We start from the raw sequence: 115,343 nt of genomic DNA on the forward strand, positions 1-115,343 counted from the left end.
GGCAATCTCGGCGGTTTCCCGGTCGTCAAAATCACGCACCAGAACCGGCACTTCGTGCAATTGTGCCCGCTGTGCCGCGCGCCAGCGCCGCTCGCCAGCGATGATTTCATATGTGGTTTCACCCGTAGAGGACGCTCGCACCAGAATCGGCTGAATAATACCCTTCTGGCGAATCGAAGCGGCCAGATCGTCAATCGCTTCATCATCAAAATTGCTACGCGGCTGAAATGGCGAAGGCTTCAGATCAGTAATGGCAATCAGCTGTGTAGTACCGCCCGGCCCCGGATGAGCAATGGCCTCGTTACCGCCGGCAACCGCTGCGCCGACATCCTCGTCTTCCTCGCCCAGCAGGGCCGAAAGTCCACGTCCCAAACCGCGCTTCTTTGCCTCGCTCATGCCTTCACCCCTTCGCGTTTCAGAACTTCGCTTGCCAGATTAAGATATGCCCGTGACCCCGGACATTTCATGTCATAAACCAGCACCGGCGTTCCATGACTCGGCGCCTCGGACACACGAACATTCCGCGGGATCACCGTGCGGTAAACGACATCACCGAAATAATCGCGCACGTCATTGGCAACCTGTGCAGACAGATTATTGCGTTTGTCATACATCGTCAAAACGATGCCCTGGATTTCGAGCGCCGGATTAAACGCCTTTTTTACCCGCTTGATAGTCCGCACCAGGTGGCTGATCCCTTCAAGGGCAAAGAATTCGCACTGCAACGGCACCAATACCGCATCACTCGCCACCAGCGCATTCAGCGTCAGCAACCCAAGCGACGGCGGACAATCAATCAGTACATAATCAACATCATGAGGCAAGCGACCCAGCGATTCTTTAAGCTGCATTTCGCGGCGGTCAAAATCGACCAGTTCAATCTCCGCCCCCGACAAATCCATACCTGACGGCACGATGCTCAACCGCGGTATGGCGGTCGGCTTACGCGCTTCTTCCAGCGTATTGCCATTGATCAACACGTCATAGGAACTGATCTGCCGTTCCGACGGACGCAGGCCTAATCCTGTACTGGCATTGCCCTGCGGATCAAGATCGACGATCAGAACCCGCTGGTTTACAGCCGCCAGCGCGGTCGCCAGATTGATTGTGGTCGTGGTCTTGCCGACCCCGCCCTTCTGATTGGCAACGGCAATGATCCGCGGCCGGTGACCGGCCTCGGAAGAGATTGAAAGCGGCAGATCAATAACGTCGGTCACCGGTCAACTCCTTGCAAAATCATCACCACGCCTTCGGGATCGACCAGACTGGCATGGGTGGTTACAGTGAATGTCCAACCGGCCGCACGTGCTTCGGCCAGCTCGTCCTCAAAGGCACGTCCCTTTAGCAATACATAATGCCCGCCCGGTTTCAGATGACGCTGACCAAGTTCCAGAAGCTTTGGCAGTGGCGCAAACGCACGGGCCGTAATAACGTCCGCTTCACGCGGTGCAGCGGTTTCGATCCGTTCGCGGGCAATCTTCGTCTGACCCAGCACACCACAAACCCGCGCCGCTTCCAGCAAAAACACGGTTTTCTTGGTGTTTGATTCCATCAAGGTCACGTCATTGGCACCCAAAATCGCCAAAACGATTCCCGGGAACCCTGCCCCGGAGCCAAAATCAACGATCTTCCCGCTGCCCGCCACATCATTCAGTGATGGCCAAAGCTGCGCTGAATCCTGCAAATGGCGCGTCCAGACGTCATCTGCCGTGCTGGCACCAACGATATTGATCCTTGGTTGCCATTTGACAACAAGATCAGCATAAAGGCTGAGCCGATCCAATGTTTCACGTGAAACATTCAAATCGGTCTCAAACCATGTTTTTACGGGTTCTGAAATGGATTGCATGTTCGAGTTATAATCCGCGTTAACGAATCGCACCAGACTTGATTTTTCTAACAAACACTTTTCCCCGCGTCGAAAACGGAAAACTTTGGCAAAAGAACGGAAATGTTTCACGTGAAACATTTCACCGGCTTCAACAGACAATAAAAAAGCAGCACACATATATGTGTGCTGCCCTAACCTTATGACCAACCCAATTGTCTGATAGAGTCTCAGGCGCTACGAACAATCTTGTGCTTGTGGCTTTTGATATGACCAAGTAAAGCGGTCACTGCCGCCGGAGTCACGCCCGGAATACGTGATGCCGCACCGATGGTTTCAGGCTGAATTTCTTTGAGCTTCAACCGGATTTCCGCCGACAGGCTACCAACGCTGTCGAAGTCAAGATCGCGCGGCAGGCGCAATTCCTCGTCCCGACGGAAGGCCGCAACATCGGCCGACTGTCGTTCGAGGTAACCTTTATACTGAGCATCAATTGACACCTGTTCGCGGATTTCCGGAGTAATTTCCGAAAGCTGCGGCCAGACACGAGTGAGCGTATCGAAATCAATATCCGGATACGCCAACAGATCATAGGCAGATCGCCGCACCCCATCCTGATTGATCTTGATATCGTGCTTGGCAAGGCCGTTCGGCGTTTCGGTCAGGTCGGAAACCGTCCGCTTGGCTACTTCTAGGGCAAGTTTCTTATCACCCCAAACATGCGCACGATGCGAGGCAACACAACCAATTTCAAGACCTCGATCCGTCAAACGTTGATCGGCGTTATCGGCCCGCAGCATCAGGCGATACTCGGCGCGCGACGTAAACATACGATAGGGTTCGCGCGTACCCAGCGTCACAAGATCATCAATCATCACTCCGATATAGGCATCCGCACGATCCAGAACAAACTCGTGATCAATCGCCCCTGCGGTACTGCTCGCAACCAATGCCGCATTGATACCGGCAACAAGTCCCTGCCCAGCAGCTTCTTCATAACCGGTCGTACCATTGATCTGCCCGGCAAAGAACAGCGCACCGACTTTCTTGGTTTCCAGCGTATGGCGCAGCTCGCGCGGATCAACGAAATCATATTCGACGGCATAGCCAGGGCGGAAAATCTCGACCTTCTCAAGCCCCGGGATAGTGGCGAGCATCGCAAGCTGAACTTCCTCAGGCAATGAGGTCGAAATACCGTTCGGATAAACCGTCGGATCATCAAGCCCTTCCGGCTCCAGGAAAATCTGGTGCTGATTTTTTTCGGCGAAACGCACGACCTTGTCTTCGATGGACGGACAATAACGCGGGCCGCTGCTTTTGATCTGGCCGCTATACATCGGTGCGCGATGCAAGTTGGCACGGATAATTTCGTGCGTCGCCTCGGTCGTCCAAGTCATATGACACGGGATTTGCGAGACGGTAATTTCGCTGTTCAGGAATGAAAACGGATCTGGCGGATTATCCCCCGGCTGTTCCTGCAGGCTCGCCCAATCAATAGTGCGACCATCAAGCCGTGCCGGGGTACCGGTTTTCAGGCGCCCCAAACGGAAGCCGAATTTTTCCAGTGTTTCCGAAAGACCAAGTGCCGGAGCATCGCCGATGCGGCCCGCCGGTGTGGTTTTTTCGCCAATATGAATAAGACCGCGCAGGAACGTGCCCGTTGTCAGAACCACCGCGCCGGCGTCATATTCGCGCCCGTCTTCGGTGATGATACCAGTCACGCGGTTGTCACCGCCTTCGGCAATTTTAAGGTCGTGAACTGCACCTTCGATGATCGTTAAGTTTTCCTGATGAGCCAAAATGTCCTGCACGGCTTCGCGATAAAGCTTGCGATCTGCCTGGGCCCGCGGGCCACGCACAGCCGGCCCCTTGGACCGGTTAAGCATCCGGAACTGAATACCGGCACGGTCAATCGCACGCCCCATCACACCGTCAAGCGCGTCGACCTCCCGGACCATATGTCCCTTGCCAAGCCCGCCAATTGCCGGATTGCACGACATTTCGCCAATGCGATCAGCTCGATGTGTGACCAGAGCCGTTTTCGCCCCCATACGCGCAGCCGCAGCCGCGGCCTCGCAGCCAGCATGACCACCACCAACAACAATCACATCAAAACGGTTATCCGACATCGAATTCCTCGTTGACTTCCTTGATCGCGCAAAAGCCACAACATCCGGCCAAAGCCACACAGCTTGCGCGTCTTGTTCAGGTCTTAATTCACAATCACGCGCCATCGACAGGGCCAATGTTTCACGTGAAACAATTTCAGATAATCTTATTTGCCAATACAGAAGTCGCCGAAGATAATATCAAGCAGGTCTTCCACATCGACGCGTCCGGTGATCTTGCCGATTTCACGCACGGCGAGGCGAATATCCTCGGCCGCCAGTTCGGCAATATCAGTCTGCAATCCGCGATCCAGATGATCACTGGCACGTTCAAGTGCCTGGCGGTGCCGCAGCCGTGTCAGGGGTACCGGTCCCGCAAAATCGAGCCCCTCTTTTACGCGAGTCTCCAGCAGTTGCAAGAGGCTTTCCATCCCCTGCCCGGTCATGGCCGATATGGGCAAAACGGGAAGCTCAAGCTGATCAGCACCTGCCGATTGCCCGGACCAGACCGCCGGAACATTGCCGGCATCCGTCCCGTCAACCTTGTTGATCAACAGGATCGTATTACGGTCTATCAGTCGCGCGGTCTCTGCATCAATGCGCGGCCAATCGCCCCGATCCACCACAACAAGGCGCAGATCGGCATCCTCTGCCCGCGCCGTTGCGCGTCGGACCCCTTCGGTTTCGATCACATCGCCGCTTTCGCGAAGGCCAGCGGTATCCACCATGGTGACCGGAAAACCACCAAGATCAAGATGAACCTCGATCATATCGCGGGTGGTACCGGCAATCTCGGACACAATCGCCGCATCGCGCCGTGCCAGCCGGTTCAGAAGGCTCGATTTCCCGGCATTGGGCGCGCCCAGGATCACAATCTGGAATCCTTCGCGCAACCGTTCACCACGACGATTATCGGCCAGATGCCTCGTCATTTCGCCGTGAACATATGCCAAATCACCACGCACTACTGGTACAATGCCGCCGGGCAAATCTTCGTCGGGGAAATCAATATCGGCCTCGATATAGGCCAATGCCTTCATCAAACGCGCGCGCCAGTCTTCGTAAAGCGCACCCAACTCACCCGCCATCTGTCGCACGGCCTGCCTGCGCTGGGCGGCGGTTTCGGCGTCAATCAGATCGGCAATGCCTTCGGCGGCTGTCAGATCCATCTTGCCGTTTTCAAAGGCACGTCTGGTATATTCCCCCGGTTCCGCAATGCGCAGACCGGGCTGTGCGGCCAGACATTCCAGAACGCCATCAATTACTGCCCGCCCGCCATGAGTATGAAGCTCGACAACATCCTCGCCGGTAAAGCTGGCTGGTCCGGCAAAATAGATCGCCACTGCATCGTCAAGCCGCTCGTCCGTTTTCGGATCGCGGATCGGGGCATAGATCGCATGGCGCGCCTTTGGTAGGTTATCGCGGCCCAGAAGCGCGCGCAATGTCGCCCCGGCCATTGGCCCGGATAACCGGATTACCGCAACCCCGGCCCGCCCGGCGCCGCTGGAAAGGGCAAAGATGGTGTCTGTCTGACTCCCTTGGATCTGGGGTCCATCGTTGGTCACGTTAATTGTCATCCGTCCTGCTATCTCACGCCATCTGAAGGAAAATGTTTCTGGCTGTCCATATCGGTCAGCATACCGAACAGGTCAACATATAGCTGCAATTGCAAACAGCGCTTTAAGGCCAAAAGCAGCATGTCACTACCTTTCTGACCACCAAGTTATGTTCGCGGAGATCGGTATAGTTTGTTTAACTGAACTTAGACGGGCATAGACAGGTATACTCAGCCCTTATTGCCTGAAAACACAAAAACGGCCCGTGTAGGAGCCGTTTGGAGTGATCGTCCTATTGATGGTGGTGCGCATCACGCCTGCACGCTTACTGATCCAAGCTGAGGCGCAACCGTTCAACAACTTTTCCGCCCACCAGATGGTCATTTAGGATGGCATCAACATCTTCCATCGTCTCGTAACGATACCAAGTACCTTCGGGATAAATCACCATCACTGGCCCCAGCTCGCAACGATCAAGACATCCGGCAGTATTGATTCGGGTCATCGGCAGACCAAGTTCCTTGGCACGAACCTTCATGTAATTGCGAAGCTTCGTCGCCCCTTTGGTATTGCAGCATCCGCGTTCGTGTCCCACGGGACGCTCGTTCTGGCATACGAAAACATGCGCCTGATAAAAATGTGCCTCAGTGGTCAAGCTGTCAGTCCTTGGTGTTCTTGCCAGCGGTGTTTCCGGCAGCGTTAAACTGGCTCCAGAAGGCTTTCTGAAGCTGTTCCCAGTTCTGCATGCCCTGCGGCAGCCAGGTATTGAGCATGGTTTCGGGATCCATCGCCGCAAGATTGGCTTTCATCCGGTCCTCGATATCTTTCATCAAGGCCTGCTGCATGGGCTGCACATCGGGCAGACCAAAAAAGGTGCGCAGTTCTTCTGGCGTGCAATCAATATCCACGGAAACTTTCATCGCCCTGATCTCCTCTGTTTGATCTTCTGCTTTTTATTGGGTCCATTATGGACGCCCGTGCGAAGTTCTCAATCACTATCGACCTCAGAGCACTTCCAATCAGTTAAAAGCCGATAAAATCGCGATATATTGCTAATCCAATCCCTTTACCCCCCTTGCCTTTCGCTTCAGGGGCTTTACCCTTACATCCATAGAGTAAATACCCGCAATGGGATGGGAATGATGCCCTCCCCGCAAATCATAAAAAAACCCGCCACCTTCACAGGAAATCCGGACGGGTACAGGACACGATGCCATGAAACTTGCCCAGAACAATCTTGGTTCGGAAACCAGCCCCTATCTTTTGCAGCACCGAGACAATCCGGTGCATTGGCAACCCTGGAGTGCCGAAGTTCTGGCCGCGGCCAAGGCGGCAAACAAGCCTGTTCTGCTATCGATTGGCTATGCGGCGTGTCACTGGTGCCATGTTATGGCACATGAAAGTTTCGAGGATGATGGCATCGCCGCCCTGATGAACGAGCTGTTTGTGAATATTAAGCTCGACCGCGAGGAACGCCCGGATCTTGATAGTGTCTATCAGAATGCGCTAGCATTGCTGGGTCAGCAGGGCGGATGGCCGTTGACCATGTTCCTGACGCCGGATGGCGAACCGTTCTGGGGTGGGACCTATTTCCCCAAGGAGGCCCGTTATGGCCGCCCGGGGTTTGGCGATGTTTTGAAATCGGTTGCGGAAATCTATACCGAACAACCCGAGAATATTCGCCATAACGTCACGCAAATCGGTCAGGCTCTGCTTAAAATGAATAGCGGTGCTAACGGCTCGGTGCCCTCGCTTGCGTTGATCGATCAGTGCGGGCATGGCTGTTTGCAGATCATGGACGGCGAAAATGGCGGCACCAATGGTGCGCCAAAATTCCCGCAACCAAGCCTTCTGGCCCTTATATGGCGTGTCGGAGTTCGCACCAACGATACCGATCTTAAACGCATCGTCCGCCACAGCCTTGATCGCATGTGCCAGGGCGGGATTTATGACCATGTCGGTGGCGGTTTTGCCCGTTATGCCGTCGATGACCAATGGCTGGTGCCGCATTTTGAAAAGATGCTGTATGATAATGCGCAGCTGATTGATCTTCTGTGTGATGTCTGGCGTGAAACCGGCAACCCGCTTTATGAAGCCCGCATTTCCGAAACCATCGACTGGATCCTGCGCGATATGCGAGTCCCCGGCGGAGCCTTTGCCGCCAGCCTTGATGCCGACAGCGAGGGTGTAGAAGGCAAGTTCTATGTCTGGGACGAAGCCGAAATTAACGCCATTCTTGGCAATGATGCCGCCCTGTTCAAGGATATCTATGACGTCAGTCCCTCGGGCAACTGGGAACATAAAAATATCCTGAACCGCACGCAATCGGGCCTTGGCCTTGCGGACCGAACAACGGAAAAGAAACTTTCGGAAATACGGACAAAGCTTTTGGCAGTGCGCAACAAGCGCATCTGGCCGGGATGGGATGACAAGGCTCTGACCGACTGGAACGCAATGACCATCGCAGCTTTGGCTGAAGCCGCAATGGTGTTCAAGCGCGCAGACTGGCTTGATTATGCAAAGCTTGCCTATAATTTTGTGATCAACAGCCTGATGACTGGCGAAAGCAATGACCGGCGCTTCCTGCATAGTTATCGCAATGGAAAGGCACAGCATGCCGGGATGCTCGAAGATTACGCGCACATGATCCGCGCGGCTTTGCGGCTTTATGAATGCTTTGGCGAGGATGCATACCTTCGCGAAGCCACCGAATGGTGCGAAGCAGTCGAAAACCTGTTTGCCGACACCAAAGGTGGTTATTTCCAATCGGCATCTGATGCCGATGATCTGGTTGTGCGCCAGAAACCGCATATGGATAATGCGGTTCCGGCTGGGAATTCGGTCATGGCACAAAATCTGGCGCGGCTTTATGCCCTGACCGGCGATACTAAATATCGCGACCGGGCGGAAATCACCATTGCCGCCTTTGCCGGGCGATTAAACGAACAATTTCCCAACATGCCTGGCCTTCTTCTGGCAGCCGAAATGATGCAAAATCCGCTTCAGATCGTGCTGATCGCCAAGGAACGCAGCCAGATGTACATGGAAATGCGGCGTGCCATCTTTGCCGCCTATCTGCCAAACCGTGCGATCACCATTCTGGCCGACACCGATGCCCTGCCCGATCTTCACCCGGCCAAGGGCAAAACGGCGATCGATGGCCATGAAACCGCCTATGTCTGTCAAGGACCTGTCTGTTCTACGCCGGTAACCAATCCCGCCGACCTTGCCAAACTGCTTGCTGGTTTGCCGAATAGAGCGGCATAAGAAGAATCAGTAACGTAATCTCAAATCGTATGTTTCACGTGAAACATACGATGGTTGGCGCTCTTCGCCGGCACCCCAAAATTTATTCTGCCTTTTACCCTCCAGGAGTCACAGGATTCAGGCCATGCCCCAGATTTCGATGAACAGCCCCGTCGGGGCAATTACAATCTTCGAATTCGGCGAACAGATCGTCGCCGTCGATTGGGGTTTTGTCGAGGATATGGAACCCAGCCCCGTCCTGAACGAAGCAAAGGCACAGCTGAACGCCTATTTCGACGGCAAACTTGATATCTTTGACCTGCCGCTGGCCCCCGACGGCACCGACTTCCACAAAGCGGTTTGGGATGCCATGTGCAAAATACCGCGTGGCAAAACCGCGACTTATAAAGATTTGGCAATTGCCGCCGGGGCACCAACAGCCTATCAGGCTGTCGGCACAGCCTGCGGGCTTAATCCGATCCCGATCATCATTCCGTGTCACAGGGTTCTGGCAAGCGGCGGCAAACCGGGTGGTTATTCGGGCGACGGTGGACTTGAAACCAAACGCGCGCTTTTGAAGATCGAAGGCGTCGATCTGATCATCCCGAGCGATCAGGGTAACCTTTTCTGATTAGTCCGTGCCCCTACGGATTTGATCTTGCGTTCCATCTGGCATTCCATCAGGTGAAATACCGTCTTTTAACCTCTGTCCGAACGGACAAAACCAAACCTGCTGAATAGTAAAATGGCGTTTTCTGACATAGACTTGGACCATTGATCAGACAAGCGCCAAACGGCGCCTTAACGGGAGGTCTCCATGACCAAAGCTTTCCGATTTTATGAAACCGGCAACAGCGATGTGCTGCGTTTTGAAGATGTCAAGATCGGTGCACCGGGTGCCGGTGAAGTTCGCCTGCGCCACGAAGCCATCGGATTGAACTATATCGATATCTATTTCCGTTCCGGTGTTTATCCGGCCCCGTCCCTGCCATCAGGCCTTGGGCTTGAAGGCTCAGGCGTGATCGAGGTCGTAGGTGACGGTGTAACCGACCTTGCGGTTGGCGATCGGGTTGCCTATGCCGCGCAACCGCTTGGCGCCTATGCCGAGACACGTGTAATGCCTGCCAAGAGCCTGGTTAAAATCCCTGACGGGCTCAGCTTTGATCTGGCAGCAGCGGCAATGTTGCAGGGCATGACTGCCCAATATCTGTTGCGCCGAACCTACCACGTCAAAAAAGGCGACACGATCCTGATTCACGCGGCCGCAGGCGGAGTTGGCCAGATTGTCTGTCAGTGGGCAAAACATCTGGGTGCCACTGTAATCGGCACCGTCGGGTCAAAGGAAAAGGCCGAAATCGCTAAATCCAAGGGATGCGATTATCCGATCCTTTATCGCGAAGAAAAGGTATCCGAGCGTGTCAAAGAAATTACTAACGGCCAAGGCGTTGAAGTTGTTTATGATTCTGTCGGCAAGGATACCTTTGACGACTCGCTCGATTGCCTGAAACGGCTTGGCATGATGGTTAGTTTCGGCCAGTCATCAGGCGCTGTCCCCCCCGTCCCGCTTAAAGCACTCGCACCCGGGGCCTATTTCCTGACCCGGCCAAGCGTCTTCCAATATACGGCTACCCGTGAAGAACTTCTGATGACCGCGAACGAGCTGTTTGATGTGCTGAAATCGGGTGTTGTGAAGATCGATATCGGCGCGACCTATGCCCTTGCCGATGCCAAACAGGCACATGACGATCTTGAAGGTCGCAAAACTACGGGCTCCGTCATCCTGAAGCCGTAAAATCGTATCGCATTGAAAAACATGTATTCCCGCCACCTTTGCGAGAATGACAGACAAAGCATGAGGCAGGTTTAAACACCTGCCTCTTCTTTTTCCGTGTGCCAGACACGAACATCGCGCGCGATGGCATCGAAACGATCCGACAGGCCGGGGCTAACCTCGCGGCACGGTGCAATCACGGCTTCCGCCCAATCGACATAGCGCAGAATCTGCTCTCGGTCCCAGCCAACCGGGGTATCGGTCAACATCGCACCGACATTGGCGACCTTGTCGGCCAGACGGACCAGTTTAGCCCCGTTACTAAGATGCGGGGCGGTTTCGATCTGGCGGGCTTTACGCTCATCGCGCGGCAACGCCTTGTCATCGCTGACTTCAAGGACGATATCGGCGATCATTTCATTGAAACAGGCGGCAATTTCACCGCGTGTCGCCCCGCAATCCTCGATCACATCATGCAGAACTGCAGCACAAAGAATATGTTCATCCGTGTGCGGTTCACATTCGATGATCAGGCGCGATACCTCGATCGGGTGATTGATATAGGGTTCATTGCCCGGACCCTTGCGGCGCTGGTCACGATGCGCGCGGGCAGCAAAATCGACAGATTTCAGTAATAGCTGCATCAGCCTTAAAAACGTAGTGGAAGAACGAGACAAGAGTCACATGTGAATGCGGCTACTGCAAGCATTGATGGCTATCGACATCAAAAATCTGTGCCCCACATACAGGAAAGAGCCAAAATCAAGGAGATGAGCGAGACATGCCCGGGGAAATGAACCTTAAACTAACTTTGCAAAATATCGGCACCGAACCTCTGCATTTAACCAGTCTGGCACCGCAAACCGGCTGGAAATCGGCCCCACCCCATCATCTGGCCGCCAATACCCAAAGCGATTGCGAAATCGTCGCCGCTGATGAACTGACAATCACCCTTCGATACGGGGTGCATCATATCGGGCTTCATTTTGGTAATGGAAAGCTGCATGTCGAACCGGGTGATAGCAAACTGATCCGGCAGAAACTTGATGGTCACAATGCCTAACTAACATTGGCGATAAACTGAATTGCCAGGTGTCTCGCATGAAACATCTCGCGAGGTTGCCGCTCAGGCCTAATTCCGGCGGCGCGCATGCCATTCGGCGGCGCGCACCGCATAGATATATTCGTCGCCCCAAATACCGTTAAAGCGATCATTTTCGATCAGATGCGCCTCGCAACGCAGGCCAAGCCGTTCAACAATACCGACCGATCCAATATTTTCGGTATCAAGCCGGGCAAAAATCCGGTGAAAACCGAAATGATCGAAACCAAGATCAATCATCGCCGCTGCAGCCTCGGTCGCGTAGCCATGGCCCTCGAAAGCCGGATTGAAGATATAACCGACTTCAGCCTGAAGTGCTGCAATGCTGGCAAGTTTCAAAAGGACCTCTCCCAGAAGGGCATCATCGTCGCGGCGAATCACCGCCAAACGAAATACATCGCCCTCAGCATCAAAGGGCGCGGTCAGCACGACGGAAAACTGGTCCGTCAGTACATTCGCCGCCGGAGGCGCAGCGTAAAGATAGCGATAGACCGATGGCTGGGAATGATAGGCGGCATATTGGTCAAAATCGCACGCCATGAAGGGGCGAAGCGACAGACGATTTGTCTGAACCGGTGTAGAAGGAAGCGTAATTTTCATTGCAAAACAATATGTTATTTATGCTTTGCACTATGTAGGCAGGTGCTCTCTCGCCTTCAAGCGAAGTAGATCACAGCCGTTTGGCCCGCGATCGACACAGACTGATTCTCGATGTTCGTCCCAGACCAAACAAAAACCCCCGGCAGATTGCCGGGGGTTTTCACTGGAGGTTCGATTACAGGATCGAAAGGCGATCAGCCATTCATTGAATCGAAGAAATCGTCGTTGTTTTTGGTCGATTTGAGTTTGCCAAGCAGGAATTCCATAGCATCCTGCGGGCCCATCGGGTTGAGGATACGGCGCAGAACCCACATTTTGGAAAGCGCGCTTTTCTCGACCAGCAGTTCTTCCTTACGGGTACCCGATTTAAGGATATCGATAGCCGGGAAGATACGCTTGTCGGACAGTTTGCGATCCAGAATAAGCTCGGAGTTACCGGTACCTTTGAATTCTTCAAAGATGACCTCGTCCATGCGCGAACCGGTATCGATCAAGGCGGTTGCGATGATGGTCAGCGAGCCGCCTTCTTCGATGTTACGTGCAGCACCGAAGAAACGTTTCGGGCGCTGCAGGGCGTTGGCATCGACACCACCTGTCAGAACCTTGCCAGAGCTTGGAACGACGGTGTTGTAAGCGCGTGCAAGACGGGTAATCGAGTCCAGCAGGATGACGACATCATGCTTGTGCTCGACCAGGCGTTTTGCCTTTTCCAAAACCATTTCAGTAACCTGGACGTGACGCTGTGCCGGTTCATCGAAGGTCGAGCTGATGACCTCGCCTTTTACCGAACGGTCCATGTCGGTCACTTCTTCCGGACGTTCATCAATCAGAAGAACGATCAGATAGGCTTCCGGGTGGTTTTCCTCGATCGCGTGCGCAATGTTTTGCAGCATCACGGTTTTACCGGTGCGCGGCGGTGCGACGATCAGGGCACGCTGACCTTTACCCAAAGGCGAAACAAGTTCGATCACACGGTTGGTGATGTCCTTATTACCTTCCTGGTCGAGGTGACGCTCCATCTTGAGCGGCTCGTCCGGGTAAAGCGGGGTCAGGTTATCGAAATTAATGCGATGGCGAACTTTTTCAGGTGCATCAAAGTTGACCTTGTCGACCTTGAGCAGCGCGAAATAACGCTCGCCTTCCTTCGGTGAACGAATCTGGCCTTCAACCGTGTCGCCAGTACGCAAACCAAAGCGTCTGACCTGACTTGGCGAGACATAGATATCGTCTGGACCGGCAAGATAGTTTGCCTCGGGGCTACGCAGGAAGCCAAAGCCGTCTGGCAGAACCTCCAACACGCCTTCGCCGAAAATGGCATGATCGTTTTCGGCCAGCTGTTTGAGAATGGCAAACATCAGCTCCTGCTTACGGAGCGTGCTGGCGTTTTCGATTTCGAGTTCCTCGGACAGGGCAAGAAGCTCCGTCGGGGATTTCTTTTTGAGTTCCTGAAGATGCATATGTGCGTTTAATGATCTTGTGATTGCCGGGAAAGGCGATGATTGAAAGGAGGAGAGATAAAGAGAGGAATGCGGTTGACGGTCAGGCAGATGATCGTTTCTGCGGACCGTTCGTAACCTTGTAGTTGTGAAGCAGGCAGGACTGTTTCATGTTTCGGGTGTGAAACACCACAGATTGATAACGCCGATTAAACCAATAGTCAAACCGTGTTTCACGTCATTAAGGCAATATCACGTATACCTGTTGCAGAACTGCCATCCTTACGTCGTCTGCCCGCCCGAACTGGCGAAAGATATTCTTCAACCAACCGGTGAACCGATCCTGTGCGTGCTGGTCAGCCGACCCGTTCGCTGATGATAGCCAGCATGCGGGCGAGCTGGTCGTCACTTAAACCAGCAATCCGTTCCGACAAAAGATTGGCAAGTTCGGTTGCTTCAGGCTCCAGCCCTGCCGTATCCACCGTTACCTTTGGATGGGAAAGCTGTGCCAGGCGTTTGATTTCGTCAACTTCGTCCCAGACCAGATTGAAATAGCCGCAGATTTGCTGCACCAACCCCGGGCTTGGCCGGCCGCGATGGCCATGTTCAAGGGCCGAAAGGTAAGCTGGCGAAAGCTGCAAGGCGTTTGCCATATCTGTCAGGGTAACATTGCGCCGCGCCCGTAATTCGCGAATACGATTGCCAAAGGGTGTCACGGGCGTCTCCGTTTCAGCAGAACATAAAAAGCGCCCGATCCGCCGTGCTGGATACGGGCTTCGCTGATGGCAAGAATGCGGGTACGCAACCGCGGCGCGCTTAGCCATTGCGGGGTGCGTTGTCGCAAAAGACCGGTGCGGCCATATTCATCGGCGCGCGATCCCTTGCCGGTAATCACCAAAACGCAACGCTTTCCTGCCCGCCAGCTGTCTTCGATGAAGGCATTCAGCGCATGATGGGCGACATCTTGGGTCATGCCGTGCAAATCAATACGCCCATCAATTGACATCTGGCCTTTCTGGAATTTTTTGGCCGTCGATTTATCGATATTGTCGATAACACCGGGTTCAAGTTCAGCCAAGGCGCGGTTTTTGATTTGCGGGCCGCGATCAGCATTGCGTGCGGATGGCAGGTTACGTGCGGCACGGACGTCTTCAGCCTTGTTGATTTCCCCCTGCAGATCATCCGGAAGCGGCATGGCCGTGTCGCTTTTGGGATGATCTTCGTCAAGTTCAAACACGACGTCACTGCCCTTACGCTGCTTGGAGCGCAGGGGTTTGACATCACGCGTGAAGATTTCCCAAAGGGCTTTTTCTTCGTCGCTGACGGAGCGCCGTCTTTTATGCGTTTTCTTTTGTGTCATCCACCAGAACGATATGCAAGCTGCGCGACCCGTGCGTACCCAGCTGTATCGTCTGTTCGATATCGCCTGTTCGCGACGGGCCCGCCACCCAAAGGAATGTTCGCGGCATATTGCCGTTTCCTTCCTGTTCGCGCAACCGTGCCCATACTTCTTCGTAAATTCCGACGATATCGCCGGCTTTCAAAACCACAATATGGGTATCGGGAAGCATGTTGACCGTATAGGGCGTGTCGGCCCCGCTTCGCAGCATCAAACTACCGGTTTCCGCCACGCCGCCAAAACTTGGCGTAACCGCAACCGCGTCTTCGGCACCAACGATCCCGGTCAAAACTTCAAGAGCAGTATCGGACCGGGGAAGCCCGGAAATGCTGAGATCCGGAGATGTTTTAATCTGCGCCGAACCCAGGATGTCCGCATCTTGATAAACTCTGTCAGTCATCTCGCCCGAAAAGATCAAGACAGGCGACACCGTTATTATCGAGATTCAACATTGCCCGCAAAAAAGCACTCTCACTATCTGAAGACAGGCCATGATTTTCACGCAATTTTATGAATTGACCAGTTTGTTTATTCTTATCAAGAGACTTTTGCAGGGCTTCTATTTCGCCAACCGGAGCAGCCTTGCTGATCGCCATATAGAGAAAGCAACTGCGATAGGGTAAAACGCCGTCAATGTCACGTTGCTGTGCGCTGGGATCAACAATATCGCGATAGTGCCGCAAGACAGAACCACCAATCGCAATCAAATCAACACGATCAGCCTGCAACATCGGCAGCAGAAGGTCTTCGCGCGGCACCAGAACAAGCTGCTGTGCCCCGCGTCTACGCAAATAGGGTTCACGGGCAGATCCCAGCAAAACCCCGATACGTGCCGAAGCAAGGATTTCCTCGAACGGCATGTTTTGCCATTTGGCATCTGCGTAACCGTACAGGTTCCAGATTGTGCGGCTGATCGGGCCAACCCATTTAAATCTGCTCTCGCGGTCAGCCGTGCGAGTTGTCGGATAGATAACATGCCGGTCACCCTGCATTGCCTGTTCCATGACCCGTTTCCACGGGGCCTGCTCTGCAATGATATAAGACAGACCTGCATCCTGAAAAACCGAGACGACAAGATCATCGAAATAACCGGGTTCGGGGCGAATGGGATCGGCACCGCCTTCTGACCGGTGGATGGTATAAGCAAGTTTCCCATTGATAAAATTGTCTGTTGTCTGCTGCTCAACCGGAATTTCGGGCTCAATATGGTACTGCGCTCGAACATCCCGTACTGCAAACGCCAACAACAGCAGAGCAATCAACAAACAGCTGATAACGTCCGACCATTTAAAAACCGAGCGGTTCAAGAATAGACGTTCAAAAAATAACGAGAGGATTTGGCGAAGAGAACTAAATTTTGAAAAAACGGCATATCGGAAAAACATGCCGGTCACATCAAATTTCTTCGCGCTTGAGCCAGATGGCAGCGGAGACCTTTTTCTTAATATAGATCTGGTGCGCCTCAAGCTCATCTTCGCTGAGAATATGTGGTCTTGGTTCCAGGTAGTTTTCTTTTGGCCCCACAATACGCGGCGTATCTACCACAACCTTTTTAGTAACCTTGGAATCAAGCGAAAGGCCGTGCTGCCGACCACCCAGCAGCTCAAGATAGACCAATGCAAGAAGATCGGAATCGAGCAGCGCCCCGTGCAAAGTACGGTTTGAGTTATCAATTTTGAAGCGGCGGCATAGCGCATCAAGACTGACCGGAGATCCGGGGAATTTTTTGCGTGCCATCTGCACCGTATCAATCGCGCGGTCCATCGCTATTTTCGGCTTGCTAAGCCATTCAAGTTCCGCATTCAGGAATTTCATATCGAACGCGGCATTATGAATCACGAGATGTGAATCATCGCCGATAAATTCGAGAAAATCGTCGACTACCTCGGCAAAGACCGGCTGGTCTTTAAGGAAATCGTCGCCAAGGCCGTGGACATCGAATGCCTCTTTGGGCATCGGGCGCTGCGGATTGATATACTGGTGATATTGCCGTCCGGTCGGCATGTGGTTGAAAAGCTCAATACAACCGATTTCCACAAGGCGATGGTCAGCATACGGATCAAGGCCTGTGGTTTCCGTATCGAGGACAATTTCACGCATATCAGGTCCGATTTTCCAGTTGGTCAACGATGGTCCGTATCGTAGCGAAAGTTACAGCCCGACCCAAGCCTGTCGGAATGATAAAATCGGCTTTGCGACGTTTTTCGCGATCCGGCATCTGCTTGGCAAGAATGGCCGAAAATTTGGCGTCCGTCATCCCCGATCGCGCCATAACACGTTGGCGTTGAATGAATTGAGGCGCAGATACTACTGAAACGTGATCACAGCGTTTTTCACCAGCCGTTTCAAACAGAAGCGGGATATCAAGCACAACCAGTAATCTCTGCGCCAGACGGTTATGTTTAAGAAATCTGTTTTCTTCCTTCCGCACCAGCGGGTGCAGAATGGCTTCAAGACGTTTCAGCGCATCGGAATCGGCAAAAACGATTGTCCCCAGTATCTGCCGATCAATCCGGCCATTTTTCAGAACGTCGGGAAATGTAGAGATGATCGGATTAAACGCCGCCCCGCCTGGTGCCATCAAACGATGGACGCTGGCATCCGCATCATGAACCGGCACACCGAGATAACGAAACATCCCCGCCGCGGTCGATTTCCCCATGCCGATGGACCCGGTTAGTCCCAAAATCACCATAATAAATAGTGCCCTGTGATCTTAATTCGGATTAATCCGGCGAAAGAACAAATTCGCGAAGCTCTGGCGTGACTTCCGGATCAATCCCGAACCAGCGATGGAATCCCGGCCGCGCCTGATGCAGCAACATGCCCAGTCCATCAACCACCGGATTGCCACGTTTTTTAGCCTGCGCCAGCAGATCAGTAATCAGCGGCGCGTAAACGATATCGGTGACAAGGGCGGTTTTTGGCAAACCTTCAAGATCGATTTCAAGTTTCGGCTGCCCGACCATACCAAGGCTCGTGGTATTGACCACAAGCGACGTATCGGCCAAATCCGCCGGATCAAGCGGCCAGTTCACCACTTTGATGCGCGGATCGTCAATCTCGGCCGCCAGATCATCGGCACGTTTGCGTGTCCGGTTGGCGATGCGGATTTCAGGGATTCCTTCGTCAAGCAAGGCAATCAAAACCGCCCGTGACGCCCCGCCTGCCCCCAACACCACCGCAGGACCTGATGCGAAATCGATATCCGGAGCTTCCTGTCGAAGGTTTTCGATAAAACCGAACCCGTCGGTATTATCGCCCAGCATGCGACCGTCCTTGGCAAAGGTCACGGTGTTGACCGCCCCGATACGACGGGCACGATCGGATAATTCATCACATTCGGGCATCGCCATTTCCTTTTGCGGAATGGTGACATTGACTCCGGAAAACCCCAGATTACGCAAGGATTTCAAGGCATCCTGAAAATTCTTCGGTTCTACCGGAAGCGGCATATAGGACCCATCAATCCCGTATTTTTCCAGCCAGTAACCATGCAAACGTGGCGATTTGGAATGCGATACCGGCCAGCCCATCACACCGGCAAGGCGCGAGGTACCCGACAGCGTTCGATAAGGAATCCGCGAAGTCATAATGAAGAACTTCCTGCCTGAATGTCGTTTGTTATGCCTTGAGAATACCGTGATCGCGCAAGAAGCCAATCACCGGTAAAAGCGGCAACCCCAGAACGGTGAAATAATCCCCGCGGACTTCGGTAAAAAGCTGTGCGCCGATGCCTTCAAGCTGATAACCGCCAACACAGTTATAAATCTCTTCCCCAGCAGTATCGAGATAGTCTTCGAGCCATTCATCAGTGAAGTTGCGGACGGTCAGATGTGCGGTATCGATGGTGCCCCAGATGCGCGAACCTTCCTTGTAAATGACCGCTGCCGAAACCAGCTGATGGGTTTTCCCGCGAAGCGCGCGCAATTGGGCGCGGGTATTATCGCGGTCGCGCGGCTTGTCAAACCAGATCCCGTTGCATTCCAACATCTGATCGGCGGCAATAACGATGCCATCGGGTTGCTGGCGATACATGCGTAGTGCCTTCATTTCAGCAAGCGTTTCTGCGGCTTCGGCAGCACTGGCTCCTTCGGCCTTCATGGATTGCTTGTAACCGTCTTCGTCGATCATCGAGGCAATTGCCTCACAATCCACACCAGCATTTGTCAGCATGGAATGACGGGCTTTGCTGCTCGAGGCCAGAATCAGTCTGGTCATGTATCGGTATCCTGTATTTACGTGATGTCTTAATTAATGACCGCGCCGGTCATACATGGTCGATAGAATGATCGCTGCGGTTTCTTCGATGGATCGTCTAGTGACATTGATAATCTTCCAGCTTCGATCAGTGAAGTAACGGCGTGCTTGATGCACTTCGTTTCGCACGGCAACAGGATCGACATAATCCCCGCCCTCACCCCGTTCGATCTGCCGCAAGCGGTTTTTGCGAATCGATACCAGTTGATCGACATCCTTGATCAGGCCAACCACCAGCGGATTTTTGAGTTTGTCGAGTTCCGGGGGCAACGGGCAGCCCGGCACAAATGGAACATTGGCAGTTTTGATGCCGCGATTAGCCAGATAGACCGAGGTCGGCGTTTTTGATGTGCGCGATACACCGACAATCACGACATCCGCTTCTTCAAGATCCCAAGTCGATTGGCCATCATCATGGGATAGGGTGTAATCAATGGCTTCGATCCGGTTGAAGTAATCCTCGTCCATTTTATGGAGCGCCCCGGTGCGGCCACGTGATTGCTGCCCCAGATAACCCGCCATCATGGTGATGGTGTTATCTAGCACATGACTGTGCGGAACCTGCAGACGACGACAACCTTCTTCGAGCTTGCGGCGAATATCCATATCGAAAACCGTATAAAGCACGATACCTGGATTGCGTTCGATATCGGCCAGAACGCGGGCAAGCTGCGCATCAGTGCGGATCAGTGACCAAACATGTTCATGTGCCCGCACATCAGGAAATTGCGCGATGCAGGCACGGGCCACCCCATCAACGGTTTCACCTGTGGAATCCGATACCAGATGAAGATGAAAGATATTGTCCTCGTCAATCATCGCAGTCCCGCAATTTGCCAGCGTTTCACATTACTTAGTCGAAACCCGGTGTTCGATATTTCGATCATCTGCCATCTGACAGGGCACTGCAATCCCAACCACAAATTAAACTGACGGAGTCGGGTCTGTGGATAATTGTGGATAACGGGGACGACTCCGGCCAAATTTTTTCCACAGATTTTATCCTGCACGTCATACAAAATTTCTCAAAGCATCCGTCCCATGGGGGATAAGCGGAAAATTTTTTCCCTAATAGCAGGGATAACAAGGCAAAAACCAAATTAATCCCCGTTATCCGCATTATTCAAAAACGGCTTTTCCCAAGCTTACCTTTGGGAGTCGTTCGGAGTCTTCCCCAGTTTTCCCCAAGACCGTTTGAGATGAATCATTTTTCCCGAGTCGCAATGTGGATAAACTGTGCACCAAATTTGATCCCCGTTATTCACAGGGAACCACTAACAAACAACATCCTTTTTTATTAAAGAAGGTTTTGTTAGAGACACGGTGGAAAAACAGCCTGGACAGGCTTCAGGACACAATTCACGGGTCAGGAACCGGAAACCGGACATAAGCGTCAGGCTATCGTGCCTGACAAAAAGGATCGGGACTATTATACCTGGAAACGCCCCTTGAAAGGCAGTTCCGGGCAGTCAAACAGGAAACGTCATGCCCAAACCAACCAAGACCTTTTTGCGTGCCCTTGCCGGTGAGACATTGCCGGTACCGCCGATCTGGCTGATGCGCCAGGCAGGTCGCTATCTTCCGGAATATCGCGCAACACGGTCCGAGGCCGGTTCATTCCTCGATCTTTGCTATAATCCTGATCTTGCCTGCGAAGTTACCTTGCAACCGCTCAGGCGCTATGACTTCGATGCAGCAATTCTGTTTTCCGATATCCTCGTCATACCACAGGCACTTGGACAGCATTTAGCATTCAAGCAGGGAGAAGGTCCGCAGCTGGACGCCATTCGTGATGCATCTGGCCTTGGTATCCTCAATGTTGATCGCATTCACAATACGCTGGGCCCGGTTTACGAAACGGTGGCAAAGCTCTCGGCATCCATTCCGTCACATACTTCGCTAATCGGCTTTGCCGGGGCACCGTGGACGGTTGCAACCTATATGGTTGAGGGCAAAGGCAGCAAGGATTTTGCAAGTATCAGGCGGTTTGCTTATGGCGATCCGGACGGATTTTCACGTCTGATCGACATTCTTGTCGAAGCCACGACGCAATATCTGCTGAAACAGGTCGAAGCTGGCGCAGAATGCATCCAGTTGTTTGAAACTTGGGGCGGGGTGCTGTCGGAAAACGGGTTCAGACGCTGGGTGATCGAGCCGACCAAAAAAATCGTCGCAAATCTCAAGGCAGTACATCCGGATTTGCCGGTGATTGGCTTCCCAAGGGGTGCTGGTTTGCATCTGATCGACTTCAAACAGCATACTGGTGTGGATGCGGTTGGTCTTGATAGTGGCGTTCCATTGAAATGGGTGGCGGAAAACCTTCAGTCACTGGGGCCGGTACAGGGAAATCTTGATCCGATGTATCTGATTACCGGCGGGGACGAGATGATTGAGGAAACCCGCCGTATTCTTGATATGCTGCGCAATGGTCCGTTCATTTTCAATCTGGGGCATGGCATCACGCCGGAAACATCACCTGAAAATGTCGGCAAACTGGTCGAATTTATTCGAAATTATCGGTGATAATTGAAATCGATCAAATCGATTGAAAAATTCAATGCGTAAAATGGCTTAAACCCGTTGCGCTTCTAACCTGTTTGGCCATTATGACCGCGGGATCAAAAGAAGCGGGACGGGTTTATCCAAACGAGGCTTCCGGGGTGAACTGGACAGTTTCAAAATGCCATGAAGGATATGCCGATGTCCGAACTAAAGCGTAAAAAACGCGCGATCATTCTTTTCAATCTGGGCGGTCCGGATGGGCCGGATGCGGTGAAACCGTTCCTGTTCAATCTGTTTAATGATCCTGCAATTATTAGTCTACCCAATCCGTTCCGGTATTTTCTGGCAAAGCTTATTTCCAGCCGCCGCGCCCCGATTGCGCGCGAAATTTATGATCATATCGGCGGAAAATCGCCATTGCTGGAACTGACCCAGGATCAGGCAGATGCGCTTGAAACAGAGCTTAACGGGCTTGATGACGGTTTTGAAAACCGCTGTTTCATTGCGATGCGTTACTGGAAACCATTTGCCGATGACAGTGCCGCCGCAGTCAAGGCATGGGGTGCGGATGAACAGATTCTGCTGCCGCTTTATCCACAATTTTCAACGACCACCAGCGGATCATCGGTCAAGGACTGGAAACGGGCCTGCCAAAAGGTTGGCCTGAATGCGCCGATAAAAACCGCGTGCTGTTATCCAACCAATCCGGGTTTTGTCGAAGCATCCGCCGAAATGGTCAAGGTCGGGTATGAAAATGCCCTGAAAAAGTCAGCCAAGCTTGGCGTCGGCAAGCCGCGCCTGCTGTTTTCCGCCCACGGGGTACCAAAGGCCGTGATTACCAAACGCGGAGATCCCTATCAGTCGCAGATTGAAAAATCAGCCCAAGCTGTGGTCGATAAGATGGCGATTGCCGATCTGGACTGGCTCGTCTGCTATCAAAGCCGTGTGGGGCCGATGGAATGGATCGGTCCGTCGACCGAACACGAGATTGAACGTGCCGGCAAAGATGGTGTGCCATTGGTAATTGTTCCGATTGCCTTTGTTACCGAACATTCCGAAACGTTGGTCGAGCTCGATATCGAATATCGCGAGATAGCTGACAAGCTGAAAATTCCGGTTTATGAACGGGTTCGTACCGTGTGTTCACATCCGCGCTTTATCAGCGGACTGGTTGAAGTGGTCAGCGAGACGCAGCAGGCACTTGATCGGAATGGACCCGATGATTACGCGGTGGAAACGCGTGGCTGGTGGTGTCCGGATGAACATAGCTGTGCAATTGCAAAACAGCCGATGGGTCCAGGTCAGGCCTGATCACAACAGGATCAATTACGATGATCCTGATTTGCGTTTGGGATTTTCGCATGTCATTCAAACGGTTATCCTGTTTGAAATTACCTGATATCGATGATCCCGGATCGACCAGAAGAGAGAGACATGGACACCTATAGCGTTATAAAATCCCTGCATGTCATTAGCATCATTGCCTGGATGGCAGGACTTTTGTATTTGCCGCGGCTTTTTGTTTATCATTGCGAAGTGGCTCCGGGTTCGGAAGCCAGCGAGAAATTCAAGATCATGGAACGCCGGTTGCTGCGTGCGATCATGAATCCTGCGATGATTGCTGCCTGGATTTTTGGGGGTTACCTGATCCATGCCAGCGGCGCGATGACCGAGGGATGGTTTCATGTAAAGCTTTTGTGCGTTGTAATCATGACCGGCATCCACATGATGCTGGCGCGATGCCGACGGCAGTTTGAAGCGGACAATAATACGAAACCGCAAAAATTTTATCGTATTATCAACGAAGTACCAGCGGTTCTAATGGTGATCATCGTCTTTATGGTGATCGTACGGCCGTTCTGATCCAGAATGATCCAAACTTGATTGTTAATATCATTCCGGTATTAAAATAAAAAGGCCGCCAAACCGGCGGCCTTTGTTTTGGTATCGTATCAAATTGACTCAAAGCAGGAAATCAGGCGTTGCCCGCAGGCTGACCTTCCATCTGTTTGGCGAATTTCTTGCGGAAAAGATCAGCAAAATCAATCTGCTGCATCATCAATGGCGGGAAACCACCATCCGCCGTCAGATCAGAGATGATTTTACGCACATAGGGGAATAGCATGCGCGGAACTTCAATCAAAAGAACCGGCAGACGGTGTTCGTCGGCAACATTAAGCGTCACGACGGCACCATATTGAAGTTCGGCGATGAAGGCGACCTTGTCGGCAACGTCGGCTTTGACGTTAATTTTAACAGTGACTTCGTGAAGTTTCTGGTCCTGGGTCGTGCGCGCCTCAACATCAACATCGATGTTGATTTTCGGTTGCTGCTGCAGGGCCACGCTTTCCGGTGCATTCGGATTTTCGAAGGAAAGATCCTTGATGTACTGGGTATGGATCGTGATTGGGTTACCAGCTGGCTTCTGAGCTTCGCCGCCCTGTGCTGCACCGGTGGTGTTTTCGGCCATTAAAGTTTAACTCCCTTAAATCTCGGTCTTGATCAGAAACAAGCCGTTCAGATTTTATCTGCCAAGGCATTGGCAACATGGTCAGATGATCTGAAACTGGCTGATATGCTTGTTTCTGACGCCGCAACCCTGCGGCATATCTTATCATGGCCTAGCATGTCTTCCGGGTACGGGCAAGAAAATCGCCGCAACATCCCGTAACGGTCACAAATGGCGCAACACGGGCATTTCGCATGATTGGGTATGGCCCGGTTGATCAGCTTTAAAGAACATCCTGCAAGGCATTGAACAGGCCGCTAAAACGACAACAGGACCCAGCTTATGGCCAAGGTCCTGTCGGGAATGATCAGTGCAATAGATCGCGGCTAAGAATTCTTGGGCGGTAGATTGCGGGGATCATCGTCGTTGGTATTATGATCGGTTGCATCCCTACCTTCTTCATTACCGTTGGCCGGACTGACATTTTCGAAATCACCATCAATGATCGGACCGCTGCCCGCCCGACGTCCATGGCCACCCGAAGCACCGCCCGACGACGAGCCCGGATTGCCATAGGTTCGGCGTGAGAAACTGGTACGAATATTTCCCGACTGAATCAGTTTCATGATGACACCGGCACCAACCGCTCTGCGTAGTGGCGGGACCAATAAGAGGAAGCCCATGGTATCCGTGACAAAACCTGGAGTCAGCAGCAGTACTCCGGCAACCAGAATGCAGATGCCATCAAACAATTCACCAATCGGCATTTCGCCCTGATCCATCTGGGACTGGGCACGGGCGAGGGTTTGCAAACCCTGGGCGCGCATCAGAGAGGTTCCGACCACGGCGGTCAGGATGACAATGCCAATCGTTGGCCACAGGCCAATCAGTTCGCCCGCCTGAATGAAGACGGCAATTTCGATGATCGGCATGGCCACGAAGATGGCCAGAAAATAAAAGCCCATTTTTGCTCCGCTCGGCTTTGCATTTGGTCGATATGATCAGGTTTGATCATAGTTTATCAGGTAAACATACTTTGACAGGACCGGTCCGCAAAGCGCAGTATTGCATAAACATGTTGGTTTTCAGGTATTTCGCTTTAATCTTGCCTGAAATACTTTCTGAATTTGGCGGCAAACTACCGGTATAACTGGACGAAAATGCGGCAGTTTACCACCGTGTTCGCGACAATATGATGATTGTGCGAATGAAAATGGTGAAACCGATCACATTTTAAATGCGATCGGGAGTTGCCCTTGCATTCGCTTCGGTCCATACCATTTCTCGACCACGGCAGTTTTGCTGTTTTTGGCGTTTTTCGAAACCTTACAGATCAAGAGTCCGGGCTTGCAGTATTTCGACATCATTCTTTTCGCATTGATCGCTGTTTTTCTGGTGTTGCGCCTGCGCAGTACCCTTGGGCGCCGTAATGGCGAGGAAAAGCAGGGTCCTACGGATGTTTTTGGCCGTCGTTCGCACGAGGATGACAGCAAAGGCGCCACCAATGGCACACGGCAGCCGACGGATAATGTCTATCGCCTGCCCGATGTCGATAAGGCAGCCGAAAAGGAAGAGGGAACGGTCGCAGCCGACAGCAGCACCTTTGGCGTGTTGCAGCAAATTCAGAAAGCCGATCCCGACTTTACCCAGCAGGATTTCCTGAACGGGGCGCGGATGGCGTTTGAGATGATTGTTGAATATTTTGCCAAAGGCGACAAGGATGGTCTGAACCCGCTTCTTTCGGCCGAGGTTTACAAGAATTTTGCCGCAGCCATTGATGCTCGTGCCGAAAAGGGCGAGCGCGAGGAAACCACCTTGGTTGGTATCAAAAGTGCCACCATTCATGACGCGACGCTCGAAGGTCGAACCGCCTATATCACGATCAAATTCGTGTCCGAGGAAGTATCGGTCATTCGCAACAATGACGGCGATGTGGTTTCAGGTGATCCCAATCAGGTGATCGAGGCCGAAGATCTTTGGACATTCGCCCGCAATATCGAAAGCCGGGATCCCAACTGGCAACTGGTCGCAACCGAAACACCGGAAGAAGAAACCGCTGAATAGTACACGGTTCCCTCGCACAGCAGACATGACAAAGGCGATCCATGCGGGTCGCCTTTTTTATTACCGTCTTTTTCTGCTTTTTTTGGTGCTCATAGCGCCAAACGATTTGCGATTATCGGCTTGTTAAGCTTGTTTTTGGACAATCGCGCCAGATAGCCGAAGCAGGCAAAGCTGCATTTTAAGCATTGCCGGGTTTTGATCGGTATTTTGTAGATAGCAGGTTTTGCCTTGAAAAGACGTCTCGCTTTGTCACGCTTTCTTTCATTTTTTGCGGTTTCTATCGGGGCGGCTGGTGCTCTTGTCTGGCTGTTTTGGGCAGATATCACCGGTCTTCTCGGACTGGGCGAGGTGGTTGAAAAACCTGCTGATACGCTGACGCTTAACGCAACCGATTTCAGCCAGCTTGATGGTTGGCAGACAGACGATATGCGCGGCAGCCTGAAAGCGTTTCAGCGGTCCTGTGCGGCAATGATCAAACGAGGCGATGAACGCGATATCGGCCCGGACCCGCGCATGGGAACGGTTGGCGACTGGCGCGGATTATGTGAAACCGCATTGGCGCTTGAACCCGATACCATCCGCAAGGAAGATGCACGCACCTTTTTCCAAAGCGGTTTCAAACCGTGGCTGGTGGGCAATAACGATGATCCTGAAGGATTGTTTACCGGTTATTTCGAGCCGGAGTTGCGCGGTAATCTGACCCGCGAAGGACCCTTCCAGACGGCGATTTACCTGAAACCTGACGACATGGTGTCGATTGATCTTGGCGCGTTTCGTGACGATCTTAAGGGCACAACACTGGTCGGCCGGATCGAGGGCAAAAGTGTGAAACCCTATTATGATCGTGAAGCGATTGAAAATGGTGCACTTGCCGGACGGGACCTTGAACTTGTCTGGGTTGATGACGCGGTGGATGCATTTTTCCTGCAAATTCAGGGATCGGGCCGGGTCGTGTTGCCAGATGGCAGTGTATTGCGCATTGGATATGCTGCCACCAACGGCCATCCCTATTTCGCCATTGGACGGGAATTGATTGAACGGGGTGAATTGACGCGCGAAACCGTGTCGCTGCAATCCATTCGGCAATGGTTGTCTGCCCATCCGGATCAGGCCAATGATGTGATGAATACGAACGCATCCTTTGTATTTTTCAATCCGTTGAAAACCGATCCGGAGGATCCTGATGCCGGGCCGCTGGGTTCGCAAGGCGTACCGTTGGAACCGGGGCGGTCATTGGCGGTTGATCGGCGTTTCCACGCCATGGGGGTTCCGATCTGGCTTGAAACCGAAGATGCGATGAATGCCGATGCCAGATTTCATCGTCTGATGGTTGCGCAAGATACGGGCGGCGCCATTCGTGGCCCTGTACGCGGGGATATCTTCTTTGGTCCAGGCGAGGACGCCGCCCTGCATGCCGGTCACATGAACCGCAAGGGACGTAAATTTGTTTTGCTGCCGGCGTCTGTTGATCCGGTTAAACTGGTGGAGGCCAAACCCTGATGTTGCGTCACATCGTCCTGTTGCAGATCGGAGACGGTGTTTCGGCGTCGCAGATCACGGACCTTCTTGAAGAATTATCGCAAGTTGCCCTTGAAACGCCGGGAATTCTGGCCTTTGCTGCGGGTCCCAAAACATTGGGAAGCGGACTTAGTCAGGGTTTCACCCATGTATTGACCATTGATTTCGTCGATGGGGCGGCCCGTGATGCGTATCTTTCCGGTCTGGACAAGGACGGGGTCGGTCGCCGTATTTCAGAAATGACGGTCGGTGGGCTGGGCGGAGTCCTGGCAATCAATCTTGATATTTCGGATATGAAAACGCCCGACGACTTACCTCCGAAGAAACTTCAGGCGAAATGGAAATAATTATCAATCAGAAATAAATGATTGATTTTATTTTTATAAAACATGTTTCTTCTTGGCAGCAACAAAGGTGGATATTTTTCCACCAAAAAAAGAAAACGGGCAGGTTCATCCTGCCCGTTTGTAATTCCAGATGTTTACCGTGTTCTGCGCGGTAGTTACTGTGCGGCAACCACATTGGTACTTTCGTCGCCCGAAGCATTGCCACAGCCGCCGACACGCGATTTACGCTGGCGCTGGCTTTCGGATTTCAACTGGCCACAGGCGGCCAGAATATCGCGGCCACGCGGCCAGCGGATCGGTGCTTCGTAGCCAAGTTCAAGCAGCGTATGGGCGAATTTCTTGATATCGTTGGTCGGCGTGCATTCATAGTCCGACCCAGGCCATTTGTTGAACGGGATCAGGTTGAATTTGCAATGGACGCCCTTGACAAGCTTTGCCAGCGCACGCGCATGTTCCGGTTTGTCATTCACGCCTTTAAGCATCACATATTCCATGGTGATCGGGCGCGAATTGGACATGCCGGGATAATGACGGCAGGCATCCATTAGTTCCTTGAGAGGATATTTCTTGTTGATCGGCATGATTTCATTGCGCAGATCATCATCGGGTGCATGCAGCGAAATCGCCAGACCAACACCGAGTTCCTTGCCGCAACGCACGATTTCCGGCACCACCCCCGATGTCGACAGGGTGACGCGACGGCGCGAGATTGAAATACCTTCGCCATCCATGGCGATTTTCAGTGCTTCGCGGACATTTTCATAGTTAAACAACGGCTCACCCATGCCCATCATGACGATGTTCGACAGGCGACGGATGCCGTTTGCCGGGGTCGGCCATTCGCCGTAACTGTCACGGGCAACCATGAACTGGCTGATGATTTCACCGGGTGTCAGGTTACGAACCAGAAGCTGGGTACCGGTATGGCAAAACTTGCAGGTCAACGTACAGCCGACCTGCGAGGAAATGCAGACAGCACCACGATCTTCATTGCGATCCGGGATATAGACCGTTTCGGCTTCGTTACCGTCATGAAACTTCATCAGCCATTTATGTGTATCATCCGAGCTTTTCTGATCGGCTGTCAGAACCGGGCGACCGATATAGAAGTCCTGTGACAGGCGATCACGCAGCTTTTTGGAAATGTTTGTCATATCCTCGATGTCTTTGACACCGCGGTTATAAATCCAGTTCCACATCTGTTTGACGCGAAACTTGCTTTCGCCCATTTCGCCAAGCAGTTCGGTCAGCTGGTCGCGCGACAATCCCACAAGATCACGACGTCCGTCGGCAGCCTGCCCGTTTGCGGCGCGAGTTACGAAGTCGGTCAGCGTCGGGCCGCTCTGGCTGGCGGCGGCATTTATGGTCGCGTTTTCGGTCAGGACGTCGGTCATCCCGGGCTCTCTCTTTGGTTCTGGCAGTTTTATCGGCGTTTGTTCTTGGTCATCAGGCGGCATTAGCACCGTTTCCGGCTTTGTGCATCCGATGATTTGCAACGGGGCGGGACTATAACAGATTTTCCCGCGAAATGCTTTTGGCGCATAAACCATGGCCCCGCATATAGCGGGGCCGGGGCAATTTACAAACGATAAAATTCACATTGCAGCTATTTGCCGGACGCGATGCAGGATAACAAGCGCCTCAAACCGCAGGGATTTATCAGTTCGTTGTTTGCTCAGCTAACCGGTTTGGCGTCGCAAGCCTTTGAAATCGCGTTATAGGCTGCGGTAAACCCGGAAAGTGAATAAGTATCGGTGGTTTTCGTCCCGCGGGATGAATTGCCGACGACAACCATATTACTGCCGGCTTTCATGGCGCTCACCAGCTTGCGATCTTCTTCGCCATTCACGGCCCAGGCTGAATCCTCGTAGGTGAACAGTTTGAAACTCTTGGAATCGACTCGAAGATCAACATCGCTATCCTTTTCATAGGTATAGCCGGTGATGAAGCTGACTTCGTTGAACAGTTTAAGCGCCGGGCGGTGCGTAACCATGACATAGATTTTGCCGCGCTGGGTATAATCGCCTTTGGCGGAGGTCGGCTGGCTACCGATATAGCAAACTTTCTTGCCTTTTTCGGAATAGCTATAGGCTTCCCATTTTCCATATACATCAATCAGTTGCGGCGCATTTTGCGCAATCGCAGCCTGAGAGACCAAAGCGATGAGGGCGGCAGCTGCACCTGCCAGCGAATTTCTGACAAGACGATGGGCGTGTTTTTTCATGGGCTCGCGTATCGTGTCTGAAGTTTCGGAACGATGACTTTAAACCCGCCCGATGTGGCGGATTTATGAGGAACTTTCACCCGAGAGTGCCGGTAAAAGGTAAATATTCGACCAAGGAAATTCTGGCATTTCGCGAAATTTACAAAAATCGGCAGCGATAAGCGGAAATTGCGCAAATAGTTGTTCCTTCTGGGATTTTAACCTTTGGCGTCTGCGGTTGCTCGGGCCTTGACCACCTGATCTAGGCAATCCTGGATTGATATTTTATCGGCACTTTTGCGTTTGCGGGCCAGCATATGTGTCATCTTGCGTGTTTCCCCTTCTGCTGCCGGGAAAAAGAACGCATCAAAAGAACATTCTTCGGATCGGTATTGCCAGACCCGTGCAGGACCCTCGCCGCGGGTCATTTCGGGTTCGCCGATTTTTTGCTCTACCGCATCCTCCGAGAGACCCATCAGGGTCTCAGCCTTGATCGATTTGAAGGGAACGGGCGGAATGGCAACCGTTATGCGTGGCGATTGCGATTTGGCAACGCCTGTTACGTTTACTGCTGCTTTGGTTGAAGTGTTGGTTGGTTTCGCTGTCGCGGTTCCTGCGCTGCCCGAGGCAGAAGTCCCGGATTTTTTCGGGATATCCTGGGTCACGCGTGGTGAACTGGTCGACTTGGCCTTGCCATAGTTCTGATTTGTGCTGCCGGGCGGAACAGCATTTCCACCACATGCTACCAGCGACGTCGCGATAAGTATCATCGCGCAGAGGAGCCCGGCGGGGTGTTTACCACGCCGGGGCTGTATCAGGGTTGTTAGGTTAAGTGAGCGGTTTGTGCCGGTCACGGATCAGATATCGTCGCTTTTGCGCGGAATGGTGATCGCAGCCGAGTGGCCGGTACGGCTGGTACCATCGTCGCTGCCTTCAACATATTCCAGCGAGCCCTTAATACGGGCACCGTTTTCAATCTGAAGCGCACCGTAGGTGATCTTGCCATTGATATCGGCCGAGCCGATGACAATGACACGGCGTGCCGTCAGATCACCTTCGAAGGTGCCGCTGATTTCGGCTTCGTCGACCTGTGCGGTGCCGACGAACGTGCCGCCCTGGGAAACTTCTAGACGGGTGCATTCCTTGATCTGGGCTTCGACATGGCCCTCAACGACCAGGACATCACAGGAACCGATTTCACCAGCCAAACGAATATCGCGGCCAACCGTCAGTTTTTTGCCCTCAGTGTGGCTTGGGGTGGCACTCGGACGACCAGCACTGCCGCGGGTCGGAATTTCAAGCGGACGCTTCGGGATTTCCGGGCGGAAGCTGGTGGAATGCGGTTTGCTGGACATTTTCGGTTCTTCCTTTGTGCGCGGCTGGGTGAACAGCTGCGGCTCACTACGTTTTTCTGTTTTTGTGGCGGTATCGTTGCTGGCACTCGCACTTTCGCTCGAAGCCGGTTTGATCGGCGAGGAAGCTGCGTTATCGGAAAGACCGCCGGAATTCAATCTGGAAGAAGATGTATCTGACGAAGCCGGGCTGCTGTCGACTGTTTTGTTGGCTTTTTTCTTTCCGAACATGGGGATGACCAAATCCTTGTCTTGCAGTTTTGTTTCAGGTTTCCGCCATTTTATCCGATACCCACCGGAATGGCGTCAGGCGGTGATCCGGTTTTCGAATGCACCCAGACGGACGGAGTAATGCACCATAAAGGCAGTTGCGATAATCGGCGCCACAAGGTTGACCAGAGGCACCGTCATCAGGAATGTCAAGCCGATCCCGGCAAACCAAAGTTTCGTCTGATGACTTTTGCGAATTACATTCACCGTGCGCACATCATAACGACGTGCAGCAACCAGTTCAAAATATTCGCGTGACAGCAGATAGCCATTCATCGCATAAAACGCGATAACATATACCGGACCGGCCAAAAGAAGCGGCAGGATCAGGATGTTAAGGGCCAGCGCCGTCAGCGCGAATTTAAGGCCGCTGATCAGCGCTTCGGAAATCGGTTGCGGGCGTGTTTCAGGAAGGGTCGGGTAATATTTGTCTTCGACCGCATCCGCGATCTGATCAAGCAGCAGGCTCGAGATCAGGACAGTGGTAGCCGGAAACAGCAACAGTACCAGAAACGCAAGACCCACGCCAAGCAGCCAGTCAGCGGCGGTTTCCATCCAGCCACCATCGGCAAAGAAGGTGATCGAATTCAACCCGAATCCGATCAGCAGCCAAAGCCCGACAATGATCGCCAGGGCACCGGCAACACCAATCAACACAACCTTGCGAAAGCGCGGGTCGGAAAACTGGGAAACGGATTTCAGAAAATCATTGATCATTGGCGGTTTTATCCTGCTGGCACGGTCACGATTGCGCACAAGGGAATCATGTCAAACATTACTAGGCAATCAAAATTAACAGGCCGTGAAATCAGAGGGGAATTTGACAGATTTTTAGCCTGAAGCGTCGGATAACTTACGCTTTAGGCAGAAAAAAGGCGTCCGGCCAGGGGGGAGAACCGGACGCCAGCGCTCCGATGATCTGGAGCGTGAGGAAAGGTAGGGGAGACCTGTTCCTCACACTTGGCTCCCACATCAAAATTCGGGAACCTTGTGACAGATTTTCATATAGGGACTGAAAGCCCCGTCTGCCATAGATCAGAGCCGCATATCGGCCATAAATTTCATACATGCCGGTGAAAAATTACAATCTGATTGATCGTTGCGAAACGACAATATTTGCAAGAGCTTGAATCGAAATGCTTAACCGTCCTGTCAGACGGTTTTGACAATTTCGTGAAGTCGATGCGAAATCTTGAAATCAGCCGCGCTGGTTGGGCCAGATACGTTCGAACTTGAACAGTTTCGGGTCGAGCGTGACACCTTCTTCGGTATTGAACAGGGTCACTGTCGTCTCGATCCCGGCGGGGTCGGTGACAATCCACTGGCGCAACTGCATCGGGTTTTCCTGGAATACAAGCGTGACACTGCCGGCACCCGGATCGGATTTGCGGACCATTTCAACCCGCATGGTTTCCGCAGTCCTTTTGAAATCAATAACCTTGACCTCGCGCGTCAGCGAAACATCCTTTGCCAGAATGATTCCGGCCGGGGTTTCGTCAATGTCAAAATAGGTCGGGGCGTTGATTTCCTTGTCGTAATAGATGAAATCGGATCCTGTCGAGACCAGCAAAATCTGTGCAGGTGGATTATACTCGAACCGCATCTTGCCCGGGCGTTGCATATAAAGTTTGCCCTCGGCGGCACCACCGTCCGACGAAATCTGGACGAAATCGGCTTTCAGCGTGGTGATGTCTTCGAGATAGTTTTCGATCTTGTCGATGGTTGCCTGATCAATTGCACCCGATTGCGCAAGTGCGCTTGCTGGGGTCAGGCTGATTGAAGCCGGTGCGGCAATCGCAAAGGCAGTCGCAAAGACGGATGCCGCCGTCATGGTGCGGAAGCGCGCGCCCACCTGTTTGATGCGGAATTTGCCGAATTTGCTGAAGAACGCCATGTGACAGCCTGTCTACCCGTTTAAGAAATTCTGTGATCGCGATTGCGAAACCGGAATGGCGAATGATAAAAATTCAGCCAAATTGTAACCAACCACAATATGTACAACATATCGCATCATTTGGCCGGGAAGGCCAGCCGGGTCAAGTCGCGCCCGCAAATGATCACAATTGGCCGGGTTTGGCCGCATTTGCAGCAGTGACCGGCTTTCCGGCAACAGGAGAAAGCGTTTCATGAGTCGCACCGTCGCCATTCAGATGGATCCGATCGCATCGATCGATATCAAAGGGGATTCAACCTTTGTCATGGGGCTCGAAGCCCAATCACGTGGTTATGACCTTCTGCATTATCATCCTGATGACATGTTTTATGACCGTGGCCGGATCAAGGCCGAAGTCCGCCCGATGACGCTTCGCTACGAAAAGAGCAACCATTACGATCTTGGTGATGCAAAGATCATTGATCTTGCAAAAGAAACCGATGTGATCCTGATGCGTCAGGACCCGCCGTTTGATATGAATTACATTACGGCAACCCATCTGCTTGAAGCTGTTCATCCGGAAAGTTTCGTGGTTAACCATCCCGGCCATGTACGCAACGCACCGGAAAAGATTTTTGTAACCGAGTTCCCCGATCTGATGCCGCCGACCCTGATTACCCGGTCAGCTGCGCGCATTCGCGATTTCCGAGAGGAATTCAAGGATATCATTGTCAAGCCACTGTTTGGCAACGGCGGGGCTGGCGTGTTTCACCTGAAACCGGGGGATGAGAACCTTAATTCGCTGTTGGAACTGTTTGCTGTCCAGTCGCGCGAACCTTTGATGGTACAGGCGTATTTGCCAGATGTGCGCAAAGGTGACAAACGCATCATTCTGGTCGATGGCAAACCGGTCGGCGCGATTAATCGTGTCCCGGCCGAAGGCGAGGCACGGTCGAACATGCATGTTGGCGGCGTAGCGGAAAAATCCATGCTGACCCCGCGTGAGCTTGAAATATGCGAACGCATCGGGCCGGAACTGAAAAAGCGCGATCTGATCTTTGTCGGGATTGACGTGATTGGCGATTATATGACGGAAATCAACGTCACCTCGCCGACCGGGCTTCAGGAAGTGAACCGTTTTGACGGATCGAAACTGGAGTCCCAGATCTGGGATGCGATTGAGAGCCGCCTGCCCTAACTGGGTTTCATGGTGGCACGATTTTCGGGGCAAGCGGTTTAACCACTTGCCCCTTTTTCTGGTTTTTCGGTCTGGCTGAAACAGATGGCCGTGAAATGGCCGGATTTTATCGACAATTCTGCACCAGTTTGCTGCCCATATCGGTTGATGTGACCGAATTCATGCCCGCAGGCTGGAACCAAATGCCTGTTTCTGCGTATGATTTTGGGAACCAATCATCGACAGGGCGGAATCCGATTGCATGGTGGATAAGCAAAACAGCGCAATTTCAACGAATGGCACTTTTGGCCCGTTCCTGTTCGCGCGTGGTAGCGACGATAAAACAGCCCGTCTGGCCGCTCTTGTGGTGACACCGGAAGGAGCCGATCCGACCGATTTTTGCATCATGGATCAGGATATCATAACCCCGGCAAAGCTTGCGAACCGGTTTGGGCGTGATTTCTGGCGTTATGATTTTGAGCTGCCGGTTGCATCGGATGCACGCTACAGTTTCGATTCCGAAACATATTATGTGAATACCGATTTGACTCATGACTTTCGGATCGGGTTTGTCTCGTGCAACGGGCAGGAATACGGCGATTTGGACCGGCCTTTGGCGGATCGCAACGCGCTTTGGATTGATCTTGGTCACGAGCATGAGAAACGGCCCTTTTCGCTGCTTTTGCATGGCGGGGACCAGATTTATGCCGATGATGTTTGGGAATGCCATCCTGATATTGTCGCGTGGCAAAAGATGCAAAAACGCCAGAAACTGGCGACAGATTTCACGCCAGACATGCATGACGGCGTTCTGAAGTTCTATCTTGAACATTATCTTGAAATTTATGGGCAGCCGCAGATCAGCCATATGCTGGCACGCGTACCGTCTTTGATGATGTGGGATGATCACGATATTTTCGATGGCTGGGGCAGCCACAAGAAATGGTTCCATGACAGTATGGTCGCCAAGGGGATGTTTGACTGCGCGCGCGAGGCATTCTGTCTGATGCAGCTTTGCACCACGCCGGATGAGTTGCAGCGAAATATATTGGATCGTTCCGGGCAAAGTCTTGGCTGGCGTCTGGACTTCCCCGGTTTTTCCGTGCTTGCACCCGATCTTCGATCTGAAAGAACCCCGCACCGGATTATCGGGGATCAAGGGTGGAAAAACCTAATTGCGACATTAGATTCGATACCGAAACGTAATCGCATTTTGCTGATGTCGAGTGTACCGGTGATCGGCCCGCGCCTGTCACTGGTCGAGGCGATTTTGCACCTGATGCCCAGTGCCCAGAAATACGAAGATGACTTGCGCGATCAGTGGCAAAGCCGTTGGCATCGCAAGGAATGGTGCCGTTTTCTGGAAACGCTTGAAGAAGTTGCCAATGATCGCAATCTCGATATCACCCTACTGTCGGGGGAAATTCATGTGGCAACGCGCGGTACGTTTGAAACAGGTGGCAAAACCATCCATCAACTGGTGGCATCGGGGATTTCACATACCGCTCCTCCGGTTGCATTCGCACGGGTGCTTGGTCTTTTGGCATGGATTGGTGACAATCCCCTGCCCGGTCGTCCGACCAAGCTTAAACCGCTTCCGGGGCGATTTGGCACTTACTGCGCGGCGCGAAATTACCTGACACTGGACCGCGAGGATGAAAACTGGCGCGCTAACTGGCATCTGGAAAATATTGGCTGGACGCCGGATTTAGATATCTAGGGAGGATCGCATGGCACCCACCATGCAGCTTTACTATGCACCGACTTCGCCCTTTTCACGCAAGGTAAGGATCATTGCACGTGAATTGGGCCTTGAAGGCAAGATTGCCGAAATCATGATCGATCCCTGGACCGATGCGGCGTTACGCGAGCACAATCCGCTGGCCAAGGTGCCAACACTTGTGCTTGAAAACGGGATGTCGGTCTTCGAGTCTGCGGTAATTTGCGATTACCTTGATGAAGTTGCCCGTGCAAATGGCCGCGAGACAGGCATCATTCCCCATGAAGGCCCGGAACGGCTAAATGCCCTACAGTGGCAGGGATTGGCCGATGGCATGATGGCTGCAACCGGGCGCCTTTTTGCCGACAGCAGGCGACCGGAAAACGAACGTTCCGATTTCGTAATGGACAGACAGCATGCGGCAGTACAAAGAAGCATTGACGTTATAGAAGGCGGTATCATCAGCCTTGCGACGGACAGTCCCGATATCGGCATCCTATCGGTCGCAGTCGCCCTTGAATATGTCGATTTTCGTTGGCCAGACGGGCGCTTTGTCGTTTCGGATGATCTGCGTCACTGGATATCGGAACTTTCGGATCGTCCGTCGATGATCGCCACGCGGTATCATCTTTTGCCGGTTTGACAGACCTGACCTGCATGGATGCGATATTGCCCGCGCAGTTTATACCGGCTATAGCGTGGCCGGGCTGCCAAATATGCTATGATGCCGATAGCAACTTTTCAGATGAAACGGGTTTCATGACCGAAATTACCAAATCCATGCGTGAACGGGCCTGGGCCAGGGCTGGGAAAATCCAGGGCGAGGACTCCGCCATAGTGCGCAAGCACCGTGCAAGCGGCATCACGATGAAAAAGGAAAGCTTTGGAAAGTTCCGCAATTTCGGATGGACTGTGGTCGATGGTGTTGCCGTCCCGTGCCGCAAGGAATTCCTGCCGTCACGCGATGAAAACGCGGATATCAGCGAAAATCCTGAAGATTAAGGCAGAGCCCGAAGATTAAGCTGTGGCGTGAGGCGCTTTACCGGATTAACCCGCCTGTTCCCGTGACAGACTGACCAGATCGGCCAGAAGCCGTGACGAATCCGGGCCAGAAACCATGCTTTCAAGTTCGGCCTGGGTTTTTTGCCAGATCGGGAAAGCGCGCACCAGAAGCGCCATGCCCGGATCGGTCAGGGTCAGAAGACGGCCACGCCTGTCCTTCGGGTCAGGCTGAATATTGACGAGCCCGCGCCGTTCCAGCGGTTTGAGATTGGCTGTCAGTGTCGTTCGATCCATTGCCAGCAAATCGGCGACATCCTGCATATGCGGTGGATGGGGGCGGTTAAGCGACATCAGCAGGGAATATTGCCCGCTAGTCAGGTCAAGCGGACGAAAAGCATCATCAAACCGGCGTGCAATCGTGCGCGCCGCCCGCCGGACATGCAGGCATAGACAACTGTCACGTACCATCAATGTCGATGAAAACGGGACTTTATCGTTCTGGTTGAAATCTTTTTTTGACATATGATAATTATGTTGATATCAACGTATTTGTCAAACGGGAAAATAAGAAAATACTGATCAACCTTTTGGTTCAAAAGCGCCACCACGCCTTTGATCTTTACGACAAACTTCCGAACGGCAAGGAGGAAGCCCCAATGCAGAAGATCAGCCCCTTTTTGTGGTTTGACGGCAACGCCGAAGAGGCCGTCAATTTTTATGCGTCCGTTTTTCCAAATGCCAAGATCGGCAAAATCCTGCACAGCAGCAAGGCCGGACCTGGGCCTGAAGGCAATGTTTTAACCGTAAGTTTCGAGCTCGAAGGTCTGCAGTTTACGGCTCTTAACGGCGGACCGCAGTTCAAGTTTACCGAAGCTGTTTCCTTCACCGTGTCCTGCAATGACCAGGCAGAAGTTGATTATTACTGGGACTGCCTTTCTGAAGGTGGAGAACCCAGACAGTGCGGCTGGGTAAAAGACAGATTTGGCCTTTTCTGGCAGATCACCCCGGTCCGTCTTATCGAACTGATGAACGATCCGGATCCCGACATAGCCGCCCGGGTGGCAACAACCATGATGTCGATGGAAAAATTCGACATCGCCAGGATTGAACGTGCCGCCAAAGGCATCTGAAAACTCGACGCAAAATTTTAGCCAGTCCCTCGCACCACCAACGCAAGGAAACCCCTCATGACTGATAAACAAATCAAAGATCAAGCTGCCATCCGCGAGATTTTCACCTGTTGGTCAGCGGCGGCGCGCAACAAGGATCTCGGCGGTGTCATGGCGTTATATAGCGATGATATCTGCTCTTATGACGCAGTCGGTCCGCTGCAATTCAGTGGCCGGGAAGACTACCGTGCCCATTGGGAACGCTGCATGGCGTTTGATGACGAATTCATCATGGAACCGCAGGAACCGATAATTCGTGTTTCCGGTCATTTGGCAGTTGCACGGTTCCTGATCCGGTGCGGTATGCGCAAGAAAGACGGGACCGAGCAGGCAAGCTGGATGCGGTCAAGCTACCACCTTGAAAAGCAGGGTGGTGAATGGCGCATCGCGCATGAACATTTTTCCGTGCCCTTTGATTTTGAAAACGGTGCCGCCCAGTTCGGGTTGCAGCCGTAAATCTCCAAACCCAACAGATTTTACACATAAAGGAACGCCCCGATGAAACTTATCACCTATCTGAATTTCGATGGGAACTGCCGCCAGGCATTTGAATTCTATCAATCCATCCTGGGTGGTGAACTGATCATGATGCCATTCGGCGATACACCAATGGCTGCTGACTCGTCTGAGCATAATGACAAGATTGCCCATGCGTGCCTGATGGGCGATGGCTGGCATTTGATGGCATCCGACTGCCCACCGGAATATTTCACCAAAATGCAGGGCATGACAGCATCCCTGCATTTTGAAAATGCGACCGACGCCAGAAAAATGTTCGATGCCCTTTCCAAAGACGGCCAGGTGACCATGCCGTTCGAGGAAACCTTCTGGTCGCCGGGTTATGGCATGTTTACCGACAAGTTCGGCACACCCTGGATGATCAATACTGAAATGTCGCCGGAAGACGGCGCTGGTTGCGCCTGATCTGTCGCGGACAAACGACTTGTTGCCTTGATCCCCGTTTCCCGCCAAAGTGGTATATATAACTTGAGGTTACGGGGATCAGCACCATATGACAGCACGGGTTACGACCGTCGCCTTTGCCGGGATTGATACAATTCCGGTCGATGTGCAGGTCCAGATGGCAAGCGGTTTACCGGCCTTTACCGTGGTTGGTCTGCCTGACAAGGCAGTTTCCGAGGCACGCGAACGCGTACGGTCGGCCCTTTCGGCGATGGGGTTGGCACTGCCGCCCAAACGCATAACGATCAATCTCGCTCCGGCTGATTTGCTGAAAGAAGGATCGCATTTTGATCTGCCGATTGCACTTGGCCTTCTGGCCGAGATGGATGTGATCGGGCACGAGGATATCGCCAGTTTTGTTGTGCTGGGTGAGCTGGGACTTGATGGCAGCGTTACAGGTGTTGGTGGGGTTTTGCCAGCAGCCATGCAGGCCAACAGCATGCAAAGGGGGATTATCTGCCCCATCGATAATGGAGCGGAGGCTCTTTGGGCCGGTGAGCTTGAAATTCTCGCACCATCACGCCTGACCACCTTGATCAATCATTTCAAGGGTACACAAATCCTCCCGCGACCAAAGATGCCCAAGACTGAACCATCGCCTGTCTCCCAGCCCGATCTTCGCGATATCAAAGGGCAGGAAAGCGCCAAGCGCGCGCTTGAGATTGCTGCGGCCGGGGGACATAATTTACTGATGAGCGGTCCTCCCGGTTCGGGAAAATCGATGCTGGCGGCAAGGTTGCCGGGGCTTTTGCCAGAACTGGATGCCAGACAGGCACTTGAAACGACTGTCATCCATTCGGTTTCCGGCATGTTGCCTGAAGGCGGGCTTATTCGCACGCGACCATTCCGACAGCCTCACCATTCAGCGTCCATGCCTGCACTTGTTGGCGGTGTGTAAAAATCAATAAATTATTAGAATGACCAATTTAATATGAGACTCTATATTCAGTGAAAAGTGAGAATATAGTTCTTAGAATCCTAAATATCTCTTTCTGAAGTTAGACTTATAGAAGTCTTTTGGATAAATATAGCATAGTATAGAGTTCATCTTCACTCATTACGTCATGTTTTCGTCCATCAAGAAATAACATCCTACATTTAGCGTTGGTATCTTCTTTTTCACAAAATGTCCGCTATGCAACACGTCGTGCTGCTGTGGATATTGCTATAATAGTATCAGCATGGCATCCACTGCTGACAGCAAGTGAGAAGGGGTTCTGAAGACCGCAATTCGGAGCAAGCATGGTCAAAGAGACCGAAATAGTCGAGCCGGCGGAAAACAATCATACGCCGCCTGGCTGGCCGATCGAGTTGATTGAGTTCGAACCAAGTGGTAAAGCGCCGAAGTCCCCCCATGGCAACGGCGTCTACCGTTTCAGTGCCGCGTTGACGCTGAGCGTAATTCTTCCTCGCCGTGGTTGGACGCTCATCAAGCAGACCAAGAATTACGCCTATCTTAGACCACCGGCCGACCAACCAAACCCACCGTTTCGCATCTCGATCGCGGTTCCGACGCGGGCGGAATGTGTGGCCATTGCCAAGCGAAGCCAAGCGCGCGGTAAATCGTGGATGGGACAACTCGGAGAGTGGCCAGTCTTGTATATCCACGAGCGCAACCGCGACATGCGTGAGATGTGGCGGAATAGAGACACCGGCAAGATAGAGACGATACTTCACCCTGTTCCGCTGCAGTCGAGCCTTCATATTGGGGAGTGGGGCATTTGGCAGGCTGAGGTCAATGACGATAGCGGCGACTTCGTGGTCACTAGATTCTCGCCAGAGCCATGCCCATTAGAAGGGGCGACTGACCAACCGACGACTGCGCCGGTTGTTGACCTCTTCGAGGGTGCGGAAAGGGCTGTCGTTCTCACAACCTATGAACGGAATTCCGAGGCGCGCCGAAGGTGCATTGCCCACTATGGCGCCACCTGTCAGGCATGTGACCTCGACTACGAGAAGAAGTATGGTGCGATTGGTGCAGGCCTAATCCACGTGCACCACATCACGCCGATTTCGAGAGTCAGTCAGGAATATCAGGTGGATCCGGTACGCGATCTCGTTCCGCTGTGTGCCACCTGCCATCACGTGGTCCATAGACGTGAACCCCCATATACCGTCTTGGAAATCAGGCGGGCGATCGCAGAGCGAGCGGCCTGCCCGTTGTCAGGACCAAGGGAAATCTGAAACACGTTGGCCAAGTCTATCAGTATGTCCAATGGGGAGAACGTGGCATCTGGCGTGAGATATTGGAGGGATTGGCAACGGAATGGGAGGATGCCCTTGTCTTTATCGACAGTTCGGTTGTGAAGGCTCACCGTGCAGCGGCAGAACAAATTAAAGTTTACGCCGTCTTAAATGCGCTCGGTCGTCCATTGCGGCTTACGATCAGTGGCGAACAACTCAATGACAACAAGATGATCGATTGCTTGCTGAATTGGTCGAAACCGCCATTGGCTATCGCCGCTGACAAGGCGTAGGCGGTACACATTTCCGTCAGGACATCATTAATGAAGGAGCTTTGTCGGTTATTTCAACCAAGGCAAACGCCAAAAATTCGGTCCCTCACGATATTGTCCTCTACTTCATTAGCAACTTTGTTGAATGCTTTTCTGTCGCATGAAGGATATGCGGCGGCTGACTGTTTGATACAAAAAATGTGCTAAAACTTCCTCAATATGGTCCGGATTTTTGCAATCAGATGCTGGTGCGGTTGAGTCTGGACCCTAGTGAATTCTGAAACGCAATAATTGGCCCAGCCTAAGAATACCTCTTCACAAGCGCAACTATTGATTGATAATGTAATTGCTAATTTGATGGGGTAGCGTGATGCGTTTGAAAAGTATTTCAATAAGAAAATTTCGACGTCTGAACGATGTCTCGATCGATTTCGACAACAAAGAAACTGTCTTTGTTGGCTCAAACAATAGTGGCAAGACCTCTGCAACCGCTGCTGTTCGCAGCTTTCTCGGTAATCGGGAATTCAAAATACATGATTTTTCGATTCTTTCGATTTCTTCTATCGATTCGTATGATCCCGAGAAAGAAAAGAGACTACCTCAAATAGAGCTTGATCTCTGGTTTCACATCGATCCGGAATCAGTTGCCTTCGGTCAGGTATTTGCCCTTACGACGAGTCTTGCCGCCGATTTTTCGGAAATCGGAATGCGCTGCGCTTTCGCTGTGGATGATGTGGCAGAACTCTGGAAGCACTACGATACAGCTTTTCCAAAGAGAGAAGATAGTACCCGAAAACGTTCCTTAAGCTTCTTCCTTGGAATAGAAGGCAATCTAAGAAAGTACTTTGGGATCAAGCTTTCTTCCTTGCAAAGACTTGAACAGGAGCTGGTGGCAACTCCGCTCGCCGCCCAAGAAGGTAAGAAAATTCTCAACTCCCTGCTGCGTGTCGATTTCGTAGACGCACAACGGAATATTGATGATGAGAACGCCGCAAGAAGCAATAGGCTGTCAGATGCTTTTGCAACGTATTACCGGAGAAATCTGGAGCAAGCGGATCTTGCTGAAGAAGCCATCTCTGTCATCGAACAGAACAATGAAAATCTTACCAAACACTACGGCGAACGATTCAGACCACTGATGGAAATGATCGGAGGACTTGGCCTCCCCTCCGGCAATGACCGCGCGATTAAGGTTGTTTCCACTCTCAGTTCGGAAGTCGCGTTACGCGGAAATACAGAACTCTTCTATGTCGATGTCAACACCAACCATGAGCTTCCCGAGGCCTACAACGGACTAGGTTTTAAGAACTTGGTGTTTATGGCAATTCAGGTCGATCATTTTTACCGACAATGGCTTGCAACTGAGGAAAACCGGCCGCTTTTCCAGATGATTTTCATCGAAGAACCGGAAGTACATCTGCATGCACAGGTTCAACAGACGTTCATACGCCAGATGTGGGATGTCCTCACAGCTGACGCTCCGAGGGAAGAAACCAAGCCTCAGCTGACAATAACAACGCATTCGTCGCACATCCTCGATACTGTCGATTTCTCTAAAATCCGATACTTCCGTCGTTGCCAGATTAAAGACGAGCAAGATGAGGCAACGTTTCAGGGAACAACGGTACACAGTCTTCAACAATTTCAACCGGAACCAATCGAATTGGGCGGTGAGATCATCGAGCCCAATCAGGCCCTCTCTTTTCTCAAGAAATATCTAAGACTTACTCATTGCGATTTGTTCTTTTCTGATGCGGCCATTCTCGTTGAGGGTTCAGCAGAAAAACTGCTTTTAAATCGAATGATCGACATATCGGCGAAGGAACTGAACAAAAAGTATCTGACAATTCTGGAGGTAGGTGGAGCTTACGGAATGCGCTTTTCCGGCTTGCTGGAATTCCTTGAAATACCCTACCTGATCATCACCGACATCGACTCCGTTGATCCCGTCAGAAACCGGGCGAATTGCGTCGCTACACTTGCGGGAGCCGTATCATCGAATGCAACACTGGGATATTTCTTTGGAGAGACAGGAGTTGCCGAACTCTCTGCAAAGAGCTTCGATGATTGTCTGCAAGCCGAGGGAATGCGTTTTGTCGCTTTTCAAAAACCTGTAGCGGTTAACCGCCAAGGAAACGCTCATACCTTCCACGGAAGAACCCTTGAAGAAGCCTTTGTCTACGAAAACATTGAACATTTTCACGAAGATGGACTCAGCATCGGCATCGACCTGCCGGATGACCCAACCGAGTTGCAGGAAGCAGTTTGGAAACGAATAAAAAGCGACACCTTCAAAAAAACCGAATTTGCCATGGATGTCCTTGCATATGAACTACCGGAAGAAGAAGACAAAGAAGCTAACGCGGAACGGAACCGGGACTGGAATGTCCCCAACTACATCGCCGAAGGCCTTAAATGGTTGGAGACACGCCTCTCTCAAAACCAAGGAGCCGGCGAATGACCGTAACGCTCAAACCAACCGATGCTGACACGAAAATTGCTGAGTGTATCACCAAGAACATATCTTTTTCGGTTATCGCAGGCGCGGGATCAGGCAAGACCACATCGCTCGTTGAAGCCCTGAAAGGAATTCAGAAATCCTACGGAAAAGAACTTCGAAAGAACGGACAGCGTGTGGTGTGTATCACTTACACCAATCGCGCGGTTGGGGTCATTTCCTCTCGTCTCGGCTTCGATGATATTTTTTTCGTTTCTACCCTTCACGGATTTCTTTGGGCGGAAATCGCACGCTTTCAGGACGCTATTCGGGAAGCCCTACGTGATGCAATTATTCCGCAGTATATGGAAAAGGCTCGTGCGAAAGATAACGGAGGAACATCCCAGACAGCGCAAAAGGCAAGGAAAGACCTTGAGCGCCTGACCGCTGAACTTGCTGTTCTAAACGAGCAAAAACCACCGGTTTTTTATGAAGAAACTGTCATCAGCGACTACTCCAAATGTGTTCTGAACCATGATGATGTTATTGACGTCGCTGCATATATGATCATGAGAAAACCGCTCTTACGCAAAGGGCTCGGTTTCAAGTACCCCTACATTTTCGTCGATGAGGCTCAAGACACCTTCCCGCAGGTTGTGGAAGCCCTCAACGCTGTTTGCGCCGGTGAAGGGTTACCTGTCGTTGGTTATTTCGGCGATCCGATGCAACAGATTTATGATAAGCGCGCCGGTGATTTTGCGGGTCCAGAAGGCTCCGAAAAGATCCCGAAGGAAGAGAATTTTCGAAGCTCTACCACGGTAATCGACCTTCTTAACAACTTCAGAACTGATTTGAAGCAAGTTCCTGGTGGGAAAAACGCCGACATTGAGGGTAGCGTTTCGATAACCGTTGTACAGGCCCCTGATCCGGCCGGTCCAAGAAAGACCTATACGGCTGAACAACTAGATGAAGTGACGGCGAAATTCGAGGAAGCGGTTAAACTGTGGGGATGGACCGATGATACCCCTGTAAAGCATCTTTTTCTGGCGCGACAAATGATTGCGCGCAGGCTCGGTTTTGTCACACTGCACAGGTTATTTACAGGTGATTATTCATCGTCCAGATCTCAATCTGATTATGAAGACGGAACGCACTATCTTCTTAAACCTTTCGTGGACGGCATTTTCCAATTGGTAGATGCGTCCCGGAACAGTGATGCCAAGAAGCTGATTGAAACACTTCGCAGAATAAGTCCTGCTTTTGATGACACCGGAATGAACAAGGACAAAACCCTTAAGCAGATGCTTGAAGAAGCTTCAAAGCACGCGACTGCTTTGGCGGAAAAATGGGAAGTTAATACGGTCAAAGAAATTCTGGAATATTGCAGCGCCAGTGCGCTTTATCCAATGTCAGAACGCCTTTCCAATCAGTTGGCCCGCGTTCCCCGCGATGCATATGATGCCGGCGATGAGGATCATCAACGGGAAAAGGGAGATTGGTTAGCCGATGATTTTTTCAAACTGAAGGCTGACGAACTTGAAAAATACATTGATTTTCTGGATGAAAACTCTCCGTTCAGCACGCAGCACGGCTCGAAAGGCGAACAGTATGACAATGTTCTTGTAATGATCGACGATATAGAGGCCGCTTGGAATAACTATAGTTTTTCAAAAGTTTTTACCCCAAATGTCGCAGGTGATCCAACCGAGCGACAGAAAGAACTTACGCAAAAACTAGCCTATGTCTGTTTTTCGAGAGCAGAAGTGAATTTGAGAATTTTGTTTTTTTCCCGCGACGCCGCCGCTGCTGGAAAAGAACTGATTGATCAATGCCTGTTTCGAGAGGACCAAGTCTCATATTTATAGATACCGTTTGATTTTGGTTCAGCATCTTATCTTAAAGAAATAATTTGGGAGAGAGTCGAAGTTATATGCGCTTTCTTGTCTCATCTGACATTCATCTGGGTTCGCCGATCCGCTCGGTCGCAATGCGTAACCCGGAATTGAGCGACCGACTGAAACAGGCGACCCGCGATGCGTTCATCCGCATTGTCGATTTGGCTATCGTGGAAAACGTCGACGCGCTGATACTTTCTGGCGACATCTTTGACAACGACCAGCCAGATTTAAAGTCGCGCGCCTTTCTGAGCGCGCAGCTGGCGCGTGCTGCGGACGCAGATATTCCGACTGTGCTGATCCGTGGCAACCATGATGCGCTTCTTGATCACCGTGCCTATGGAGACCTAGGCCCCAAGATCCACCTGCTGCACAAGGACGAGCCCAGCAGGGAAATTGCTGGCGTGTGGTTCCACGGGCTGTCATTCGATACAGCACATGTTTCAAAGAGTTTCCTGCCTGACTACCCGGTTCCGGTGGTGGGGCAGAAAAACGTCGGGCTGATGCACACGTCTCTCGACGGATCTCCCGGACATGACCCTTATGCTCCCTGCTCCGAGCAGGATCTGATGGCACATGGCTATGACCTTTGGTGCCTCGGACACATTCATGCGCCGTTCGAGCGATTATCAGGTTCGGTTCTCGCGGTGATGCCGGGTATTCCGCAGCCTCGCCATTTTGGGGAACGCAAGGGCGGCACCATAGCGATTGTCGAGCTTGGGGACGGCACTCCTGCAATCGAGAGGCATCAGGTCGGGCACCTGAGATTTACAGAATGCTCGCTGGATTTGACCGATTGTTCCGACGTTCCAGAAATCCTGAAATTACTTCGAACCGAGCTTGAAAACACGCGGGATCCTGAACACTATACAGCGGTGCGCCTGAGGGTGACCACAGGTCACCATACGGCCGAGATGCTGACGGCCCTTGCGAACGAAGTTCTTGAAAACATCGATAGCGTGTTTATCGACAAGATCAGAGTGACTATCCCCAAACATCAGGTCGAGTCCAAGGCAGATGATCTTTTGCGCCTGATGCGGAAGGAGCTTAACGAACCGGGCTTTCAGCTCGCAAGCGCAGAGATCCTCAAAGAGCTCAGAAATTTACTGCCCCGGGAAATCACTGACGAATTGGCTGAGGAAGCTTTGGATGATCTCCTGGAGGAGGCCATCAACGAGGTCACACTGTCTCTACACGCCGGAGCCGCAGAATGAGACTGAACCGACTTGATCTCATCCGCTACGGTCGATTTGATGGTTCGGAGATCGTGCTTCCCCGTCCCATCGACGGCAACCCGGACGTTACCGTGATCTACGGGCCTAATGAATCGGGAAAATCCACTGCGTTTAACGGGTTTCTGGAACTTCTCTTCGGTATGAAGTCAGGAATCCACCCCTACGCTTTTAAATTCGACCGCAACGATCTCCTGGTGGGGGCGGAGCTGCACATACCGGGGCGTGGAGCGATGATCCTGCGACGCAACGGTAAACGCACACAATCGCTGCTGGACGAACAGGACCGCCCCGTCGCAGACATCATTCTGTCGAGTGCGCTCCACGGGCTTGGGGAGGATGACTATGTCGAACGCTTCTCACTAAATGACACAGGACTCCGTGAAGGTGGCAAGCGAATTGCGGGTGCAAAAGGAGACTTGGGACAGCTGTTGCATGCTGGTGTGTCGGGACTGACCAATATGGCAAAAACTCTGGAAGCGATGGCGGCTCGTGCCGAACAGTTTCACAAGAAAGGTGGGCGAAGCACAGCTATCAAAACCGGCAAAGATCGATTAAAGGAAATCAGTAACGTACTGAAAACGGAGCGTTTGACACCAGATCGAGAAAGATTCCTTCGCAAGGAAAGAGACGCTGCAGGAAGGGCGTTCGAAGAAGCTGACGTTGAACTCGCACAGGCCAGAAAACGACAGGCAGCGGGAAGGGCTGCTCAGACCTGGTACGACCGGTCTGAGGAAATAAGAAAAATCGACGAAGTCCTTGCCGGTTTTCCCAATGGTCCAGATCTGAAGAAAGGTACCGTCGAACAGGTTTTCGCTCTCGTCGAAGCCATTTCGGGTAAGATGGAAAGCATCGCAGATGCGGACGGGAGGATAGCACAACATGAACAGGTTATCGCGGAAAACAAAGCCGACCCTATTGCAACGGATCTCGATGCTCAACTCAGAAAGCTGGAACAAATAAAAGTTGAGGACACTTCTCTGATATCGCGAGCGGACACGGCAATATCCGATTTGGAAAAAAAGACCGGTGAGCGAGAAGACGTGGCCAGCCAGATAGATCAGATAAAGGCAACGTTACACGCCTCCAATGAGCCCGTGGTGTCATTGGTACTGACGAACGAGGCGCTGGAAACACTCGGAAACGCGGCACAAGCCTGTCAGGCCACCGAAGCTGAGTTGAAGGCAGCTCGGGACTTGGTGAAGGCAGCACGCGATCAGCTGGGTGATGAGCCAGCCAGGCCGCAGGATCTTTCGCAACTGCAGGTGGCGTTTGACGCTTGGCAGGCTGTGGCAGACATGTCTGGCTTAGAGCAGGCACTTGAAAGGGAAAATGCGCGGCTTGTGAAAGCGGTGTCCGGCCTGCCTGCGTCATGGCCGAAGCTGATTGCAAACGGCCTTCCCGCGCGCGAAACAATTGAGGAGATAACGCGGAAGTGGAGCGACCTTTTATCTAGTATTGTTTCTGCCACAGAGGACCTTGAGACCCGAGAAGCGGAGTACAAAGCTGCGCGCGCGAAACGGGAAGCTGACGAAGGCGAACCCTCTTCGATTGATGCGGCAGCGACGGAAAAAACGCGCCGTCTGCGCGAGGCGGCTTGGCAGTCGCATCGCATCGCGCTCTCCGAGGAAACGGCAGACCGTTTTGAGGAAGCTATGTACGCTGATGATGGTGCACGTTCAAATTATCTGATGGGGACGGAGGCGCGTAAGCAGCTCGCCAATTCGCGCACGCTGGAAACTGCTGCAAAAGCCCCGCGCGACGCCGCCAAGGACAAACTCGACGGATTGATCAAGAGCCGAGACGACTTGTCGAAGCAGATTGTTTCAATCGCAACAGCTTTGGACTTGTCCTCAGAAACTGGACCGGTCGCGTTCGCCGGAAGGCTTTCTGCCCTCACGACAGCTGCAGATATCGCGGCTGACATTGCAGTTGCCGAAAAGGCTCTGGCAGAGCTTTCCAAACGTCGTAAAGCCGCTTTCGACAATCTGTCAGTCGCCGCCCGGTTGGTTGAGATCGAAAGCGAAGGAGATGACCTTCCGGCACGAGTTGATAAGGCTCTCACTCTTCGGGAGAGTGTTCGTGAGATATGGGATAAATGGCGTTCTAGTGAGCAAACTATCGCCCAACAGGAGAAAGTTGTCGCACATGCATTGGACGAAAAGAAATCAGCCTTCTTGCGACTTGAAACGCTGACAGCTCTACTACCCCTTCCTGATTGCTCGTCTATTGGGATTAAGATGGCATTGCCCCATCTGCGCACACTTCAGCAGCTTCATGGTGAACACGAAAATCTGGCGAGACGTGTTGACGCCCTTGAACGCGCAGTGGAGACTTTGGCCAAGAGCGCCGCACAATTGGCTGGGCTTCTTGAAGAGCCGTTCGACCCTAATGATGATCCCCTCCCGATCATTGATCGCGCCCGAGCACGTGTTTCCAATGCTGCCGAGGCGGATCGAATTAGAGAAAGTGAAAAAAAACGTCTGTCTGAAGAGGCCGAAGCCCGAAAGCGCGCCATAAACGCATGTGATGCAGCGAAAGAGCAGTTGGACAATCTGTTTGATGGGCAAGGCGGTGAAGGTCTTCCAGCAGCGGACCGTGTCACTCATTTGGCCGAACGAGACGAGTTGCGCAAAGAGCGCGAGAATGCAGATGAGCGCCGCAACGAAGCACGCGACGGTGTGGATCGTATGCTCTTTGACGAAGAGTTGGTGTATTTGCCCAATGCAACGCGAGAAGCGGAACTGCAACAAGAACTCGATGATAAGCAAACTACTCGTGATACCGCTCGAGACCTGTTCAATGAAAAAAAACGTCTCCACGACGAGGCTTACAACGCCGCTGACAACAGTGAATTAGTTGTAGAACAGGCCACAATCCTCGAAGAATTGCGAAGTGGCGCGCGGCAGGCGGCTGTTGCAAGGCTTGGCGTTTTGGCTGCACGGGGCGCTCTAAAGCGCCTCGCTGCCGAACGACGCAGCACAATGCTTAAGGATGTGGAAGAGGCCTTTGTAATCATAACGGCCAAGGAATGGGAAAAAGTCGTAGTCTGGAGTGAAACCGAGGGCGAAAAGCTGGTCGGCATTAAACCCGGAGCAGACCCGGTTCCGGTGGAGAAAATGTCGACCGGAACCATGGGCCAGTTGTATTTCGCCTTGCGACTCGCTGGGTATCGTAGCTTTGCACGCGACCTGGGGCCTCTTCCGATGATTCTAGACGATATTATGGAAACCTTTGATGATACTCGTGCTTCAGCCGCATTGAGTCTCTGTGCCGAAATCGGGCGTAGCGGGCAGGCAATCATCTTCACACACCATGCGCACCTCGTGGAACTGGCCCGCGAGAGCATTCCGGGTGTTTCCATTGTGGCGATGCCGGACTGAGCCGAAAATCTAGTGGAAGGTGAAACCAGTAGTCATCAATTCGTAGCGAAGACAAGTTGCTTCCAAAATTTTGCAGCTCATCATCCGGAAAGTTTCTAAAATTGGTAGTATTTTAGTTGATGGCGCGAAGCAGTCATCTGACAGCGTGAGCCAGTTCTGTCTTCTGGTATTATGACTATTTTGGAGAGGTATAAAGGGTTATGGAGTAGAGATAGTTCTCATCGCTATCCCGCGTGTCCTGCCAAGTCCATTTATGCACCGATGATTATAACCCTCCACCATGTGGTTCAGGAGACCGCTGATTTCACACTTTATCCTGCTGTTTACCTGTTTGATACGTGCCCGGTTGTAGACACTTGGTTAAGAAAGCTGACACTCAACCATCAGAGGGTTAGCAAGAACATCTTATGAGCCCCGCAGATTCTTCCTAGGCCGAGGGCGCGTTGGCCGATTTTAATGAGCCCGAAACGGGTTTATGCTCTTGTATGGCACATTAAAATATTGCCTTTTATTTTCCATCATCGTCACCCGTCTCAAGTGAGATTTCGAACAGCACAGGATGATGATCGGAATAATATTGCCGGAAGGTATTGTGATCGTAGAGGGCTCCCGGAAACTCTCCAATGCGGGCATCCCAGTATGGTCGGGTAGCATTAATCAGATCTAGGACGGCAAAATTCGGAAGAACCTCTGGAGAATGTGCAGGGCGGTATAGAACATGATCGTAGGGCTTCGGTCCGTTGACATTTGTGTTTGTCGGCAGACAGCTGTTGTTCAGCGAAACAAACCCCTCGGGAACCGCTGACGCAAGTTCGTCGCAATCCTCGATATTCATGTCCCCGAGAATAATGAAGTCCTGTTCAGAACTGTTTTGTGCGTTGATCCAGGCGGCAATGCTGTCGAGCTCATGCTTGCGACGACCGCTGTCGCGAGCACCAGGCATCAAATGCACCGAAATCAATACAAAATCAGGACCAGTCGGTGCTTTAAAGCCGGTTGCATAAGGGACGCGCTCATAATCAGGATGATTGCTGCGATCTCCCGCCAGAAAACCACTCGGCAGTTCTGGGGCAGGAGTCACCCGCTCAGGTTTGTAGAAGGTGATGAACCACTCTGTTCCTGTTCCGCCTGTGTGAATCTGATCACCTGTTCCTGTGTCTTCTGAAGATAACACAAACGAAAACCCCTCTGCAGCCATAGCATCAACGAACTCTTTGGCTTCGATATCTGCCTGGTAAGAGGAGCCATCCGGATATGTGCCGGCGACTGGGGGCGCGACAAGTTCCTGAACCACCACCATGTCAAAGGGGGCGACGATTTTGGCCAGTGCCACGTCGTCCCGCTTTTTGAATGAACCGAGAAACTGAATATTGAAAGATGCCACGCTCAATGTTTCAGCGTGACTCATCGAGATATTGAGCAGTAGAGATAAAGAAAGAAGGCACGCTCCAACTAAGCATTTCATCTTCATATCCCCCAATGAAACGCAACCAATAGATGTAGAATATCACACTATCTCGGCATACGTTATTGGATAAGGGTTGAAGCCGTGCCTAAAGCCCAAACCGTCAAATTAACGCGTTAAGGCGTTTCTGATGTTTTGTCGATCTTGCGATCTGCGTAGTTTGACATTGATTTCAGCAACTCGAAAAACCGGTCACGCAACGCTTCATCCTCGATGCCGTAATAATAGCGCACAAGCTCCAGTGTCTCCCGCCGCTGCATGGGATCTTCGCGCGATATGATTGATTGAGTAATTGTTTTGCTGCGCTGCGCAATAGTCTTTCCGACGAGATCAGGCGGAAGGTCATCATAGAAATAGCTGATCGGAACTTCGAGTGCTTCGGCGATATCGTATAACCGGGAGGCGCTGACCCGATTGGCGCCTCGCTCATACTTCTGAACCTGCTGAAAAGTGATACCGAGCAGTTTGGCAATTTGTGACTGCCCTAATCCCTTAAGCATGCGCAATTCACGCAATCTTTTACCGACATGAAGATCAATCGGATGTGGTCCTGCGATCTTGGTTTTACGCCGTCCGTCACGCATCGTTTTGCGTGCGGTGCGAACATCTGGCTTTGTAACGGAAGACATTACTCGGTTGGTTCCGCGGGTGCTGTGAGAGCGAAATATGCATCAATTATCATTATGAAACAAAAAGGAAACCGGGTCGATCATCGGTTTTCTCTCATGTATCGGCGTTGGTGTCTTCACCGGCCGGGTTCAATTACCAATCTGTTGAGATATCTCGAAATAAAGTGGCCTCAATTGGCCAGGTGCAAGGCCATATTTCTTGGGGAGTGGTTTGTTCCAATCCAGGGAGAATATGATGATGAACAAGCATCAGGAGTTGCGGACGCGCTTGATCAAGCTCGTCGAGGATTTTGAGATGGTCAAAACAGGCAACGAAGAATATCGCGAAACCTATCTCTATCTGAGTACGGCCAGCAAGGCATTCAGATCTTTGGATGACGTGGGCGCGGTCAGACCAGACAAGCGTTTATAACAATTTATTAGGTTAGGGCACGGGCATCTTCGGGGAATGGGGCATTGCTCCATTCCCATTTGTATTTTTGGGTATGTTTGTTGTCATCGATTGATGAGGTTTGTGTTAATCATCAATATGTCTATTTAAATCTATCTTAAATATTAGTTTGTCCACAAAACTCCAGCCTCCCACAAGCTTATTGGCGGGATTGTCGCATATGCAGTCGTTGAAAAAATTGCCTGAGATATTCGCGACGTCGCCGTCGTCTCGTAAAATGATATCCAATGCGCTGAAGGCGCACAGAGTGAGACGGCTGGCGCGCGGGCTCTACACCAAGAATCTTGATGAACCGCTCGAAGACTATGTGCGTCGCCATCTTTGGGAAATCGTAGCGAAACTCTATGAAGAGCCCCTTCTTGACGGGCGCACTGCCCTGCAGCATGGGCTCGCCAATGATGGATGCATCTTTGTCATCACGTCAAAGGACCGTGACACTGCTCTCCCTGGTTTGACCATTTATGCTCGCCGGGGACATCAGCCGCTCTCAGACGACACCAGAACCAGCAACGGCATATATATCCCGAGCCCGGCACGCGCTCTGATCGAAAATATGGTTCCGTCCCGCGCCTCTTCACGGCGTATTGCGCGAACATATAGCCAGGATGAAATCGAAGCGTATCTCGAGGCCTATCTGGGGCGTTATGGAGAAGACGGACTAACCCGGTTGCGCGATCAGGTGCGGTCGGTCGGACAGCAATTGGCAATGACAGAGGACGCTGAAAAGCTTGATCAGATCATTGGTGCCCTGCTCGTTGAAAATAATGCTCTTCCAGAAGTTGCCGGGCGAACAGACAGGGGCAAATTGCGGATTGATGCTGATCGTGTGGTTCTGTTTGAAAAGCTGTTTAAGGTATTGCACGAATTCATTCCCGCAGATCGCCCGGTCTCTGCCATAAAACCAGCCAGCAATGAGCTCAGTGCGTTCTATGAGGCTTACTTTTCCAATTTCATTGAGGGGATCAAATTCGATATCGACGAAGCACGCGACATCGTCTTTGCAAACAAATTTCCCGAGGGGCACCGAGAGGATGCTCAGGATCTTATCGGGACATGGCAGGTAATTTCCGATGCAGCAGGCATGTCTGCTTATCCAGCGAACTTTGATGCCTTTCTTCGCCAGTTGCGAACAGATCATGCCAGTGTCATGCAGGGGCGTTCGGGCAAGAACCCTGGTGTATTCAAGGCCAAAGCTAACATGGCAGGAGGTTATGAATTTGTGTCTCCGGAAAAGGTGGCCGGCACCCTGAAAGAGGGATTTGCCATGCTGAGCCAGCTCAAGGGTGGGTTTAGGCGTGGTGTCTTTGCGATGTTCCTGATCAGCGAGGTGCATCCCTTTGACGATGGTAATGGGCGGGTAGCGCGCATTGCCATGAACAGGGAATTGTCGGCGGCCAATCAAGCGCGGATCATTATCCCTACAGTATGCCGGGATACCTATCTCGCTGCTTTGAGAAGCATGTCACGGATGGGGAATGCGACGGCGCTGATCCGTATGCTTGATTTTGCACAGCTTTGGACATTTGAGGTGTTGTGGCAGGATTGGGCTGAAACGCGCAGCATTCTTGAGGCGTGTCACGCGTTTCTGGAACCGGATGAGGCGAATGAACGCTATCTGCGCCTTGAGCGACCGCGATAGGTCCGTTGTGCGTATTCTTGGATGGGTTCCCTCCTAATTCAAGCTTGAGGGTGCGGTAAAGTCACGTTCCGCGGACTAGATGATTTTCTGTCCGACACGAGGGGACGTTTCCAGCCATTCACTGTCCGTGTTTGCTTCCGTCAGTGCTTCTGGATCCGTGGAGGCCAGAAGTTCGTCCAGCGTTAAGTCATCATCTCGTTTGGAAATTTTACAGCGATACATCTCGGTGCTCTCACTGCTCAAATACTGTTTTCTTCCCAAATAAGGTGCGTAAAGCCGGAGTTGGCGCGGCCGGACGATCAAGGGCCGCGTAAAAGGCCTCAACCGCGTCCGGATGCAATGTGAATTCGGTGCGGTCTGCAAGGTCTGACTTGGCCTGGCGCACGGCGGAGCGGATCAGATAGTCAGAGATGCTTGCGGCTTTTGAGAGTTTGGTTGCTCTGCGGATGAGTCTTTCGTCATCCGGGCAGACCCTGATCGAAAGCCGGCCGGTCAATTGCTCCTCGCTGGCTGCAGAATTCATCGGTTTGCTCCGAGTTCAAGCTGGGTGAGAATCGCTGAAGCTCAACCTTCTGAGGCGATCCTACCATTTGCAGCACTTAATGACAATTTTCATGCTGAGAGAGATAGTGGCTGTGCGAGGCGCGTAAGTCGAGTTTTCCGGTAAAATGAAAACCATCAGAAAAGATCGCTCACTATACTGGCCGATATGGCGGGCCAACGGAGATCTATATTACCTTTGGTAAATCATAACTGCTGCAAAGTCTAAAAAGTGTACAGTAACATCATCAACCAAAATGATTGATATTAAAAATATAAATAAACTATAGGTGCAAAAATCAGTGACAAATCTAAAATTAAATCTGAAATAATATCCAAATGGATAAACTATAAAACATTCAACTAAAAAATCTTATGTTAGCTGATATTGCTGGGATAACGCGTAATCCACAACAACACAAGAAGCTTACTTGAGATATTTTCACCGATTATACCCGCACTAAAGAATAGTCTTCCTAACCAACGGAGAGCTTGCCAGCTGTATCAGCAGCGATTAACCGTAAGTATCTCTTGGGACATGGTTACATTGTGCATCAAAAACAAAATTAAGCACGATTTTGAAACGCCTAGTCCAACATGCTCCTATCAGCCATACGTTTAATTTGGCTCTGTTCTTTTGTTTTGATTGTGCCAAGCCTTGCTGATGCTGCGCCGGATGCAGATGAGCAGCAGCGTATCATTCGTCAACAGCAACAGTTGCAGAGACAGAACGAGGAACGCAGACAGGAGCAGGAGCGCCTCTTAAGAGAAGTTGATCCCCCTAATCAACAGCGTCCTGCAATAGTGGATCCTGAAACTTCGGCTTCAGGAAAGTCATGCATTCTTTTGGAGAGCTTCCAGATAACAGGCGCACCAGAAGGTATGGACTCTCGACTTCGTGTCGGAGATTTCCCTTCCTGCAAAACGTTAACTGAAATCGATGCAATTTTAGAAGAGATTACGGCTTCTCTGATTGATCAGGGACTTGTGACAAGCCGTGCCTACCTTGTGCCGGAAGACTTAAACAAAAAGATACTCCACATAAACATCATTGTAGGCATTCTCGAAGATGTCCGGGTCAACCACCCTGATAAAGATTTGAATGCAAACCTTCTTTTGCCTGGGAAAGAAGGTCAAACGCTGAATTTGCGTGATATCGAACAAGCTATTGATCAGATTAATCGCCTTCCTTCTTATCAGGCAAAATCCGAACTTGTTCCCGGCAAGGATGTTGGCGGGAGTGTCCTTGTAATCAATAGTGAAAGCGATTTTCCCCTCAAAGGAAATCTGACTGTAGATAACAGTGGTCAGGAATCCACTGGCGAGCGTCAGGCAAGTTTCCGCGGTACGGCAGACAATATTCTGGGGCTCTATGACGGCTGGTACGTCAATGCGACCAAGGATATTGAACCTTCTCAGCCAGGTGCCAAAAGTGAAAGTCTGTTCTTAAACTTCTCCGTTCCCTACGGCTATTGGACGGCACGATGGAGCAGTAGCTACTTCGAGTACGAAGCCTTGGCAGAGAGCATTACTCAGGATTTTCACCTGAGTGGGAACAGTCAGACACACAGTCTGGAACTAAATCGTGTCGTCCATCGTGACCAGACCAGTAAAACCCTCCTTTCCGGAATCCTCAGCTTCAAAAACAGTCGAAATTATATCGAAGATGTTTATCAACAAAACCAAAGCAGGAAGCTTTCGGTAGCATCAATGGGGCTGCAGCACAGTCGCAGGCTTTGGGGTGGGGTCGCCAATGCAGCGGTTTCTTTTGAGCGTGGATTGAAACTTCTGGGTGCGCTTGATGACGACACCGTAGAGAGTTCGGACAGAAATCCCCCAAAGGCGCAGTTTCGCAAATATTCCGGCAATGTCGGTTACTATAGACCATTCAATATAGAAGATTATGAACTGGCATTTAGCAGCCAGGCATCGGCACAATGGACGCCAGATACTCTCTATTCAAGCGAGCGCATGAGCCTTGGCGGCCTCTATACGGTGAGAGGTTTTCGCAACGAGAGTATCAGCGGAGACAATGGTCTCTATGTGCGCAACGAGCTCCAATGGACATCACCCAGACTATCGAACGCGGATCTGGATGAGATCATCGGGCGCCCCGTCACGACGTTAGGTTATGACGTGGGCTGGATAAAGGATGATCCCTACGACCCCCTGGAAGGCGGTCGTGTCACAGGCCTAAGCCTTGGTCTGGAAATCAACAAATACCCGATAAGTGTCAAAGCCGTTTGGGAGAGAGCCTTGGACTCTCCCTCCTACATTACTCCTGAAAAGAATGTGTTCTTTTTCAGCCTTGGCTACAGCTTTGGATGAGGCCCGACCGGACAATGCTTAGAATCAAACAGTTCATCATATCACTCTCCGTCCTCTCGGTTCTCTTTAACCAACTGGCACCTGCCTATGCCGATGTGATTGTGGATACAGCTGCTCCGTCGAACCATCAGGCTTCCATGGATACGGCACCAAACGGTGTCCCCGTCGTCAATATTACGACGCCGGACGGGAACGGCCTTTCACACAACAAATTCAAAACGTTTGATGTCGACCATAATGGCGTGGTCCTGAACAACAGCGCTGTTGTTGGTCAATCCCAATTAGGCGGCCATGTCTTTGGCAATCCCAATTTAACCTTGGGGAATGAAGCAAAGACTATCCTGGGGGAGGTCACCAGCGGCAACTCATCATCCATCATGGGGATGATCGAAGTTTTAGGCCCAAGCGCGAATTTCATTTTAAGTAATAATAACGGCATTACCTGTAACGGTTGCGGTTTCATCAATATTCCGCGTGCGACCTTCACCACCGGTAATCCGGTTTTTAACGACGGGAAGCTTTATGGTTTCTCGGTGGACAAGGGGCGTATCAGCATTGAGGGAGATGGTGCTAACGCGGAAGATAGCAGTTATTTTGATATTATCGCCCGGGCTGCGGATATTAATGCGGCTGTTCATGGACAAGAAATATCGGTTATCGCCGGGCGTAACGACGTCGCCTTTGGGAATGGAACCATTACGCCCAAGGCAGATAACGGCACCAGCAAGCCAGGCTTTGCAATCGATAGCCAAGCTCTAGGCGGCATGTATGGCAACAGGATTTCCCTGATTGGGACCGAGTCAGGGGTGGGTGTTCGCGCCCCCACCAACATGGTGTCTGATACGGGCGATATCGTCATTAATGCAGACGGAACGGTAACCACCGGAAAAATCACCTCGGCTGCGAATGTGAATATCGCGTCACAAGAAAATGTTGTGATCGATGAGAAGCTCTATGCTGCCCAGGATGCCTCCGTTACGGCACAGCAAGATGTTGTGATCAATGAAGGTCAACAACTGTCATCAGCTCGGTCGATCGACGTTAACGCCCGGAATCTAACGCTCGAACAAGAAAGCAGCATTACCGCCGGCCTGGATGAAAGCGGCAATAGCAACGGAGCAGGCTCGCTTGCAGCAGACCTTTCCGAAAGCCTTGAGGTCAAGTCAGACAGCCTGCTTTATGCAAGCAAAGAAATCGTAGCGGAAGCCCGGGATATTGTTGTTTCGGGTTTTGTTGATGCTGATCAGGATGTCAACCTGCATACCAGCAGAGACATCATCAACAATAACGTGATTTCAGCTGATAGCGGTACCGTCCATCTCAGTGCAGACGGCGAGATTACGAACAACAAAATCATTTCATCGGATAATGGTGCGGTCGCCCTGACGGCGCAGGGTGATATTCTGAATAACACCGATGCGTCTATTTCCTCGTGGGAAGAGCTGGAACTGGAATCAGACAGCAGGATCGACAATGCAGGAAAAATTCTTGCTCAAAGTTCGATAAGTGCCAGTGCGAAGGCTGGGTTTTCTAACACCGGTACTATTTCTGCGTTGGGTGACGTAAATCTAAAATCAGAACAGACGATTACCAATTCGAACACATTGGTTTCCGGCGCAGATATACTTATCAAGTCCGATAAATTACTGAACAATCAGGGCTTTATTGGGTCGAAACAAAACATTGTTCTGGAAGGTGTGGGTGCCTCAGGCACAAAAGCCACGCTTATCCGCAATACAGGCGGTAAAATCGAGACAATACAGGGCGATATAACTTTTCGTGCTGATAACGTAGAAAATACAAGCACAGCAACCATTACATCGTCACGAGAGACGCGACGCTATAATTTCTGGAAAGGTGAGCAGGCTACAACTTTGCTCGACCGCGGTTATGGCTTTTTCTCCAACTATACAAGCTATGGAGGGTACGATCAGTTCTGGGATAGCGGTTCTGTCGGTTATGTTCTCGTTCCTAACCCAGACTATCTGCCAGCCGGTGTCACGTCCTGGACAGATCTGACAGGGGATGGATGGAAAAGCTATGTTCCATCCAGTACTAGCGCCCCCTTCAGTCTGGAAAACTGGACTCTCTACATCCCCGACGAAGCCCAAGCTCCGCCTTCCGGCGGCCAAATGATCCTCTATATCGATACTGACTCATTGCAAGGCGAGCATAATCCGGCGTCGATCGTTTCGGGCCATGACATTGTCTTTGATGTCACAAACACCCTGACCAACAATATCAGCTCAATCAGCGCAGCTAACGACCTCGATATCAGTGGCACAAATCTGGTCAACCAGGGGCTGGATATTAAAGAACGCATGTCCATGGGGACATCCTACAACAATACTGAAGGTATTCGTGTCGCCGGATGGGCACGAACCGGCATGCTGTTCCGAACGGGAACAGGCAGTACGCTGTTCTCCACCAAAATTATCGACAGCATCCCTTCCACTATTTCGGCAGGTGGCAATATCACGGGAAATCTGGCGGGCAGCGTTTCCAATAGTGATGATTTGCCCCAAGGTGCGGGCAGCGATACGCAAAATAACCTGAACGGCAATTTCCCGTTCAGCCATTCAAGTACGACAATTGTCAATGTCGAGCGCCCGGCAAGTCTATTGCCGGGAGAGTTGGCCGAAAGTCGGGAAAATCTGCTTTCGCCCGACAGGCTTGGTTTCTTTCTACAGGCACCGGAGAGTTCTCCCTATCTCTATGAGACAAATCCGATCTTCGCCGATCCCGGACTTTTCTATGGCTCGGAATACTTCCTGTCCCGTCTGGGCATTGATGATTCAGAAGCTCTGCCGAAGCGATTGGGGGACGCCTTCTACGATACGCGGCTTATTCGTGACATTGCTCTGGAACAGGCTGGAACACGCTGGTTGACAGACGGCGCCCTGTCCGATGCCGATATGATGAAACGACTGATCGACAACGCCGCAATAGAAGCAGGCAATCTAGAGTTAACTCCCGGTGTCAGCCTTACCGGTGAACAGATCGCGTCTCTCCAAAATGACATTGTCTGGTATGTCACAGAAATCATCGACGGCGAGGAAGTCCTGGTTCCAAGGCTTTATCTGAGCAACACCAGCAACATCGCCCTCTCCGAACGCGGAGGTAAGATACAGGCGAAAAATATCGATCTTGCCGCGGTCAATATTGTCAATGACGGGTCGATTGTTGCTGCAGATGAATTGAATCTTGGAGCGCTTGGTACCCTTGCCAATATCAGTGGCGTGATTCGAGGCGGTGATGTTGACCTCCAGGGTGGCAACATCGTGAACCTGACTGAAACGACGCGTACTGGAAACGGTGTCGACGCAATCGGCACGATTGTCGGGGAACGAAGCTCCATCTCGGCAAAAAATAATCTTGATCTGACAGCAATGGGGAATATCAGCGTTCTGGGTGCAGATGTCACATCAGATGGTTCTGCTTCAATCGTGGCGGGTGGCGATGTTGTTGTCAGTTCCGCCGAAGCACAACACCGGCATCATTTTACCTATTCCAAGGGCTCTATCAAAACAGACCGGACCATAAATATTGGCTCCAGCATAAGTGCCGGAGAAGATCTTTCTATTGTGTCTGGCAATGATACTACCATCGCGGGATCTTCGGTTTCCGCAGGTCAAGACGCTGACATTGCTGCAGGCGGAGACCTTACCGTCACGACGACGGAAGATGTCTATCAGTATGAATCCAAACGCAGTAGCAAGTCTTTCTTCAGTTCATCCAAGACCGAAGAAACCGGTTTTGAGCTGACAAACAATATAGCCGAGGTTTCGGCAGGCGGAAATCTGACTCTGACATCGCAAGAAGGAGATCTTACGCTTCGTGCAGCCAAGCTTGATAGCGGAGGTGAAACCCGTCTGGTAGCAGATGAGGGAAATATCGCACTTCTCTCGGCAAACGATATTGATCAAAAGAGCGTCACGCACGAAGGCTCCAGCATTGTCTGGTTCAGCACCAAAGACAGGGGCCATCATCACGAAACGGTGGTCATGACGGAAATCACCGCTGATGGCGGATTGGTGATCAATGCGGGCAATGGTGTTGTGGTTGAATATCGCGATACCGGAAATCTTGAGGATTCCGTTACCGCTCTCGCCGCAACGCCGGGGCTGGAGTGGATGGGCGAGATGATGGAACGGGATGACGCCACTTGGCATGCCGTTCAGGAAGTCCACAAAAACTGGGATTACAAAGCTCAGGGCCTGAGTGGTGCTGGGGCAGCCATCATTGCGATTGCCGTTGCCATCGTGACAATGGGGACCGGTGCTGCTGCTGCGATTGCCGCTGCGGCCCAATCAGCCGCTGCCGGGGCGGGAGCAGGTGCAGCTGTGGCAGCAGGAGTTGGTGCAGCTGCCAGTGCAGGATTCACAGCGCTGGCGGCGCGAGCCACGATCTCGTTGATCAACAATCAGGGAGATTTGGGTGCCGTTCTCAAGGAGCTTGGTTCCTCAGATTCGCTTCGCTCGCTTGCAACCGCAATGGTAACCGCCGGAGTGGCTGTAGGAATGGCCGGTGAATTGGGAATTGATCTCCGTGTCAGTGCCGAAATCGGTGACCAGGTTGCCTATCAGACTATCAGAACGCTTAGCGATACGGTTGCGCAAACAGCAATCAACGGAGGGGAACTTGCCGATAATCTCAAATTCAATATTGTCGGTGCCATCGCCAACGTTGCTTCGGCACAGTTGGCAAAAACCATCGGTGATTTCGCGGTATCTGAATCAATTGACGAAGGCGATATTCGTAAAGTGGTCCTGCATGCTGTCGCTGGGTGCGGGATCGGGCAGTTATCAAGCCAGAACTGTGCTGCTGGAGCAATTGGGGCCGGGCTACAAGAAATTCTCGGAGATAAACTGGGCAGCACAACTGACGAAACTGGTATGCAAGCCGAATTGACCGGTCTTGTAGCCGGATTGGCTGTCGCGTTGTCAGGAGGCGATGCCGACGCGGTTAATACGGCTGCATTCACAGCACGGCAAGCGGCGACTTACAATCGTCAACTCCATACCGATGAAATCGTGACGATTGAACAGAAAGCCAAGGAGCTTGCTGGTCAGGAAGGAATGACCGAGGCTGAATGGCTGGAAGTTCTTGGGATTGAAGCTCTGAGCCGTGTCGATGCTGACAAACAGGCAGGGTTGCCGCCGTCTGGCAATGAAGCAATCGCAGAGGTAGTGGCACAAGCTTTTAATGAAATGATTGCTGAGCACGGCGCTTCCTTTGTCGACAGCCTCGGCAACCAGCTCAACTTTTTGCAAAAGGACGATCACTTTAACAACTCAGCACTTTTCGCGCGAGAAATCACACAAAACCGGGACTTCTACGACACTGTTCTGGCGGACTATACTCCAACGGGAGCCGAGGCGCTTAAAGGTGTCGTTCGCCCGTCAACGCTGGCCCTGGCTGACGCGCTGCAATACAGCAAGTACAGGGAGATTGGAGGAGGCGGATTTTGGGATAGCCAGACACCTCGTGAACAGGAGGTTGCCCGGATTCTGGAGTTGACTGCTACAACTCAGCAGGCCGCTCAGGTTTATTCGGAAATTCGAGATAATCTGTCATCGGTAGAGACCCAGCTTGGTAACCCTGCCCTTTCGGAAACACAACGTGTAGAACTGACAGCCCAAAAAACCCAGTTGCAGCAATTGCAATGGGGGCTGGAGTCAACGGCAACTTCCATAGCATCAGGCATCAACCGGATTGCACTTTCAGGTGCCAATGAAGGTCGGGCTAAATTCATAGTTGAAGGGGCACAAGCCCTGACGCAATTTGTTAATGATGCGTTTATGGCTCCCTTGGGTGATAGTGCGGCTCAACTGCGAAACCAGGAACGGGTTGAGGGTTTCGTCGATCTGATGGCTCATATCGATGAATTGCCCGACACGATTGTGAGCGGTCTGCAGGAGAAGTTTCAGCAGGCGAATGCACTCTATGCAGAAGGCAATGTTCGTGAGGGTTCGCGAGTCTTTGGTGAAGCCCAGGCCGAGCTTGTCGGTTACGCAAGTGGAGTGGGTACTGCTGCGGGTACTCTTTCGGCAAAAACATTGCAGGCAGTGGCGAAACTTGCTCAAAGCCCTGATCTGGCCATTTTGTTAAAGTCGGCAACGCCAAACACTAAAGGTTTATGGTCGAAATCGGACTCAGGTTCCATCGTTGACAATGCATCAGGTGAAGTCTTTGAGGTAAAATCAAACCTTGATGATTTTGTTATTACAACGAATGTCGATGGAAAAGTTTATGTGTTCGGTAAAGACCCTTTATCGGGAGCGTCCTCAGATACCATGGATACAAAATGGGATGAGGAACAGTTTTATGAACAGTTACAGACTGCAGAAAATTTTAAAGCTAGTACCACTAACCCTCACCTGAAAACAAAGTGGCAGAAGGTTACTAATGCAATGTTCAAAGCAATGGAATTACTAGATAATATGGATGGGTAATATGAGCTTTATATCAAGGTTGTTTAAGTCAATGTATATTGCCAGAAAGATTAGTAATTCTTGGGAGGATATGGCAAAAGGAAATGTGGATCGTGCAAATAAAGAAATTGACAAAGCTTTCAAGGTATACAAGAACCCGCTTCCGGATGACCTTGCTTTTGGAGGTTATGTAAGATATCGAGCAAAACGTTTCAAAGATGCTGTTGATTTATATGAGAAGGCATTAATTTCGATAGAGAAATCAACGAAATTAAACCAAGACACAAAAAACTACCTAAAGATTTATATACGCAAGCCAATGGCTGTTAGTCTTGCAATGACTCAAGAAAAAAGTGAATTGTTTGATAATATTGCTAAGGAAGAGATGACTATTAATTTGAAGAATGTTTCAGATAGAATAAAGTCTATACACAGCATGAAAGATTTAGAGAAGGACAGCACCGTCAATTTGATAGGCTCTTAAATTCAAAGGTTTTCGATGAATGCGATGCGATCTGGAACTATAATGAAGAAGTATCCCAATATAGCTAGACAAAACCCTATACTTACATAAAAAAATCGGTTTGAGATATCGGGCTCATTGCCCGGCACAGAAAAACAAGGGCATGAGGAAGGTGCCGTAATCGGCCTTGTTAAGATTGATTTATAATCGATCGTTGTGCATCAAAAAATGATCTCTTCTTGCCACTCTGTTCTCATTCAAACGACTCAGACCGGAACTTGATATCAATCCTCTCAGGGTTGAATGAAACATCGGCTGCCCCTGGACTGTAAAAAAGGGAGGCCAGACTGGGCTCAGACGTGTTCGTAACCAGCTGCTCATAGTCGGCATATGTCAGCAGGACATGAGAGGGTTGGTCATTTGTTGTGATCAAGACCGGGCCTTTTTCCGCAGCCTGTCTGGCCATGGCAAAATTCCGGGCCACTTCTTGGTTTGTAAGTGTGGTTTTCGTCATGCCCTGCCTCCTGTAATTGGTCTGGAGTTTTGGGGTTGGTCCTTCACGGGTCAGATTGACCACGGAACGCATTTTGTCCGCGAAGCTGTGTGTAAACAGTGACTAAAGCCAAAACCCGTCGGAGAACGGGTTTTGGCATATGTCTGTCGGGGGGAGGTCGTGACGACCAAACGTTACCAACAGCACAGATTATTAATATCTGCCTCGTTCCGGACACTGTCAAACGACGTTCTCCCTTACCAGTAATATGGCATAGGCAATCGATCAGGCAGCGGAACAAGTGTATTCCAGTCCTCGCCTTTGAGGATATGGCGTAAATATGCGCGCTCGCGGACACGCATGGGGGTGTGGACACGGCGCTTGCGCCACTCCTTGTTGACACCGTTCGGGAAGCGCGGTTGTGGATAGTCGCAATGACGCTCGTCGATCCGCTTTCCCTTCTGTTTACGATAGGTGTGTGACATCAATCATCTCCTAGGTTGAAGGTCTAGAAGATGTCGAGAAGCATATAGAAGAAGCCGGCCGGAGAAGTGGTGTGTGCGAAGCACATACAAACACCCGGTTCGCACAAGGGCGTTCCGGGAGCATTTAGGGTCGCGAGCGCGGAGATGTCAGCTAAATTTTTGAACCACCACTATACGGGCGATGTGGCCGGGAGACAAGGGTTCCGGTGATATCAGGCCGCATGTGACGAGGGCTCATGCAAGTCAGGCGGATCGCCGATTGTTTCGGGGGTGATTTTGTCCGTTAATGACTGTTTCCGGACAAAAGACTCATGTTTCGTTCATAGGCGCGTAGTTTTCGCCGTGCAATCTGCTCCGAATGTCGAGGCAATCGTCACATAGTCGGTAGGTATCAATCCCGCCTTTCGGCCTTTGCTCGGGTGCCAGGCGGTAGTCTTCTGCAGGAGTGTCGCCACAGATGCCACAGACTTCTGTTGTGCTCACTTGTTGGACTACATAGCGTATCTGTTGGGCGGTGACTGGATCCCATTTATCCATCAACTCAAACCAATCAGTCGAGTGTGGCTCTAAGATATGTTCATCATTTTCGGTACCGTGATGATGTGCTAGCCAAGCCTTGGCAACTTCCAAGCGTGTTCGATCAAGTTCGAGAAGGAGATCGTATAGTTCAAACATTTCTTTAAAGTATTCAAGGTCGCGTGATTTGTAGTAGGTGCAATATACCCCTCTGTTAATAAGATACCTGTCGTCTAGGTCTCGATATGAAGTAATAATTATACAGTATTCATGAGTCTTATTTATATTTTTTCTTTTCATCATCAGGTCGAGATCATAATGCCAAGGGTTTTTTATACAGTCATGGCGCCAGATATCCAAATAACCAGAGAGCTTCAGAGCATCAGTCATATACTGGTCATCTGAGGGATTTTGAAAGAGGTGTTCGTCGATGTCATTGGGGGTTTCTATCTTGGTGCTTTTCTGTCTCGCTGATTTCAACAGATCATTGGTCGTTTCGCGCATCAAAGCTGTGGTATCTGAGCTCTTCTTGGCGAAGTTTATTTCTTCTTCTGTCGCTGTACGTATGGCTGTCGGAACGAATTCTAATAGTGATGAGGTCTTCAAATCGTCCGGGCTGCAGTAATCTGGGTTTTCAATCAGATTAATGCCTGCTTTCGCATATGCTTGCGCAACAAGTCTCGAACAGAACTGTTTTTTTGACTTTGTTGTACTTGGTTTGAGCGGGTTCAAACGCGTAACTGCTGCAGCCTGAAAGGTTGCGTAGCTGGTACCAGTCTGCGCGCGCGCATAAGTCAAAATGGAAATCTTTTGAGCATTGGACAAAGGAGTGCGTGGGCGGAGAACATACAAAGTGCAATCGTCGGTGAACAGGTTTCGTTGCGTATTGCTCGTGTGCACGCCATCGCCGGTGGAGTCAATCAGCGCGTGATTTTGCACGTATAACATTGCATGGGAAATATCGCTGTCCGTGTGCTTTCTGACGACCCTACTCGTAAATCCTGAGTCTGAAGTGAGGACAATGTCGCATGGCTCCATGACGGTCTCGTCTAGCTTTCTCATCAACTGTCCCCTAGGTGAACGCTCTCATAGATTGAGTGTATAGAAACAAATTCAATTTTCATTTCATTTTCGTTCAGTGTTCAAGCATATTAGATTTTTGCATCACTCAGACGAGACAAAGAGCATGAATGAAATTGTTAATACTTCTCCTGAAACCCCTGCTGAAGTGGTTGAGGTTGATGTTGCAGCACTTGGCGATGACGCCAGTCAACAGATCAAGGAAATATTCGGCTCTTTGGAGAAAGATTATCCAGGTATCACAGAAGGTGTGGCAACAGCTGTCGGTGCCAGCGTTGGTGGAACCGGCTCTTTCTTCGCCTTGTCAGCTTTAGGTACCGCAGGTCTATCGGCTTCAGGCATTACGTCGGGTCTTGCCGCAGCCGGTGGCTTGGTTGGTGGGGGAATGGTCGCAGGTATCGGTGTTCTTGCAGCACCTATCGCCTTGCTTGGCATCGGTGGTTATGCAATTGCCAAGAAGAGGCGAACAGCCAAGCGATTGGCCATCCTACGTGAAGCAATTGCGCGTTTGTATGATATACAAAAGACCTTGCTGGGAAATGCAGAGTATTTTGAAAAGCAGATTGCAGAAATTTCTATGGCTATTGAGCTTTTGACGCAGAAGGCGGACAAGGGAGCAACCCCCGAGAAAGCCGTTACAAATGGCCAGTGACAAGGAAGCCAAAGCCGTAAAGCTGCTTCAAGACAGATCGCTGAACTTGGAAAATAGGCATCAGACCATAGGTGCCAAACTTGAGAGCGCACGGCTTGCTCTAGAGGGGTTTGGGGCGGATTTTACGGCGGCACATAGGGAGAAGATCTCGGCAATTGAGATGTCCGAAACTGTGGTTCAGCCAAATATTCGGATTCAAACCAGTATTTCCGAGATATTTGCCGAGGCTGAAACAGTACATGCAGGTCCCGTTGAACTCACCGACTTGCTGACAGATGAACAACTTTGTGCCGTTGGAGAGCGGATTAGTCGTCAGATAGAGGCATTCAACCGTCAATATGATCTGGATGCTTTGGACTATGCCATAGCATGTTCATGCGGACTGTTCGCGGCGATGCTTGATCTGCTTTGTGTTAAAGCACCATTAAAGCCGACAACTGCCTTTGAGACCCCTGTGGACGGAATATTCAATCGGTGGGTTCAAAACGCTTTCAATGCTGCGATTTCTCCAGAACTGAGTGCAGAACTAGACAAAATCTACAAAATTGGTTCAGCAGATGCGTCTGTAATTTCGCAATTGGTCGGGGCCGCACCCAAGACTATTAATCCGACTAATCATCGACTGAGATCTCTGGCGCATGATCCTGTATTGGGGATTATTTTCGGGGTTCTCGATATGATCCGCGGGACCTGTACGGTCGTTGTGGATGGTGAAATCAAATCAATCCCCGGAAAAAGTGGCCCAATGGAGGGAAATATCTTCCAGATGGTCGGTCGAATGCTTGGGCATTTGCTTTCGGATGTTAATGCTCCGTCGGCAAATGGCAACCGCGGAATGGGGCTGCCTGCACCTTTCATGGGATTGTTGCGAATGCTTGAAGGCATTCAGGTGGGCGATTCAAATTTTGGCCGACAGATAGAATGGATGTATGTCAAAGGCTATGATTTTCGCCAGTTCATTGTCACCAGTGTTCCAATGGCAATCATGGAAGCGCTTATGCGCGCACTTTACGTTGGCAAACAGGTTGCCAAAAATAATGCCATGTTCGGGCAAACGCTGCTGGACACGATGCCTGGCAAGATGTCACCCCGGTTTCGAACGATGCTTGCCCTTGGATATGGCACTTCAAGTGCGGTGAATGCAGGTAAGGTTTATGTGACCCAGAACCTGCTCAACGCTAACTATGCGAGCTGGATGGGATTGGCTTGGAACGGATTTCATGCGTTGAAATGGTCACTCATTGATCGGCCCCAGAAGCTATGGGATTCGGTTTCAGAAGTAGAAATTGCCGAAATTCAGTCGATCATTCGTGATCTGGGTGAATTAGAAGGCCGGGCAGCCAAACTTTCTCAAAATAACAGCCAAAACGCATAGAACCCGACGGCTTCGTTTCGTGCTTTGACGCCCCTACACGTCAATCTTTTTCCATTTTATATCGGCAGTAGCCACAGAGATCACTGCCCTCAAGACGTAGTTCGGTTTCGATGTTAGAGCTGCATAAGGCACAATTCTTCATTTCGACCGTATAACCGCAAGCAGCGCAAGTTTCCTCGAAATCGACAAATGTGTCTTTTCCACAAAATGAGCATAAGTAAATAGGCCCGTCTTCGCCAGTGTCTGTCATCCGAATGTATGCTTCGTAGCCAAGAACTGTCTCTAGCGTTTCGACAATGACATCTTCTGCTTCGGGCGTAGTTCCGCAGGAACGGCACCTTAATTTCATCTTGCTTTGGTTAGTGTTTTCACTGGCAAGCTGCTCAATAAGCGTCGAGCCACAGGACGGACAGATCAAGGCTTCGCCATTCAGGGAGTCTGAATAAAAGTCCACGTTCTGGTATGAGTTTCTGCATCGACGCAACTCAGCTTCAAACACTTTATGCATTTCCAGCATGACCGCGTATGCATGATCCAAGTGATGTTTGGGATCCTCTCCAAGAATTTCAAACCAGTTGATTGTAAGTGGGAATAGTGAGGAAATCAGTTCACGCAGCTTTTCGTGTCCATGCGGAATATGACCATGTTCAATCTGGTTGCGTGCTTCTTTGAGGTCTTCAAGAGCTCCCCTTTCCTCTTTGCTTACCGGTTTTCCAAATTGTCGAAGACGTTTCAGTAGCTGATCAAAATCAATCGTAGCAGCACTTGGATTGATCTTCATTCCACCCTTGCCATCGGGAAGTGGTTGATAGCTCGATGCGAGCAATAGATCCGGATCTGAATTTGGAGAAGAAGTGATTAGAACTTCTTTGCCCAGCAATAAAAGGCCGGAGTAAAAATTTCGAATAGCAGAAAGAACCCGTTGGTTGTTGTTTGCGCTGAAGTCCTCTACTCCCAATTTGATCGACTGAACAGAATTCTCAAACATTGATGATCGACAATTCATTGTCATGGTGTCCATTTATTTGGTGTCTTTTCAGAAGATTTCTTTTTTATATGTGGCGCAATTTCTAAGAAAAATAAAGTATACAAGACTATTGTACTTCGACATCGATTTCTGTTGTCAGAGTATCGACGTTTATACCCATTAGTTGGCGAAATTGGTTGTAGGTATCTGCAGATTTTTCTTCAGATTCCAGCGAGAGTACGAACGTAACCGGGTGTTCTCGTTCCTGAAGAATATTGGCATCATACATGAATTTGTGACGCCAATAAATCTGGGCTCGAACCGATAGCTGATCGACATCAACATTTGTACGCTTGAAAACTTTGTCAAAAAATTGAACAGGTTGCCATTTCTGCTCGTCTTTGCGGGCGACATGCTCATAGGTTTCCGGTTTGTCTACACCTAGCAGGTTCTTCCATTTATTGGATGTTGCATCTCGCCAACCGATACTCACCTGAACACGAGACGAAAAATATTCGTCCCCCAGTCGTTGAATTGTTGGATCGAGAATGGCGATCAGACGTATGCGACCGGCAAGCTTCCCATTTCTGAGCATGCTCGGTGGAATGGCGATATTTGGCCAGAGATACTCCATTCCGGCCTGCATTTCAGCCTTCCAGGATAGGATGACCGTATTCTCTGGACAGTTCCAAGGTTCCGGTATGCGAATTGGCGATCCATATCCCCTGTAACGGCAGAATTTTCCAGCTGGTTGATCGGCAGCATTCAATAGCAATCCCCTCACAAGGTCGGGGGTTGGCTCATTCAAGTTTGCGAAACAATGGGCTGCTAGGCGTGATACCAGAGGTGCGGCAAAGCTTGAGCCGGTCTCTTCGTTTCCACCGGGAATTCTGTGACGGGAGAACCAGCTTAGATCTGGCTTAAACATTACATCCGGGCCAAAGCCACTCCTTGATACATGACACGCGTCATCCACCTGCCCAAACATGTCGTGACTCCGACCTGCAACGACTAAAGCTGAATCACAATCAGCTGGAGGGGAAATCCTCTCGGGGGCCTTCCCGGTTCTGTTGCCGCTCGAAATTACCAGCAGCTTGTTGAAGTGGCGTGCTACCTGTCGCAACGAATGCGCAAGCTCGCTTACATCGAAAGGATGTGCCTCCTGATCAAGATTGGCGGAGAAATTCCATACAAATGTATCGTCATGCCTGGACATTGCTTCGGCCAGATGACGTGCGATGCGATTAGGCGTTAAAGGAGGAGACACTAATCGGTTTCGAGCTGGTACCGCTTGGACAATCCCAACCCGGCAGGGGAAATTCGGAATAGCTAGGTTTGAGCTCCAGCCAGAGGCATCTACAACGAGGGCGGTGATAACATTTCCATGCCGTCTGTCAGCATCACCGTCTGATACGAGTTTGTCTTCATCCCAGGCGATCGCATATCGATAGAAATTTCTGTGATAGCCTCCGTCCACTACAGCCACGATCGGCGCGTTCTCAATATTTGGCAAAGGACTGTCTGGTTCCTGCCCGTCGCCCGGGCTGACGCCGATTGGTTGAGAAATCGCCTCCCATCGCCCGATGCTTCCGCTCAGTATCAGTTTTTCGAGTTGGTTGGCTTCGCTCAACCCTGCGACGATTTGAGTTGTCGCGAACTGCTCTGTGCTAAAGCTGAGCACCTGTTGCGATGTCGCTGGCGTACTTTCCTCTATCGGCACAGGAATAGCTTCGCTTGAGACTTCATCTGGTGCAGTCAGGACGAAACCTGAAGAGAGCAGTGTTTTGAGAGACTTTTCTGCCTCATCTCGACTTCTAGCATCCTTATATGGTGCCAAGGATAACAGAAACCAGCTGTAACCCTGTTCATCCTTGGAGAGAGTTTCTAACTCCTTGAGGCGCTGCTTGAATTCCTGACCAAGTGCATCAGGAAAGCTTTCAATTGCAAGAATGTTTGCAATATCCGGAAGAGCGCCTTTTGGGGGTGATTGCACCCGTGTTTTGAGCTCATCCAGTCCGGTTAACCCGATTTCAATCAGATAACCTCCACGCCACGGTGCCAGATTGATGCAATTTATCGTGTTCAATAGACTCTTGGGCGTATGGCTGGGTGCAGCAGCATCATCGTGCAGTCGGAACCACAAGATGACTTTTCCGGCATGATTTGGGAGGTCCCAATAGCTCTCAATGAGTTCATCCAGATTTGAGAGCAAACGCCGTTGATAGTCCGCGACCCGCGCTTTTCGAACGTCGTTCATTTCAGAAGAACCTGAACTCTCCGCTTTTGTCTTATTCGCGGAGACAAGCAGTTTCAGAGCGGGGTTCTTTGTTAATACGGGACGATCGCCTACCAATATGTATTCCTCCGGTTGAGGAATACATATTAATGGTTGTTTTCAGATGTCTTCAACATCTTAGAAACAATTTGTTTCTTCATTGAAAGTAAGTTCACGATATCCACCTGCCGGATTTCATCTTTTTGAGACAGCCGGATTGCAAGAGCATCTCGTTCCGAAGTAGATAAAGGCGTGATTTTGGGGCGTTGTATTTTGCCTGCAATACTTGAGATAACAGCTATCACTGTCTGCGGAATATCGATTGGCGTGTCGGTTACGATAGAGCGGCGGCGTGCAGCAAGCGCTATTTCCCTGATATCTGATGCACTTAAATTTTTAGAACATCTGGCCAGAGCTTCGCACACGCGCAGATCACCACGGTCTTCAAACAGGTAAAGATTCCAGAGATTGCACCGCAACTCCCGGGAAGGCAGGTTTATTTCGATATTGTGTGTGAAGCGCCGCCAGATTGCCGGGTCAAGAATATCAGGATGATTTGTTGCCCCGATGACAATGGTGGTTGGTTCCAGATTATCGAGCCCCTGAAGCAGCGTGTTTACCACGCGTTTCAATTCGCCCAGTTCTTTCTGATCATCACGAAACTTTGCAAGTGCATCGAGCTCATCCAGAAACAGGATCGCACTGGTGCCGTCAGCATAGTCGAAGAGAGATCTTATGTTCTTGGCCGTATCACCGAGCAGAGATGAGATGACGCTGTCAAGCCGGACAATACTTAAAGGTCGTCCCAAACGTTGAGCGAGATGATGGGCGATATGAGTTTTGCCCGTGCCGGGAGGGCCGTACAAAAGAAGGGTATTGCGGGTCGCAAGTCCTTTGGCACTCAGCTTTTCAGCATGACTGAATTCCTCAAGAATAAGGTCCAGTTCCTCTTTGACCTCGTCTTCCATTAAAAGAGGGTCGCGCGGGTCTCTTCCGGGTTGCAGCAGGGGGGTGCGAGATTTGGCATCGACCGGAAGCCGGTCGGCACTTTGCAACGGCCGCAATTGCTTTGCGGATTGGTGGGTCAGTCGGGAGAGCTGGGTTCGAACCTCATCACGGTCTGGGCCTTCGTAATGACGGGACAGTTCTGAGAGAGCCCGACGCAAGGTCGTATTGTCGCCGTTTAAAGCTGCACGCGCGAGAATGACCAGATCTTTTCCAGGATGAATGCTTTCAGCAACAAGCTGACCGGATGTCGACAACTTTTGCGGCATGATACACCCGTTAAACCGTGTTGGAATCCAAAGCCCGGCGCTTCTATCGAGGAACTTCGATACCGCCGGGCTTAATGTTTTCAGGATCGACCATTTGACGAGTAAAGTCAATCTAAATAAGGGTCGAGTCAACAAATACGAGGTGCGAGTCAACCAAATCCGGGGGTGGAGTCAACAAATACGAGGGGTGAGTCAACCAAAACAGGGGGGTGAGTCAACCAAGGCGTATTTTGACCGGTCACAAATCCTAACCGGTCATACTGAGATAAAGACTACGAGAGTGTCAGATGAAATTCTTCATATCAGGTTAAGACGACATCCCGGCTTCTGGAATTGGTAGGTCCGAAAAATGAAAATGATAAAAGGGCCTTGTTCTTGTTTTGTTTTCAGGGCAACCTGTTAGATATGTTGGTTAAATGCTTTTTGGATTGTGGCAATGGTTACAAACCGACGGCAATATATATTGGAACTGGCGTCAGAAGCCGGTCGTGCGATGGATGCGGCTTTGGCCCCCGCAACACGTGCAAAATATGAATCAGCCTGGAAGCGTTATCAGGAGTGGTGTGCTCTACATGGGATCAAGGAAGCGATCGCTTCGCCAAGAACCGTCATTTTGTTTCTGACTGCACGTGCGAAAATAACGAATTCTTCTTCGCTCGGACTGGATTTGGCTTCGATACGTCATTTTCTGGCAAAAAAAGGCACACCTCTTACCGATCCGAAACATGAAATCAAAAGGTTTCGCAGAGGGCTAGCGCGCCACCGTGCACGTGTCTCCAATGCAAAGCTTCCTCTAACGCCTGACCTGATATCCCAAATGCTTTCCGTGTTGCCCTCGTCAATCAAGGGACGCCGGGACCGTACCATGCTGCTGCTTGGCTTCTCGGGGGCATTGCGTAGAAGTGAATTGGTTAGCCTGACATGGAATGCGGTCAGGTTTGACGATCAGATACTTCGCTTTGTGTTGGGGCCGATAAAAAACTCCGTGGACTCCGATACTCGAGTGATTCCACGTTTAGACAATGATTTTTGTGCCTGGCAAGCGATGAGAAGCTGGCGACTTGAAACTTCGGGGCAAACAGATTTTTGTTTTTGCCGCATTCGCGATGACGGGGTCATCAACGCTCCCGTATCGGATCGGTATGTTGCCCGCCTGATTCAGCGTCAACTCAAGGTGATTGGCAAAAATCCGGATGATTATGCCGGCCATTCGCTTCGAAGTGGATTTGCAACATCTGCGTATTGGGCTGGTGTGCAGGAACGCGATATCCGCAAGGTAACAGGGCACCGGAGTGAAAGAGGGCTCCAGCCCTATTTGCACGCCAGAGAGCGAGGCCCTCATGTCGAAATATTCAAGATGTTCGATAAGCGACAGGAGAGTGAATGAGTGAGAAAAACCCTTCCATTCAGACGCCGATTTATGATCCTGAGAAGCCTTTCGCAGAACCTCATTTTTTAACCAATATTGTCGGTTTTACGCATGACCCAGTAGCCTCCATGGCTCAGGGTTTCCGTGCAGACCAGATCTGGGTTGTTTGCCGATTTGTGCCAGTTGAAGCCGGATATCGGTCAGACGAAATCGAAGTTAAAGAGCCCGATTATCGATTAGCCAGAAGTCAGTACGACAAGGCCATATATAGAAGATTTCCAGCGCGACAGTTCCCGGATTTAAAAGAAGGGAGCATTTGGCCGCTGAAGGATAATCAACTTCCAAAATCATTAGATCGTTTCAGAGCGATTCTTGATCCTTCAAAAATCCGATATGTCTGGAACATTGACGAATATGAAGACCTGCTTTGGCTTCGAGAAGACGGAGCAAGCCTGAAATTTCTATCGCACATGCCGACACCTCAAATATTGATCAATGGTTTCGTGAGAAAACATTGGTTTGTTGAGGCTGAAAGGCAACAGGTTCGAGAATACGAACATGGAGAGTTCCAAACAACGTTCCAGATCAGTAGTGCAGATTTGCTGCGGTATATTTTGGACCGATCATCAGAATTGACGATAGTTTTGCTTAATGGCGCGACCAAGTCGCCATACGAAATGCTGTTCCGGGAAACTCCATATTATACAGATCAGGGAGCCCTAAAAGCGAAGTCGCGTTACGTTAATGATGAGGGAAAGATTAAAGCAGCCCAAGTTCTGTTAGGGCTCCATTCTTACGGCAAAGCTGCTCTGCGAGTTGTGGCTCGGTGCAGGACAATGCTACTCAAAAAATACTTGCTAGATATGCCGTGGGAAATTTCTCCCCCACAAATTCCATTGCCTTTCGACAAGCCGTTTGGCGTTGAATTCTATGGTAACGAAGTTGAATTAAACACCGAGATTCTTGATCCTGAACGGCAACAGATTGAATGGGTTGAAAACGAGCCCGGGATAGATGTTGTTCGACTTACCACGGTTATTGCAAAGAGAAAAACCACGGATATCCAGCTGGTCCTTCCCGAACGAAAGAAAAGAGAGCCGCGACAAGCTTCAGAGGGCATACCCGTTATCGAAAAATCCTATCCAAACAAAATTCATGGGGCTGTGGTTTCACCACCCTCACCCGAAAAGAAGGAATATTTGGAAAAGCTCAAAGGCAATGAAGTTTATAGCAAACCCGCACATGCGGATTTGAACTTCAAGATTGTCAGGGAGAAAAATGACGGGGACGAGACCACTGGTCCCAAATATATGGTCACTCCAACTGAATCGGAAAAAGCTTCGTTTGGTGAAATGCTTCAGAGTGCGGGCCATTATGTGGCTCAGAATTATGCACCAGACTACGAGGTGAAAAATGTCCGTTCAAATGACGAAGCTTTAGACGAAGGGCCTGTTCGGGAAATCTTCAGAAAATGTCCGGAGCCATTTCCCGAAGCACATATCGTTTCTTTGTCGCCTGTCACTGAGGGCAGTTCCTCGCTACATCTTAGGGGAAGCTTAAACGGTGCTGAAATCAGCTTCCCGCTTCCGGATCTGGCAACGGTTCTATGGAATATGCACCAGAATGGTGAAGCCAACATTCATACTCTTGCGCATGACTGGTTACCCGTCCACAGTGGTTCGATAGGTATGCTTGAGTTTCCGACCGATTGGAAAAAGACAATTGGACTTGGAACGCGAGAAAAGTCCCGCAACCTCTGTGCGATTGTTGCAAGGATCGAAAGAAACAATATTCCCCGTTACCTGTTTTGTCTGGAGCGGCGTTATGTTCCTTCCGAGGACACATACAACGGGCGGCCGAATTTCATGATTAAACCGCGGACGGCAGCCGGGATAACAATCAGGGATATTTTCGATATTCTCTACTGTGGGGTTCTTAAGGACATCAATCACAGTGACCGCAACGGATGGCCAACCAATGCGGAACTTGAAAAAGCCACAGGAATACCGCAGCGATTACGTATCATTGATGCGTCCACCGATACGATGTGGGAGACAGTGAACTCAATGCTCGAGCATCTTGGGTAATTTCAGGTTTTATAGGCAAGGAAGGTTTCTGCAACTCTCCGAAATTCAGAACTTGTTGGTTTCCAATCGCGAAAAATATACCCCGTCGAGAAATCCGCTCGGGTCGCACAAGCAATGAATGTCCAGGGCCAGTTGGCCAGAATCCTTGCGGCAAAGGCCATTAGCTGATGACGATACAGGCATTCCATGGTTTCCATTTGGGGATAATATTCTGTTGGGAAAATCCAGTCAGGGCTTCCACCAGCAAGCTCACATATCGCAGTCCGGAACGCCTTGTTTCGTTCATACCTTGTTCCCAACGCTCTTGTGCAATCATGGATAAGGTCAAAGAAATCCAGTGACGTTCTGACAGGGACATCCCAGAAGAGCTTGTTTTCCAAAGCGCCCTCCAGCCGCTTCTGAAGCTCTACTGCCCGGCTGTCGCGTTTCAGGTGCGGCGCATGCCTCAGATCCGCTTGGCAAGCATCGCAATGCATCCATTTACCACGATGAATACAGATAGGAGTACCACATTGCCAGCAGCGATCCCAAAGGCGCTGGTCGTGTCGGGAACAAGCAGTGATAAATGAAAAGCGCCATTTGAGCTTGAAGTACCCCTCCTCCAGAAGACAGAGAGGACAATAAGTTTGACCGTATCCCCGGCGCGTTCGGTGGTAAACACCCAGAGATGTGACATGTCGTTGTGTGCCCGATACTAGATAGTGCCGAAAGACAATACCCTCATAGTGCCGAATGATCGTTTGCAATGCCTGCGTCGGAGATGTCGCTGTCAAAGATGCGAGATGGCGAAGAATTTCAAAATCACCTGTTCGATCAGTGTCACGATTCCATATTGGCTTTCGATACCAGACAAGGTGACAGAAGGTCTGAAGATAAATGCCATTCTCATATGCTGTTCGAGCCAGCCAGCTTGACAAACTCTCCCCCGGTTTTGGTCTTGTCCTGACAGGGAGAAGTTTTGGCAGCATCGTTACCCCACAATCTCCTGCGCATTGGCTGCACGTCTGGATGGGGAGACGTAATTGGCGCGCTGGAAATGTTCGGCATTTAGTGCGAGAGCGTTTTCCTGAATGGCGATGGTTGCCGCCTCGGAAACAAACATGATCATTTCGCCGATCGTTCTTTCCGACACAGTCAGAATTGTTTTGGCAATATCCGATTTATACAAATCTGACGATTCCGGAAATGGCAGGGTTGCTTCCAGAAGGAACAGAAATTTCCGGTAATCCCTGCCATCACGCCATTCCGGTAACGAAAAAAGCTTGAAACGGTTGGCCAGCTGGTCGTCGCTTTGAACGACGCGAACCGCATTCTTTGTGCCCGCGGCAATGATCGAAATCCGCAGTTCATTACTCAAAAAGCGCAGCATATTGAGAAATTGTCTTTGGTCGCTGAACCGGCCACCGAGAATGTTGTGCAGTTCATCGATTACAATGGCGCGGGTTCCAACAGCTCTCAGCAGAGTAAGCACTTGGGTTTCGAGGCGTGACAAGGTATCGCTCGGCTTAAAGACAGCGCCGATATGATTGAGCAGCAGCGTGTAAAATCGTCGAAGCTCGGGTCCCGGGGGCATGGTGAGAAATAATAAGGGGATCCGGTCTGCTTCTTCAACGGGATTGCGTTCCGGAGGATGACGCTGGATCGCTTCCTCCAGGATCATGGTTTTTCCGTTGTTTGTTTGCCCGATAAGGAGCATCGAGGGAATTCGATGTGTCGGAGGGTGGTTGAGGATCATCTCGATCTCATCAAGCGCTTTGGTGCCCAGATCGTAGGACAGCCACTTTCGTGATCTGATCCAGTGAAGTTTGGCGTTGGGATCAGCATTCACATAACGAAGGGCCTCAGGGTGGAGATGCTTTGTCATCTGAGCTTGATCTCCGTTTCAATCAGAGATGGATCGAACTCTTCATCGAAATCGATATTATCTTCCGCGGGTAATGAAGGGGTTTGACGTGCCGGTTTTGGCAGCAGTGGTGCTGATGCATGTTGTTTTTTGTCGAGTTTACTCAAACGCCTCTGGTCCCGGGTTTTCTTCTGAGCTTCGGAAACCTGGGAGCGCATTTCCGACAACCCGGCAAAAACGCGATCTTCGTCAACCAAATCAGCCCCCTGCTTGCGAAGACGCCTGTTAAGGTAACGAAGCTCCCATAAAGTCATGGGTGGTTGGCTGATATCGCGGTATGGCAAGACATAGTATTGCCGGTCATCAGGATGCCAAAGATACACTTTTGAAATATCGCGTGGATCGCGACGGATTTCGAACTGGCGCTTATCCCCATCCTCAAGCAACTGCGACAGAATATCGGAATAATAGGTTATGTTGTCGATCCGGACGCCATAGCGTTGGACTGTTCTTGGAATGGTCGGCAGAAAATTGATCAAAAATGTCTGTTCGTCTTCCGGCATTCTGACATGTTGTCGAAGCTTGCCTGTACCGACATGACCCAAGCCCTGTTCAAATTTGGCCGCCGGCGGCATGTTGATACCACTGTGAACTCGTTGATGGTAAACATCGACGATGAATGTCACCAGATATCGTTCAAGCTCTTTCAGGGTAAGACAGGCATGTTTGCGCGAATCATATTCACCACGAATTTGCGTATTGGAAAAAGTGGTGCCAGGTACGCCATGCAGCTGTGAGACTAACGTGCCAAGAAAACGTTCAATAGTGCCGCCAAAGTTAGGTCGTTTCACAGGGCGATAATCAAGTGTTATGCCATATTCATCGCAACCTCTTTTGAACGCGTGACTGTGAAAATCACGACCGTTATCAACGAGAATACGATTGGGCAAACCTTGCATAGGCCAATCGCCTGAAATGCCCAGTTCTCTTAGCCAGCCTGCTTTCGGAAGAACGGCTTGGGTCAAACAAAGCGCGGTTGATAAAGTGCTGGGGGCTCCAAAGGAAATGTAAAGCGCAAGGCACGCTCGGCTGTAGCTGTCGACGGCAGACGTGATCCAGGCCCGGTCGATGATTTCTCGATATTGCGGATCTAAAAGAAACAGGTCGGATTTGGTATGATCGATCTGGATAATATCCAGTGGCCTGTCGGCGCCAGGCAAAGAACCCTTGAGAGGCAAATGCTTGAGCTGGGCTTCGCGCTTCGAATATCTTTTCTCTGTTGCGACAAAGGCTGGAACATCATTGATTCTTGCCCTGATCGTATTCGATGCTGGCGGTGAAATACCCGCTGCAAAACACCTCCGGCGCACTTCCTGAACAATTTTGCTGGGCTTTTTCTTTTCCTTGGTGAGGTAATCGGAAGAAATGACCTCGGCGATGATTTTTTCTTTTTGCGGGTCTATGCGTCGAGGTGTTTTGTTCCCTCGATCACGTCCAAGCACGAGCGAGGATGTCTGCCGACTTTCCTTGAACTTGCTTACCCATCGATAAAAGGTTGAAACGGGGCATCCCAGTTGATCGGCGTAGCTGGCAGCGAGCTCACGCGTTTTGGAGTCTGTGCTAAGCCAATCCTCAATAACCTGACGCCTTCTAATTGCTTTTTGCCATTCCTCATCATCAATGGCACGAGCAATATCACCGGTTACCTTCGTTCGAGATGGTTCTTCCATCCGCAGATTTCTCCGCTATTCTTTTCATATCGAGTCCGAAACATACCATGTTTTGACAAGTGTTTGTTCGTGAATCGGTTCGAAGGGGTCGGAATACACCTGATTGGTGGCAAGCATCCGCAAGAGCTCTCTGCGAACCAGTGTCTCGTCATAACCTGGAAAGTCTGTCGCAAGTATCTCACTGATCGTGACGGCTCTACGTGATTGAATCAACAAATCAATCTCGAACTGCAGCCGATCAAGAGTTGGTTCGAACCGATATGGGGTAAGCATTTTGGTCCGTTGCAGTTCTGAAGTCCTGATTTCGTTTTCCGTGAAGACAGCAAACTTCCATCCCCTGAGATTCGCCCAGCGTCGGGCATGGCCAAACTTGGAGAAAAGTTTAGGTCTTTCTGAACCAGTTAGATCGGAGAGGTATTTGACTTCGACGAGCAGGGTAACCAGGGGGCGACTTGAACGAGCTGATCCGGAGGATTGATAAACCACAAGATAGTCAGGGGTATAAACAGCCTCCTTCTGATACTCATCGTAATAGCGAATGGTGACCGGCTGGGATTCGATAACTCTGACACCGGGCCGACCTGCCGTCAGAAAAACGAAGTCTCTCTCCAATGTGGATTCAAAAGGTATCTGGGGGATGTCTGGTGCAACTTTCGCCAGCCCGGTTACGGACCTTATTCCGGGGCGGATTTCCCGTGTGCCGTATGTCTCCTGCATGAAGTCGGTGATCTGGTCGAACATCTGCTCGCCTGGGCTGAAATTTTCCGAGAATCTCAGATTTTCCTGCTCAGTCTCATATTTAGAGAGCCAGTCGCCCCATATGTCTCTGTTTTTGTTCATACCTGTTAATCCCATATTTTACAGAATTTCACACGGTGGTCATCGCGTGCGTCCGGGCGAAATTTCGCTGGCGCATCATGGTGTGCTGTTTTTGGATGAATTACCGGAATTTCAGCGCAATGTGCTGGATGCGTTGCGGCAACCACTTGAAACCGGGCAGGTATCTGTGGCACGTGCCAATGCGCACGTGACTTACCCCGCGCGCGTTCAGCTGGTCGCGGCGATGAACCCTTGCCGGTGCGGATATCTGGGTGACAATGACCTTGCCTGTACGCGGGCACCGCGCTGTGGCGAGGATTATCAGGCGCGAATATCAGGGCCGTTGCTGGATCGCTTTGACATTCAGATCGACGTTCCGGCAGTCCGGCCTGAGGAACTTGACCTTCCCTCAGGTGGGGAGACGACGCAAACCGTCCGGGATCGGGTTCTGGCCGCGCGTGCTGTTCAGTCATTACGATATAAAAATGACCATATTTCAACCAATGCCGAGGCAGATGGTGAAGTGCTGCAGGCAGCTGCGGCACTTGATACTGATGGTCGTGGTCTTTTGCAGGATGCCGCGCGTCAGATGAGACTTTCGGCACGCGGGTATCATCGTGTTTTGCGCGTTGCACGCACAATTGCCGACCTGGCAGGTATGGATGGCGTCAAGCGTAGCCATATTGCGGAAGCTCTTGGCTATCGGCATATGGTGTATCGGCGATAATCAGGAAATGCGTGAAATACGATAAACCGACGATGGTGGCACATTACGAACAATGGTGCCAATTCGAACGGATTTAAGACCCATCCGGTTCATAATGGCGATGGGTACCGGGCAGCGCGGGCCATAGGTAAACTGATAAAATGCCCCATCGGGTCCGAGATAACGGAATGCACCGTTCAATACTCCCATCACCTGACGCGGGCGCATCGACAGTAAAGGTAGTCCGCTGATAGCGGCACCAAGGCCGTGCTCAGGATACAAATCGCTGCGGGCAAGCCGGGTGGCATCAGTGTGAAAAACACGGGCGCGCGGATAGCGATCTGCCAGAAGGCGCGCGAATTCTGCCCCGGCTTCAATCAGGGTCAGTTCGCCTTCATCAAGACCGCGCGCAATCAGCGCCCGAGTAAAAACACCGGTTCCCGGTCCAAGCTCCAATACCGGTCCGGTCGTGGGGGAAATTTCAGACGTAATCATTTCTGCCAGAGCCGGGCTGGAAGGCGATATGGCCGAAACGCGTCTGGGATCGGCTACCCAGGCCCGGAAGAACGGCAAAAGATCTGACATGGCGGTTCCCTGTACTGACCACGAATGACGATATTTCCCCGACTGGTGCACTATATGGGGATGGGAAGATGTGCAGTGCAACGTGTTGTCACGAAATATCGATCCCCATCATGTCGTTACAGGTGCGGGTTTGTGTTCTTTTTGTGGGGCTGTCAGTGGGTGTTTCTGCGCAGATCGTCGATCAGCTGGGCCTTGTCGGGATCGGCATGGAAACTTGACGGAATGATCATCATGCCCTTGGTACCGTCGTGGGCCTCTATCATGTAAAGGGTGGCGTCATCCCCCGGATCGGTCCCGGCATCGACACTGTTGCTGTGAACGATTTTCAGATCGGCCGCAGCATAAACCGGACCGCAGCCATCGCAGCGCACCCCGCCTGCCTCGTAGACAAAATGATGTGAAAAGCCATGACGGATGGCATTTTCCTGAAGTTCGGCCAAAGTCATTGTCGTCTCTCCTGCTGGTTACGGAATACCTGTTCCTGAAACGCGGAAGCGATGCGACTGTTCCGATTCTATCGGGACTGACTGCGCAGATGGTCGATAAGTTCTGCCTTGTTATGCTCGGTATAAAAGCTGCTGGGCACGATCAGGGTGCCACGTGTACCGTCGCGGGCCTCTATCATATAAAGCGTGGCGTCATCTCCCGGATCAGTGCCGCTATCGACGGATCGGCTATCGATAATGGTCAGATCATTGGCGGAATAGCTGACTTCCTTGCCATCGCAGGTGACATTGTTTCCGGTCGCACTGAAATGGTGGGTGAAGCCCTTTAGTGTGGCAATTTCCTGCAGTTCGGAGAGGTTCATGTCTTAAGCTCCGTTTGCTGGTGTTTCCGAGATTACGAGCATAGCACGATAAGGCAGGGAAATATTGCCATCACTATGGCAGAAAACCTCAGATTTCCTTTTTCATGCCTTCGTGGCTGGCAACAAAACCAAGTCGTTCGTAGAAGCGATGGGCATCCTTGCGGGTTTTGTCGGTGGTGAATTGCACAAGCGATGCGCCAAGTGATTGCGAGCTCGAAACGGATTTGATGATCAATTTTTCGCCTACTTTCTGACCGCGGCATTTTGACGATACCCGTACACCTTCGATCTGGGCGCGCAGACGGCCTTTGCGGGAAAGCCCGGCAATCAGGGTCAGTTGCAGGCAACCGACAACGTCGTTACCGCGACACGCCAGAAGATATTTGTTGGGAAGGGCTTCGGTGCTTTGGCTTTGCATGGCATCGAACGCCGCATAATATCTATCTGGCAGGGGATCGCGCAGCTCCTCGCGGGTTTTGCCCTTTTCGTCATCAGCCAACAGGGCGACGATGGCAGGTAGGTCTTCGCGATTGGCATAGCGGAAGGTAATATCGGTCATCAAAGCATCCTCTTTTGCGGGATGGCATGATGATGGAAAAGATTGATTTTGCCTACTGGTCGCGAGCGCGTTCAGAGGAACTGCTGCTTAGAGGTCGAGTAGCCAGGTCTGGCCGACGAGATCATGGCCGAAACTGTGGTGTGGTTCTTCGCTGGTCAGAACAAAACCCGCTTTTTCATAGATATGGCGGGCGGCATGCAGGTTGGCATTGGTCCAAAGCGTGATCTGTTTGTATCCGGCACGTCGGGCAAAGACGATACAGTGATCGACCAGATGACCACCGATACCCATGCCACGAGCTTCAGGTTCGACATAAAGTAATCTCAGCCTGGCAACTGTATCGCTTTGCCGGACCAGCATGATCGAACCGGCGATGCGGGCTTTGTGTTCAGCGATCCAGCAACCTTCACAGGCCGAATCATGTTTCGCAAGGAAACCGGCGGCAATTTCGGCAACCATGCCTTCGAATGTTGTGTCCCAGTTATACTCGGCAGTATAAAGCGCACCATGGCGATGCACGATCCAGCCAAGATCGCCGGCACGATGATCCCGGATGATCACAGGGTAACGAGTGGCATCTGACAACGCTGAGCTCTTCGGGGAAAGCAGGGTTTGTATGGTTTGCATTGCCATTCGCAGTTCATCATGCTGGTTTTGGGGAAGCGCGCCGATTAATCCGGCGATGTCCCGGCGCGAAGCATCTTCGAGCGTCGCATAGATCATTTTGCCGCTGTCGGTAAGTTCGGCAATCCGCATACGGCGATCATTGGAATCAGCACGCAACGTGATTAGGTCGATCTTTTTAAAGCGTGTGAGAATCCGGCTGAGATAGGCGGGATCAAGGCCCAGTATAGTGGCAAGTTTGCCGACAATTTGCGGGCCGCCAGCACTAAGCTCGAACAGAACCCGGGCCTCCGTCAGGGAGAATTCGCTTTTATGCAAGCCTTTGCTGAGAAGGCCGATCTGGCGGGTATAAAAGCGGTTAAACGCCCGAATATTGTCGATTTCGTCTAAGTTCATGACCTGATCCTGCAATGACAAAGCCATTTTATATGACTTTGTCTATTAAATATTGGACTTAGTCAAATAAATTGTAAAAAGAAGCGCGATAGAACGTCGCGCTTCCTGTTATGGCAGGTTGGCCGGGGGGGGGATTAAGCCAGTCCGCCATTGGCACGCAAGGTTTGCCCATTGACCCAGCCCGAATCAGGTCCGGCCAGGAAGGAAACGACACCGGCAATATCTTCGGGCTGACCAAGGCGTTCAATCGGTGGCATTTTTGAAAACTGCGCGATCTGTTCATCTGTCTTGCCGTTCAGGAACAGTTCGGTTGCAACCGGGCCGGGGGCGACGGCATTTACCGTGATGTTGCGACCGCGCAGTTCTTTGGCATAAACACCTGTCATCGCTTCGACCGCTGCCTTGGTTGCGTTGTAAACCGCATAACCCGGCAATTTCAGATGCAGGGCCGTGGTTGAAAAGTTGATTACTCGACCGTCATTGCGCAGGCGCTTGGCGCTTTCGCGCAGCATATTGAAGGTACCGCGTACATTTGTATCCATCATCGCGTCATAAACCGCGTCACTCATTTCCGAGATTGGCTGTGTTGTCATGACACCGGCATTATTGACAATGACATCTACCCCGCCAAAACGGGTCTCGGCGTGATCGAACATCTGTTTGACGGCATCGGCATTGGTGATGTCGGCCTTGATTGCCATCGCCTGATGGCCGTTTGCCGTAAGTTCGTCAGTCAGGGCGTCCGCGCTTGAGGCGCTGTTCGCATAGTTGATAACAACGGCAAAGCCATCCTGTGCCAGGCGTTTGGCAAGGGCGACACCAATGCCACGTGCGGCACCGGTGATAATGGCAGTTCTGGTTTCATTTGCGTTTGTCATCTTGGATTCTCCTATTTGGTGATGAACCAATTTCGATGGGCGGAGTATGAACCGGATGACATTTGGGATAATTACGCCATAATCGACAATACTGTTCGATTATCTACAACAATTGGAAATACGATGGACCGGTTCGAGGAGATGCGGAATTTCGTTCGCATTGTCGAGCGCAGCAGCTTTACCAAGGCTGCGACGGATCTTCAGATCCCACGCGCCACCATGACCAATACCATTCAGCGCCTTGAAGAACGGCTGGGAACGCGGCTCCTGAACCGCACCACTAGACAGGTTCGACCAACCCTGGACGGCGAAGCTTATTACAAGCGCTGTATCCGGATACTGGGCGAACTGGAGGAAGCCGACAGTCTTTTTCGACCGTGTGCGCCTAAAGGGCTTTTGCGCGTCAATCTTCAGGGTACGCTGGCCCGGATGTTTGTTATTCCGGCCCTGCCCGGATTCATGGATGAATATCCCGATATCACGCTTGTGGTGGCCGATGGTGACCGCTATGTCGATCTGGTTCATGAAGGATATGACTGCGTGTTGCGCAGTGGGGAATTGGTCGATTCATCCATGATCGGACGTCGTTTGGCAACAATGCCTGAGGTCACGGTGGCAAGCCCCGGCTATCTTGAAAAATATGGCATGCCGGAACGGATTGAGGATTTTGAACGCCAAGGGCACCGGGTTGTTTCCTTCCTTTCTGGTGCGGATGCCAAGCCGATGCCGCTTGATTTCACTATTGACGGTCTTGTGCGACAGGTCGAAATCCCAGCCAATATTTCAGTGACCGGGGCGGATTTATATATGGCTGCGGCCATTGCCGGGCTCGGCATCATTCAGGTCCCGCATTACCGGGCGGAGGCTGATCTGAAAGCTGGTCGGCTGGTGGAAATCCTGCCGCAATATCCGCCCGAACCGATGCCGGTATCAGTACTTTATCCGCAGAACAGGCAACTTTCACCACGGGTTCGGGTATTTACCGACTGGCTGGGGCAGCTTTTTGCCAATGGGGTCGAAGGACTTATGGCAAGCTGATTGCGGTCGAGGTGAATAACGTTGGCAGGCAGAATGGTTAGCTATGCCTGTCCATTCTACCTCCCTTCATCAAGGGAGCTGCTTAATATCCTGTTTTACGATCAACAAGGCCGCGTGGGGTTTCGCCGCGGGTGATGCGATCAATATTTTCGGCGATCTGATCGACGGATTCCTCGATCCGGGTGGCCGCCGCAATATGCGGTGTGATGCGGATTTTCGGATGATCCCAGAACGGATGACTTTCAGGTAGTGGTTCGGTGATTGCCACATCAAGGAACGCCCCGCGCAGATGTCCGGTGTCAAGCAGGCGGAGCAAATCAGCCTCGACAATCATTGCCCCACGTGCGGCGTTGATGACGACGGCATCTTTGGGTAGCTGCGACAGGGTGTTGCTGTTGAGAACGCCTTCGGTTTCGGCGGTGCGCGGCAACATGCAGATCAGGATCTCGGATTGCGACAGGAACTCGTGCAGGGTTTCCGTTCCGGCATAGGTTGTTATGCCGTCAATAGCCTTCATCGTTCGGCTCCAGCCGGATACGGCAAAGCCAAGCTGTGTCAATGCAGTGGCAACCGCAGCGCCAAGTGCACCCAGCCCCATCACGCCAACCCGACATTTGGAAATACGGGCAACATCATGTTGAGTCCAGTCGGCTTTGGCTTGCTGGCGCGCGTAAATATCGAAATCACGCATAAAATGCAGGGCGGCATACAGATGATATTGCACCATCTGATCGGCCATACCGGCATTTTCAAGCCGAATGACCGGCACATCCGCCGGAAGACTGGGGGTTGAAAGCACATGATCCACACCTGCACCAAGCGAGAAGATCGCCTGAAGGTTGGTCAGGCTTTTAAGCAGCCCCTGCGGCTGTTTCCACAACAGGGCAAAATAAATCGTTGCGGGATCGTAATTTTCATGCTGGGTGACGATGTTTGCGTCCGGCAGACGGGTGACCATAGCCTCTTTCCAGCGATCATCCTCACCCGCCGCCGCAATCAGGATGTTGGGGTTCGTGCGGGTGGAATTGTCGGAACTGGCGGCGGACATGGGAAATTCTCCTGACGGACTGGTAAAACGGGTCGATGGTTTCGGGGTGTCGAGGATACCGATCAGAACCGGCATTGCTCATACTACCTGATCATATAACGCATTGCAGGGCAAAGCGTTCCGGGCACAAATCTGAAGCCGGGTTATCTGTGCCCGGAATACGGATCAATGGGCAAAAATCATCGCCGGATCACGGAATGTCTTGAATTCAAGGCCATTGCCAGCCGGGTCTGCGACAAAGAAAGTCCCCTGTTCGCCGGGCTCATCCTTAAATCGGATTTTCGGTTCCAGCAGGAACTTGACCCCGGCTGCTTTCAGGCGATCCGCCAGATCATGCCATTTCTCCCATTCCAGAACCGCGCCGAAATGCGGGATTGGCACGGCATCACCATCGACATTGCCGGCACCGGCATTTTGTCCGGCTTCGGGACGAACATGGGCGGAAAGCTGATGACCAAAGAAATCGAAATCAATCCACGCCTCGGTCGAACGGCCTTCGTCGCAGCCAAGGATATCAATGTAAAACGCACGGGTATCGGCAATCGATTTGATCGGAAATGCCAGATGGAACGGGGGTGGTGACATGGCAACCTCGTAAAGTTTATCTAATGCTTTGTTGTTGGAACCAGTCTAAATCAGCATAATGCAGCGGGCAAAATCAGAAGTTCTGCATCTATCAACAGGAAATCTATTGTTATGGCGCTTCGTCCGGCTACACCGCCGTTAAATGCCCTGCGTGCCTTCGAGGCAGCAGCCCGACTGGGCAGCTTTGCGCGGGCCGCTGACGAGCTTTCCGTGACCCCCGGCGCGATCAGCCAGCAGGTGGCAAATTTGGAAGCCAGCCTTGGCATGGTGCTGTTTGATCGCAACGGCCCGAAGCTAAGCTTACGCGAAACAGGCCGCGCCTATCTTCCCAGCTTGCGCCGGGCACTCGACGAGATTGAGGCAGCCACCCTTGATCTGGTGACCCATGGCGTTGGGGAACGTCGGTTGTTGATTGGCGCCCTTCATACGATTGCCAGTTCGTGGCTGATTCCAATATTATACCGGTTTCAAAATGAAAATCCCGACATCCGCCCGGTGATCGAGACATTGGCGCTGAATTTCGCGACCCCGGAACGCAGTCCCGTCTTGGCAGACAGGCTTTTGGATGTCGGTCTTTATTTCGGGGATGGCAGTTGGCCGGGTGTGAGGTCTGACAAAATTCTTGATGAAATTCAGGTGGTTGTCGCCAAACCGGGATATGTCTGGACCAATGATTCCAATGATCCGGATGGTCTGATTGCCCATTATCCGCGGCTTGTGCATACCACGCGCCCGAAGGCATGGCATGATTGGGCACTGGCCAATGGCGTTGCGATGGCAGGTACGCCTGGGCCGGGGTTCGAGCATTTCTTTATGCTGATCGAGGCAGCAAAGGCCGGCCTTGGGTTAGCACTTTTGCCGCATGTCTTGATCGAAGGGCCTTTGGCTGATGGCAGTTTGGAAATTGTTTGTGATGCAAAGCTTGAAAGTGCAGGTGCCTATTATCTGATTACACCTGAAAACCGCCTTGATAGCCCGGAAGTTGCGGCATTTCGGGACTGGATTTTGCGGGAGGCATCTGTTGATACAGGTGCCGGTTGCTATGCAAATATTTGAAATAAAAAGTAAAATGTAGAAACTTGGTTCTATTGCCCACGGCGATAAATGCTGTGCAACAGATGGTCTTTCTTCGGGCCTGTGATTTTAATTTTAGTTTCGAAATGATTTTCGTCATGCCAGATCATGCAATGATGATAGAAATCATCGCCACAGGGATGAATATCACGCGCACACAGGCCGTCATTGGCATCTTCGCCAAATTGCAGCAACACATAGCGATTGCCGAAGCTTAACGGATCACGAAACAGAAGCTCGATCGCGGGCGGGTCTTCATGCAGGACGAAGTCATATTCGCGGTAACCGTCAAACTGTTTGCCGTCGCTGCGTTCGAGAATCCCTTCCTCGCGATAGCGCAGAAAACCTGGCTTCTCCGGTTCTCCCAGGTGGAAGGTGGCATTGCCCCTGAACTTTCCCGTGTAGCCAAGATCGCGCACAAGCGTCCAGTCACCCGGCAGGCTTTGGAAAATCGTGGCGGCAGATGCGACAGCTTGGATCATAGCATTCCGGTAAAGCAAAAAGGCAGGGACGCCGTGGCTGCCCTGCCCTGAATTCTGGTTTTGCGGGCGTTAACCTTGGTCTTTTGGCAACATCAGGCCCAGCTTCTTGCCGCCAATGATATGGACATGCAGATGCGGGACGTCCTGACGGCCATGATCGCGGGTATTGGCGATCAGGCGGTAACCGTCCTCGACAACGCCTGCTGCGGCCGAGATTTTGCCGATGGCGCGGGTATATGCGATGATTTCCGCATCCGATGCATTGGTGGCAAAGTCGTCATAACTGGTATAGGCACCCTTCGGGATCACAAGGATATGGGTTGGGGCCTGCGGCGCAATGTCATTGAAGGCCAGCACATGGTCGTCTTCATAGACCTTGGTGCACGGGATTTCACCACGAAGAATTTTGGCAAAGATGTTTTGCGGATCATAGGCAGAGACGGCCATCGATATGCTCCTGATCTTGACGGGATATGACCCTATTTGTCTGTGCGGGATGCCTTTTCGGCAATACCGGAAATACCTTGACGTTCGGCCAGAATGTTCCATACGTCTTCCGGCTTTACCCCCTGATCGGCCCAAAGCACGGTCAGGTGATAGAGCAGATCGGCACTTTCGGATGCTACTTTTTGGGGTGTTTCGGCAAGGGCCGCGATCACGGTTTCAACGCCTTCTTCGCCAACTTTCTGGGCGATTTTGGCCGTGCCTTTGGCAAAAAGTTTGGCGGTATAGCTGGTTTCGGGATCTGCGCCCTTGCGTTCGGAAACTACAGTGTAAAGCTGATCAAGGATATGCTGGTCGGTCATAATCACCCCTCGCGGACCGGGATACCGGCGGCTTTCATGTGGTCCTTGACCTCGCGAATGCGATAGGTCCCGAAATGGAAGATTGATGCAGCCAGAACTGCGGAAGCGTGACCTTCGGTTACGCCTTCGACCATGTGGTTCAGCGTTCCGACTCCGCCCGATGCAATCACCGGAACATGAACAGCGTCCGCAATTGATCGCGTCAGTGGTAGGTTAAAGCCTGACTTGGTGCCATCGCGATCCATTGAGGTCACAAGAAGTTCGCCTGCACCATATTCGGTCATTTGTTTTGCAAACGAAACAGCATCGATCCCAGTTGGCTTACGGCCGCCATGGGTGAAGATTTCAAACTTTTCCGGGCCGGTCGATTTGGCATCAATCGAGACCACAATGCATTGCGACCCGAACTTGCGCGCGGCTTCGCGCACGAAATCGGGGTTATTGACCGCGGCCGTGTTGATTGAAACCTTATCCGCCCCGGCCAGAAGAAGCTTGCGAATGTCTTCTAGTGATCGCACACCACCACCAACGGTGACGGGCATAAAGCAGGCTTCTGCCGTGCGAGCGACAACGTCGAAAATGGTATCGCGATTGTCGCTTGAGGCGGTGATATCAAGGAAACAAAGCTCGTCAGCGCCTTCGGCGTCATAAATGCGGGCTTGTTCCACCGGATCGCCGGCATCGATCAGGTCGACGAAATTGACCCCTTTGACGACGCGTCCGTCCTTGACATCGAGACAGGGTATGACACGGGTTTTCAACATGGTCGGTTATCCTGTTTGGGTCCGTTCAGGACAATGCCTTGATAGCGTCGGCCAGGTCGATACGGCCGTCATAAAGTGCGCGTCCGGAAATCGCGCCGTCGATCCCGGCATTGGTATGTTTGGCAACTGCAATCAGATCATCCAGCGATGAAACACCGCCCGATACGATTACCGGTGTCGAAATCGCGCTGGCAAGGGCTACCGTGCTTTCGATATTCGGGCCACCCATTGCACCATCGCGGTCAATATCGGTAAAGATGATCGCGGTAACACCACAATCCTCAAATTTCTGGGCGAGCTCAAGCGCGGTGACTTCGGATGTTTCGGCCCAGCCTTCAACCGCGACATAGCCATCGCGTGCGTCAATGCCAACCGCAATCCGGCCAGGCCATTTTGCGCAGGCTTGCTTGACAAAATCGGGATTACGCAGGGCGACAGTCCCAAGGATTACACGGGTGATGCCCTTGTTAAGCCAGTAATCAACCGTTTCCATTGTGCGGATACCGCCGCCAAGCTGGGTTTTGGCCTTGCCTGCGACTGCGGCAAGAATGCTGTCCACGGCCGCGCCATTGACCGGTTCACCGGCAAAGGCGCCGTTCAGGTCGACGATATGGACCCAATGGCAACCCGCAGCGACAAATTCACCGGCCTGAGCGCCGGGATCGTTGTTGAATACGGTGGCCTTGTCCATATCACCGCGCAGCAGGCGAACGCAGGCGCCATCTTTAAGGTCGATTGCCGGATAGAGATTCACTGGTCAGTGTCCTGTATTTTCTTGGTGTAGTAGTAACCTTCGACCATTTTGCCGTCGACCATCGCGTAATAGGGGTTGATGCCCCAACGGACATAACCCAGCCCGTTATAAAGTGCGATAGCAGCAGTCTGGGTTTCACGAAGGTCTAGTTTCAAAACAGAATAGCCCCGTTCGCGCGCATAATATTCGATGCTGCGCACGATGGCCTTGCCATTGCCGCGTCCACGTGCCCACGGGGCTACGAAATGGCCGGTGATCTGGGCCGAATGCCGCTGTGCCTCAAGGTTGGAAGGCGTTTCAAGCAGCTGGGCCGCGCCAGAAATCACGCCGTCAACGCGCGAGACAAACAAATGACGCCCCGGCATCAGTAAAACACCGCGCCAGTATTTTTCCATATCCGGACGGTCCGGGGGCGTTAACCAGCCAAAACCGCCGCCTTCGATGATTGCCTGAGTACAGGCATCAACGATGTCGGAAAGGTCGCCGGCGCTCAGTTCCGTAACGCGTTCGGCGGTCACACCGGGTTCGATCGTATTGCTGGGTGCGGTCATGGTTTCCATCCCAGGAAGTTACCAATGATGGTAAGTCCTGTTTTCTGGCTTTTTTCCGGATGGAACTGGGTACCGATCAGGTTGTCGCGCCCGATCATTGCGGTCAGCGCCCCGCCATATTCGACCGATGCCAGACGCTCGTCCGGGTTTTGCACATGCATGTGATAGCTGTGTACAAAATAGGCGTGATCGCCATCCGAAACACCCGACAACACGGCATGTTTCCTACCCGACGGATCAAGCACCAGCTCGTTCCAACCCATATGCGGGATTTTAAGCGACGGGTCGGCGGGTTCAATCGCAATCACCTCGCCCTTGATCCAGTCAAGACCCTGAGTATCGGCAAATTCACGCCCGACGGATGACATCAACTGCATGCCGACACAAATGCCAAAGAATGGCTTTCCGCCCTTGATGACCTGTTCGTTCAGAACTTCGACCATACCGGTAACGGCATCAAGTCCGGCACGGCAATCAGCATAGGCGCCAACACCGGGCAGGACGAGATGGCTGGCATTGCGGACCTTTTCCGGATCATCGGTGACAATGATATCGGTGGAAATGTCGGTTTCGCGTGCCGCGCGTTCAAACGCTTTGGCAGCAGATCTCAGGTTGCCTGAACCGTAATCGATAATCGCAACACTCATGGGTAGGGGGTGCTCCCGGATAAGGGGGTGGGCGCAGCATTTTGCAGGGTATCGTGTACAGCGCGTCCGCCACGCAGGCGATCAAAGAAACGATGTTCGGCTGCATTTTCGTTGGGGCCTGCGACAATCTCGACGAGTTTCCAGCCACCGGCCGAAAGCTTTTTGCGTCGCAAGTCATTGGCAATCAGGCCAAAACCGATACCGGTCGCAAGGGCTAGGGCAAAATCCATTTCCGGACCCCCATCGAACACATAGGTCAGCAGATTGCAAATCAGCGATACGCCGATCAGGCCGAAAAAAGCGGCCCACAAACGGTGATACAGCGCCCAGATACCGCTAAAAACGAAGGCCCAGAAATTGAAACCTTCGCGGATCAGGATCGCATTTTCCATCGGATCGGCATCGCCGGGATGGGTATGAACTGTGTAAACCTTCATCGAAAACCGGCTTCCTGTTCCGGGTGATACATCACCCGGTCATTCGGATCAGATCAGGGCATCTGGCGGGTTAAAGCGACCCGCCAAGAACGCCCTTGGTCGAGGGAATGGCATCGGACTTGCGCGGATCAATTTCGATCGCACTGCGCAGGGACCGCGCCAGCGCCTTAAAGGCACTTTCGACGATATGATGGTTGTTATCGCCATATAGGTTTTCGATATGCAGCGTCAGACCTGCGGTCTGGGCAAAGCCCTGGAACCATTCGCGGAACAGTTCGGTGTCCATATCGCCAAGTTTGTCGCGGGTAAATTCGACATTCCAGATCAGATAGGGGCGGTTTGAACAATCCAGTGCGACACGGGTCAGTGCCTCGTCCATCGGAAGCAGGCAGCTGCCGTAACGATTGATGCCCTTTTTGTCGCCCAGTGCCTGCGAGAAGGCCTGACCAATGGCGATACCGGTATCCTCGGTGGTGTGATGGAAATCGATATGCAGGTCGCCCTTGGCCCGGACTTTAAGGTCCATCAGGCTATGGCGTGAAAGCTGTTCGAGCATGTGATCAAGGAAGCCAACCCCGGTCTCGACATCATAGATGCCTGTCCCGTCAAGATTAAGCTCGACCATGATCTGTGTTTCGTTGGTATTGCGCTCTACGCGGGCCTTGCGCATGCAAAGCTCCTTTCCTGCAGGTATCGATGCATTTCCATTGGGTGGTTATTTAGCAATAATGCCGCCGAAAAGCCAGTTTAACCGGCTACGCAATGGCCGCAAATATATCCGTATCTTGCATTTGGCTGGATCGGGCCACTTAGCTGAAGGTTTATTTGGTTTCGATATGGGAAACGCCATCCCAATCACTCGGCGGTGGCGACTTTATGAAATGCCGGCAACGTTTCATATAGATCGAAACAAGTTTGTCCGCGCTTGCCTGTGTTTTCAGGGCATTAAAGGCTTCCAGAGACTCTTGCCAGTTGCGGTTTCGATAAAGCGTCATGCATGCGTTCCACCTGGAAACCTCGTCATATTGCTCTTTGGTGGCAGAGAGGTCACTATTTGCTTCGTCTTTTTCGCCCAACAGCTCAAAAATATCGACTGGAAGGGTTGTGCCAACCGGGGAAACGCGATCCACAAAACGAAACAGGAAATTTTCTCCTGCTTTTCGGGTCATGGTGCCGCTGACGAGAATGCGGGTGCCATAAACTTTGTTCAGCCCCTCGATCCGGGAGGCAAGATTAACCGCCGCACCCAATGCAGTATATTGAATGCGGCTTTCTGACCCGACATTGCCAACAACCACCTGATCGCAATGCAGGCCGAACCGGGTGCGCAGGGGAAATAGTTCCGATCGGCTGGAAACCGAGTTCAACTTCCGTCCGGCATGCCTGCATGCCAGGGCTGCTCGGCAGGCATGAATGGTGTGATCCGGGTCCGTTGTAGGAGCATTCCAGAACGCCATGATCGCATCACCGATATATTTGTCGATCGTGCCGTTGCCATTGGCGGTGATTTCCTTCTCCATGGCCGCGAAATAGTTTGAAAGTTCAAGCATCAATATCGTTGGCGCATAGCTTTCGGTCTTGCCGGTAAAGCCCTCGATATCGGTAAACATGATTGACAGTTCGCGCGACGTACCTCCGATCTCGACCGGGTGGCCAGAGGCAACAATCGATTTCACCAGATCAACAGGCACGTAAGAGCCAAAGCTTTTCAGGCTGACTTTCATATTTGAGACTGCATTGGCCAGTGCGCTGACTTCGTAAATATGGGACGACATCTGAAAGTCGCCTTCAAGATCGAAATGGCCGACTTTTTCGGCCTCCAAAGCTACGGCATTAAGCTGGCGGCTCAGCATGCGCGACATGATAACGATCAGAATAACGGTAACGACGATGATGATTGCTGCAATCTGCAAAACGTTTTGGGTGGTTTCCTTAATGACACCGACAAATTCATCTTCGGGTACGATGAAGCCAAGTGTCGGGGAAATACCAAACAATTCGGGAATGGGGGCTGCGGATGCCAGATATCTACGCCCATCTTTGGTCCCGGTGAAATCAAAGAAAGTCTCCCGACTTTTTACCCACTGCGTAATCGCCCTTTCGACAATGGGATCATCAATTTTACGATCGCCTGCTTCGGTAAATTTTAGATCGGTGGCATCGTCACGTGTTCCGCTATAGGCAATGACACCATCTTCCCTATCAAGCAGAAAGACACGGCCTTCATTGCCTATCCGGATGTCGTTCAGGATGTTTGTAATCTTGTCCATTGTCAGGTCCGCGCCGACAACACCCAACAGTTTTCCGTCGGCATCGGAAACCCGTTTGGCAAAGGTAACCCCCGGTTTTCCGGTGCTATTAAAAATGTAGAAATTGCTTACGAAAATCTCGTCTTGCTTACGCGCACCTTCGTACCAAGGGCGGGTTCTGGGATCATATTCAACGTTGATCAGTTCGCGCCCTGTAACCGTTCCCCAAGATGACTGATACAGGAACGTTTCAATCATATCGTTGGTCGGGCCGTCGATTGTGCGATAGATAATTTTGGTATTTGCGGGTAACGGGCTCTGGTTGGGACCAAATTCCGCAACGCCGCCAGGGACTTGTACGACCTGATAAAATTGCCCCTGATCCTCAAGGCCAAAGAACAAACCGTAAATATAGGAATAGGGTTTGATCTGGCTTGCCATGACAGCCCCGCTACGCGGTTCGGTTATGGCTTCCGGGAAGGCTTTGATAAAATCAACGGTTGTTTCAACCACTTGCCCGACCGGGATGATCACATTTATCAGGTTTTCAACCGTATTCTCCCGCGCGGCAGTCATCTCGGATCGCGCTGTTTCCAATGCAAGCCGGTGATTACTTTGGTAAAGAATGGCAACAGTGATCCCAATCATGAATACGGCGATTGCTGTGAACGCGGTGGTCACACCTATTTGCAGCCTGATCTTCACCTGTTTACCCCATCGTCAATTCCCAGAATCAGATATTTCTTTTCCGGGTTGAAGATTGGTATGTGGGATTGCGCACTAGGATAAAAACCCATCCATTAGAACAGGCTAAAGGTGCCGAAAGGTCAGACAAAGTCGAACTTGTCGACGTCAAACAGGCCTTTGTCGGTCATTTTCAGATGCGGGATTACCGGCAAGGCCAGGAAGGCGACCTGAAGGAACGGCTCGGGCAGGACACAGCCAAGATCCTTGGCAGCCGCGCGCAACGTGATCAGGTCCTTTTCGACGACCTCGAACGGTTCCGTGCTCATTAGTCCGGCGACCGGTAACGCCAATTCGGCCGTGATCCTGCCGCCATCTGCAACGGCAAAGCCACCACCCATTTCGATCAGGCGATTGACGGCGGCCGCCATATCCGCGTCATTGGTACCGACCACGGTAATATTGTGGCTGTCATGCCCGACCGAGGATGCAATTGCCCCGCGCTTCAGACCAAAACCACGGACGAAACTGCGTCCTATATTGCCATTCTTGCCGTGGCGTTCGATGACGGCCACCTTGATCACATCGTTTTCAAGATCGGGTTTCAGACCGTTTTCACCAATTTCAAGTGTGGCTTCATCCCGAAAAGTCAGAATCAGGCCGGGTTTGATCCTGATCACCGGGGTCTGATTCTGGCCCGGTTTGGGCGCGGCCATGAATGCCTCGGCGTTGACCGGTTTGGCCTTCATCGATGTCAAACCAATCGGTGCAACGGTTTTGCGGGCGTCAAACAGACCGTTGGTGACCAAACGACCACCTGCAATCACGTCGCTGACCGCACAGGTTTCCAGATCATCAAGGATCGCGATATCTGCCCGCCAACCGGGCCCGATCAGTCCGCGATCACGCAGGCCGAAAATGCGGGCCGCCGAATGCGATGCCGCGCGATAGACATGATGGATTGGGCAATTACGTGCTTTTAAATGACCGATTAATCTTCCAATAAGGCTATCAAGATGACCTTCTTCGCCGATATCAAGCGGATTGCGGTCGTCCGTGCACAGTGCAACGAAGCTTGAAGTGTTTTCATCAAGGATTTCGGCCAGTGCCTCAAGATCCTTGGAAACCGATCCTTCGCGGATCAGGATCGCCATGCCCTTGGCAAGCTTTTCGTGCGCTTCGGCGGCGGATGTTGCCTCGTGATCGGTGCGAATTCCTGCCGCCATATAACCGTTTAGTGCCGTGCCCTGTACCAATGGCGCATGTCCATCGATATGCCCATCCTGAAAGGCTTCAAGTTTTGCCATGATGCCGGGATCAAGGTTCAGCACACCGGGATAATTCATCATTTCTGCCAGACCAACGACCTTGGGATGGCTTCGGAATGACAGAAGATCATTAATTTCAAGCTGCGCCCCCGATGTTTCAAAGCCGGTGGCAGGAACACAAGAAGACAGATTGACGCGGATATCCATCACGGACCGTTCGGCGCAATCTAGAAAGTATCTGATCCCGTCTGCGCCCAGAACATTGGCAATTTCATGGGGATCACACAGGACGGTGGTCACACCGTGCGGTAAGACGCAGCGATCAAATTCAAGCGGGGTGACGAGCGAGCTTTCTATATGCAGGTGTGTGTCAATAAAGCCCGGAACGGCGAATTTGCCAGTACAGTCAATTTCGCGATCGCCTTCGTATTTGGCGTGGGTTCCGACAATCCGGTCGCCGACAATGGCAATGTCGGTTTCAGTTACTTTGCCGGTAATGACGTCAAGCAATCCGACATCGCGCAGGACCAGATCGGCCTTCATCCTGCCCTGACCGGCCAGAATGCATTTGCCAAGATGGGTTTGGGCAAGGTCGGGATTTCTCATGACTATCGTCCTTCGTTCTTTGAAATTCTTTTATCGACCAAGGGTAAAGCATGAGGCGGCGATACGTCCTGAATTTTTTGCATTCCACCACATTGAAACAGTGTTTGTGATCCGGCGATGGTGGTTCGCGGGGCTAGGCCCTTGACCGGGCGGTTGTGCGTGCTAACTCTTGATCGAACGCATTGGATGAAAATCTAGGGATTATTTATGAGCGAAAAATCGCAGCCGAGCTGGCATGGCACGACGATCCTGTCAGTGCGCAAGGGCAATGAAGTGGTGGTTGCCGGTGATGGTCAGGTTTCTTTGGGCCAGACCGTGATCAAGGGCAACGCCCGCAAAGTGCGCCGCATCGGCCAGAAAGGCGAGATCATCGTCGGATTTGCCGGGGCAACGGCGGATGCCTTTACCCTGCTGGAACGTCTTGAAGCCAAACTGGATCGTCATCCGGGACAGACCATGCGCGCCTGTGTTGAACTGGCCAAGGACTGGCGCACGGATCGTTATCTGCGCAAGCTTGAAGCAATGATGGCGGTGGCCGACAGGGATGTTTCGCTTGTCCTGACCGGGATGGGCGATGTGCTTGAGCCCGAAGACGGCATTATCGCCATTGGATCGGGCGGGAACTATGCGCTTGCTGCCGCGCGGGCCCTGATTGATCTGGACCTTAGTGCAGAGGAAATTACCCGCAAAGCCATGGCGATTGCCGGTGATATCTGTGTTTATACAAATGACAGCGTTACGCTGGAAAAGATCGAGGACGCGAAATAAGGGTGCCGTTTCGGGCCTGACATCGCATTTCCGTCGCAAGAACTAACGGATAAATTAAATGACCCAACATTTCAGCCCGCGCGAGATCGTATCCGAGCTTGATCGCCATATTATCGGTCAGAAAGATGCCAAGCGCGCGGTCGCCATTGCCTTGCGCAACCGTTGGCGCCGCCAGCAGCTTGACGATAATATGCGCAATGAAGTGCTGCCCAAAAACATTCTGATGATCGGCCCGACCGGCGTCGGTAAAACCGAAATTGCCCGGCGTCTTGCCAAACTGGCAGAAGCCCCGTTTATCAAGATCGAAGCCACGAAATTCACCGAAGTTGGTTATGTCGGTCGAGATGTCGAACAGATCGTTCGCGACCTTCTGGAAGTGTCGCTCGACCTGACGCGTGAAAGCATGCGCAAGAAAGTCCGTGCCAAGGCGGAAATGCAGGCCGAGGAACGCATTCTTGACGGTTTGGTTGGTGAAAATGCATCGGCTGATACCCGCCAGAAATTCCGCAAAATGCTTCGTGAAGGCGAATTGCAGGACAAGGAAATTGAAATCCATGTTCAGGAAAGCAGTTCATCGTCGATGCCGACCATCGATATTCCCGGCATGCCCGGCGCACAGATGGGAATGCTGAACCTGTCGGATGTGTTCGGCAAGGCGTTCGGTGGGCAGACCAAGCCAAAACGCATGACCGTCGAGGAAGCCTTTGAGCGTCTGATTGACGAGGAAGGCGACAAGCTTCTGGATATGGACAAGGTTACCGCCGAGGCGATCGAGAATGTTGAGCAGAACGGCATTGTGTTCCTGGACGAGATCGACAAGATCACCGCACGATCCGAACGCGGCGGCGATGTATCGCGCGAAGGTGTTCAGCGTGATTTGCTGCCGCTGATCGAAGGTACAAGCGTTTCGACCAAGCATGGCACGGTCAAGACTGACCATATCCTGTTTATCTGTTCGGGCGCATTCCATCTGGCAAAGCCGTCGGACCTGCTGCCGGAATTGCAGGGCCGGTTGCCGATTCGGGTTGAGCTGAAAGCACTAACCGAGGAAGATTTCCGTCGTATTCTGATGGAACCGGAAGCGTCCCTGATCAAACAGTATGTCGCACTGTTGAAAACCGAGGATGTTACGCTGGAATTTACCGACGACGCAGTTGACGAACTTGCCCGCATTTCGGCCAGCGTCAATGAAACCGTGGAAAATATCGGCGCACGTCGCCTGCACACGGTGTTGGAAAAGCTTTTGGATGACATCAGCTTTACCGCAACTGACCGCGGTGGTGAGACGGTCAAGATTGATGCGAATTACGTCCGTGAACAGGTCGATGGGCTTGCCAAGGATGCGGACCTTTCGAAGTTTATTCTTTGATCCTTGGCGATCACGAAAAGCAAAGACCGGCATCAAAATGCCGGTCTTTTTATTTCATGCGAGATATTCAGGTCTGCCCTAAATCAGGCCCGATGCAAGGTCCGGATATTATCGCTGGCCTTGGCGGGCAGATAGACCGTGAAGACCGATCCGACACCCTGTTCGCTGTCGATAGTCATTGTGCCGCGGTGGCGCTGCACCAGATGTTTAACGATGGCAAGACCAAGACCGGTGCCGCCAACGGCCCGCGACCGCGCCGTATCCACTCGGTAAAACCGTTCGGTCAGGCGTGGCAGATGTTCGCGTGCGATCCCGTCTGAATGATCCCGAATGGCGACGGCTAGAACACGGTCATGCCGGTAACGGGCTAATGCACCGGGGGTGTTTTTGGCCAATGTGATCGAGACATCAATACTGGTTTTGGGGTGACCGTATTTGATGGCATTTTCGACCAGATTGACGAAAACCTGCGTCATTTCCTTTTCCTCGCCAACAATTTCCGTGTTGTCGAGTTCGCAGGAAACTTCGATTTCCATGCCTTTGGCTTCGGCTTTCATGGCCAGAGTCTGGGCTACTTTGTCGATGATCTTGCCGATATCGCAATCATCGGATGGCGGGGTATGTTCGTTCAGCTCGATCCGGGCGAGTGACAGCAAATCTTCGATCAGATGCTGCATGCGCTGTCCCTGATCACGCATGACCGGCAGGAACTGGTTCAGGGCATTGGGGTCGTCCTTTGCCGGGCCCTCAAGCGTTTCGATAAAGCCCAGCAACACTGAAAGCGGTGTGCGCAGTTCATGCCCGGCGTCGGTTGCGAAATCGGCACGCATTTGTTCAAGCTTGCGAAGTTCGGTCAGGTCCGAGAAGGACAGAACAAAGTTCCGGTCGCCGGTTGCGGCGGGCAAACGTGCGGTCAGCACATCGAAATGACGATGGGCATCACTTGCCAGCACAAATTCGGCATGTTTCATCTGTTCGCGTTCACCCGCGACATCATCAAAGGCGTCCAGCAGGATCGGATCGCGGATATAACGTGTCAGATCACGACCTGTTTCCAGATTGTGGAACAGGCCGCGTGCAGCTTGGTTAAAGCCGGTAACAACACGTTGCCGGTTCACCATCACCACCGGGTTTGGCAGGTGATCAAGGATCTCGGCATCCGTGCTGGTTTGCGCTTCGAGATGGGCGATACGTTCGCGAAATGCACCGGCGATCTGGGTGTAAAGAGACGACAGTTCGGACGCGGCACCGAAAGAAAGGTGCTGTGGTGGTGTGCCGCGGAACTTGTCACGCAAAGCCATGGCGTAGCGTGCAACACGGCGCAAATCGCCAAAATAGATGCGCAGGACCCCGGCAATACCAAGCCATGCCAGCGTCGCACACAGGATCGCCGTGCCCCAGCCAAGCAATTCCATCGCTGCCAGAATGATAAATATCGTGGCAGTCGGGAATGCAACCGCAAATGCGGTCATTAACAATTGGCGAAAGCCCAACGGATGCTCCTGATGTCGGGGACCTGTGCCGGTACGTGTTAACGCATGCAAAAAATTTGGACTAAAATGATTATGCGCCAGTAAAGATCAAATAAAAGTTAGATGACAGTTTTCAAGCATCGGAAAAGCTTGAAAAAATACGTCGTCCGAACCGTGATCATACATGCGTATAAGCCGGGTTTGCCAATAAATATGCAACTGCGTTAACGCGGTTGTCCCGCGTCGGTTTTGACCTCCAAGAGCAAATCAGAGAATTTCGGCTCCTTCGTCAAACGCAAGACGTGGGCTGCGGGCAAACAGTTTTGAAGCATCACCATAGCCGATATTGATCAGGAAATTGCTTTTGACCGGGGTGCCTGCAAAAAATTCGGCATCGACCTTGGCATTGTCAAAACCTGACATTGGGCCGCAATCAAGGCCTATGGCCCGCAATGCCATAATGAAATAACCCGCCTGAAGCGTACCATTGCGAAATGCGGTAGCGGCAATTGCATCATCCTTGCCGGCAAACCACGATCTCGCGTCTGTATGCGGGAAGAGTTGCGGCAGTTTTTCATAGAATTCCATGTCGTGGGCGATGATAGCGGTTACTGGTGCTGCCATGGTTTTTTCAAGATTTCCCTCGGAAAGTGCAGGTTTCAGCCGTTCCTTGGCTTCGGGTGATTTGACGAACTTAATCCGCATCGGCTCGCAGTTCGCACTGGTCGGACCCATGACGGTAAGGTCCCATGCCTTTGTAAGCAGTACCGTATCGACGTCACGATCCTGCCAGTCATTGTGGGTTCGGGCCTTGTTGAAAAGGATGTCGAGTGCGTCGGAACCAAGCATGCGAATCTCCGTTAATGCTGCGGTTGAAACAGGTATCCTAAAGTTAGGCTGCGGAGGACTATACACAAGCGCAGCGATGAAATTGTGGAAAAACAATTGGTTCGCTGGTAGGTTCACAAAAAACACAATTACCGGAAACCATAAAATCAAGGCTGTGGTTTTGGGGGCTGCAGTGACCAATGAGTGGGGTCGCAGATAAAGATGGATGTGGCAATGCAATCACAGACCAATGTGCAGCAAAATTCTGACGCTGTTGTGCGCGCCAATGGCGTGAATATGTTTCGTTGCATGGTATTTGGTGCGGCCTTTGCGATTGGCCTGACGGCTGGTGTTTCGCCAGGGATTGCGCAGGAAGCCAGCACAAGTGGTGCAACCACGACCGCAGAATCACCATCAGGAAATGCAAACTCGGCCGTTGTCTTCATGTATCACCGGTTTGCGGAAACCGATTACCCGTCGACCAATATTCGTGGCCCGCAATTTGAAGCACATATTCGCGAGCTGACAAACGGGAAATACACGGTGATGGGTATCCCCGAAATCATCGATGCCATGCAAAACGGCAAAGGATTGCCTGATTACGCTATTGGTATTACCGTCGATGATGCCTATCGGTCTGTGTATGATGTTGCTTGGCCAGCGTTCAAAAAGCACAACATGCCGATGACAGTCTTTGTTTCGAGTGAGCAGGTTGATGCCAGCTACGAGAACTACATGACTTGGGACATGTTGCGCGAGATGGTCAAAGAGGGGGTTACCATCGGCGGCCACAGCCAGCATCACTCGCATTTGCCGAGCTTGCCGATCGAGGAAGTGAAGGCGGAACTTGCGCATTCTGCCCTGCGCTTCAAGGAAGAGCTTGGGTTTGTCCCGGATATCTTTGCGTATCCTTATGGTGAAGCCAGTGATGATGTGATCGCGGCGGTCAAGGAAGCCGGTTACAAGGCGGCATTTGGCCAGCAAAGCGGTGCCATGAGCACAGAATCGGACATGATGTATCTGCCGCGCTTTGCGATGAACGAGAATTATGGCGAGATGGACCGTTTTACGCTGGCAGCCAATTCATTGCCGCTATCGGTCAGCGATGTAACCCCGCCAAATTATACGCTGGAACGTAACCCGCCAGCGTTCGGGTTCACGTTGAAGGAAAAGGCAGGTGATGTCGCTTGCTACCCGTCGGAAGGTGAACCGACCATGAACCGGCTGGGCGAAGAACGGGTTGAAATTCGGCTGGATGCTCCGGTTTCATCAGGACGATGGCGGATCAATTGCACCTCGATGGGGCCGAATGGCAGGTGGCGCTGGTTCGGAATGCTTTATACTGTTCCGTGATAAATTATTGAAAATAAATAGTAAAATAACGCCATGGGTTTTACGGACCTGCGGCGTTTTTTATGCTTATTTTGGGCGCTTGCACGTCATCGACGGAGAAGGTAGGTTAACCACACTTCTTCAACGTAAATAGTTGGTAACCACAGTGTTGTCAGGAAAAAATATCCTTCTGATCATCTCCGGCGGCATTGCTGCCTATAAGGTTCTTGAGGTGATCCGGCGGTTGCACGACCGGGAGATCAATATCCGCGCGATCCTGACCAAAGGCGGGGCAGAATTTGTTACACCGCTTTCGGTGGCCGCCCTGACCGAGAACAAGGTTTACCAGGATCTTTTTTCCCTGACCGATGAGGCCGAAATGGGCCATATCCGCCTGTCGCGTGAGGCTGACCTTGTGCTGGTCGCCCCGGCAAGTGCGGATATCCTTGCCAAAATGGCGACTGGACAGGCAGGCGATCTGGCGACGACGGCCCTGCTCGCGACCAACAAGCCGGTGATGGTTGTGCCGGCGATGAATGTCGAAATGTGGAATCACCCAGCGACACAGGCAAATATAGCCACTCTTGAAGGACGTGGTGTAATGCGGGTCGGTCCGGCGGCAGGTGATCTGGCATGTGGTGAAACCGGATCGGGTCGCTTGGCGGAACCGGCTGAAATTATCGCAGCGGTGGTTGATTTTCTGGAAGGTCAGCCAGCTGGAAAGCCGCTTGCTGGCAAAAAGGCGATTGTTACCAGCGGTCCGACGCACGAACCGATTGATCCGGTGCGATACATCGCCAACCGGTCTTCGGGTAAGCAGGGGCATGCAATAGCCGCGGCACTTGCTGCTGCAGGGGCCGATGTGACGTTGGTGAGTGGACCGGTCAACTTGCCTGATCCGACGGGGGTAAAGGTTGTGCGGATCGAAACGGCCCGGCAGATGCTGGATGCTGTGCAGGCCGCCCTGCCCGCCGATATTGCGGTATGTGCCGCTGCGGTTGCCGATTGGCGTGTGGCCGCAGAAGCCGGTCAGAAACTAAAAAAAGATGGGTCGGGTGTGATTCCGGACCTGAAGCTTTCGGAAAATCCGGATATTTTGGCAACTATCAGCCAAAATGGTTCAAAACGCCCGAATTTGGTTATTGGTTTCGCTGCCGAAACAGAAAATGTCGTCGAGCATGCCCGCGCCAAAAGGGCGCGGAAGGGGTGTGACTGGATTCTTGCCAATAACGTGGCACCGGGAAGCGGCACTTTTGGCGGTGATCACAATGAAATTTTCCTGATTTCAGCTGTGGATGCTGCCAGTGACGAGGTCTGGCCCCGGCAGGGCAAGGACGGTGTGGCACGCGCACTTGTGCAACGGATTTCCCGTCATTTTGCCTGATTTGAATAGCCTGATAACCCGCTGCATGTCCAAGGTGTGCAGCCTGTAATGTGAAAACAAGGATTGTTTATGACGCGTTTGACTGTCGATCTGAAACAGCTGCCCCATGGTGCGGATTTTCCGCTTCCCGATTATGCTACCGCACAGTCGGCAGCCGTCGATTTGCAGGCGGCGATTGACGACAAACTTGTGATTGCACCGGGCAAACGGGCGATGGTTGAAACCGGTATTGCGATTGCGCTACCTGCCGGGTTCGAAGCACAGGTTCGTCCGCGTTCGGGGTTGGCTGCGAAAAATGGCGTGACGGTTTTGAACAGCCCAGGAACGATCGACGCGGATTATCGTGGTGAAATCAAAGTAATTCTGATCAACCACGGTGACGAGGCATTCTCCATCGAACGTGGTATGCGCATCGCCCAGCTTGTGGTCGCACCGGTGACCCAGGTGGCGTGGAATGCGGTTGCCAATCTGGACGAAACGGCGCGTGGTGCAGGCGGCTTCGGGTCGACCGGTGTTGCGGCACCGGCGGGAAAAACTGCCTGATTGCCTGTAAATACAGCAGCAATATTGCCGGAAGGATTTGGGTCATATGGTGATCTTGCTGCTTGGTGAACTCTGATAATCGTAAGTTCCGATACTTCCGGGGGGATCGGCGGGACTGCAAGGGGAGTATGAAAGAGACGATGTTAAAACTGTCAAAGAAGATGCTGTTCGCCATCGAGGCGGTGGTGGACATCGCCTATAACGCTGCGGGTGAACCAGTGCAAAGCCGAGATATCACCGCACGTCAGGGCATTCCGAAACGTTATCTTGAACAGACCCTGCAACAGCTGGTGCGGGCCGACATTCTTGTCGGTGTGCGTGGTCCGCGCGGCGGATACCGTCTGGCGCGTGAGCGCCGTCGCATCACACTTGCCGATATCGTATCGGTGATCCGTTCGATGGAAACATCCGAGGACCCGATTGAGGACCCGGCAGGATCACCGTTGGGCAAGGAAGTCGTGCGTCCGCTTTGGCGTGAATTGCAGGACGAAATGATGGTGTCGCTGACCCGGATCACGGTTGAAGATTTGTGTAACCGTGCGCGAGACGCAGGTTTGCGCAGCGGGATCGAGGAATCCCCGGATTTCATTATTTAATCGTCGGAACAGGCTGCGGATTGTTGTATCGTTAAACCACAAGAATCCGCTGCGGTTTACATCTGATACACAGGCATCAGGAAACCGGCCAAACCGCGACTGGCGTAAAAACTGTTTAAACCCAATTGACTTGGGTGTTAAACGGGACAAATACAAATCCAGAATGTGGTTGGTTTTAAATTACAAGAAATTGCGAGGAAAACATGACTGAGTTTCGCGGCAAGATTTACGACAGCATCATCGACACCATCGGTGCAACGCCGCTGGTTCGTCTTTCACGCCTGGCAGCGGCCGAGGGTGTGAAGGCAGACCTGATTGGTAAGCTTGAATTCTTCAACCCGCTGGCCTCGGTTAAAGACCGTATCGGTCTCGCAATGATCGAGGATGCCGAAAAATCCGGCCGCATCAAGCCGGGTGCGACGCTGGTCGAACCGACTTCGGGTAATACCGGTATCGCGCTGGCTTTCGTGGCGGCGGCCAAGGGGTACAAACTGATCCTGACCATGCCCGAAAGCATGTCGCTGGAACGGCGCAAGATGCTGATGCTTCTGGGCGCGCAGATCGACCTGACCCCGGCTGCCAAAGGCATGAAGGGTGCGGTTGCCCGCGCCGAGGAACTCGTTGCCGAGATTGATGGCGCAATCATGCTTCAGCAGTTTGAAAACCCTTCAAACCCGGAAATCCATCGCAATACCACCGCGCAGGAAATCATCAAGGATACTGCTGGCAAGATCGATATCTTTGTTGCCGGTGTCGGTACCGGCGGGACGCTGACCGGTGTTGGTGAAGTCCTGAAAAAGCATAATCCGAATATCCAGATTGTCGCGGTCGAGCCGGAAGACAGCCCGGTTATTTCCGGTGGTGCACCCGGCCCGCATAAAATCCAGGGCATTGGTGCCGGTTTCATTCCGGGCAACCTTCATACCGATGTGATCGACAAGGTCATGACGATCGGAAACGAAACAGCCTTTGCCACTGCGCGCAAACTCGCAAGCATCGAAGGCCTGCCGACCGGCATTTCGTCCGGGGCGGCTGTTGCTGCCGGTATCGAGCTTGGACAGTTGCCGGAAAACGAAGGCAAGCGCATTGTGGTTATCATCCCGAGCTTTGCCGAACGTTACCTGTCGACACCGCTGTTCGAAGGTTTGCAGTAATTCAGTTTTGCTGACCGACACATTTAAAGAAGGCCCGGAATTTTCCGGGCCTTTCTTGTCTGTGGCATGCGCGCTATATGCAATGGCAGACCGTTTGGACCGAATGAAAGAAACCGCCTGTGAGTGATTTTGATTTCAGCGAAAATGAAGTGCAGCGTTATACCCGGCATATCGTCCTGAAGGATGTTGGCGGCACAGGCCAAATGAAGCTGAAGCGCGGGCGGGTTCTGATTGTGGGCGCAGGCGGACTTGGATCGCCCTTGGCGATGTATCTGGCGGCAGCCGGGGTTGGTACCATCGGGATCGTCGATGCCGATACGGTCGAACTTTCCAATCTGCAGCGTCAGATTGCGCATGGTATGAAAGACTTGGGCTCGCCCAAGGTCGAAAGTGCCAAATCGACCATGCTTGATATGAACCCGGAAATCAGTGTGCAGACGCATAATGTGCGGCTTGATGCGTCCAATGTTATGGACCTGATTGCGGATTATGATGTGATTGCCGATGGGTCGGACAATTTCGAAACACGATTCCTTCTAAACGATGCGTGCTATTTTGCGAGCAAAACGCTGGTATCGGGTGCGGCCCTCCGGTTTGACGGCCAGGTTGCGACATTCAAGGCGCATCAGGGCGATCCGCATCCCTGTTATCGCTGCATCTATCACAGTCCACCGCCCGAAGACGCCATTCCGTCCTGTGCCCAGGGCGGTGTCCTGGGCTCGGTCGTGGGAATGATTGGCGGGATTCAGGCAACCGAAATCCTCAAGGAATTGATGGGGATTGGCGATGGTCTGTCCGGCAGGCTAGTGATTGTCGATGCACTTGGTGCATCCTTCCGAAAGATCAAAGTCCCGCGTGATCCGGGCTGCCCGCTTTGTTCCGAAAATGCCAGCATCAAGGACCTGTCCATTCATGAGCATTGAAACTGCCAACCAGTCCGAAAGCCCGAAGAAACTGTCGCTGGTGGTGTTTTCCGGCAGCTTTGAAAAGGTTCATTACGCACTCGTAATCGCATCGGCGGCACTTGCATCCGGGCGCGAGGCAACCCTGTTTTTTACGATGGAAGCCAGTCGTGCGGTGTTGGCCCCTTCGGGCTGGCGTCACTTGCGGACCGAGGCAGAAGGAGCAACGGCTACCTCGATCGATCTCAGTTATTCCACACGTGGCATCGGCACGTTCGAGGAATTGCTGTCAGCTTGCACTGCCCTTGATGCCAAGTTCATGGTTTGCGAAATGGGCCTTCGTGCACTTGGTCTTGAAAAGGAAGCCAAGCGCGAGGACCTTAAAATCGAGACCGGCGGGGTTGTGACATTCCTCAATGACGCCCGCCAGCAGGGTGAGATGCTGTTTATCTGAACGCGTGAACCGTTTAGCTGGTGCTTGTCAGAAGTTTGATGCCAAGCCCTGCCAGGCAAAGACCAACTGCGCGTTCGATCCAGATTTTGATGGCTGCGATCTGCGCCTGTACTGCCGGTAGGGTCAGGGCGACCGCCACCAGCGCAAACCAGATCATATGACATGCTGCTATATAAACGCCGTATCCGATTTCCATCAAAGCTGGCGTATTGGGTGAAATCACCTGACTGAACAGCGAGACGATAAAAAGCATGGTTTTGGGATTAAGGGCATTACAGGCAAAACCGATCCAGAACGCGGATCCGTTCCGTTTTTGATCCGATTCCGGCGTGTTGGTGTTTTTGTTTGTCATCCGGATCTGAAGTGCCGTGGGCCTTTTCGAAAACAAAGCCCGTATATCAGGCCAAAGTGCTGACATCCCCAACGATATCAGATAGGCGGCACCCAGATAGCGCAAGCTGGTCAGAACCCAGACATTACTGGCAAATACAACGCCAAGTCCGATCAGCGTATAGGCGAGATGTACCGAAACACCGCTGCCGATCCCGATAGCACACAGCACACCAGCGCGACGACCACGTGTAAGTGCAATACGTGTCACCATGGCAAAATCTGGCCCGGGGCTGATAACGGCAAGAATGGTGATGATGGCGACGGCAATGACTTCGATCTGAGCAATGGCTGGCATGTTCGTGGTCCTTGATCTGTGAGATTATTCAGTATCAAATTGAAAAGATCGCCAGAAAATCGAAAATTCGTAGGGAATTTCGTGAGTAATATTCACAGAAAACGCAATCTGCCACCCCTTGCCGCTTTGCCCGCCTTTGAGGCGGCGGCGCGACACCAAAGCTTTTCGCGTGCTGCCGAGGAATTGCACCTGACGCACGGGGCGATCAGTCGCGCCGTGGCGCAGATCGAGGAACGGCTGGGTATTGATCTGTTTGTTCGTCGTAATCGGCGTGTCTGGTTAACTCAGGCAGGCGAAAGGCTTTTGAAGTCGGTGGCAACCGCACTGGACGGGCTTGATGGCGCTATCGAAGAAATTCACCGCCATGATAGTGCATCGCCGATCCTGTCGGTGTCGTGCGAGCCCAGCCTCGCCATGCGCTGGTTAATGCCAAGGCTGGGCGCGTTTCGCGAATCCAATCCTGACTTGAATATCGATCTACGGCTGGCTGGTGGCCCGGTTGATCTGCTGGTTGAGGGATGCGATGTGGCAATTCGGCGGGCTGATTTCGGTATCGGCGGGGATTACGAGGTAACGCGCCTTTGGCCGGAATTTGCCGGGCCGGTTTGTGACCCGGATTGTTGGGAAAACATTCTGGCTCGTGATTTGTCAAATGCCCGCTGGTTACACAGTCGCACGCGACCTGATGCATGGGATGTATGGAAACGGGCGAGTGGAAGCAATGTCAGCCCGACAAGCGAGCAATATTTTGACCATTTCTTTTTTACACTTCAGGCAGCCGCTAATCGTTTGGGGACTGCAATCGGGCCCTTGCCGCTGGTTTATGATGATCTGGTGGCAGGGCGGCTGGTCGCTCCGCACGGTATGGCGCCAACCGGCTATGACTATGTCCTGATCACATTGGATAGACCGGGCCGCGATCCGCGAATTTTGCGATTCTTTGACTGGCTGATGGTCGAAGCCAAGGGGATTGAAGGTGGGGCCGTGCCAAAAGGCTGATTGATATCGCGGTGCCTGACTTGCTGTTGGAGGAACAATGTGCGAACAGGAGGCGTTTCGGTTTGTATATCAAACAGATTGAAACGCGAACTGGATATGGGCATGACCGACCTTCCCTATTTTGCAACGGCTGAACGATATTTCGATATCGGCGTGATCGATATGGTTTTGCGGCTGTGTGCGGCAACCGTGATCGGAATGGTGATCGGGTTGAACCGTGATGTGAATGGCAAGCCGACCGGCATGCGCACATTGGCGCTGGTTGCGCTTGGTGCGGCGGTGGTGTCGGTTGTTGCGGTCCATTTTCAGGATCTGATCGATCATCCCGATGCGTTATCGCGCGTCGTGCAGGGGATTTTGCAAGGCGTTCTGACCGGGATCGGCTTTATCGGGGCGGGCGTGATCCTGCGCCAGCCAAAAGACATGTCGGTTAGCGGCCTGACAACGGCGGCCACCGTCTGGATCACGGCTGCCCTTGGTATCGCATGTGCTCTGGCGGCTTGGCATGTGGTGGTGATTGCGACGGTCCTGACGCTGATTGTCCTGATCGCCTTGAAACCGTTCGAACTTATGCTCGTTCGCCTTCTGGGCAATGAGCAAACCGTCGAGGATATCAAGGAAGACAAACAGGGATAGTCGGGTTTGATCAGAAATCCTCTCCCTCCCGGAAGGCGGCAAGATCGTCGATCCGTCGATAGGGTAAAAGCGTTTGCAGTTCTTCTGCCGGGGTGCCGGTCATCAGGTCGTGCAAATGTTCCGACAGCACTTTGCCAACCTTGCGTTGTGGCTGGTAGTAATAGGCGAGCTTCTGTCTGGACAGCATGCGAAACGGCATGCCGCCAAAACCGACAATACCGATCCCGTCCCGTATCGTGTCCATGCCCAGTTCCAGCAATGCCTCCAGCGCACCAATCATGGTCATCTGGCTGGCGCACACCACGGCGGTGGCATCGCGCTGATTGGTAAACAGGCGGATAGTGGCTTCGCGCGCGGCACGGACGGACACGTCCGATGTCATCCAGATCAGGCTTTCTGGATCAAGCCCAGCCTCGATCATCGCGCGCCGCGCACCGCGTTTGCGATAGCCAAAAAAAGTCAGATCTTCGGGCGGATCAATCATGCCGATTTTGCGATGGCCATCATCAATCAGGCGTTTGACCGCATCATAAGCCGCATGTTCATCATCGTGATCGACAAAGGCATGCGGGGTTAAAAGTTCCGTCCGGCCAAAACTGACAAAGGGAAAGTCATGTTGCAGGCAGTATTTGGCGCGGCTGTCCTGTAAGGTCGTGCGCGAAAATACAACTGCGTCGGCCATATGCTGCGTATGAACGCGACGCACGGGTTCAAGCGGGTCTTCGCTGCTGGTCTGGGCTAGGACAACCAGTGAATAATGATCGGCCTCTAGGCCCTTGGCGAGGCTTTCAACCTGCGCCAGAAAGCCCGGGTCGCCATAATCGCCAACTTCGGGGGAATACAGGATCGAACAGACCTGCATGGTTTTGCCGGTGCGCAGCATGACGCCACGGGCATCGGGATGGTAACCGATTTCGACCGCCGCGGCCTTGACGCGGGCGACTGTATCGGGTTTGACCTCCGGCCCGTCTTTCAATGCACGAGAGACCGTCGTGACCGACAGGCCAAGACGGTCGGCAATAGTGCGAAGGTTCGGGCGGGAGGCTGACATATACAGGTCCGTTCATTTATTCTTTGGCGGACAATCTAATCGCCCGTTTGCGGTTAAGGCAATGCGTTGCTTTCGATCACGCGACGCATGAAGTCATAGGATGCCTTTGGCGTGCGCTTGAGCGTGTCGTAATCGACATGCACCAAACCGAACCGTTTTTCATAGCCATACGCCCATTCGAAATTATCAAGCAGGGACCATGGCATATATCCCTGCACGTTTGCGCCCTCGTCAACGGCGCGCAAAAGGGCTGAGAGATATTCACTGTAGTAGGCAATGCGATCCTGATCGTCGATATAGCCGTTATGGCCGGGAATGTCCGTGAAGGCACCACCATTTTCGGTCACAAAGATTGGCGGGTTGCCATAGTTTTCTTGAAGGATTTTCATGGTGCGATAGAAGCAGTCGCCGTCAATCGCCCACCCCATTTCCGTCCGGCGGAAATATTTCGGCGGTTCGGCATGTTTGAATGGCCAGGCGCGCCCTTCGGCGGCTTCAATATAGCTTGGGAAATACTGGTTCAACCCCTGAAAATCGACATTGGTCTCGATCGCTTCAAGGTCGCCGTCCTGAATGTGTGGTTCCATCCGGTCGATAATTAGCTCGGGATATCGACCGTAATAAACCGGATCAAGAAAGATACCATTCCATTTGGCTTCGAACAGATCGACCAGATGGGCATCCTGTTCGCGTCGATGCGGTAGTGTGTAAGCCTTATGCATTGGCAAAACGAATCCGACCGGTGCATCCGGATAGTGATGCTTGATCACGCGGGTTGCACGGGCATGGCACATATTCAGATGGTGGGCGACCCGCATTGCTGCGCGTGGGTCGGTAATTCCCGGTGCGTGGCGGCCTTCTTCGTGGCCAACCCACGCCACCACGTTGGGTTCGTTAAACGTAACCCACGATTTGACCCGGTCGCCAAATCGCGTCACCAGCAGCTCGGTATAGTCGCCAAACCAGTCGACGATGCTGCGATTGGTCCAACCGCCGCGGTCCTGCAATGCCTGCGGCAGGTCCCAGTGATACAGGCATAACCAGGGATCAAGGCCGCGTTCGCACATGCCGTCAATTAACCGGTCGTAAAATGCCATGCCGGTTTCGTTGACTTTGCCCGTGCCGTTCGGAATGACACGCGGCCACATCACCGAAAATCGATAATGTTTGGCACCAAGCCCCCTGATCAGGTCAAGATCTTCGGCCCAGCGATGATAATGGTCGCAGGCGACACTGCCGTTATCGCCATTGGCAACCCGGCCGGGTGTTGCACAGTAGGTGTCCCAGATGCTGTCGCCGCGCCCGTCGTCGCTCGCGCCGCCTTCAATCTGATAGCTTGAGGTCGAGACACCCCAGCGGAAACCGTTGGGAAAAGGTTTGGTCATG

The 115,343-nt window shown here is 51.9% G+C and carries 110 protein-coding genes and 2 pseudogenes (1 of these 112 only partly in view); 47 read left to right on the forward strand and 65 right to left on the reverse strand.

The features are described from left to right. The 7 genes from TH5_RS03955 to TH5_RS03985 form a co-directional block, all read right to left on the reverse strand. Positions 1-396, reverse strand: the 5' end (the start) of a protein-coding gene (locus tag TH5_RS03955) for a ParB/RepB/Spo0J family partition protein (RefSeq protein WP_114120773.1). It extends 849 nt beyond the left edge of the window; the window shows 396 of its 1,245 coding nt (coding positions 1-396); the start codon lies at positions 394-396; the stop codon falls past the left edge of the window. Then, on the reverse strand, positions 393-1,217 hold the full coding sequence (locus TH5_RS03960; RefSeq protein ID WP_062950071.1) for a ParA family protein: 825 nt from the start codon (positions 1,215-1,217) through the stop codon (positions 393-395). The genes TH5_RS03955 and TH5_RS03960 overlap by 4 nt, the downstream gene beginning before the upstream one ends. Next, positions 1,214-1,849, reverse strand: a complete 636-nt coding sequence (gene rsmG, locus TH5_RS03965; protein WP_114120908.1) for a 16S rRNA (guanine(527)-N(7))-methyltransferase RsmG — start codon at positions 1,847-1,849, stop codon at positions 1,214-1,216. Before rsmG ends, TH5_RS03960 begins: the two co-directional genes overlap by 4 nt. Before the next feature lie 209 nt (positions 1,850-2,058). After that, complete coding sequence (gene mnmG / locus TH5_RS03970; protein WP_114120774.1) at positions 2,059-3,957, reverse strand: tRNA uridine-5-carboxymethylaminomethyl(34) synthesis enzyme MnmG; 1,899 nt, start codon at positions 3,955-3,957, stop codon at positions 2,059-2,061. Between the two features lie 146 nt (positions 3,958-4,103). Beyond that, positions 4,104-5,513, reverse strand: a complete 1,410-nt coding sequence (mnmE, locus tag TH5_RS03975) for a tRNA uridine-5-carboxymethylaminomethyl(34) synthesis GTPase MnmE (protein WP_114120775.1) — start codon at positions 5,511-5,513, stop codon at positions 4,104-4,106. Between the two features lie 304 nt (positions 5,514-5,817). Further along, on the reverse strand, positions 5,818-6,147 hold the full coding sequence (locus tag TH5_RS03980; protein WP_114120776.1) for a (2Fe-2S) ferredoxin domain-containing protein: 330 nt from the start codon (positions 6,145-6,147) through the stop codon (positions 5,818-5,820). A gap of 4 nt (positions 6,148-6,151) precedes the next feature. Then, on the reverse strand, positions 6,152-6,412 hold the full coding sequence (locus tag TH5_RS03985; RefSeq protein ID WP_114120777.1) for a DUF6489 family protein: 261 nt from the start codon (positions 6,410-6,412) through the stop codon (positions 6,152-6,154). 295 nt (positions 6,413-6,707) lie between these two features. Here TH5_RS03985 and TH5_RS03990 point away from each other — a divergent pair, with 295 nt between their 5' ends. The 3 genes from TH5_RS03990 to TH5_RS04000 all read left to right on the forward strand — a co-directional run bounded on the left by TH5_RS03990 (position 6,708) and on the right by TH5_RS04000 (position 10,530). Continuing rightward, a complete protein-coding gene (locus TH5_RS03990; protein WP_114120778.1) occupies positions 6,708-8,759 on the forward strand; it encodes a thioredoxin domain-containing protein in 2,052 nt (683 codons plus the stop codon). 124 nt (positions 8,760-8,883) lie between these two features. Further along, entirely contained in the window at positions 8,884-9,369 is a 486-nt protein-coding gene (locus tag TH5_RS03995) for a methylated-DNA--[protein]-cysteine S-methyltransferase (protein WP_114120779.1), read from the forward strand. Between the two features lie 186 nt (positions 9,370-9,555). Continuing rightward, on the forward strand, positions 9,556-10,530 hold the full coding sequence (locus TH5_RS04000; RefSeq protein WP_114120780.1) for a quinone oxidoreductase family protein: 975 nt from the start codon (positions 9,556-9,558) through the stop codon (positions 10,528-10,530). Positions 10,531-10,601: 71 nt separating this feature from the next. Here TH5_RS04000 and TH5_RS04005 read toward each other — a convergent pair whose 3' ends face one another. Further along, positions 10,602-11,153 (reverse strand): HD domain-containing protein, encoded by a 552-nt coding sequence (locus TH5_RS04005; RefSeq protein WP_114120781.1) that lies wholly within the window; start codon positions 11,151-11,153, stop codon positions 10,602-10,604. 137 nt (positions 11,154-11,290) lie between these two features. On the opposite strand from TH5_RS04005, the gene TH5_RS04010 reads away from it, so the two are divergent. Beyond that, positions 11,291-11,572: a hypothetical protein gene (locus TH5_RS04010; RefSeq protein ID WP_114120782.1), complete on the forward strand. Its 282-nt coding sequence runs from the start codon at positions 11,291-11,293 to the stop codon at positions 11,570-11,572. A gap of 69 nt (positions 11,573-11,641) precedes the next feature. On the opposite strand, the gene TH5_RS04015 is transcribed toward TH5_RS04010, so the two are convergent. From TH5_RS04015 to TH5_RS04065, 11 genes are all read right to left on the reverse strand, one after another. Beyond that, the gene (locus tag TH5_RS04015; RefSeq protein ID WP_114120783.1) at positions 11,642-12,211 is read right to left on the reverse strand and encodes a GNAT family N-acetyltransferase; all 570 of its coding nucleotides are present in this window, start codon (positions 12,209-12,211) and stop codon (positions 11,642-11,644) included. A 194-nt stretch (positions 12,212-12,405) separates the two neighbouring features. After that, a complete protein-coding gene (gene rho / locus TH5_RS04020; RefSeq protein ID WP_007088512.1) occupies positions 12,406-13,668 on the reverse strand; it encodes a transcription termination factor Rho in 1,263 nt (420 codons plus the stop codon). A 335-nt stretch (positions 13,669-14,003) separates the two neighbouring features. Further along, positions 14,004-14,363: a helix-turn-helix domain-containing protein gene (locus TH5_RS04025; RefSeq protein WP_114120784.1), complete on the reverse strand. Its 360-nt coding sequence runs from the start codon at positions 14,361-14,363 to the stop codon at positions 14,004-14,006. Further along, positions 14,360-15,007 (reverse strand): Smr/MutS family protein, encoded by a 648-nt coding sequence (locus TH5_RS04030; protein ID WP_114120785.1) that lies wholly within the window; start codon positions 15,005-15,007, stop codon positions 14,360-14,362. Before TH5_RS04030 ends, TH5_RS04025 begins: the two co-directional genes overlap by 4 nt. After that, positions 14,985-15,446, reverse strand: coding sequence for a LutC/YkgG family protein (locus tag TH5_RS04035; protein ID WP_114120786.1), 462 nt, complete (start codon positions 15,444-15,446; stop codon positions 14,985-14,987). The genes TH5_RS04030 and TH5_RS04035 overlap by 23 nt, the downstream gene beginning before the upstream one ends. Then, positions 15,439-16,518: a substrate-binding periplasmic protein gene (locus tag TH5_RS04040; RefSeq protein WP_244204815.1), complete on the reverse strand. Its 1,080-nt coding sequence runs from the start codon at positions 16,516-16,518 to the stop codon at positions 15,439-15,441. Before TH5_RS04040 ends, TH5_RS04035 begins: the two co-directional genes overlap by 8 nt. Next, positions 16,442-17,146, reverse strand: a complete 705-nt coding sequence (dnaQ, locus tag TH5_RS04045) for a DNA polymerase III subunit epsilon (protein ID WP_114120788.1) — start codon at positions 17,144-17,146, stop codon at positions 16,442-16,444. The genes TH5_RS04040 and dnaQ overlap by 77 nt, the downstream gene beginning before the upstream one ends. 1 nt (position 17,147) lies before the next feature. Then, positions 17,148-17,741 carry a dephospho-CoA kinase gene (gene coaE / locus TH5_RS04050; protein WP_114120789.1) on the reverse strand — a complete coding sequence of 198 codons (594 nt, stop codon included), beginning with the start codon at positions 17,739-17,741 and terminating at the stop codon, positions 17,148-17,150. A 31-nt stretch (positions 17,742-17,772) separates the two neighbouring features. Next, positions 17,773-18,639: a shikimate dehydrogenase gene (locus tag TH5_RS04055; RefSeq protein WP_114120790.1), complete on the reverse strand. Its 867-nt coding sequence runs from the start codon at positions 18,637-18,639 to the stop codon at positions 17,773-17,775. Between the two features lie 31 nt (positions 18,640-18,670). Next, on the reverse strand, positions 18,671-19,267 hold the full coding sequence (locus TH5_RS04060) for a Maf family protein (RefSeq protein WP_114120791.1): 597 nt from the start codon (positions 19,265-19,267) through the stop codon (positions 18,671-18,673). A 33-nt stretch (positions 19,268-19,300) separates the two neighbouring features. Beyond that, positions 19,301-20,125, reverse strand: a complete 825-nt coding sequence (locus TH5_RS04065) for a pyruvate, water dikinase regulatory protein (RefSeq protein ID WP_114120792.1) — start codon at positions 20,123-20,125, stop codon at positions 19,301-19,303. 666 nt (positions 20,126-20,791) lie between these two features. Here TH5_RS04065 and hemE point away from each other — a divergent pair. The 3 genes from hemE to hemJ all read left to right on the forward strand — a co-directional run bounded on the left by hemE (position 20,792) and on the right by hemJ (position 23,671). Continuing rightward, on the forward strand, positions 20,792-21,829 hold the full coding sequence (gene hemE / locus TH5_RS04070; protein ID WP_114120793.1) for a uroporphyrinogen decarboxylase: 1,038 nt from the start codon (positions 20,792-20,794) through the stop codon (positions 21,827-21,829). 177 nt (positions 21,830-22,006) lie between these two features. Continuing rightward, entirely contained in the window at positions 22,007-23,119 is a 1,113-nt protein-coding gene (gene hemH / locus TH5_RS04075) for a ferrochelatase (RefSeq protein ID WP_244204813.1), read from the forward strand. Positions 23,120-23,242: 123 nt separating this feature from the next. Then, a complete protein-coding gene (gene hemJ / locus TH5_RS04080; protein WP_114120795.1) occupies positions 23,243-23,671 on the forward strand; it encodes a protoporphyrinogen oxidase HemJ in 429 nt (142 codons plus the stop codon). 112 nt (positions 23,672-23,783) lie between these two features. Here hemJ and secB read toward each other — a convergent pair whose 3' ends face one another. Continuing rightward, entirely contained in the window at positions 23,784-24,278 is a 495-nt protein-coding gene (gene secB, locus TH5_RS04085; protein WP_114120796.1) for a protein-export chaperone SecB, read from the reverse strand. 365 nt (positions 24,279-24,643) lie between these two features. Then, positions 24,644-25,222, reverse strand: a complete 579-nt coding sequence (locus tag TH5_RS04090; protein ID WP_114120797.1) for an FxsA family protein — start codon at positions 25,220-25,222, stop codon at positions 24,644-24,646. Between the two features lie 382 nt (positions 25,223-25,604). Here TH5_RS04090 and TH5_RS04095 point away from each other — a divergent pair, with 382 nt between their 5' ends. The 3 genes from TH5_RS04095 (at position 25,605) to TH5_RS04105 (ending at position 28,186) form a co-directional block, all read left to right on the forward strand. Then, positions 25,605-26,321 (forward strand): Tim44/TimA family putative adaptor protein, encoded by a 717-nt coding sequence (locus tag TH5_RS04095; RefSeq protein WP_147250048.1) that lies wholly within the window; start codon positions 25,605-25,607, stop codon positions 26,319-26,321. A gap of 228 nt (positions 26,322-26,549) precedes the next feature. Next, positions 26,550-27,821, forward strand: coding sequence for a murein transglycosylase A (gene mltA, locus TH5_RS04100; RefSeq protein WP_114120799.1), 1,272 nt, complete (start codon positions 26,550-26,552; stop codon positions 27,819-27,821). After that, a complete protein-coding gene (locus TH5_RS04105) occupies positions 27,821-28,186 on the forward strand; it encodes a Dabb family protein (RefSeq protein ID WP_114120800.1) in 366 nt (121 codons plus the stop codon). Before mltA ends, TH5_RS04105 begins: the two co-directional genes overlap by 1 nt. 155 nt (positions 28,187-28,341) lie before the next feature. On the opposite strand, the gene rlmN is transcribed toward TH5_RS04105, so the two are convergent. The 6 genes from rlmN to TH5_RS04135 all read right to left on the reverse strand — a co-directional run bounded on the left by rlmN (position 28,342) and on the right by TH5_RS04135 (position 33,905). Further along, complete coding sequence (rlmN, locus tag TH5_RS04110; protein ID WP_114120909.1) at positions 28,342-29,580, reverse strand: dual-specificity RNA methyltransferase RlmN; 1,239 nt, start codon at positions 29,578-29,580, stop codon at positions 28,342-28,344. Between the two features lie 281 nt (positions 29,581-29,861). Then, positions 29,862-30,410 (reverse strand): invasion associated locus B family protein, encoded by a 549-nt coding sequence (locus tag TH5_RS04115; RefSeq protein WP_114120801.1) that lies wholly within the window; start codon positions 30,408-30,410, stop codon positions 29,862-29,864. Between the two features lie 197 nt (positions 30,411-30,607). Beyond that, positions 30,608-31,159 (reverse strand): hypothetical protein, encoded by a 552-nt coding sequence (locus TH5_RS04120; protein ID WP_114120802.1) that lies wholly within the window; start codon positions 31,157-31,159, stop codon positions 30,608-30,610. Positions 31,160-31,246: 87 nt separating this feature from the next. Further along, a complete protein-coding gene (locus TH5_RS04125; protein WP_114120803.1) occupies positions 31,247-31,972 on the reverse strand; it encodes a bactofilin family protein in 726 nt (241 codons plus the stop codon). Between the two features lie 75 nt (positions 31,973-32,047). After that, on the reverse strand, positions 32,048-32,728 hold the full coding sequence (locus tag TH5_RS04130; protein WP_114120804.1) for an EI24 domain-containing protein: 681 nt from the start codon (positions 32,726-32,728) through the stop codon (positions 32,048-32,050). A gap of 481 nt (positions 32,729-33,209) precedes the next feature. Next, positions 33,210-33,905, reverse strand: coding sequence for a LolA family protein (locus TH5_RS04135; protein WP_114120805.1), 696 nt, complete (start codon positions 33,903-33,905; stop codon positions 33,210-33,212). Positions 33,906-34,137: 232 nt separating this feature from the next. Here TH5_RS04135 and gshB point away from each other — a divergent pair, with 232 nt between their 5' ends. The 4 genes from gshB to TH5_RS04160 all read left to right on the forward strand — a co-directional run bounded on the left by gshB (position 34,138) and on the right by TH5_RS04160 (position 37,783). Continuing rightward, complete coding sequence (gene gshB / locus TH5_RS04145; protein ID WP_114120807.1) at positions 34,138-35,082, forward strand: glutathione synthase; 945 nt, start codon at positions 34,138-34,140, stop codon at positions 35,080-35,082. 241 nt (positions 35,083-35,323) lie between these two features. Continuing rightward, positions 35,324-36,781 (forward strand): alkaline phosphatase D family protein, encoded by a 1,458-nt coding sequence (locus tag TH5_RS04150; RefSeq protein ID WP_114120808.1) that lies wholly within the window; start codon positions 35,324-35,326, stop codon positions 36,779-36,781. Positions 36,782-36,791: 10 nt separating this feature from the next. Then, positions 36,792-37,424 carry a glutathione S-transferase family protein gene (locus TH5_RS04155; RefSeq protein WP_114120809.1) on the forward strand — a complete coding sequence of 211 codons (633 nt, stop codon included), beginning with the start codon at positions 36,792-36,794 and terminating at the stop codon, positions 37,422-37,424. 116 nt (positions 37,425-37,540) lie between these two features. Continuing rightward, the gene (locus tag TH5_RS04160) at positions 37,541-37,783 is read left to right on the forward strand and encodes a hypothetical protein (RefSeq protein WP_114120910.1); all 243 of its coding nucleotides are present in this window, start codon (positions 37,541-37,543) and stop codon (positions 37,781-37,783) included. 45 nt (positions 37,784-37,828) lie between these two features. Here TH5_RS04160 and TH5_RS04165 read toward each other — a convergent pair whose 3' ends face one another. Continuing rightward, positions 37,829-38,305: a MarR family winged helix-turn-helix transcriptional regulator gene (locus tag TH5_RS04165; protein WP_114120810.1), complete on the reverse strand. Its 477-nt coding sequence runs from the start codon at positions 38,303-38,305 to the stop codon at positions 37,829-37,831. 134 nt (positions 38,306-38,439) lie between these two features. Here TH5_RS04165 and TH5_RS04170 point away from each other — a divergent pair, with 134 nt between their 5' ends. From TH5_RS04170 to TH5_RS04215, 10 genes and pseudogenes are all read left to right on the forward strand, one after another. Then, positions 38,440-38,913 carry a VOC family protein gene (locus TH5_RS04170; RefSeq protein WP_114120911.1) on the forward strand — a complete coding sequence of 158 codons (474 nt, stop codon included), beginning with the start codon at positions 38,440-38,442 and terminating at the stop codon, positions 38,911-38,913. A gap of 57 nt (positions 38,914-38,970) precedes the next feature. Then, a complete protein-coding gene (locus TH5_RS04175) occupies positions 38,971-39,408 on the forward strand; it encodes a YybH family protein (protein WP_114120811.1) in 438 nt (145 codons plus the stop codon). A gap of 42 nt (positions 39,409-39,450) precedes the next feature. Beyond that, positions 39,451-39,876, forward strand: a complete 426-nt coding sequence (locus tag TH5_RS04180; RefSeq protein WP_114120812.1) for a VOC family protein — start codon at positions 39,451-39,453, stop codon at positions 39,874-39,876. Between the two features lie 88 nt (positions 39,877-39,964). Next, positions 39,965-40,807: pseudogene (locus tag TH5_RS04185) on the forward strand (YifB family Mg chelatase-like AAA ATPase); the annotation flags it as partial. Between the two features lie 350 nt (positions 40,808-41,157). Continuing rightward, positions 41,158-42,099, forward strand: a complete 942-nt coding sequence (locus tag TH5_RS04190; RefSeq protein WP_114120813.1) for an HNH endonuclease — start codon at positions 41,158-41,160, stop codon at positions 42,097-42,099. Positions 42,100-42,170: 71 nt separating this feature from the next. Continuing rightward, positions 42,171-42,392, forward strand: a complete 222-nt coding sequence (locus TH5_RS04195) for a hypothetical protein (protein ID WP_114120814.1) — start codon at positions 42,171-42,173, stop codon at positions 42,390-42,392. Positions 42,393-42,741: 349 nt separating this feature from the next. Further along, positions 42,742-44,832, forward strand: a complete 2,091-nt coding sequence (locus TH5_RS04200) for an ATP-dependent nuclease (RefSeq protein WP_114120815.1) — start codon at positions 42,742-42,744, stop codon at positions 44,830-44,832. Continuing rightward, positions 44,829-46,673 (forward strand): UvrD-helicase domain-containing protein, encoded by a 1,845-nt coding sequence (locus tag TH5_RS04205; protein WP_114120912.1) that lies wholly within the window; start codon positions 44,829-44,831, stop codon positions 46,671-46,673. The genes TH5_RS04200 and TH5_RS04205 overlap by 4 nt, the downstream gene beginning before the upstream one ends. A gap of 65 nt (positions 46,674-46,738) precedes the next feature. After that, a complete protein-coding gene (locus TH5_RS04210; protein WP_114120816.1) occupies positions 46,739-47,917 on the forward strand; it encodes a metallophosphoesterase in 1,179 nt (392 codons plus the stop codon). Continuing rightward, positions 47,914-51,318 carry an AAA family ATPase gene (locus TH5_RS04215; RefSeq protein ID WP_114120817.1) on the forward strand — a complete coding sequence of 1,135 codons (3,405 nt, stop codon included), beginning with the start codon at positions 47,914-47,916 and terminating at the stop codon, positions 51,316-51,318. Before TH5_RS04210 ends, TH5_RS04215 begins: the two co-directional genes overlap by 4 nt. A gap of 508 nt (positions 51,319-51,826) precedes the next feature. On the opposite strand, the gene TH5_RS04220 is transcribed toward TH5_RS04215, so the two are convergent. Both TH5_RS04220 and TH5_RS04225 read right to left on the reverse strand, forming a co-directional pair. After that, positions 51,827-52,783 carry an endonuclease/exonuclease/phosphatase family protein gene (locus tag TH5_RS04220; protein ID WP_147250049.1) on the reverse strand — a complete coding sequence of 319 codons (957 nt, stop codon included), beginning with the start codon at positions 52,781-52,783 and terminating at the stop codon, positions 51,827-51,829. Positions 52,784-52,899: 116 nt separating this feature from the next. Beyond that, positions 52,900-53,412: a helix-turn-helix domain-containing protein gene (locus TH5_RS04225; protein WP_167443459.1), complete on the reverse strand. Its 513-nt coding sequence runs from the start codon at positions 53,410-53,412 to the stop codon at positions 52,900-52,902. A gap of 238 nt (positions 53,413-53,650) precedes the next feature. Between TH5_RS04225 and TH5_RS25445 the strand changes: the two genes are divergently transcribed. Continuing rightward, positions 53,651-53,824: a hypothetical protein gene (locus TH5_RS25445; RefSeq protein WP_156484629.1), complete on the forward strand. Its 174-nt coding sequence runs from the start codon at positions 53,651-53,653 to the stop codon at positions 53,822-53,824. Positions 53,825-54,023: 199 nt separating this feature from the next. Further along, on the forward strand, positions 54,024-55,502 hold the full coding sequence (locus TH5_RS04235) for a Fic family protein (RefSeq protein WP_114120820.1): 1,479 nt from the start codon (positions 54,024-54,026) through the stop codon (positions 55,500-55,502). A gap of 232 nt (positions 55,503-55,734) precedes the next feature. Here TH5_RS04235 and TH5_RS04240 read toward each other — a convergent pair whose 3' ends face one another. After that, positions 55,735-56,025 carry a type II toxin-antitoxin system TacA family antitoxin gene (locus TH5_RS04240; RefSeq protein ID WP_062960312.1) on the reverse strand — a complete coding sequence of 97 codons (291 nt, stop codon included), beginning with the start codon at positions 56,023-56,025 and terminating at the stop codon, positions 55,735-55,737. A gap of 614 nt (positions 56,026-56,639) precedes the next feature. Here TH5_RS04240 and TH5_RS04245 point away from each other — a divergent pair. Genes TH5_RS04245 through TH5_RS04255 form a run of 3 tightly spaced genes read left to right on the forward strand, consistent with a single transcriptional unit; the run spans position 56,640 to position 65,288 of the window. Beyond that, positions 56,640-58,370, forward strand: a complete 1,731-nt coding sequence (locus tag TH5_RS04245; protein ID WP_114120821.1) for a ShlB/FhaC/HecB family hemolysin secretion/activation protein — start codon at positions 56,640-56,642, stop codon at positions 58,368-58,370. A gap of 14 nt (positions 58,371-58,384) precedes the next feature. Continuing rightward, the gene (locus TH5_RS04250; protein ID WP_167443460.1) at positions 58,385-64,825 is read left to right on the forward strand and encodes a two-partner secretion domain-containing protein; all 6,441 of its coding nucleotides are present in this window, start codon (positions 58,385-58,387) and stop codon (positions 64,823-64,825) included. Between the two features lies 1 nt (position 64,826). Next, complete coding sequence (locus TH5_RS04255; protein ID WP_114120823.1) at positions 64,827-65,288, forward strand: tetratricopeptide repeat protein; 462 nt, start codon at positions 64,827-64,829, stop codon at positions 65,286-65,288. Positions 65,289-65,520: 232 nt separating this feature from the next. On the opposite strand, the gene TH5_RS04260 is transcribed toward TH5_RS04255, so the two are convergent. The 3 genes from TH5_RS04260 to TH5_RS04265 all read right to left on the reverse strand — a co-directional run bounded on the left by TH5_RS04260 (position 65,521) and on the right by TH5_RS04265 (position 67,823). Beyond that, positions 65,521-65,781 (reverse strand): type II toxin-antitoxin system Phd/YefM family antitoxin, encoded by a 261-nt coding sequence (locus TH5_RS04260; protein WP_147250050.1) that lies wholly within the window; start codon positions 65,779-65,781, stop codon positions 65,521-65,523. A 236-nt stretch (positions 65,782-66,017) separates the two neighbouring features. Further along, positions 66,018-66,245, reverse strand: coding sequence for a hypothetical protein (locus tag TH5_RS25270; RefSeq protein WP_147250051.1), 228 nt, complete (start codon positions 66,243-66,245; stop codon positions 66,018-66,020). Positions 66,246-66,554: 309 nt separating this feature from the next. Continuing rightward, entirely contained in the window at positions 66,555-67,823 is a 1,269-nt protein-coding gene (locus TH5_RS04265; protein ID WP_114120825.1) for a C40 family peptidase, read from the reverse strand. 124 nt (positions 67,824-67,947) lie between these two features. Here TH5_RS04265 and TH5_RS25775 point away from each other — a divergent pair, with 124 nt between their 5' ends. Next, positions 67,948-68,493: a hypothetical protein gene (locus TH5_RS25775; protein WP_208638397.1), complete on the forward strand. Its 546-nt coding sequence runs from the start codon at positions 67,948-67,950 to the stop codon at positions 68,491-68,493. Beyond that, positions 68,483-69,868: a hypothetical protein gene (locus tag TH5_RS04275; RefSeq protein WP_208638398.1), complete on the forward strand. Its 1,386-nt coding sequence runs from the start codon at positions 68,483-68,485 to the stop codon at positions 69,866-69,868. The genes TH5_RS25775 and TH5_RS04275 overlap by 11 nt, the downstream gene beginning before the upstream one ends. Positions 69,869-69,908: 40 nt before the next feature. Here the strand turns inward: TH5_RS04275 and TH5_RS04280 are convergent, their stop codons facing one another. From TH5_RS04280 to TH5_RS04290, 3 genes are all read right to left on the reverse strand, one after another. After that, entirely contained in the window at positions 69,909-70,889 is a 981-nt protein-coding gene (locus tag TH5_RS04280) for a hypothetical protein (RefSeq protein ID WP_114120826.1), read from the reverse strand. A gap of 73 nt (positions 70,890-70,962) precedes the next feature. Then, positions 70,963-73,188, reverse strand: a complete 2,226-nt coding sequence (locus TH5_RS04285) for a S8 family serine peptidase (RefSeq protein WP_147250052.1) — start codon at positions 73,186-73,188, stop codon at positions 70,963-70,965. A gap of 29 nt (positions 73,189-73,217) precedes the next feature. Beyond that, a complete protein-coding gene (locus TH5_RS04290) occupies positions 73,218-74,384 on the reverse strand; it encodes an AAA family ATPase (RefSeq protein ID WP_114120828.1) in 1,167 nt (388 codons plus the stop codon). A gap of 463 nt (positions 74,385-74,847) precedes the next feature. On the opposite strand from TH5_RS04290, the gene TH5_RS04300 reads away from it, so the two are divergent. Both TH5_RS04300 and TH5_RS04305 read left to right on the forward strand, forming a co-directional pair. Continuing rightward, the gene (locus TH5_RS04300; RefSeq protein WP_167443461.1) at positions 74,848-75,771 is read left to right on the forward strand and encodes a tyrosine-type recombinase/integrase; all 924 of its coding nucleotides are present in this window, start codon (positions 74,848-74,850) and stop codon (positions 75,769-75,771) included. Continuing rightward, positions 75,768-77,840, forward strand: a complete 2,073-nt coding sequence (locus TH5_RS04305) for a hypothetical protein (RefSeq protein WP_114120831.1) — start codon at positions 75,768-75,770, stop codon at positions 77,838-77,840. The genes TH5_RS04300 and TH5_RS04305 overlap by 4 nt, the downstream gene beginning before the upstream one ends. A 2-nt stretch (positions 77,841-77,842) precedes the next feature. Here TH5_RS04305 and TH5_RS04310 read toward each other — a convergent pair whose 3' ends face one another. From TH5_RS04310 to TH5_RS04325, 4 genes are read right to left on the reverse strand one after another with little or no spacing between them, the layout of a single operon-like run. Next, entirely contained in the window at positions 77,843-78,808 is a 966-nt protein-coding gene (locus tag TH5_RS04310) for a TniQ family protein (protein WP_114120832.1), read from the reverse strand. A gap of 2 nt (positions 78,809-78,810) precedes the next feature. Then, positions 78,811-79,704: a TniB family NTP-binding protein gene (locus TH5_RS04315; RefSeq protein ID WP_114120833.1), complete on the reverse strand. Its 894-nt coding sequence runs from the start codon at positions 79,702-79,704 to the stop codon at positions 78,811-78,813. Next, a complete protein-coding gene (locus tag TH5_RS04320) occupies positions 79,701-81,413 on the reverse strand; it encodes a Mu transposase C-terminal domain-containing protein (protein WP_114120834.1) in 1,713 nt (570 codons plus the stop codon). Before TH5_RS04320 ends, TH5_RS04315 begins: the two co-directional genes overlap by 4 nt. 24 nt (positions 81,414-81,437) lie before the next feature. Continuing rightward, entirely contained in the window at positions 81,438-82,253 is an 816-nt protein-coding gene (locus tag TH5_RS04325) for a TnsA endonuclease N-terminal domain-containing protein (RefSeq protein WP_167443463.1), read from the reverse strand. Positions 82,254-82,287: 34 nt separating this feature from the next. On the opposite strand from TH5_RS04325, the pseudogene TH5_RS04330 reads away from it, so the two are divergent. Beyond that, positions 82,288-82,959: pseudogene (locus TH5_RS04330) on the forward strand (ATP-binding protein); the annotation flags it as partial. Here TH5_RS04330 and TH5_RS04335 read toward each other — a convergent pair. The 6 genes from TH5_RS04335 to TH5_RS04360 form a co-directional block, all read right to left on the reverse strand. Beyond that, positions 82,960-83,523, reverse strand: coding sequence for a class I SAM-dependent methyltransferase (locus TH5_RS04335; RefSeq protein WP_114120835.1), 564 nt, complete (start codon positions 83,521-83,523; stop codon positions 82,960-82,962). 152 nt (positions 83,524-83,675) lie between these two features. After that, the gene (locus TH5_RS04340) at positions 83,676-83,969 is read right to left on the reverse strand and encodes a phosphoribosylpyrophosphate synthetase (protein WP_114120836.1); all 294 of its coding nucleotides are present in this window, start codon (positions 83,967-83,969) and stop codon (positions 83,676-83,678) included. Positions 83,970-84,037: 68 nt separating this feature from the next. Then, complete coding sequence (locus TH5_RS04345) at positions 84,038-84,331, reverse strand: phosphoribosylpyrophosphate synthetase (RefSeq protein WP_114120837.1); 294 nt, start codon at positions 84,329-84,331, stop codon at positions 84,038-84,040. A gap of 88 nt (positions 84,332-84,419) precedes the next feature. After that, on the reverse strand, positions 84,420-84,890 hold the full coding sequence (locus tag TH5_RS04350) for a GNAT family N-acetyltransferase (RefSeq protein ID WP_114120838.1): 471 nt from the start codon (positions 84,888-84,890) through the stop codon (positions 84,420-84,422). Positions 84,891-84,977: 87 nt separating this feature from the next. After that, positions 84,978-85,910 carry a bifunctional helix-turn-helix transcriptional regulator/GNAT family N-acetyltransferase gene (locus TH5_RS04355; RefSeq protein ID WP_114120915.1) on the reverse strand — a complete coding sequence of 311 codons (933 nt, stop codon included), beginning with the start codon at positions 85,908-85,910 and terminating at the stop codon, positions 84,978-84,980. A 134-nt stretch (positions 85,911-86,044) separates the two neighbouring features. After that, complete coding sequence (locus tag TH5_RS04360) at positions 86,045-86,788, reverse strand: SDR family oxidoreductase (RefSeq protein WP_114120839.1); 744 nt, start codon at positions 86,786-86,788, stop codon at positions 86,045-86,047. A 123-nt stretch (positions 86,789-86,911) separates the two neighbouring features. On the opposite strand from TH5_RS04360, the gene TH5_RS04365 reads away from it, so the two are divergent. Then, positions 86,912-87,826 carry a LysR family transcriptional regulator gene (locus tag TH5_RS04365; RefSeq protein WP_114120840.1) on the forward strand — a complete coding sequence of 305 codons (915 nt, stop codon included), beginning with the start codon at positions 86,912-86,914 and terminating at the stop codon, positions 87,824-87,826. An 82-nt stretch (positions 87,827-87,908) separates the two neighbouring features. Here TH5_RS04365 and TH5_RS04370 read toward each other — a convergent pair whose 3' ends face one another. Continuing rightward, positions 87,909-88,874, reverse strand: a complete 966-nt coding sequence (locus tag TH5_RS04370; protein ID WP_244204814.1) for a 2-hydroxyacid dehydrogenase — start codon at positions 88,872-88,874, stop codon at positions 87,909-87,911. 165 nt (positions 88,875-89,039) lie between these two features. Beyond that, positions 89,040-89,459 carry a VOC family protein gene (locus TH5_RS04375; protein WP_114120842.1) on the reverse strand — a complete coding sequence of 140 codons (420 nt, stop codon included), beginning with the start codon at positions 89,457-89,459 and terminating at the stop codon, positions 89,040-89,042. 111 nt (positions 89,460-89,570) lie between these two features. Here TH5_RS04375 and TH5_RS04380 point away from each other — a divergent pair, with 111 nt between their 5' ends. Continuing rightward, on the forward strand, positions 89,571-90,515 hold the full coding sequence (locus tag TH5_RS04380) for a LysR substrate-binding domain-containing protein (protein ID WP_114120843.1): 945 nt from the start codon (positions 89,571-89,573) through the stop codon (positions 90,513-90,515). A 29-nt stretch (positions 90,516-90,544) separates the two neighbouring features. Here TH5_RS04380 and TH5_RS04385 read toward each other — a convergent pair whose 3' ends face one another. The 11 genes from TH5_RS04385 to ade form a co-directional block, all read right to left on the reverse strand. Further along, positions 90,545-91,015, reverse strand: a complete 471-nt coding sequence (locus TH5_RS04385) for a DUF6314 family protein (protein WP_114120844.1) — start codon at positions 91,013-91,015, stop codon at positions 90,545-90,547. A gap of 69 nt (positions 91,016-91,084) precedes the next feature. Next, the gene (locus TH5_RS04390; RefSeq protein WP_114120845.1) at positions 91,085-91,462 is read right to left on the reverse strand and encodes a histidine triad nucleotide-binding protein; all 378 of its coding nucleotides are present in this window, start codon (positions 91,460-91,462) and stop codon (positions 91,085-91,087) included. A 32-nt stretch (positions 91,463-91,494) separates the two neighbouring features. Continuing rightward, complete coding sequence (locus TH5_RS04395; RefSeq protein ID WP_114120846.1) at positions 91,495-91,821, reverse strand: phosphoribosyl-ATP diphosphatase; 327 nt, start codon at positions 91,819-91,821, stop codon at positions 91,495-91,497. Between the two features lie 2 nt (positions 91,822-91,823). Next, complete coding sequence (hisF, locus tag TH5_RS04400) at positions 91,824-92,585, reverse strand: imidazole glycerol phosphate synthase subunit HisF (RefSeq protein WP_114120847.1); 762 nt, start codon at positions 92,583-92,585, stop codon at positions 91,824-91,826. Positions 92,586-92,610: 25 nt separating this feature from the next. After that, positions 92,611-93,339: a 1-(5-phosphoribosyl)-5-[(5-phosphoribosylamino)methylideneamino]imidazole-4-carboxamide isomerase gene (hisA, locus tag TH5_RS04405; protein WP_114120848.1), complete on the reverse strand. Its 729-nt coding sequence runs from the start codon at positions 93,337-93,339 to the stop codon at positions 92,611-92,613. Further along, positions 93,336-93,890 (reverse strand): GNAT family N-acetyltransferase, encoded by a 555-nt coding sequence (locus tag TH5_RS04410; protein WP_114120916.1) that lies wholly within the window; start codon positions 93,888-93,890, stop codon positions 93,336-93,338. The genes hisA and TH5_RS04410 overlap by 4 nt, the downstream gene beginning before the upstream one ends. Continuing rightward, on the reverse strand, positions 93,887-94,537 hold the full coding sequence (hisH, locus tag TH5_RS04415; RefSeq protein ID WP_114120849.1) for an imidazole glycerol phosphate synthase subunit HisH: 651 nt from the start codon (positions 94,535-94,537) through the stop codon (positions 93,887-93,889). The genes TH5_RS04410 and hisH overlap by 4 nt, the downstream gene beginning before the upstream one ends. Then, positions 94,534-94,974, reverse strand: coding sequence for a DUF2628 domain-containing protein (locus TH5_RS04420; protein WP_114120850.1), 441 nt, complete (start codon positions 94,972-94,974; stop codon positions 94,534-94,536). The genes hisH and TH5_RS04420 overlap by 4 nt, the downstream gene beginning before the upstream one ends. A 70-nt stretch (positions 94,975-95,044) precedes the next feature. After that, positions 95,045-95,644 (reverse strand): imidazoleglycerol-phosphate dehydratase HisB, encoded by a 600-nt coding sequence (gene hisB, locus TH5_RS04425; RefSeq protein WP_114120851.1) that lies wholly within the window; start codon positions 95,642-95,644, stop codon positions 95,045-95,047. Positions 95,645-95,795: 151 nt separating this feature from the next. Then, positions 95,796-97,799 carry an adenylate/guanylate cyclase domain-containing protein gene (locus TH5_RS04430; RefSeq protein WP_167443465.1) on the reverse strand — a complete coding sequence of 668 codons (2,004 nt, stop codon included), beginning with the start codon at positions 97,797-97,799 and terminating at the stop codon, positions 95,796-95,798. A 251-nt stretch (positions 97,800-98,050) separates the two neighbouring features. After that, on the reverse strand, positions 98,051-99,781 hold the full coding sequence (gene ade, locus TH5_RS04435; RefSeq protein WP_114120853.1) for an adenine deaminase: 1,731 nt from the start codon (positions 99,779-99,781) through the stop codon (positions 98,051-98,053). 207 nt (positions 99,782-99,988) lie between these two features. Between ade and hslV the strand changes: the two genes are divergently transcribed. Together hslV and hslU are read left to right on the forward strand one after the other, a co-directional pair. Continuing rightward, positions 99,989-100,549, forward strand: coding sequence for an ATP-dependent protease subunit HslV (gene hslV / locus TH5_RS04440; protein WP_114120854.1), 561 nt, complete (start codon positions 99,989-99,991; stop codon positions 100,547-100,549). 58 nt (positions 100,550-100,607) lie between these two features. Further along, positions 100,608-101,918 carry an ATP-dependent protease ATPase subunit HslU gene (hslU, locus tag TH5_RS04445; protein WP_062949959.1) on the forward strand — a complete coding sequence of 437 codons (1,311 nt, stop codon included), beginning with the start codon at positions 100,608-100,610 and terminating at the stop codon, positions 101,916-101,918. 83 nt (positions 101,919-102,001) lie between these two features. On the opposite strand, the gene TH5_RS04450 is transcribed toward hslU, so the two are convergent. Together TH5_RS04450 and TH5_RS04455 are read right to left on the reverse strand one after the other, a co-directional pair. Next, complete coding sequence (locus TH5_RS04450; protein WP_114120855.1) at positions 102,002-103,411, reverse strand: ATP-binding protein; 1,410 nt, start codon at positions 103,409-103,411, stop codon at positions 102,002-102,004. Positions 103,412-103,657: 246 nt separating this feature from the next. Then, positions 103,658-104,239, reverse strand: a complete 582-nt coding sequence (locus TH5_RS04455; RefSeq protein ID WP_114120856.1) for a malonic semialdehyde reductase — start codon at positions 104,237-104,239, stop codon at positions 103,658-103,660. Between the two features lie 213 nt (positions 104,240-104,452). Here TH5_RS04455 and TH5_RS04465 point away from each other — a divergent pair, with 213 nt between their 5' ends. The 7 genes from TH5_RS04465 (at position 104,453) to TH5_RS04495 (ending at position 110,583) form a co-directional block, all read left to right on the forward strand. Next, positions 104,453-105,571 (forward strand): polysaccharide deacetylase family protein, encoded by a 1,119-nt coding sequence (locus tag TH5_RS04465; RefSeq protein WP_114120917.1) that lies wholly within the window; start codon positions 104,453-104,455, stop codon positions 105,569-105,571. A gap of 145 nt (positions 105,572-105,716) precedes the next feature. Continuing rightward, a complete protein-coding gene (coaBC, locus tag TH5_RS04470) occupies positions 105,717-106,934 on the forward strand; it encodes a bifunctional phosphopantothenoylcysteine decarboxylase/phosphopantothenate--cysteine ligase CoaBC (RefSeq protein ID WP_114120858.1) in 1,218 nt (405 codons plus the stop codon). A 69-nt stretch (positions 106,935-107,003) separates the two neighbouring features. Continuing rightward, a complete protein-coding gene (dut, locus tag TH5_RS04475; RefSeq protein WP_114120859.1) occupies positions 107,004-107,477 on the forward strand; it encodes a dUTP diphosphatase in 474 nt (157 codons plus the stop codon). Positions 107,478-107,617: 140 nt separating this feature from the next. Then, complete coding sequence (locus TH5_RS04480; protein WP_114120918.1) at positions 107,618-108,073, forward strand: RrF2 family transcriptional regulator; 456 nt, start codon at positions 107,618-107,620, stop codon at positions 108,071-108,073. A 203-nt stretch (positions 108,074-108,276) separates the two neighbouring features. Further along, the gene (gene cysK / locus TH5_RS04485) at positions 108,277-109,227 is read left to right on the forward strand and encodes a cysteine synthase A (RefSeq protein ID WP_114120860.1); all 951 of its coding nucleotides are present in this window, start codon (positions 108,277-108,279) and stop codon (positions 109,225-109,227) included. Between the two features lie 119 nt (positions 109,228-109,346). Then, a complete protein-coding gene (locus TH5_RS04490; RefSeq protein WP_114120861.1) occupies positions 109,347-110,150 on the forward strand; it encodes a HesA/MoeB/ThiF family protein in 804 nt (267 codons plus the stop codon). Continuing rightward, positions 110,140-110,583, forward strand: coding sequence for a DsrE/DsrF/DrsH-like family protein (locus tag TH5_RS04495; RefSeq protein WP_114120862.1), 444 nt, complete (start codon positions 110,140-110,142; stop codon positions 110,581-110,583). Before TH5_RS04490 ends, TH5_RS04495 begins: the two co-directional genes overlap by 11 nt. 13 nt (positions 110,584-110,596) lie before the next feature. On the opposite strand, the gene TH5_RS04500 is transcribed toward TH5_RS04495, so the two are convergent. Then, the gene (locus TH5_RS04500) at positions 110,597-111,271 is read right to left on the reverse strand and encodes a LysE family translocator (RefSeq protein WP_114120863.1); all 675 of its coding nucleotides are present in this window, start codon (positions 111,269-111,271) and stop codon (positions 110,597-110,599) included. 81 nt (positions 111,272-111,352) lie between these two features. Here TH5_RS04500 and TH5_RS04505 point away from each other — a divergent pair, with 81 nt between their 5' ends. After that, entirely contained in the window at positions 111,353-112,270 is a 918-nt protein-coding gene (locus TH5_RS04505) for a LysR substrate-binding domain-containing protein (RefSeq protein WP_114120864.1), read from the forward strand. A gap of 102 nt (positions 112,271-112,372) precedes the next feature. Further along, positions 112,373-112,906 (forward strand): MgtC/SapB family protein, encoded by a 534-nt coding sequence (locus TH5_RS04510; protein WP_062950527.1) that lies wholly within the window; start codon positions 112,373-112,375, stop codon positions 112,904-112,906. A 10-nt stretch (positions 112,907-112,916) separates the two neighbouring features. On the opposite strand, the gene TH5_RS04515 is transcribed toward TH5_RS04510, so the two are convergent. Both TH5_RS04515 and TH5_RS04520 read right to left on the reverse strand, forming a co-directional pair. After that, entirely contained in the window at positions 112,917-113,957 is a 1,041-nt protein-coding gene (locus tag TH5_RS04515) for a LacI family DNA-binding transcriptional regulator (protein WP_114120865.1), read from the reverse strand. 53 nt (positions 113,958-114,010) lie between these two features. Then, complete coding sequence (locus TH5_RS04520) at positions 114,011-115,342, reverse strand: GH1 family beta-glucosidase (protein WP_114120919.1); 1,332 nt, start codon at positions 115,340-115,342, stop codon at positions 114,011-114,013. Position 115,343 lies beyond the last annotated feature (1 nt).

Origin of the sequence: Thalassospira xianhensis MCCC 1A02616 (assembly GCF_003326475.1) — a bacterium.
GTDB classification, from domain to species: domain Bacteria; phylum Pseudomonadota; class Alphaproteobacteria; order Rhodospirillales; family Thalassospiraceae; genus Thalassospira; species Thalassospira xianhensis.

What these genes read in the sequence shown, in the direction of transcription:
- rsmG (WP_114120908.1), bottom strand. Translation starts at nt 1,849, where the DNA reads ATGCAATCCATTTCAGAACCCGTAAAAACATGGTTTGAGACCGATTTG.
- mnmG (WP_114120774.1), bottom strand. Translation starts at nt 3,957, where the DNA reads ATGTCGGATAACCGTTTTGATGTGATTGTTGTTGGTGGTGGTCATGCT.
- mnmE (WP_114120775.1), bottom strand. Translation starts at nt 5,513, where the DNA reads ATGACAATTAACGTGACCAACGATGGACCCCAGATCCAAGGGAGTCAG.
- TH5_RS03985 (WP_114120777.1), bottom strand. Translation starts at nt 6,412, where the DNA reads ATGAAAGTTTCCGTGGATATTGATTGCACGCCAGAAGAACTGCGCACC.
- TH5_RS03990 (WP_114120778.1), top strand. Translation starts at nt 6,708, where the DNA reads ATGAAACTTGCCCAGAACAATCTTGGTTCGGAAACCAGCCCCTATCTT.
- TH5_RS03995 (WP_114120779.1), top strand. Translation starts at nt 8,884, where the DNA reads ATGCCCCAGATTTCGATGAACAGCCCCGTCGGGGCAATTACAATCTTC.
- TH5_RS04000 (WP_114120780.1), top strand. Translation starts at nt 9,556, where the DNA reads ATGACCAAAGCTTTCCGATTTTATGAAACCGGCAACAGCGATGTGCTG.
- TH5_RS04005 (WP_114120781.1), bottom strand. Translation starts at nt 11,153, where the DNA reads ATGCAGCTATTACTGAAATCTGTCGATTTTGCTGCCCGCGCGCATCGT.
- TH5_RS04010 (WP_114120782.1), top strand. Translation starts at nt 11,291, where the DNA reads ATGCCCGGGGAAATGAACCTTAAACTAACTTTGCAAAATATCGGCACC.
- TH5_RS04015 (WP_114120783.1), bottom strand. Translation starts at nt 12,211, where the DNA reads ATGAAAATTACGCTTCCTTCTACACCGGTTCAGACAAATCGTCTGTCG.
- rho (WP_007088512.1), bottom strand. Translation starts at nt 13,668, where the DNA reads ATGCATCTTCAGGAACTCAAAAAGAAATCCCCGACGGAGCTTCTTGCC.
- TH5_RS04030 (WP_114120785.1), bottom strand. Translation starts at nt 15,007, where the DNA reads ATGACACAAAAGAAAACGCATAAAAGACGGCGCTCCGTCAGCGACGAA.
- TH5_RS04035 (WP_114120786.1), bottom strand. Translation starts at nt 15,446, where the DNA reads ATGACTGACAGAGTTTATCAAGATGCGGACATCCTGGGTTCGGCGCAG.
- TH5_RS04040 (WP_244204815.1), bottom strand. Translation starts at nt 16,518, where the DNA reads ATGAGCTTGAGGCGCACCAGATCTATATTAAGAAAAAGGTCTCCGCTG.
- dnaQ (WP_114120788.1), bottom strand. Translation starts at nt 17,146, where the DNA reads ATGCGTGAAATTGTCCTCGATACGGAAACCACAGGCCTTGATCCGTAT.
- coaE (WP_114120789.1), bottom strand. Translation starts at nt 17,741, where the DNA reads ATGGTGATTTTGGGACTAACCGGGTCCATCGGCATGGGGAAATCGACC.
- TH5_RS04055 (WP_114120790.1), bottom strand. Translation starts at nt 18,639, where the DNA reads ATGACTTCGCGGATTCCTTATCGAACGCTGTCGGGTACCTCGCGCCTT.
- TH5_RS04060 (WP_114120791.1), bottom strand. Translation starts at nt 19,267, where the DNA reads ATGACCAGACTGATTCTGGCCTCGAGCAGCAAAGCCCGTCATTCCATG.
- TH5_RS04065 (WP_114120792.1), bottom strand. Translation starts at nt 20,125, where the DNA reads ATGATTGACGAGGACAATATCTTTCATCTTCATCTGGTATCGGATTCC.
- hemE (WP_114120793.1), top strand. Translation starts at nt 20,792, where the DNA reads ATGCCCAAACCAACCAAGACCTTTTTGCGTGCCCTTGCCGGTGAGACA.
- hemH (WP_244204813.1), top strand. Translation starts at nt 22,007, where the DNA reads ATGTCCGAACTAAAGCGTAAAAAACGCGCGATCATTCTTTTCAATCTG.
- hemJ (WP_114120795.1), top strand. Translation starts at nt 23,243, where the DNA reads ATGGACACCTATAGCGTTATAAAATCCCTGCATGTCATTAGCATCATT.
- secB (WP_114120796.1), bottom strand. Translation starts at nt 24,278, where the DNA reads ATGGCCGAAAACACCACCGGTGCAGCACAGGGCGGCGAAGCTCAGAAG.
- TH5_RS04090 (WP_114120797.1), bottom strand. Translation starts at nt 25,222, where the DNA reads ATGGGCTTTTATTTTCTGGCCATCTTCGTGGCCATGCCGATCATCGAA.
- TH5_RS04105 (WP_114120800.1), top strand. Translation starts at nt 27,821, where the DNA reads ATGTTGCGTCACATCGTCCTGTTGCAGATCGGAGACGGTGTTTCGGCG.
- rlmN (WP_114120909.1), bottom strand. Translation starts at nt 29,580, where the DNA reads ATGACCGACGTCCTGACCGAAAACGCGACCATAAATGCCGCCGCCAGC.
- TH5_RS04115 (WP_114120801.1), bottom strand. Translation starts at nt 30,410, where the DNA reads ATGAAAAAACACGCCCATCGTCTTGTCAGAAATTCGCTGGCAGGTGCA.
- TH5_RS04120 (WP_114120802.1), bottom strand. Translation starts at nt 31,159, where the DNA reads ATGATACTTATCGCGACGTCGCTGGTAGCATGTGGTGGAAATGCTGTT.
- TH5_RS04125 (WP_114120803.1), bottom strand. Translation starts at nt 31,972, where the DNA reads ATGTTCGGAAAGAAAAAAGCCAACAAAACAGTCGACAGCAGCCCGGCT.
- TH5_RS04130 (WP_114120804.1), bottom strand. Translation starts at nt 32,728, where the DNA reads ATGATCAATGATTTTCTGAAATCCGTTTCCCAGTTTTCCGACCCGCGC.
- TH5_RS04135 (WP_114120805.1), bottom strand. Translation starts at nt 33,905, where the DNA reads ATGGCGTTCTTCAGCAAATTCGGCAAATTCCGCATCAAACAGGTGGGC.
- gshB (WP_114120807.1), top strand. Translation starts at nt 34,138, where the DNA reads ATGAGTCGCACCGTCGCCATTCAGATGGATCCGATCGCATCGATCGAT.
- TH5_RS04150 (WP_114120808.1), top strand. Translation starts at nt 35,324, where the DNA reads ATGGTGGATAAGCAAAACAGCGCAATTTCAACGAATGGCACTTTTGGC.
- TH5_RS04155 (WP_114120809.1), top strand. Translation starts at nt 36,792, where the DNA reads ATGGCACCCACCATGCAGCTTTACTATGCACCGACTTCGCCCTTTTCA.
- TH5_RS04160 (WP_114120910.1), top strand. Translation starts at nt 37,541, where the DNA reads ATGACCGAAATTACCAAATCCATGCGTGAACGGGCCTGGGCCAGGGCT.
- TH5_RS04165 (WP_114120810.1), bottom strand. Translation starts at nt 38,305, where the DNA reads ATGTCAAAAAAAGATTTCAACCAGAACGATAAAGTCCCGTTTTCATCG.
- TH5_RS04170 (WP_114120911.1), top strand. Translation starts at nt 38,440, where the DNA reads ATGCAGAAGATCAGCCCCTTTTTGTGGTTTGACGGCAACGCCGAAGAG.
- TH5_RS04175 (WP_114120811.1), top strand. Translation starts at nt 38,971, where the DNA reads ATGACTGATAAACAAATCAAAGATCAAGCTGCCATCCGCGAGATTTTC.
- TH5_RS04180 (WP_114120812.1), top strand. Translation starts at nt 39,451, where the DNA reads ATGAAACTTATCACCTATCTGAATTTCGATGGGAACTGCCGCCAGGCA.
- TH5_RS04190 (WP_114120813.1), top strand. Translation starts at nt 41,158, where the DNA reads ATGGTCAAAGAGACCGAAATAGTCGAGCCGGCGGAAAACAATCATACG.
- TH5_RS04200 (WP_114120815.1), top strand. Translation starts at nt 42,742, where the DNA reads ATGCGTTTGAAAAGTATTTCAATAAGAAAATTTCGACGTCTGAACGAT.
- TH5_RS04205 (WP_114120912.1), top strand. Translation starts at nt 44,829, where the DNA reads ATGACCGTAACGCTCAAACCAACCGATGCTGACACGAAAATTGCTGAG.
- TH5_RS04210 (WP_114120816.1), top strand. Translation starts at nt 46,739, where the DNA reads ATGCGCTTTCTTGTCTCATCTGACATTCATCTGGGTTCGCCGATCCGC.
- TH5_RS04215 (WP_114120817.1), top strand. Translation starts at nt 47,914, where the DNA reads ATGAGACTGAACCGACTTGATCTCATCCGCTACGGTCGATTTGATGGT.
- TH5_RS04220 (WP_147250049.1), bottom strand. Translation starts at nt 52,783, where the DNA reads ATGAAATGCTTAGTTGGAGCGTGCCTTCTTTCTTTATCTCTACTGCTC.
- TH5_RS04225 (WP_167443459.1), bottom strand. Translation starts at nt 53,412, where the DNA reads ATGTCTTCCGTTACAAAGCCAGATGTTCGCACCGCACGCAAAACGATG.
- TH5_RS25445 (WP_156484629.1), top strand. Translation starts at nt 53,651, where the DNA reads ATGAACAAGCATCAGGAGTTGCGGACGCGCTTGATCAAGCTCGTCGAG.
- TH5_RS04235 (WP_114120820.1), top strand. Translation starts at nt 54,024, where the DNA reads ATGCAGTCGTTGAAAAAATTGCCTGAGATATTCGCGACGTCGCCGTCG.
- TH5_RS04240 (WP_062960312.1), bottom strand. Translation starts at nt 56,025, where the DNA reads ATGAATTCTGCAGCCAGCGAGGAGCAATTGACCGGCCGGCTTTCGATC.
- TH5_RS04245 (WP_114120821.1), top strand. Translation starts at nt 56,640, where the DNA reads ATGCTCCTATCAGCCATACGTTTAATTTGGCTCTGTTCTTTTGTTTTG.
- TH5_RS04250 (WP_167443460.1), top strand. Translation starts at nt 58,385, where the DNA reads ATGCTTAGAATCAAACAGTTCATCATATCACTCTCCGTCCTCTCGGTT.
- TH5_RS04255 (WP_114120823.1), top strand. Translation starts at nt 64,827, where the DNA reads ATGAGCTTTATATCAAGGTTGTTTAAGTCAATGTATATTGCCAGAAAG.
- TH5_RS04260 (WP_147250050.1), bottom strand. Translation starts at nt 65,781, where the DNA reads ATGACGAAAACCACACTTACAAACCAAGAAGTGGCCCGGAATTTTGCC.
- TH5_RS25270 (WP_147250051.1), bottom strand. Translation starts at nt 66,245, where the DNA reads ATGTCACACACCTATCGTAAACAGAAGGGAAAGCGGATCGACGAGCGT.
- TH5_RS04265 (WP_114120825.1), bottom strand. Translation starts at nt 67,823, where the DNA reads ATGAGAAAGCTAGACGAGACCGTCATGGAGCCATGCGACATTGTCCTC.
- TH5_RS25775 (WP_208638397.1), top strand. Translation starts at nt 67,948, where the DNA reads ATGAATGAAATTGTTAATACTTCTCCTGAAACCCCTGCTGAAGTGGTT.
- TH5_RS04275 (WP_208638398.1), top strand. Translation starts at nt 68,483, where the DNA reads ATGGCCAGTGACAAGGAAGCCAAAGCCGTAAAGCTGCTTCAAGACAGA.
- TH5_RS04280 (WP_114120826.1), bottom strand. Translation starts at nt 70,889, where the DNA reads ATGGACACCATGACAATGAATTGTCGATCATCAATGTTTGAGAATTCT.
- TH5_RS04290 (WP_114120828.1), bottom strand. Translation starts at nt 74,384, where the DNA reads ATGCCGCAAAAGTTGTCGACATCCGGTCAGCTTGTTGCTGAAAGCATT.
- TH5_RS04305 (WP_114120831.1), top strand. Translation starts at nt 75,768, where the DNA reads ATGAGTGAGAAAAACCCTTCCATTCAGACGCCGATTTATGATCCTGAG.
- TH5_RS04310 (WP_114120832.1), bottom strand. Translation starts at nt 78,808, where the DNA reads ATGCTGCCAAAACTTCTCCCTGTCAGGACAAGACCAAAACCGGGGGAG.
- TH5_RS04315 (WP_114120833.1), bottom strand. Translation starts at nt 79,704, where the DNA reads ATGACAAAGCATCTCCACCCTGAGGCCCTTCGTTATGTGAATGCTGAT.
- TH5_RS04320 (WP_114120834.1), bottom strand. Translation starts at nt 81,413, where the DNA reads ATGGAAGAACCATCTCGAACGAAGGTAACCGGTGATATTGCTCGTGCC.
- TH5_RS04325 (WP_167443463.1), bottom strand. Translation starts at nt 82,253, where the DNA reads ATGAACAAAAACAGAGACATATGGGGCGACTGGCTCTCTAAATATGAG.
- TH5_RS04335 (WP_114120835.1), bottom strand. Translation starts at nt 83,523, where the DNA reads ATGTCAGATCTTTTGCCGTTCTTCCGGGCCTGGGTAGCCGATCCCAGA.
- TH5_RS04340 (WP_114120836.1), bottom strand. Translation starts at nt 83,969, where the DNA reads ATGACTTTGGCCGAACTTCAGGAAAATGCCATCCGTCATGGCTTTTCA.
- TH5_RS04345 (WP_114120837.1), bottom strand. Translation starts at nt 84,331, where the DNA reads ATGAACCTCTCCGAACTGCAGGAAATTGCCACACTAAAGGGCTTCACC.
- TH5_RS04350 (WP_114120838.1), bottom strand. Translation starts at nt 84,890, where the DNA reads ATGACCGATATTACCTTCCGCTATGCCAATCGCGAAGACCTACCTGCC.
- TH5_RS04355 (WP_114120915.1), bottom strand. Translation starts at nt 85,910, where the DNA reads ATGAACTTAGACGAAATCGACAATATTCGGGCGTTTAACCGCTTTTAT.
- TH5_RS04360 (WP_114120839.1), bottom strand. Translation starts at nt 86,788, where the DNA reads ATGACAAACGCAAATGAAACCAGAACTGCCATTATCACCGGTGCCGCA.
- TH5_RS04365 (WP_114120840.1), top strand. Translation starts at nt 86,912, where the DNA reads ATGGACCGGTTCGAGGAGATGCGGAATTTCGTTCGCATTGTCGAGCGC.
- TH5_RS04370 (WP_244204814.1), bottom strand. Translation starts at nt 88,874, where the DNA reads ATGTCCGCCGCCAGTTCCGACAATTCCACCCGCACGAACCCCAACATC.
- TH5_RS04375 (WP_114120842.1), bottom strand. Translation starts at nt 89,459, where the DNA reads ATGTCACCACCCCCGTTCCATCTGGCATTTCCGATCAAATCGATTGCC.
- TH5_RS04380 (WP_114120843.1), top strand. Translation starts at nt 89,571, where the DNA reads ATGGCGCTTCGTCCGGCTACACCGCCGTTAAATGCCCTGCGTGCCTTC.
- TH5_RS04385 (WP_114120844.1), bottom strand. Translation starts at nt 91,015, where the DNA reads ATGATCCAAGCTGTCGCATCTGCCGCCACGATTTTCCAAAGCCTGCCG.
- TH5_RS04390 (WP_114120845.1), bottom strand. Translation starts at nt 91,462, where the DNA reads ATGGCCGTCTCTGCCTATGATCCGCAAAACATCTTTGCCAAAATTCTT.
- TH5_RS04395 (WP_114120846.1), bottom strand. Translation starts at nt 91,821, where the DNA reads ATGACCGACCAGCATATCCTTGATCAGCTTTACACTGTAGTTTCCGAA.
- hisF (WP_114120847.1), bottom strand. Translation starts at nt 92,585, where the DNA reads ATGTTGAAAACCCGTGTCATACCCTGTCTCGATGTCAAGGACGGACGC.
- TH5_RS04410 (WP_114120916.1), bottom strand. Translation starts at nt 93,890, where the DNA reads ATGACCGCACCCAGCAATACGATCGAACCCGGTGTGACCGCCGAACGC.
- hisH (WP_114120849.1), bottom strand. Translation starts at nt 94,537, where the DNA reads ATGAGTGTTGCGATTATCGATTACGGTTCAGGCAACCTGAGATCTGCT.
- TH5_RS04420 (WP_114120850.1), bottom strand. Translation starts at nt 94,974, where the DNA reads ATGAAGGTTTACACAGTTCATACCCATCCCGGCGATGCCGATCCGATG.
- hisB (WP_114120851.1), bottom strand. Translation starts at nt 95,644, where the DNA reads ATGCGCAAGGCCCGCGTAGAGCGCAATACCAACGAAACACAGATCATG.
- TH5_RS04430 (WP_167443465.1), bottom strand. Translation starts at nt 97,799, where the DNA reads ATGACTGCCGCGCGGGAGAATACGGTTGAAAACCTGATAAATGTGATC.
- ade (WP_114120853.1), bottom strand. Translation starts at nt 99,781, where the DNA reads ATGAGAAATCCCGACCTTGCCCAAACCCATCTTGGCAAATGCATTCTG.
- hslV (WP_114120854.1), top strand. Translation starts at nt 99,989, where the DNA reads ATGAGCGAAAAATCGCAGCCGAGCTGGCATGGCACGACGATCCTGTCA.
- hslU (WP_062949959.1), top strand. Translation starts at nt 100,608, where the DNA reads ATGACCCAACATTTCAGCCCGCGCGAGATCGTATCCGAGCTTGATCGC.
- TH5_RS04455 (WP_114120856.1), bottom strand. Translation starts at nt 104,239, where the DNA reads ATGCTTGGTTCCGACGCACTCGACATCCTTTTCAACAAGGCCCGAACC.
- TH5_RS04465 (WP_114120917.1), top strand. Translation starts at nt 104,453, where the DNA reads ATGCAATCACAGACCAATGTGCAGCAAAATTCTGACGCTGTTGTGCGC.
- dut (WP_114120859.1), top strand. Translation starts at nt 107,004, where the DNA reads ATGACGCGTTTGACTGTCGATCTGAAACAGCTGCCCCATGGTGCGGAT.
- TH5_RS04480 (WP_114120918.1), top strand. Translation starts at nt 107,618, where the DNA reads ATGTTAAAACTGTCAAAGAAGATGCTGTTCGCCATCGAGGCGGTGGTG.
- cysK (WP_114120860.1), top strand. Translation starts at nt 108,277, where the DNA reads ATGACTGAGTTTCGCGGCAAGATTTACGACAGCATCATCGACACCATC.
- TH5_RS04495 (WP_114120862.1), top strand. Translation starts at nt 110,140, where the DNA reads ATGAGCATTGAAACTGCCAACCAGTCCGAAAGCCCGAAGAAACTGTCG.
- TH5_RS04500 (WP_114120863.1), bottom strand. Translation starts at nt 111,271, where the DNA reads ATGCCAGCCATTGCTCAGATCGAAGTCATTGCCGTCGCCATCATCACC.
- TH5_RS04510 (WP_062950527.1), top strand. Translation starts at nt 112,373, where the DNA reads ATGACCGACCTTCCCTATTTTGCAACGGCTGAACGATATTTCGATATC.
- TH5_RS04515 (WP_114120865.1), bottom strand. Translation starts at nt 113,957, where the DNA reads ATGTCAGCCTCCCGCCCGAACCTTCGCACTATTGCCGACCGTCTTGGC.
- TH5_RS04520 (WP_114120919.1), bottom strand. Translation starts at nt 115,342, where the DNA reads ATGACCAAACCTTTTCCCAACGGTTTCCGCTGGGGTGTCTCGACCTCA.